Raw genomic sequence first — 115343 nt, 5'->3', positions numbered from 1 at the left:
ACACGATGTGGTGACGAGCCTCGGGCAGATCCCGGACGTAGTCGCGCACGGCTGCGGCCACGCCTCCGCCGAATGCCTCGACGACGTGCAGGACGTCGATGGCAGGGCTGTGCTCCATGCGGTTCCCCCTAGCGGCCGGGCGGATCGACCCGGCTCAGAACAGCGCCGCGGATCGAGCCCCTCGATCGCTGCGACGCCGGATGAAGATGTTCGAGGCCCGCTCCCCCGAGCGACGACCCCGGCGAGCGACTCTACGCGTCGAGCGGCTCGGACTCGGCGTTCGGGACCTCCACTTGACCCCACAGATGCGCAGGGACGTCCCCTCACCTGTCGATCTCCGGCTCGCGTCGAGGGCCGTCCCAGGTCTCGCCGTAGAATGGCCGATGAATGACAGTGCGCGATCGGCCCCACCGCATTTTCGGCCAGGCGCGGTCGCCGCGTGCTCGACCAAGCTCCCGTCGTCGTCCCAGCAGGAGGAGTCCCATGGCCGTCAACGCCAGCCAGACCATCAATGCCCCCGTCGAGAAGGTCATCGAGACCTTCACCGATGAGGCCTTCAACCGCCATGTCGCCGAGCGCGGCGGCGCGACCCTGGTGTCCCAGAACGTCGAGGGCGACACCTCGGGTCCGTTCAAGGTCACGATCGTGCGCAGCATGGGCGCGGAGAAGCTGCCGGACATCGCGAAGAAGTTCGTCAAGGGCGGACTCACCGTGACCCAGGTCGATACCTGGTCCGGTCCTCGCGACAACGGCTCCCGCGACATCCAGACCGAGGTCTCCGTGGGCGGCATGCCCGTCTCGGGCTCCGGCACGCAGACCCTGACCGCCAAGGGCGAGACCACCGACGTCGCCGTGGACGTCACCGTCAAGGCCAACATCCCGCTGGTCGGCGGCAAGGTCGCCTCGGCCGCCGAGCCCTATGTGGGCAAGGCCCTGAGCCTGCAGTCCCGAGAGGCCGACGCCTGGATCGCCTCGCACTGACCCGCCCGGCGGCTGTCCTGGCCGCACCGGCTGCGCGCCCCGGAACCCCGCCACGCAGCAGGGTCCCGGGGCGTCGTCATCTCCGGCGCCATCGGCACTTCGACGCGACGCAGGCAACTGCGGTCGTAGACTGGCCCGATCCGCGGCCGGTGCCCAGCACGGGTCGATGCCATGCCGCACGGAAGGTCCCCGATGTCCCAAGCCCAGTCAGCCAGCAGATCGCCTCTGCTCCGTCTCGGACATGCCCTGCGCCAGGACCTGGTGGGCGGCGTGCTGCTGCTCGTGGCGCTGGTGGCCGCCCTGGTGCTGGCCAACACGCCGGCCGAGTCCTTCTACTTCGGACTGCGCGATGCCGAGGTGGGCATCCACTCCGTCCCCGGGCTGACCCACACCGTCGGCGAATGGGCCGCCGACGGGCTCCTGGCGATCTTCTTCTTCCTGACCGGCCTGGAGCTCAAGGCCTCCTTCGTGGACGGCGAGCTGCGCAATCCGGCCAAGGCCGCCGTGCCGATCGTGGCGGCTTTCGGCGGCGCCGCCGTGCCGGCGATCATCTACGCGGTGCTCAACCTGACCGCCGGCTCGGACCCCTCGACCATTCAGGGCTGGGCCATTCCCACCGCCACGGACATCGCCTTCGCCGTCTCGGTGCTGGCCGTGGTGGGCTCCGCGCTGCCGGTGGCCATGCGCACCTTCCTTCTGACGCTGGCCGTGGTCGATGACCTCATCGCGATCGTCATCATCGCCATCTTCTACAGCCACGGCTTCAGCTTCCTGCCCCTGCTGGCCTCGTTCGCCGTGCTGGCCGTGTACTGGGTGCTGACCCACCGCTTCGCCTCGTTCTTCATGGCGCGGGCCTGGGCCGCCTGGGTCATCCTGCTGCCCCTGGGCTTCGTGGTCTGGATCCTGATGTACAACAGCGGCATCCACGCCACGATCGCCGGCGTGCTGCTCGGCTTCGCGACGCCTGTGCTGAAGACCCGTCCGCACGTGATCAACGACGAGGACCCCGCCCAGGGCCTGGCCCCGACCCTCGAGCACCGCTTCCGCCCGCTGTCCAACGGACTGGCCGTTCCGATCTTCGCCTTCTTCTCCGCCGGTGTGGCCGTCGGAGGCGTCGAGGGCATCCGCTCGGCGGCCACCGACACCGTGGCCGTCGGCATCGTGCTGGGACTGGTCTTCGGCAAGATGATCGGCGTCTTCAGCTCCGCTTGGCTGATGGACCGGTTCACCCCTGCCAGCAAGGACCGCGACTACCAGTGGATCGACATGGCGGGCCTGGCCATGGTGGCCGGCATCGGCTTCACGGTCTCGCTGCTGGTCGCCGAGCTGTCCTTCGGCATCGGCTCCCCGCACAACGACCATGCGAAGGTCGGCATCCTCTTCGGCTCCACGATCGCCGCGCTTGCAGGCGGCGGCCTGCTCGTGGCTCGCAACCGCCACTACAAGAAGCTGCGCGACGAGGGCGCCGAGGTGGACACCATGGGCTGATCGGCGCGCTCGCTTCCGCGCACCGACGACGACGGCGCTGCACCTTCTCCAGATGGAAGGTGCAGCGCCGTCGTCGTGAGAGACGAGCGCGGACCCGGCGATCAGCCCTGCTGCCCGGCCTGAGCCCGCTCGATCGCCTTCTCGGCCGCGACCCAGCCCAGCGCCGCGCACTTCACCCGGGCGACGAAGCGCGAGACGCCGGCGAAGGCCGCGGCATCGCCCAGCAGCTCGACATCCGGCTCGATGCGACCGCGCGAGTGCAGCATCTCTCGGAAGGCGTCCAGCTGCTCGCGCAGCTGCTCCAGGGACGAGCCGGGCGCCATCTCCGAGAGCACGGAGGCCGCGGCCATGGAGATCGAGCAGCCATCGCCCTCCCAGGTCACGGACTCGACGGTCTCACCGCGCAGGCCCACCCGCAGCCGGATCTCATCGCCGCAGGTGGGGTTGTACTCGTGGTCCGCCCCGGCGGCGCTCTCCTGCCCCACCGGCTCCGTGACGGCGTCCTTGCCGGGCAGCTCCCGGATCTCGGCCGCCAGGCCCTCGCCGACGCGGCGCTTGGAGTGGTCCAGGATCACCTCCTGGTACATCTGATCGAGCTCGCTCATGCTCTCTCCTTCCCGCTGCTGGCGGCGCTGGTGTCCTCGTCGACCCGGAAGTAGGCTCGCACCTTCCCCAGCTCCTCCAGGAACCGGTCGATGTCCTCCGTGGTGCTGTGCACGTAGGCACTGGCCCGTGTGGTCGCCGCGGTGCCGAGCCGCCGGTGCAGCGGTTGGGCGCAGTGGTGCCCCACGCGCACGGCCACCCCTGCGACGTCGAGCAGCTGGCCGACGTCGTGGGAGTGCACGCCGTCCACCACCACGGAGGCCAGGCCCACGCGGGGCTCCCCGGCTGGCGGGCCCACGAGCTGGATTCCGGGCAGCTGCTCGATGCCGGCGGCCAGGCGCTGGCCGAGCTCGGCCTCGCGGGCCTCGATCCGGGACATGCCGATGCCCTCGAGGAAGCGCACGGCCTCCGCCAGGGCGACCGCCTGGGAGATGCGCTGGGTGCCGGCCTCGAACCGGGTGGGGGCCGGCATGTACTCGCTGGACTCCATGGTGACCCGCGTGATCATGGACCCGCCGGTCAGGAAGGTGGGCAGCGCCTCGAGCAGCTCGCGGCGGCCCCAGAGCGCGCCGATGCCCGTGGGCCCGAGCATCTTGTGCCCGGAGAACACGGCGAAGTCGACGTCGAGGGCATGGAAGTCCACCGGGAGGTGCGGCACCGACTGGCAGGCGTCGAGCACCACGAGCGCTCCCACCCGGCGGGCCGCCGCGACCAGCGCGGAGACGTCGTGGACGGCGCCGGTGACGTTGGAGACGTGGGCGAAGGCCAGCACCCTGGTCCGCTCGGTCACGACCTCCTCGAGGGACTCGAGATCGAGCAGCCCCCGGTCATCGACCGGGATCCAGCGCAGCGAGGCTCCGGTGCGAGCGCACAGCTCCTGCCACGGCACCAGGTTGGCGTGGTGCTCGGCCTCGGTGATCACGATCTCGTCGCCGGGCCCCAGACGGAAGCGCTGCGAGGCCTCGGTGGCACCGTTGGAGCCTGCGGTCGCGTTCGAGAAGGCGTAGGTGAGCAGGTTCAGGCCCTCGGTCGCGTTCGAGGTCCACACGATCTCCTCCTCCTGCGCGCCGACGAAGCCGGCGACCGTGCGGCGAGCGTCCTCGAAGGCGTCCGTGGCCTCGACGGCCAGGGTGTGCGCGCCGCGGTGCACGGCGGCGTAGGACGTCTCCAGGAAGGAGCGCTCGGCATCCAGCACGCTGACGGGGCGCTGGGAGGTGGCCCCGGAGTCCAGGTAGACCAGCCTGCGGCCGTCGAGCTCGCGCTGCAGGATCGGGAAGTCGGCGGCCAGGCGCCGAGCCTCGGCGTCGTCGAGGGGTCCGTTCGGGGTGTCCATGTCGAAATGCCTCCATCGCGTCGGGCCCGTCCGGCGCACGAGGCGCGGGACGGACTATCCACGGTAGTCCAGGGCTCCGACGGCCCAGCGGAGCCTCAGGAGCTGTGGAAGGCGTTCTGGGCGGCGGTGAGGCCGTCGTCGATGATCCGCTCGACGGCATCGGCCGCCCGGTCCAGGTGCAGCGGCAGGTCCTTGGCCTCGGCCGAGCCGAACGGGCGCAGCACGTAGTCCGCGGTGTCCATGCGCCCCGGAGGACGCCCCACGCCCACACGCACTCGGAGGTAGTCCTTGGTGCCCGCGGCCTTGGAGATGTCGCGCAGCCCGTTGTGCCCGCCCTCGCCGCCGCCGCGCTTGAGGCGCAGGGTATCGAAGGGGATGTCGAGCTCGTCGTGGACCACGATCAGCTGCTCGGCGGTGGCGTCGTAGTACTTCAGCAGCGCGCTCACCGGCCCGCCCGACGTGTTCATGTACGTCAGCGGCTTGGCCAGCACCAGGCGCGGGCCGCCCGGGCGCAGGCGGGTCTCGATGACCTGGGCCCGCGACCTGTGCGCCGAGAAGCTGCCTCCGGTGCGGCCGGCGAGCTCGTCCAGCACCATCTGGCCCACGTTGTGGCGGGTGGCCGCGTACTGGGGACCGGGATTGCCCAGTCCCACCACGATCCAGCGATCGGTCGTCATGCGGGGCTGCTCCTCGAAGTGCTCGTCGTCGTCATCGTGTCCGTGGCGCACACCGTGCGCTCGGTCCATCCTGCCCGCTCGCGCGCCAGGACGACGATGGCACCCCGTCGCGCGGACGGGGTGCCATCGGGATCCGGCGCGCCGTCGGCCGGAGCCGGGCGCACAGGGGGATCACTCGGAGTCGGAGGACTCCTCGTCGGAAGCCTCGCCGCCCTCGGACTCGCCCGACTCCTCGCCGGACTCGCCCTCGGCGCCCTCGGTCTCCTCGTCCTCCGGCTCCTCGCCGAGATCCTGCTCGATGGGCTCGGAGACGTTGATGACCATGGTCTCGGGGTCGGTGAGGACCTCGACGCCCGACGGCACCACGATGTCCGACACGAGCGCGTGCTCGCCCGGCGTGCGGCCCTCGATGTCGAGCTCGACCTGCTCCGGGACGTTCAGGGCGTCGGCCATGACGGTGAGAGTGGTCTCCTCCTGCGTGTAGATCGCGGAGGGGTCGACCTCGCCGGTGACGTTGATCGGCAGGTCGACCTCGACCTTCTGGCCGCGCTTCACCGTCAGCAGATCGATGTGGTAGATCTCCGGGCGGATCGGGTGGCGCTGGACGTCCTTGAGCATGGCCAGGTGCTTCTGGCCGTCATCGGCCAGGACCTCGATCACGGCGTTGGCATTGCGGGAGATCAGCATCATGTCGTGGCCCGGCAGGGACACGTGGATGGGATCGTGACCGGCGCCGTAGATGACGGCGGGGATCTTGTCGGCCTGGCGGATGCGGCGGGCGTAGCCCTTGCCGAAGTCGGTGCGGACCTCGCCGGGGACCTTGGTGGTATCAGCCATGGTGGCTCCTCCTGATGCAACGGGTTCTCGTGGTGGTTCATCGGTGCCGATCGGCGAGCGACCGGGACCTTCAGCCTCCACGGCTTTCCGGACACGAATGCGAGGCATCCGATCGGATCATCCCGCGCGCTGGATCCGCGAGCCTCGAGCTCCGGATGCGCTGGAAGAGCAGGTACCAGCCTCGTCGATCACGGGAGTCCGCGGGATCTCACCCGCGCGCTCCCCTCGCCTCGGCAGCCCGCACAGCATACCAGCCTGCGCTCACGACCCCGGAATGCGGACATCGCCCCATGTCACACGGTTCGAGCTGCCCCCGGCTCGCTCGAGGCCCCGACCAAGAGACCACAGCAGAGAACACCCATATCGGGCTCCGGACTTGTAGGATGGGCCTGTGGGATGCTCGCGCACCCGCTCGAGATCAGCCGTGGGGACGGCGGATTCCGAGCGGGTCGCGGGCGCTGACCCGCATCAGCATCGCAGGAAAGCATCGGGACGCCCCTAGCAGCGCGTGGCCCTTCGACGGCGCCGTCATCGCACGACGTACCCGCGGCAGTGCCGCGGCGACGATCAGGGACCAGGCGCGATCGCCTCGGTGCATTCCACCAGGGGGAGGAATCATCCATGAGCAGGTCGCTCGGCACATCGCCGCAGACCGATCGCCGCACGACCGCCCGGGAGTACCGCTCGCAGCGCCGCGCGCACCCGTCGCAGGGCGCGGGCTCAGGCCCCGCGGCCACCACGGAGCACAAGGGGTCTGCGCGCCACGACCCTGCCCCTCTGCCCCGCCGGCCCGACGGCAGCGGCGGGGAGCCGACCACCGGCCCCATCCGCATCATCCCCACCCCGGATGCCCCGTCCCGCCCGCTGCCGACCGCCACGGAGCAGCAGTGGCGCACCGGATACGTCACCCGCATGCGGATCGTGGACGCCCTGGCCATCGTGGTCACGCTCGTGCTGGCACAGGTGGCCCGCTTCAGCCTCCCCGATGCCCAGGCCGAGCTGATCATCGGCCGGTTCGGCATCCACTACCTCGTGGTGGGCCTGATCATCGGCCTGCTGTGGTGGTGCGCGCTGGATCTGCGCGGTACCCGAGCCGTGCGCCTGATCGGCAGCGGCATGGAGGAGGCCCGGCAGGTCCTCACCGCGACCCTGATGGTCTTCAGCGCCGTGGCGATCGTCTCCTACGCCCTGGCGCTGCCCGTGGCGCGCGGCTACGTGCTCGTGGCTCTGCCGGCCGGTGCGGCGCTGCTGATCCTGGGCCGCGTGATGCTGCGCTCCCAGCTGATCCGCCGCCGTCGCGCGGGCGAGGCCATGGCGCCCACCATGATCGTGGGCCGTCGTCGCGGCGCCCTCGAGACTGCCGAGTCGCTGCGCGCGCACGTCGAGTCCGGGCTGGACCCGGTGGCGGTCTACGCCCCCACCACGCGCAAGCAGATGCCCTCGAATCTCGAGGAGATCGAGATCCCCAATGCCCTGGCCCCCGACCAGACCCCCTCGGTCTCCGGAATCCTGGAGGCCGTGCGCCGCCACCGCATCCAGACGCTGGTGCTGACCAACAGCTCGCCGCTGACCTCGGCCGAGATCCGCCACCTCTCCTGGTACCTCGCCGATGCCCACGTGCGACTCGTGCTCAACACCGGGCTCACGGACATCGCAGGGCCCCGCATCCACACGCAGCAGGTCGCCGGTCTGCCCCTGATCCACGTGGCCACCCCGCGCATGACCCGCTCGCGACGGATCCTCAAGCGCCTGGTCGACATCGTGGGCGCGCTGGGAGCGCTGATCGCGTTCTCGCCGATCATGCTGGTCGTGGCTCTGGCGGTGAAGGCCCACGACCGCGGCCCCGTCCTGTTCCGCCAGCAGCGCGTGGGCCTGGACGGGACGCACTTCAAGATGCTCAAGTTCCGGTCCATGTACACGGATGCCGAGGAGCGCAAGGCGGCCCTGCTGGCGGAGAACGAATCCGGCGGCGACGTCCTGTTCAAGATGAAGGACGATCCCCGCGTGACCGGCCCCGGCAAGGTGCTGCGCCGCTACAGCCTCGACGAGCTGCCCCAGTTCCTCAACGTCCTGCGCGGAGACATGTCGCTCGTGGGACCCCGTCCCCCGCTGGACTCCGAGGTCAGCAAGTACGACTCGTACGTGCACCGCCGCCTGCGGGTCAAGCCCGGCATCACGGGCCTGTGGCAGGTGTCGGGACGCTCGGACCTCGACTGGGAGCAGGCAGTGCGCCTGGACCTCTATTACGTCGAGAACTGGTCGGTGCTCGAGGACCTGCTGATCCTCCTGCGCACCGTGAAGGCCGTCTTCGCCCACGAAGGCGCCTACTGAGTCTCAGCCCAGCGCGGACGCCGTGAGCTCGGCGACACTGGCCGCCGGCTCCGATCCCGCTCCGGCGACCTCCTCGAGGCCGCGCCACCGGTACCGGCGGCGCGGCCTCGAGGCGTCTGCCGCGGCATCGCGCGGCTGTCCCCCAACCTGTTATTGATCTGTTCGTGATCTGCGCAGATGCGCGCGATCAGTAGCGATACACCTTTGTATCGTGATTCCCCAGAAATTGCTGATAACGACCTGATAAATAACCCGAGACTCGCTTATGCTTTGAGGCGTCCGCGCGCCCGGGTGCGTCGCGGATGCCCCCCCCCCGCGAACAGATAGGCCCCGCGTGTCTCCCTCCCCCCGCCACACCGCGACCTGCTCCGTGCTGTCCCTGACGGCTCTGACCATCACCTCCCTTCTCACCGCCGTCCCGTCCCACGCCGAGGAGTCCCCCGCCACCGGCACCACCGATGCGGGCGCCCCGGCGGGCGAGCTGCCCCTGGTCGACGGCGAGGTCGTCTCCTACGACGACGAGGCCGTGGCCTCCTACGACGACCCCGAGCTGCCGCAGTCCGCTCCGAGCACCGGTGATGACACTCCCGGTGCCGCCATGGGCCAGTACCAGAAGACGGTCGAGGAGGCCAAGCACCTCTCGGAGGACTCCGAGGAGACCATGGAGCAGATCGAGGGCGGGGACCTTCCCGATCCCGAGGACACCGCCTCCGCGTCGTCCACCTCGGGTCCCATCGGCGCCATGTCGCTGAGCGTGCTCGGCAGCGCCTGGCAGCCCTCCGGCATCCAGGGCATGGATGTCTCGGGATGGCAGCCGTCGGTGAACTGGACGCGGGAGTACTCCATGGGCGCCCGCTTCGCCTATGTCAAGGCGACCGAGGGCACCACCTACACCTCGTCCGCCTTCGACAGCCAGTACATCGGCTCCTATCAGGCCGGGATGACCCGCGGCGCCTACCACTTCGCCGTGCCGACCCGCACCTCCACCGGTGCTGCGCAGGCGGACTACTTCGTGGACAACGGCGGCGGCTGGTCCGCCGACGGCCGCACGCTGCCCGGCCTGCTGGACATCGAGTACAACCCGTACCCAGCCTACGGCAACATCTGCTTCAATCTCTCCCAGTCGGAGATGGTCAACTGGATCGAGAGCTTCTCGAACCGCTACGAGAAGCGCACGGGCCGTCTGCCCGCGATCTACTCGACGACCGACTGGTGGGCCACCTGCACCGGCAACACTGCTCGGTTCAACGACCACCCGCTGATGATCGCGCGCTGGACCGGCTCCCCCGGAGTCATGCCCAACGGCTGGAGCACCTACGACATCTGGCAATACTCCGAGACCGGCCCGTTCTCCGGCGACTCGAACGTGTTCGGCGGCAGCGCCGCCAAGCTGCGCGACCTGGCCATCAACCCGAACTACCGCCCGATCGGCGGCAAGGCTCCGACGACCGCGCCCACGACCGCCGGCCCGTTCCGCGATGTCTCCGCCAGCAATCAGTTCGCCACCGAGATCACCTGGGCCAAGAACAAGAAGTACCTCAACGGCTGGTCCGACGGCACCTACCGCCCCACCGAGAACATCGACCGCAACGCCATGGCCGCCGTGGCCTACCGCATGGCAGGCTCCCCCGCCTACACCCCGCCGCGCGTCTCCCCCTACAAGGACCTGACCCCGCAGTCGGCCTTCTACAAGGAGATCACCTGGGCCCGCTCCGAAGGCCTGCTCACCGGCTGGTCCGACGGCACCTTCCGCCCCCTGAACGACATCGACCGCAACGCCACCGCAGCGCTGCTCTACCGCATGGCCGGCTCCCCGTCCTACACCGCACCGCGGACCACCTCCTTCAAGGACGTCCCCACCGGATCCGCCTTCTACAAGGAGATCCACTGGATGAGCGCCCAGGGCATCACGACCGGCTGGAACGACGGCACCTTCCGACCCCTGGACCAGACCCACCGCGACGCCATGGCCGCCTTCCTCTACCGCTTTGCCAACTGACCCCTGACGGTGCCCGCCCGCCCGGTGCTCGGGCGCCGTCAGGACCCGCTGACCATCGCGGCTGCGGCAGGACCCCCTGCCGCAGCCGCTCCCGCCCGGCTCGCAGCCGTCACCCGCGCGACTGCGAGCCCCGACGCTCTGCCCCGAGGCTTCTTCCCCGTCACGGACGCAGCACCACCCGGACGCGCTCCCGCGTCCGGAACCAGATGCAACCGCTCAGACGGCACATCGTCCGTGCCAGCAAGGGAAGTGACCCATGACCCGTTCCGTTCGCCATCGACTCGCCGGCGCAGCGCTGGCCGCCGCGGCCCTCACGGCCCTGCCCGTGATGCTCGGGCCCGCACCCGCCCAGGCCGCCTCCCAGGACATCGTCAGCGTGGCCTCGTCCCAGAAGGACGGCTACCGGCAGCAGATCCTCAGCGAGATCAATGCCTACCGGACGGCTCGCGGCCTCAAGCCCGTGCGCTACTCCTCCACGATCACCGGCATCGCCCAGGACGAGTCCGATCGAGTGGTGCGTGCCGAGTACGTCAGCCACTCCCTGAACTTCGTCTCCGATCCCCGACGCGGCGCCGGCGTGGACGCCATGAATGAGATCACGGCCCTCGAGTACTCGATCAACCCCAAGGCCCTCGTCACCTGGTGGAAGAACTCCCCTGATCACAACAAGGTGCTGCTCTCCCCCAAGATCGACGTGATCGGCATCGGCGTCACGATCGCCGACGGGAACCTTGCTCGCACCGGGCAGCCCTGGCGGATCGTCTCGGTCGTCGACGGCTACGGCTATGCCTCGGGCTACGGCCCCTCCGACGCCCGCTCGTCGGTCACCTCATCCACGACGGCCAAGCCCACCACCAGCTCCGCCGTGAAGCCCCAGGCGACCCGCAAGACCGTCCCTGCCGGGCCCTTCGCCGATGTGCCGGGCGACCATCCTTTCGCCTCCGAGATCAGCTGGGCCAAGTCGAAGGGCCTGCTCACCGGCTGGTCGGACGGCACCTTCCGCCCGACCCAGAACATCGACCGCAACGCGATGGCCGCCGTGGCCTACCGCATGGCCGGCTCGCCCGCCTACACCCCGCCCAAGGTCTCCCCCTATAAGGATGTGTCCCCGTCCTCGGCCTTCTACAAGGAGATCACCTGGGCACGCTCGAAGGGCCTGCTCACCGGCTGGTCCGACGGCACCTTCCGCCCGCTGAACGACATCGACCGCAACGCCACCGCCGCGCTGCTCTACCGCATGTCGGGATCGCCGGCCTACACCGCACCGAAGACCTCCTCGTTCAAGGACGTGCGCCCCGGCTCGGCCTTCTACAAGGAGATCCACTGGATGAGCGCCCAGGGCATCACGACCGGCTGGAACGACGGCACCTTCCGCCCGCTGGATCAGACCCACCGCGACGCCATGGCCGCCTTCCTGCAGCGCTACTCGTCCTGACCCGCCTTCCGGGTCCGGCACAGCACGACGCCCTCGCTTCCGCACGGAAGCGAGGGCGTCGTCGTCTGTCCGCCGCGGCGATCTCAGGATCGGCGGCAGCCGGGTGTCAGGAGCGGCCGTTGAACAGGCTGGTGACCGAGCCGTCCTCGAAGACCTCCTGGATGGCCCGAGCCAGCAGCGGGGCGATCGAGAGGACCTCGAGGCCCTCGAAGCGGTGCTCCGGCGGGACGGGCAGGGTGTCGGTGACCACGACCTTGCGGGCGCCGCAGCTCTGCAGGCGCTCGACCGCGGGGTCCGAGAACACCGCGTGGGTCGCGGCGATGATGACGTCCTTGGCCCCTGCGGCCTTCAGGACCTTCACCGCCCCGGTGATGGTGCCGGCGGTGTCGATCATGTCGTCGATCAGCACGCAGGTCCGCCCCGCGACCTGGCCGACGACCTCCTTGGAGACCGCCTGGTTCGGCACGGTGATGTCGCGGGTCTTGTGCACGAAGGCCAGCGGCGAGCCGCCCAGGCGCTCGGCCCACTGCTCCGCCACGCGCACACGGCCGGTGTCCGGGGAGACCACGGTGACGTTGTCGACGTCGTCCACGAGCGTGCGCACGTGATCGGCCAGGATGGGGATGGCCATGAGGTGATCGACGGGGCCGTCGAAGAAGCCCTGGATCTGGGCGGTGTGCAGGTCCACGGACATCAGGCGGTCGGCGCCTGCCGTCTTGTACAGATCCGAGATCAGGCGAGCGGAGATGGGCTCGCGGCCCTGGTGCTTCTTGTCCTGGCGCGCGTACGGGTAGAAGGGCGAGACCACGGTGATCGAGTTCGCCGAGGCCCGCTTGAGCGAGTCCAGCATGAGCAGCTGCTCCATGATCCAGTGGTTGATCGGCGCCGGGTGGGACTGGATCAGGAAGGCATCGGCGCCGCGCACGGACTCGCTGAAGCGCACGTAGGTCTCGCCGTTGGCGAAGTCGTAGGCGTCGGTCGGCACGAGCTCCGTGCCGAGCTCACGCGCGACGTCCTCAGCCAGCGGGAGGTGCGCCCGGCCCGAGAGCAGGACGAGGCGGCTCGATCCGTTGTTGAGGATCCCGGTCATCGTGACTCGCTTTCTCCGGCCACACGGGCCGACGCGGTGCCGTCCGCGGTCTGCCCCGCGGACGTGCCTTCGGTTGTACCAGACTCAGCTGAACCCGTGCGGGCCCGTGCCGAGGCCTCCGCGGCTGCGGTGCCGGCGCGGTGCTGCTCGACCCAGCCCTTCACGATCACAGCACGGCCCTCGGTCAGCGCCAGGGCCCCTGCCGGTACGTCCTTGCGCACGGTGGTGGACGCACCCGAGTAGGCGCCGTCGCCGACCGTCACGGGGGCCACGTACATGTTGTCCGAGCCCATGCGGACGTGATCGCCGATTGTGGTGCGGTGCTTGTTCACGCCGTCGTAGTTCACGAACACGGAGGCGGCGCCGATGTTGGAGCCGGTGCCGATGGTGGCATCTCCCACGTAGGACAGGTGCGGGACCTTGGAGCCCTCGCCGATCGTGGAGTTCTTGGTCTCCACGAACGTGCCGATCTTGCCGTCGGCACCCAGCTCCGTGCCCGGGCGCAGGTAGGCGAACGGGCCCACCGAGGCGCCGGCGCCGATCCGGGAGTCCGAGCCGTGCGTGCGCACGACCTTGGCCCCGCGGCCGACCTGGACGTCGTCCAGGGTGGTGTCCGGGCCCACGACGGCGTCCTCGCCGATCGAGGTGACGCCGTGCAGCTGCGTGTTCGGCAGGATCGTGGCGTCCTGCCCGATCGCGACCTCGACGTCGATCCAGGTGCTCGCCGGGTCCACGACGGTCACGCCATTGAGCAGGTGGCGGCGCACCGTGACCTGGTTGAGGTGCCGGCCGAGCTCGGCCAGCGCCGCACGGTCGTTGGCACCCTCCAGCTCCATGTAGTCCTCCATGAGCGCGGCGTCCACGCGGCCGCCGGCCTCGCGGGCGATGCGGGGGACGTCGGTCAGGTACATCTCGCCCTGGGCGTTGTCCGTGGTGACCGCGGCCAGCGAGTCCCGCAGGACGTCGGCGTCGAAGGCGAAGATCCCCGAGTTGATCTCGGCGACCGCGCGCTCGGCCTCGGTCGCGTCCTTGAACTCGCGGATATCGGCGAAGGAGCCGTCGGCATCGCGCAGGATGCGCCCGTACTTGCCGGGCTCGGGGTGCTGGGCGGTGAGCACCGTGACCGCGCTGCCGTTGTCCTGGTGGGTGCGCACCAGATCGGCCAGCGTGTCCGGGGTCAGCAGGGGCACGTCGCCGTAGGTGACCACCACGGTGCCCTCGACCCGCTGCTGGGCGTCCAGGGCCTCGAGCCCGGCCAGCACGGCGGAGCCGGTGCCCGGGACCTCGGACTGATCGGCGATGATCGCCTCCGGGTCGAAGGCCAGGACGTGCTGGGCCACGCGGTCCCGGTCGTGTCGGACCACGACGGCCAGGCGCTGCGGGTCCAGCGAGCGCGCCGCCGCCAAGGAGTGCTCGACCATGGAGCGCCCGCAGATCTCGTGCAGGATCTTGGGAGTCTTGGACTTCATCCGCGTGCCCTTGCCCGCGGCCAGGACGATCACTGCGGCCGGCGGCACCATCGCCCCGGCGGATTCCGTTGTGCTCACGACTGTCGTGCTCCTCTGGGATGGGATGTCGAGGGGGCGGGACGAGTCGGTGGGCTGCCGCGTCCCGTCGGTTCCGCCTCTAGGGTTCGAACCTAGACTCCACGGCTCCAAAGGCCGGGGTGCTGCCAATTACACCAAGGCGGATCGCACCGTGGCGCGGCAGGTGCGGGACCGCTTCTCTCGCGGCTGCCGCGGGCACCGCGCGTGCTGGCCCACACTACCAGTCGGCACTCAGGCTCCTGGTGATGCCGCGGGCCCTCCGGCGTCCGCCGCGGCCGATAGGCTGAGCGGATCATGGCTCATCTACTCGGCGGGGAGAACCTGCACCTGTCCTTTCCCACCCGCACGGTCCTGGAGGGCGTGACGGTCGGCATCGACGCCGGCGACCGCATCGGCATCGTCGGGCGCAACGGCGACGGCAAATCGACCCTCATGAAGGTCCTCGCAGGACGGATCGACCCTGATCAGGGACGCGTGACCTCGCGCTCCGGGACCCGGATCGGGATGCTCGACCAGGCGGACGTCCTGGATCCGTCGCTGACGGTCGGTCAGGCCGTCGTCGGGGATCGTCCCGAGCACGAATGGGCCGGCGATCCCAAGGTGCGCGACGTCATCGGCGGGCTCGTGGCCGATCTGGACTGGGACGCGCCGGTGGGCGAGCTCTCCGGCGGCCAGCGCCGCCGCACCGCCCTGGCCGCGCTGCTGGCCCAGGAGTGGGATGTGCTGTTCCTGGACGAGCCCACCAACCACCTCGACGTCGACGGCATCACCTGGCTGGCCCGGCATCTGAACTCGCGGTGGCCCAAGTCCCAGGGCGGGCTCGTGGTGGTCACCCACGACCGCTGGTTCCTGGACGAGGTCTCCACCGCCACCTGGGAGGTCCACGACCGGATCGTGGATCCCTTCGAGGGCGGCTATGCGGCCTACGTCCTGCAGCGCGTCGAGCGCGACCGACAAGCCGCTGTGACCGAGGCCAAGCGGCAGAACCTCATGAAGAAGGAGCTGGCCTGGCTGCGCCGCGGCGCCCCTGCCCGGACCTCCAAGCCCAAGTTCCGCATCGAGGCGGCCAACGAGCTGATCTCCGATGTCCCGCCGCCGCGCGACACCGTGGAGCTGTCGCGGATGGCCGTCTCGCGGCTGGGCAAGCGCGTGGTCGACATCGAGGATGCCTGGGTCACCTACACCGGGGCCCACGACGACGAGGAGACCGGCCACCGGGAGGCCGGCGAGCACACGGTGCTCAAGGACGTGACGTGGCTGATCGCCCCCGGCGAGCGCACCGGCATCCTGGGTCGCAACGGCGCCGGCAAGTCCACTCTTCTGGGACTCGTCACCGGCGACGTCCAGCCCACCTCCGGAACCGTCACGCGGGGCAAGACCGTGAAGCTGGCCGTGCTGACCCAGCAGCTGCGCGAGCTCGAGGAAGTCGCCGAGGACCGCGTCTCGGATGTGGTCGGGCGCTACCGGACCTCCTACGTGACCGGCGGCAAGGAGATGACGCCCGGGCAGCTGCTCGAGCGGCTGGGCTTCACCAACGAGCACCTGGCCACGCCCGTGAAGGATCTCTCCGGCGGGCAGAAGCGGCGCCTGCAGCTGCTGCTGATCCTGCTCGAGGAGCCCAATGTCCTGGTGCTGGATGAGCCGTCCAACGACCTCGACACGGACATGCTCGCGGCCATGGAGGACCTGCTGGACACCTGGCCGGGCACCCTGCTGGTCGTCTCCCACGACCGCTATCTGCTCGAGCGGGTGACCGATCAGCAGTACGCCGTGCTCGACGGCCGCTTCCGGCATCTGCCCGGCGGCGTGGACGAGTACCTGCGCCTGGCCGACGGCTCCGCGCTGCAGACCTCCGAGTCGAACCCCATGGCCGCCTCCGCGTCCTCGCAGGGCTCCTCCCTGTCCGGGGCCGAGTCCCGCGCCATGCAGAAGGAGGTCGGGTCGATCGAGCGCAAGCTGTCCAAGCTGCGCGAGACGGTGGCAGACCGGGAGCAGGAGCTGGCCGACCACGACCAGACCGACTTCGAGGGCCTGGGCGAGATCACCGCCCGCATGAACGCGGCCAAGGACGAGATCGACGAGCTCGAGATGCGCTGGCTCGAGCTCTCCGAGCAGCTGGAGGGCTGATGCGGCCCCACCACCGGAGGAGACGCCCATGACCGCGGGAGAGCCCGCCGAGCAGACCGGCGCCGCACAGGCTGTAGGGAAGGCCCAGGATCCGGGCTGGTCGTCGATGACCGGGCTGGAGACCCTGCGCTGGCTCAAGGACCACGATTCCGACGCCGTCCCGTCGATCCGCCGGCTGCTCGGGATGAGCTTCGATGAGGTCGAGGCGGGCCGCGTCGTGATGTCCGTGAAGGGCATGCGGCTGCGCGCCGAGGGCACCACGATCCACGTGGGCGGGCGCACCGCGACCGCTGAGGGCCAGGTGCATCACGAGAGCGGACGGCTCATCGCTCACGCCACCACGACCTGCCTGATCATCCGCTGAGCGCTCGCCGACGACTGCGGGCGCCCGCGCGCACCTCGGGTTATCGTCGGGGAGATCGCGCGGTGAGGATGCCGCCGGCTTGAGATCCCGAGGGGAGACGACGTGGTCCCTGCCCCACCCGCCGACGGCGTCGCCGCGGAGCTGGCGGCCGTCGAGGTGCTGCGCGGCTCCGGTCTGCGCCGGGCCCTGGACTCCGTGCTGGCCGCCCATGGGCTGGCGCTGGGGCGTCGTCGGCTCTGCGCATCGGACGGGCGGCCGTGGCGGCGGATCGGCCTGCACCACCGCCCGGGCGCCGGGGTCACCGGCGTCTACGCGCTGCGGCTGCGCCACGATCTGCAGGGGGCGCCCACATGGCCCGGCAGGCTGCCGTCGCAGGACCCCGACGAGGTCGTCGTATGCCTGTCGACCGGGGCCATGCCGGCGCTGCCGAAGTCGGGCTCGGACTCCTCCTGGGGTGACCCCGGCCCCGTCGCGGTGGAGGCCGAAGGCTGCGCCCTGATCGGGTGGCTGTGGCCCGAGGACCCCTGGCTGCCGGGGCTTCGCAGCTCCACATCTCTGCTGGATCCGAGCCTGGGACTGGGCCTGCCGGATCCAGAGGCGCTGTCTCCGGCGCCTCTGTCCTATCGCCCCACCCGGCGCGCCGTGCTGCGCCTGAACGCCGACGGACTCGACGACCCCGCCGCCTGGCTCAAGGTCGTGCGGCCTGCCCGTCAGCACGAGCTCGTGCAGCGCCACCTCAGCCTCTGGGAGGCGGGCGTCCCGGTGCCCCAGCCCCTGGCGGTCTCCGGCGACGGCGGCGTGCTGCTGGCGCACGTTCCGGGGCACCCCGCCTCGCGGAAGCGACACGACCACCCGGAATCGCCGCTGCAGGCGGAGCATCTGCTCGCCCTGCTGGACCGGCTTCCGTGCTCGGTCATGGACCTGGCCCGGCGTCCGTCGTGGACGGATCGCGTCCTGGACTACGCGCGCTCAGCTGCGGCCTCCCTGCCGGAATCGGCCGAGGAGGTGCTCGCCCACGCGGAGGCGGTGGATGCCGCGCGGTGCGCGTGCGAGGACGCTGACCTGGTCCCGAGCCACGGTGACTTCCACGCCGGCAACGTCATGGTGGGACCCCGACTGCTGGAGCCGTCCCTGGGGCCGATCACGGGCCTGCTGGATCTCGATTCCGTGGGTCCGGGTCGCCTGGACGATGACCTGGCCTGCTATCTGGCGCACCGCTGCGCGCAGCTGGACGACCCCCGGGACGACCGCGCTCCCCTCTCCGCGCCGTCGATCGCGCCGGTGCTCGAGGCCTTCGACGGCATCGTGGATCCCGCGTCCCTGCGCGTGCGCGTCAGCGGCGTCCTGCTCTCCCTGGTCTCCTCGGCCGCCCGTCGGGGAGGCGAGGAGGCCGCAGCGCGGCGCCTGCAGCAGTCCCGGCAGGCGCTGCGCGCCGCGCAGGAGGTCTGAGCCGCCTCAGACCGCGTGGCGACCGCGCGAGACCCGCGGATCGGCCGGCTGCGGCAGGCCCCACAGCAGCGGCACCGATCCGGTGACCCGGTGGATGACCAGCGCCACGACGACGGTGAGGACCGTGAGCAGGACCGGACCCGCCCAGAGCATCACCGTGCCCATGGCCTCCGGCCAGGCCACGCGCGTCATCAGGCCGAGCAGCAGCTGCAGGATGATGGCGTGCAGCACGTAGATCGGCAGGCTGCGCGAACCCGCCGCTCGCGCCCAGCCCATGCCGCGGCGCCCGTCGAGCAGGTGCAGCAGCCACATCCCCGCAGGAATCCCCAGCAGCGGCGGCACCGCAGCTGTGAAGTGCTCCAGGACGGGGACCTCGCGGGTGGGCATCCACAGCAGCAGCGAGACCGCGAAGGCGACGCACCAGGCCAGTCCCTGCCACACGGGGATCTGCGGCACTCGGGTGCGGATGGCGCTGCTGCCCCAGGCCCCCGCCAGGAAGAACAGCCAGTGCTGGGGCACCTCGTTGCTGCCCCAGGAGACCTTGTCGACCAGACCCGGGACGAAGAGCACGTACAGCGCGAGCGCCACCAGCACGACGCCGATCCGCGGTCGCGTCCCCACCACGGCCTGCAGGCCGTAGTAGACCGCCAAGGCGATCAGGAACCAGAGGTAGGAGTCGAAGGTGAGCGTCTCATGGACCCACTCGCCGAGCTTGGCCCCCGGAGTCAGGGTGTCCGAGACCGCTCCGATGAGCAGGTAGGAGACCGCAAAGACGACCGTCCAGACCACGAACAGCCACAGCATGTTCAGCGGACGACGACGCCAGTACTGCCTGCCGTACTTCTCCAGCGAGCGAGTGACGAAGAAGCCTGCCACGACCATGAAGACGGGCATCCGCCACAGCCCGAGCAGGATGTTGACGTCGTTCCACAGGCCGTGGGCCTGCCACCCGTACTCCTGCTGGAGCCCGTAGGCGTGCCCCAGCACCACCAGGACGATCGCGGTTCCCTTGACCGTGTCGATCCACCGCTGCCGCGGTGCGGCTGCCGAGGCCCCGCTCTCCGGTCCGCCCCGATGCTCAGTCGCGGCGACGGAGCTGTCCACTGCCATGCCTCTCCCCTGCTGTTCGACCGCACGCCCCCTGCGCACGGGCATACAAGCCATCCAGCATGAGGCCTTTCGACAGCATCTTCCAGGGACTCGGACGAGACGTCCCCTTCAGTAAGGGTGCCTCATGACTTTGCAGGCACACGATCGCGCCCCGGGTCTGCGTTGCGTGTCCGGGCGGGAAGCCGGGTGTCTCAGCCGATGGTGCAGGCCACGGCGCACAGGCCGCGCTCGCGCAGCTGTGCCGCCAGCACCCGGCTCGACTCCGCGCCGTCGTCATGACCTGACGTGCGGGGCAGCGCGACGATCGTGGGCCCCGAGCCGGAGACCATCGCTCGAGCGTCCAGCTCCTCGAGCTCGTCGAGGCGCCGCCGCAGCTCGGGCGACATCTGCAGAGCCGGCGCCTGCAGATCATTGGCCAGCGCCTCCCCGCCGACCGCAGACTCGCCCTCAGCCAGGGCGCGCAGCAGCCCGGCGGGCACCTCCAGCTCGGACTCCCGCACCGTCGGTGCAGCGCCCTCGGCGCGCATCCGGTCCAGGGTCGCGAAGACCTCCGGAGTGGACAGCGCGCCGGTATCAGCCACGAGGACGCCGTGCCATCGGACCCGCACAGGCACGGCGCGCAGCTCGGTGCCGCTGCCGGTCCCGACCGCCGCTCCCCCCGTCATGGCGAAGGGGACGTCGGCGCCCAGGCCCGCACCGATCTCGAGCAGCCGCTCGCGCGCGATCGCATGGCCCGTCTCCCGCGCGATCAGCTCGGCGGCCGCGCTCAGCGCCGCTGCGGCGTCGGCAGAGCCTCCGCCCATCCCGCCGGCCACCGGCACGGCCTTGGCAATCCGCAGCATGAGACCGCTGGGCAGGTCCGGGGCCTCGGCCAGCACCGCCTGGGCGGCCCGGACCGCCAGATTGCGCTCGTCGAGCGGCACGAGAGTCGGGTCGAAGGCGCCGGCAGCCTCCTGCTGGGCCACCAGGGAGCCTGCGACCACCCGCAGCTCGCAGCCCACGGATCCGGCCGGGCGCTGCGGATCCAGCTCGAGCTGCACGGTCTCGAGTTGATCGACCGCGGCGTACAGGCTGGCCACCGAGTGGTAGCCGTCCTCGCGCAGAGGGCCCACCCGGAAGCAGAGATTGACCTTGCCCGGGGCCACGGCCTGGACCGGTCCGCTCACGATTGCCCGCCGCTCGAGGCGCGCGGTCCCCCGATGATGCCGCGGGAAGCACCGGCCGCCGCGATGCTCGCGAAGCCCAGCACGTCGAGCTTCTCCCCGCGCTCGGACGGGGCGATGCCGGCCTCGATCAGGATCTCCTCGGCCAGCGCCCCGGAGCCTGCCCAGCCGGACAGTGCGGCCCGCAGCGTCTTGCGGCGCTGGGCGAAGGCAGCATCGACCACGGCGAAGACGGCATCGCGCTCGGCACCCTCCCCCTCTCGACCAGACAGACTCAGCGCCTCCGCAGCGCCGATGCGCGCCAGCGGCTCGGCGCGACGGCGGAAGCGCACCAGTCCCGAGCTGATCCGCGGCGCCGGCCAGAAGACCTGGGTGCCGATCACGCCGGCCTTCTCGACCTCCGCATGCCAGGACGCCTTGACCGACGGCACGCCGTAGACCTTGGACCCGGGCCGGGCCGCCAGGCGGTCTGCGACCTCGTCCTGGACCATGACCAGCCCCTGGCGGATCGAGGGGAAGCGCGCCAGCAGGTTCAGCAGCACAGGCACGGCGACGTTGTACGGGAGGTTCGCCACGAGCGCCTCAGGCTCCCGGGGCAGCGAGGCGACCTGCAGCGCATCTTCCAGCACGACCTCGAGCCGGTCGGCGGCCTCAGGGCGGAAGCGGGCGACGGTGTGCGGCAGCTGTGCGGCCAGCGGCGGATCGATCTCCACGGCGACCACGTGCTCGACAGCATCCAGCAGCCCCAGGGTCAGCGAGCCGAGACCGGGGCCGACCTCCAGCACCGTGGCCACAGGACCGTCGTCGTGAGCGGCTTCCAGCCGTGCGGCGGCGACGATGCGGCGGATCGTGTTGGGATCGATCACGAAGTTCTGCCCCAGGGTCTTGGTGGGGCGGATGCCGGCGGAGGCGGCCAGCTCCCGGATCTCGGCGGGACCGAGCAGGGGGAGGACAGCGGGTTCCGGGGCATCAGGGCTCTGCACGTCGGACATGCTATCGGCCCACCGCCTCAGTGCTCGCCGTAGACCTCGCGGGAGGTGCGCTCGAGCTGCTCGCACAGCTGCTCGAGCGGGGTCTCGAGGTGCTCAGCGATCCAGCGCGCCGTCTGCACCGCCAGGTACGGCGCGTTCGGCCGCCCGCGGTAGGGGTGCGGGGTGAGGAACGGAGCATCGGTCTCGACCATGATCAGCTCGCGGCGCGCCTCCCGCAGCCCGGCCTGGACCCCGTGGGAGTTCTTGAAGGTGACCGTGCCCGAGAAGGACATGTACCAGCCGTTCTCGTTGCAGATCCGCGCCAGCTCGGCATCGCCGGAGAAGCAGTGGAAGACGGTGCGCTCGGGGGCGCCCTCCTCCAGCAGGATCCGCACGACGTCGGCGTGGGCGTCGCGGTCGTGGATCTGCATGGCCAACCCGTGCTTCTTGGCCAGGCGGATGTGCTCGCGGAACGAGTCCTGCTGCAGCTCGTGGCGGTCCTTGCCGGTGCGGAAGTAGTCCAGTCCGGTCTCTCCGATCGCCCGGGTGCGCTCGTGCCCGGCGAGCTCGTCGAGCACCGTCAGGGCGTCGTCGAGCGCGTCCTTCTGCGCGAGCGCGGGGGCGTCATTGGGGTGGATCGCCACGGCGGCCAGGATGCGCTCGTCGGCCTCTGCGGCCTCGACCGCCCAGCGCGAGGACGGGATGTCGCAGCCGACCTGCACGATCCCCCGGATGCCGAGGTCCTGGGCGACATCCAGGGCATCCGGGATCCCGATGTGCACCCTGCCGTCCTGGATGTCGATGTGCGTGTGGTTGTCCACGATCGGCAGCGGCAGCGGCTGGGGAGCCTCCGGGAAGCTCAGGTCGCGCTTGTGCCCGGTCTCGGCGGATTCGCCGCCGCGCCTGGTCCCCGGGCCCGACGGCGCGTCCTCCGGCAGCTGATAGTGCTCGGAGCGGTAGGCCTCAGGGGTCTGACCGGGCACGGTCGCGGGTCGCTGGGCGGGGTCCGGCCACAGCGTCTGGTTCAGGCGGGAGGTTCTCATCCCGCCCAGGCTAGCCCGTCGCCCCGACGCCTATCGGCCCCACTGCGCACCCACCGGTCCGATGGCCCGGTCATCTCCGAGGGCTCCGGGCGGCGAATGATGGCGGTGCGCGTCAGGACCGAGCGGCGAGCACCGCCTCGTAGAGATCCCGCCTCGAGACTCCGTGCGCGGCGGCGATCTGACCGGCGGCGTCCTTGAGCCGGGTCCCGCGTGCGACCTCCTGCTCCACCAGTCCCACCAGATCCGCAGCCTCCTCAGGCTCGGCTGCCGGAGCTCCCTGGACCACCACGACGATCTCCCCGCGCAGACCGTCCTCGCGGATCCGCTCGTGCAGATCGCCCAGGCTCCCGCGCAGGACCTCCTCGTAGACCTTGGTCAGCTCGCGGGCGATGGCCGCAGGGCGCTCCGGGCCGAAGGCCTCGGCCATCGCCTCGATCATCGCTGCGATCCGGTGCGGGGCCTCATAGAAGACCATCGTGCGCTTCTCCCCGGCCAGCTCCACCAGATGCGCGGAACGGGCCCCGGGCTTGCGCGGCAGGAAGCCCTCGAAGGCGAAGCGGTCACTGGGCAGCCCCGAGACCGCGAGCGCCGTGAGCACGGCCGACGGACCCGGCAGCGACGTGACCGGCAGGTCCTGGGCTGCGGCGGCGGCCGCGACCCGGTAGCCGGGATCGGAGACGGTCGGCATGCCTGCGTCGGAGACCACCACGACCATCGAGCCGCTGCGCACCTCGTCGAGCAGCTGCTGGGAGCTGGACTCCTCGTTGTGCTCGTGATGAGCCACCAGCCGTCCCGTGATCTCGATCCCCAGTCCCGAGGCCAGACGACGGGTGCGGCGCGTGTCCTCCGCAGCGACGACGTCGGCGATGGACAGGGCGGCCTTCAGCCGGTCGGAGGCATCGCCCAGGTTGCCGATCGGGGTGGCGGCCAGGACCAGGCAGCCGCCCTGGGGCAGCCCCGCGATCCGAGCGGAGTCGTGGCGGTCAGCGGGGGCGTTGCGATCGGTGCTCACCGGACCACTGTAGATCCCGGGGCTCACGGGCATTCGCTTCCCCTAGCATGATCTCCGTGTCCCCCTCGCACTCAGCGCCGCCGCCGGCCCCTCCTCCCACGACCTCGATGGCCGTCCTCGACTCGGCCGCCTGGACTCCGCGCCGGTCCGCGCCCACGGAGGCCGAGCTGCGTGAACGGCTGCTGCCGCGCACTCCGCTGAGCCTGTCCCGGCTGTGGCTGCTGCCGCTGCTGAGCATCCTGCTGGGGGCCTTCCTGCGCTTCTGGCACCTGGGACAGCCGCAGGACATCGCCTTCGACGAGACCTACTACGTCAAGGACTCCTGGGCGATCATGCTCTCGGGCTACGAGCGCGAGTGGCCCGACGACGCCGATGCCGGCTTCGCCGCCGGAACCCCTCCCGAGCCGCTGGACGCGCCCTCCTATGCGGTGCATCCGCCGCTGGGCAAGATCCTGATCGGGCTGGGCATGCGTCTCTTCGGCGCCGGCGATGCCTTCGGCTGGCGCTTCTCCTCCGCCGTGGCGGGGACGCTGATGATCGTGCTGGTGGTGATCGCCGCCGCCCTGCTGTTCCGCTCCCCCATCGTCTCGGCCATCGCCGGGCTGGCGCTGTCCGTCGACGGGCTGCACATCGCCCATTCGCGCCTGGCCCTGCTGGACATCTTCCTGGCGCTGTTCGTCCTGCTGGCCTTCGTGCTGCTGCTGCTCGACCGCCAGGACGCCCGAAAGCGCCTGGCCCGACGGATGAGCGCCCGGAGCGTCCGCTGGGGCCCCGGGCTCGGCGTGCGCTGGTGGCGGATCGCCGCCGGCGTCTCCTGCGGGCTCGCCGTGGCCGTGAAGTGGAACGCTCTCTACTTCGTGGCCGCCCTGGGCCTGCTCACGGTGATCTGGGACCTCACGGCACGGCGCGCCGCTGGTGTGCGGCTCTGGCTGCCGTCGGGGCTGCTGCGCGACGGCATCCCGGCCTTCCTGTCCATGATCCCCGTGGCGCTGGCGGTGTACCTGGCCACCTGGACGGGCTGGTTCCGCTCCACCGGCGGCTACCGCAGGCAGTGGGCCGCAGAGCACCCCGACGACGGCCCGCAGTGGCTTCCGGCCCCGCTGCGCTCGCTGTGGGAGTACCACGTCTCCGCCTACGACTTCCATCAGGGGCTCTCCTCCGAGCACACCTACATGTCCCAGCCGTGGGACTGGATGTTCCTGGGCCGGCCGACGTCGTACTTCTACGAGTCCCTGGGCCAGGGCCAGTCCGGCTGCGAGGCCGCCAAGTGCTCGCAGCAGATCTTCAACCAGGGCAACCCCGGGATCTGGTGGGCGGGCCTCGTCGCTCTCGTCGTGGCCGTCGTGGTCGTGGCGGTGCGCCGCGACTGGCGCATGGCGAGCCTGCTGAGCCTGATCGCGGTCGGGTGGCTGCCGTGGCTGATGTACCCGGAGCGCACCAAGTTCTTCTTCTACGCCCTGCCCTACCTGCCGTTCCTGGTCCTCGTCCTGGCCGGAGTGGCCGGGCTGCTGCTGCCGGGGCCGCACACACGGCCGTGGCCGGCGCGGATCGGCTGGACCGTGGTGGGCCTGTGGCTGTGCGCGGTGCTGGCTCTGGCCGTGTTCTTCTGGCCCCTGTGGAGCGCCCAGGTCCTGCCCTACGACCACTGGCGGGCCCGCATGTGGTTCGACAATTGGATCTGAGCGGAGGAGGACGGAGCCCCGCAGGTGCGCTGTGCGCTCCTGCGGGGCTGCTCGTCTGCCGGGTCTGCTGGATCAATCCCGACGACGCCCGCGCCGACCCGAACGGGCCCGCTGCGCCAGGACTGCGGCCAGCACCGAGCCGCACACGGTGATCACGGCGATCGTCCCCGCCGCGTCCATCCAGAACTGCGTGGGGTAGAGCCGGATCAGGGTGTCGGCGTTCGAGAACGTCCAGGTGCCGTCGGAGAAGAACAGGGAGTGGAACCCCGCGAAGAACTGCTGCCAGCCCAGTGCCGCCCCCACCGCCAGAGCGGCGGAGGCGATCACGGTCAGCCAGCCGCCCACGGCCACGGAGGTGAGCAGGCCGTCGCGGTCGCGGCGGCGCAGCAGGCCCAGCACGAGTGCCGCCAGGACGACCACGAACCCCGCCCACAGGCCGATCTGCAGGACCCACTTCACGTCGGTCATGTGGGAGACCTCCTCCGGCGTGAACCATGGCCGCCCGGACGAGGTGCGCACCTCCCCCAGGAACGGCCCCGGGGCCCAGTTGAGGACGTAGTCCATGCCCTGGGAGCCCAGGATCATGCGGTCCTCGGCCTGGAACCCGTAGGGATCCTCGGGGAAGCCCGGGCGGTGGTACTCGATCCACAGGAACAGCGGCGTGGCCACCAGGCGGATACTCACCACCAGCAGCGACAGCGGCACCGCAAGTGCCACGAGCACGCGGGTCAGCGCCCCCAGTGCGCCCAGTCGCCCGCCCTGCTCCTCCGCTCGACGGGAGCCGCCCGAACGGGCCTCGGGCGCATGCGCCGTGCTGCCGCGGCCCGGAGACTCCGGCTCCGATCGATCATGTGTGCGGGGCTGCTCGGCGGAGTGCGGGGAGACGTTCTGCCGACCAGCATCGCTCCAGGGCTCGACGGGCCCGCTCGTCGAGCCGTCCGCAGCGCGTGAAGCGTCAGGCCACCCGGAGGAGGCCAGCTGCTCGGAACTGCTCTGCGCGGAGACCGCCGGGCCCAGGTGGGCCCACTGCGCTCCGGAGGTCAGCGGCTGCTGGGGGCGAGCCGGACGCGACCGGCTCACCGGGGCCCTCGGTCCGCCATCGCCTGAGCGGGCAGCAGATGCGGGATGCCGTCGGTGATCTCGTAGACGGGGTGGATCCCCTCCAGGTGCGGAAGCTCGCTCATGAGGTGATGCTCGTCGAGGGGCAGCAGCCGACCACGGGTCAGCGGGCAGCGCAGGATCTCGAGCAGGTCCGGGGAGAGCTCGGAGATCCCTCGCCCGCGGTGGCGGGCGCGCTCGATCGACTCCTGAGCAGCGGAATCCTGCACCCATGGGAGCCGTCCCGTGCTCGGACGGCTGGTGGAGCCGGATGCGGGGAGATCCGACTCGGAGGCCCCGTCAGGGGACGAGCCTCCTGCGGGGCGAGACGACGGATCGGAGCCAGGAGCGCTGGTCATGTGCGGAGGCCTTCGGCTGGGGGGACCATGGTCGAGGCGACCTCATCGAGGGGCGCCGTGGGCCATTGTAGGGGCAGGTCAGGCCCCGAGTCCGGCTCAGGAGCGCCCGCGGCGCAGGTGCGGGCGGCGCATCCCCTCGGGCTGGGGGCGCACTGCTCGGCGTGCGGGCACGTACACCGTGCTGTGGCTGGCGAAGATCTCATCCGTCAGGGAGTCGAAGGCGCCGTCCTCGCCGTGGAGGGAGCCCGCCTCGCCCGGATCGTCGATGCCCTGGACGGGCTCCCGCTCCTGCACGGGATCGGAGACGGCGCGCAGCCCAGCCGCGCGCCCGCCCGACACGCTCGGGTGCTCGGGAATCGCAGCGACCGGGGCTTCCTCCGGCGCGGAGGACGATGCCTCGCCGCCGTGCTCGACGGACTCCTCGGCCGGCTCCTTGTGCCCCGAGGAGCTCACGGCCCTCAGCCGGGAACGACGCCTGCGGCCCCACCCCTGGGGGGCGGAGCCGAAGGGGTTCCCCGGGGCATCATCCCCGGCGGCGTCCTCGTCATCGGCCTGCGGACTCTGCGTCTGCGATCCGGCGTCCGCGGCAGGCGCGTGGGTCCGTGCGGCACCGGGCAGCGTGCTCAGCCGCGCCAGCGGCGCGGAGTCCGCCACGAGGTCACCGCGCTGAGCCGCGGGCGCCTCCTCGTCCTGGGAGTCGGGGATGCCCTCGAGGCGGACGATCTCCCAGCCGCGCGGAGGGGTCATGCGCTGGGCGTGCGGAACGCACAGGTCATACGCGTGCGGCTCCGCATGCACCGACAGCGGTCCGATGACAGCGGTCGAGTCCGAGTACACGAACGTCAGGGTGGTCCGCGCGGGTCGACGGCAGCTCTGCCGGGAGCAGAGTCGATCCAGCGGTGCTTCTGCGGTGCTCATTCGAGGAAGGCTACCCTCCGGTCGATCCGTCGCCCGGGCATCCGGGCGCGTCAGCGCCCGGCGCGGCGCAGACGACGGCGCTCGCGCTCGGAGAGCCCGCCCCAGATGCCGAACTTCTCGTCGTGGGCCATGGCGTAGTCCAGGCACTCATCGCGCACCGGGCAGGCGGAGCACACGCGCTTGGCGTCGCGGGTCGAGCCGCCCTTCTCCGGGAAGAAGGCCTCGGGATCGGTCTGAGCGCACAGGGCATCGGTCTGCCAGGTGAGCTCGCCCTCGTCGTCGTCCACGCCGTAGACGCCGGCCACGGCCTGCCAGATGGAGCCGGGGACCTCGGAGGCATCCTGGAAATCCGCGCTCTCCGTATCCGACAGCGCGCTCAGACGCCGCGCGGGCGCCGCGGAGGCGGAATCGCCGTCGACCGGGTCCAGGAACCAGTCCTGCGGCACTGCGCGGGCGCCGCGGCGGCGGCGGGCGGGCTCGGACAGCTCTGCGCGACTTCGTGCGGGCTCTGCCATGTCGGTCCTTCCGGTGCGCGAGGATCCGTGGGGCTCGTGCGGCGTCATGTGCCATCTCATGCGGCGAAGACGCGCGAGCCGTAGGATCGCGGCGAAGACTGTGCGGGGGAAGCAGATCAGCTCCCCTCAGTGGGAGATCACCTGCTCGGAGCCTTAATTACACGTGTGTAAGTGTCCTGCGTCAAGCGAGGATCCCGTGCGCGCAGGCCCCCAACGCCCCGTCGAGCCCCATTCTGACCTCGAATGATGCCCGCAGCGGCACACTCAGGATCTGCCTTCGCCTCCCCGCCAGACCGCCCCGCCCAAGCCCCGTCGAGAGGATCACCATGGACGATCGCACCGATGCACGCCGACCGGATGCCGAGATCACCGGTCTGCTGACCCGGCTGGCCCAGCGCCCCACTCCGGCCGTGGTCTGGTACGGCTCCGATGGAGGCCGGGTCGAGCTGTCCGGTCGCGTGAGCGAGAACTGGATCGCCAAGACCGCGAACCTCCTGGTGGATGATCTGGGCCTGATGCCCGGCGACCGCGTGGTCCTGGATCCCGCGCTGCACTGGCGCACGCTGGTGCTGGCCGCAGCGGCCTGGCGCACCGGGGCCTGCGTGGTGCTGGAGCCCACGGTCGGCGACGTCCGGCTCAGCGCTCTGCTCGATCGCACCGGCGCGGCAGCCGATGCGCTCCCCTCGCCCGAAGGATCAGCGGCAGCGGCTGTGGCGGAGGCCGAGGATCGTCTGATCCTGGCCTACCCGGCGCTGGCCATGCGACTGCCGGATGACTCGGTGCTCGAGCCCGGGGACATCGACTACTGCGCCGAGATCCGCTCCCACGGCGACCGGTGGTCGGGGGCCAGCCGGCCCGCAGACGCGGATGCCGCCCTCAAGACGAGCGACGGGGCTCTGAGCTTCGCCGAGCTGCGGGACCAGGCCGAGGCCCGGGCCGCCGAGCTGGGCTCCGCCCCGGTGGTGCACGTGGCCGTCGACGGCTGGGATCGCGATGCTCTGGCGGGACTGCTGGCGATCTGGGCCGCTGAGGGCACAGCAGTGCTCAGCGATCGTCCTCGGGATGAGGCGCTGCGGCGGGATCTGGCCGCCGAGCGCGTGGGACTCACCTGGAGCTGAGATCCGAGGCCTCTGCCTCCGGGCCCTGCCGGTCATCGCCCATGACCGGCTCCGGGGCGCCCGGGGTCCCGTGGGCGGTGCTGCCGGTGCGGCGACGAGCCCGGTCCTGCCCCACGACCGGGAGGCTGCCGGTGATCGCGGCCATCTCCGAGGCGGTCGAGGGAGCGAAGCCCGGCTCGCTGTCCAGCGGCTTGGCGTAGACCCAGAAGCGGTAGGCCAGGTACCGGAAGACGGTGCCCAGGATGGTGCCGATGATCGTGCCGGAGATGAACGAGGCCGTGCCGCTGGTCAGGCCCAGGACGTAGTAGCTCACGCCGATGCACGAGAGCTCGATGGCCAGGCCGATCACATTGGCGACCAGGAACTGCCAGGCCTCCCGCTTGGTGTCCGCCTGTCGCTTGTCCTTGAAGGTCCAGTAGCGGTTGGCCAGCCAGGAGAACAGGGTGGCCACGACCGTGGCGATCGCCTTTGCCTTGAGGTGGCCGCCGTCCTGGAAGACGGTGGCCATGAGCAGAGCGACCACGCCGGCATTGACCAGGAAGGCGAGCCCGCCGACGGTCCCGAACTTCATCAGTTCCGCGATGAACAGGTCCCAGAGGGCTTTGAAGCGAACGGTCATGGCGTAAGGACTCCGGATTCGAGACGGCCCCGCAGCTGCGCAGGTCGCGCGCATCGGAACGGAACGAGGGCCTGCAGAAGCGTACTACTGCGAACCTGACGGGGAGCCGACCCGACCCGCGACTACCCTGGGAGTGTGATGAACGACCACAGCACCCAGACCCACGCCCCCGCCGCCGACTCCCGGCGCTTCGCCCCCACCGGACCCGTGATCGGCGTGGTCGGCGGAGGCCAGCTCGCCCGCATGATGGGCCCGGCCGCCACCGAGCTGGGCATCGAGCTCCGTGTGCTCGCCGAGTCCGCGGAGGCCGGCGCAGTTCCGGCCGCGGCCTCCCATCAGGTGGGCCCAGGAGATGACCTCGAGGCACTGCGCGCCTTCGCCCAGGGCCTGGACGCTCTGACCTTCGATCACGAGCACGTCCCGAACGCCCACCTGGAGGCGCTGCTGGCCGACGGCGTCGTCGTCGAGCCCCGCCCCCACGCCCTGATCCACGCCCAGGACAAGATCGTGATGCGCCGGGCCGTCGAGCGCCTGGGCCTGCCGAACCCGCGCTGGGCCGAGGTCTCGGACGCCGAGGACCTCGTGGCCTTCGCCGACGGCCGGTGGCCCGTGATCCTCAAGACGCCGCGGGGCGGCTACGACGGCAAGGGCGTGCTGGTGGTCCGCTCGCAGGACGAGGCCCGCACCGGCACGGCCGCCGAATGGTTCGGCCGCGCCGAGTCCCCGCTGCTGGCGGAGGAGGCCGTCGACTTCGCCCGTGAGCTCTCGGCCCAGGTGGCACGGCGCCGCAGCGGCGAGCAGCGCTGCTGGCCGGTGGTCGAGTCGATCCAGGTCGACGGCGTGTGCGACGAGGTCATCAGCCCCGCCCCGAACCTGGCCCCGGACGAGATCGCGACCGCCCAGCGCATCGCCCTGGAGCTGTCGGAGCAGCTGGATGTGACCGGTGTGATGGCTGTCGAGCTGTTCCAGACCCGCGACGGCAGACTGCTCGTCAACGAGCTGGCCATGCGCCCGCACAACTCCGGGCACTGGTCCATGGACGGCGCCGTGACGGGGCAGTTCGAGCAGCACCTGCGCGCCGTGCTGGACCTGCCCCTGGGATCGCCCGAGCCCCTTGCGTCCGTCGCCGTGATGAAGAACATCCTGGGCGGTGAGCAGCCGAACCTGTTCGCAGGCCTCACCCAGGCGATGTCCGAGCATCCGCGCGCCAAGATCCACCTCTACGGCAAGTCCGTGAAGCCTGGGCGCAAGGTCGGGCACGTCAATGCTCTGTCCCGGCGCGAGGACCCGGCGGACGGCTCCGTGACCGCCGAGGTCCGCGCCCTGGCCTCGGCGGCAGCGGCTGTGGTGCGCGACGGCCGCTGAGAGCTCCGGGGCACGGCTCTCCGAGACGGCAGCGCCTCCTCAGGGGCGCCGTCCGTCGATCTCCACGTCCCGTCCAGGGTTCGCGAGTACCGTGTGCGATGATCCCCAACCGGCGCCCCTCGGCGCCGCCCCCGCAGACCAGGGCCCCGCCTCGGGCCCGAGTTCCAGGAGTGTGCAGTGAGCCAAGCGCTTCCCGATGTCGGCGTCATCATGGGATCGGACTCGGACTGGTCCGTCATGGAGGCCGCCGCCCAGGTCCTCGACGAGCTCGGCATCTCCTGCGAGGTCGATGTGGTCTCCGCGCACCGCATGCCCTCCGAGATGCTCGACTACGGCTCCTCGGCCGAGATGCGCGGGCTGCGCGTGATCATCGCCGGCGCTGGCGGAGCAGCTCACCTCCCCGGCATGATCGCCGCGACCACGCCGCTGCCGGTGATCGGCGTGCCCGTGCCGCTGAAGACGCTCGACGGCCTCGACTCGCTGCTGTCCATCGTGCAGATGCCCGCCGGTGTCCCGGTGGCGACCGTCTCGATCGGAGGCGCCCGCAACGCCGGCCTGCTGGCGGCTCGCATCCTGGCCTCCGGCACCGATGACCGCGCCCGCCAGCTGCGCCGCGACCTGAACTCCTTCGCCGCCGACCTCAACGCCTCCGCTCAGGACAAGGGACGCGCGCTGCGTCGCCGTCTGTCCCAGTGACCCCGCCGAGGACCGATGCTCCGGTCCCGGCCGCTTCCCCACCAGGGGCATCTTCCCCGCCTCCCAGATCGAGCGAGTGACACCGTGACCGGACCTCAGCTTCCCCGCGACCCCCGCCGGCGACGCATCGACGCCTCCCGAGACCCTCGTCAGGAGCCGGTCTCCGATGGCCGGGCCCGTCCCGAGGACTCCTCCGTCCAGCGCCCTGGCACTGAGACCCCCGGCGCCCGCCGGACGGAGGAGCCGATGGAGACCAGGCGCCCCGCCGGTCGCCACTGGGCCGAGGACGAGTGGACCGACGAGGCCCCCGAGCGCGGCCTCCCCGCCGATCAGGGCCCGGCAGAGGATCGACCGCCCCGAGACGGCACGCCCCGAGCCCATGCTCCTGAGCCCCCGGCGCGGCGGGCCTGGACGGAGGGAGACCTCCTGGACCGCGACGCTCTGGAGGAGGGCCCCGAGCACGAGGGGCTTCCCGAGCCGCAGGACCGGGACATCGCCGCCGAGGTCTCCTCGGACGCGCAGCTGAGCAACCGCGACGGCACGGCCTCGTGGGCGCGCGCTCTGCGGGATCCGTCGTTCGTCTCCTCCGGTCGGCGCACGTGGCGGGCCTGGCTGCTGATCCTGGGCACCCTCGTGCTCCCGGGCTCGGCGCAGGTCGCCGCCGGCAGCCGCCGACTGGGCCGCATCGCCCTGACGATCAGCGTCGTGTGCTGGGCGGTGCTGATCGTCACGCTGCTCTCGGCGCTGCTGTGGCGCAATCCCCTGGTGTTCCTGCTGACCAACGGCATCTCCGGCCGTGTCATCGCCTTCGCCCTGGTGCTCGCCGCGATCTGGTGGGGCCTGCTCTTCCTGGACACGCTGCGGCTGATCCGCCCCGGCCTGCTCGAGACCCGCCCCAGGGTCCTGGCCTGCGCCGGGCTGGCAGCGCTGCTGTTCGTGACCTCCGGCGGGCTGCTCTACTCCGCGCACCTGCTCAACGTCACCCGCGGAACGGTCGGCGAGATCTTCGCCGGCGGCATGCCGTTCAGCCCCGTCGACGGGCGGTACAACATCCTGCTCATGGGCGCCGACGCCGGCGAAGACCGGGTGGGCCTGCGCCCCGACTCCATGACGGTGCTGAGCATCGACGCCGATTCCGGCCAGACCGCCACGATCTCGCTGCCGCGCAACCTGCAGAACGTGCCCTTCCCGGAGGACTCGCCCATGCACGAGATCTACCCGGAGGGCTACAACTGCGGCGACGAGTGCCTGCTCAACGCCGTCTACACGGACGTCATGCAGAACCACCAGGACATCTACGGCGATGACGTCGAGGATCCTGGCGTGGAGGCCATGAAGGATGCGGCCACCGGCGTGCTGGGCATCGAGGTCCAGGGCTACGCCATGATCGACATGCACGGCTTCGAGCAGCTCATCGACGCCCTGGGCGGCATCACGATCGACGTCGGCGGCCAGGTCGCGATGGGCGGCGGCACGAACCCCCGCACGGGCGAGCCCAACGAGGTCCTGGGCTACATCGAGCCCGGGGTCCAGAAGCTCGACGGCTATCACGCCCTCTGGTACGCCCGCTCCCGCCAGGGGGCCTCGGACTACGACCGCCAGGCCCGCCAGCGCTGCGTCCAGGCCGCCATGCTGGATCAGCTGAACCCCGCGAACGTCGTCACCCAGTTCGAGGAGCTGGCCGCCGCCGGAACTCAGGTGGTCGAGACGGACATCCCGCAGTCGTCGCTGGGCTCGTTCGTGGACCTGGCGGTGAAGGCCAAGGAGCACGAGTTCGTGACCTATGCGGCCGGCCCGCCCTACTACGACGACCTGTTCCCCACCTACCCGGACTACGACCAGCTCCACGCGGATGTGCAGGAGATGCTGGAGTCCGCACAGGGCGAGGATCCGCAGGCCTCCGGGCCGGTCGGCGGTGCGGGCCCCCTGGGCTCCGCGAGCCTCGTCACGGTGCCCGCCCAGACCACCGACGACAGCCAGGGCTCCTCCGGGGACACGCCCGATCTCTCGCCCAACGGCACCTGCTCGGTGCCCTGATCCCACCCGCCCGCAGGCCTCACGGGCCCGGTCCGAGCCGCCCGCCGGCACGGACCGGGCCCGTGGTCTCGGCCGGTACAGTGGCGGCGTGACGAATATTCTGCAGACCCAGCCGTGGGCGGACTTCCAGCGCGCCCTGGGCCACACCGTGCTCCAGGAATCCGGACAGGGATGGTCCTGGCAGGCCACCGTCGAGGGCGGACGCACCGGGCGCTACCTCTACGCGCCGTACGGGCCGATCGCCGACTCCGTCGAGTCGTTCGAGGCCGCCATGGCATCCCTGCGCCAGGCGGCGCAGGAGCATGGCTGCTGGTTCGTGCGGGTCGAGCCGGCCTTCGCCGTCATCCAGACCGGTGCCGAGTCCAAGGACCGAGCCATGCGTCGGCGCGGCTTCCGCCCCTCCCCCAGACACCTGCAGCCGGGGCACACGCAGCTGATCGACCTCACACAGGACGAGGACGCGATCCTCAGGGACATGAAGTCCACCAACCGCAACCTGCACCGCAACATCCACAAGAAGGGCGTGACGTTCACCGCCCACACGGAGCCCGAGACGGTCTCCGTGCTGCTGCGGTTCCTGGAGCAGACCGCCGAGCGCAAGGGCTTCAACCGCCAGCACGACGACTACCTGCGGACCGCCGCCGAGGTCCTCATGCCGCAGGGAGCTGCGGTGCTCTACATCGCTCGCCTGGAGGGCGAGCCGATCGGGGCCTCCCTGGTCTACGACTCCGACGACACCCGCACCTACGCGCACGCCTCCATGGATGTGGAGCACCGGAAGCTCTCCGCGGGCATCCCCCTGGTCGTGCGGATGATCCTGGATGCGAAGGAGAAGGGGCTGAGCACGTTCGATCTGTTCGGCACCGCCCCCGACGACGCCGGCCCCGAGCACGAGTGGCACGGTTTCACCCGGTTCAAGAAGGCCTTCGGCGGCAGCCCCGTCGAGTACCCCGGAACCTGGGACCTGCCGGTCTCCAAGGGCGGCTACGCGACGTACACGACCGCCCGCGCCCTGCGCGAGGGCCTCGGCGCCGCCCGCACCGACGGCCGCGCCGCCCTGAGCACGCTGCGCGAGGAGGGGCCCTCGTCCCTCAAGCGCGCACCCGCCGCGGCCGCCCAGCGCGCCACGTCGATCCGCGAGCGGCTGCGGGGGCGCCTCGGCCGCTGAGCCGGCGGCACGGCACAGGACAGAGGCCCGAGCGCTGCTGCGCTCGCGGCCTCTGTCCATGTTCTGCTCGGCCGGGGCCGTCAGCGCCCCATGGCGTCGCGGATGGCTCCGCCGGCCTCGCGGCGCAGGCGCTTGCCGATCGGCTCGCGCTTGGGCTTCTGCTGGACCTCGAGGTCTTCGGCCTTCTGCGCGACCCGCTCCGCGCGACGCTGCTCGGCCTTGAACTCGCGCTCGCGCCGGGCGGCCTGGACGTCCACGTCGACGGGGCGCACCGGGGCCTCCTCGACGGCCGCGGCGGTGGCCGCCTCGGCCGGCTGCTCGTGGGCCTGCCGCGCGTCCTGCGACGGCTGGGTCGCGGGCTCGGAGGCCGCGTCCTCGGCGGGGCCTGTCTCGGCCTCCCTGCGGGCTGCGGTCATCGCGGTCGCAGGCTCGGCAGCCGCAGCACCGGTGCTCGCCGCGACGCTGGTCGCTGCCGGGCTGCCGGGCTGCTTCCCGTCCGGGGTGCCCGCCCTCTCGGACTGGGCCTCGGCCTCCTGGCGCTTGCGGGCCTTGGCCTGCTTGCGCACGGCCTTGCCCCCGGCCTTGGGGCTGCGGTTGCGGGGGCTGCGATCCGCGTCCGCGGATCCGCCGGCGGCAGCGAGTCCGGCCGCACCCGCCTCCGAGCCAGCCGCCTCTGAAGCAGGAGCGCCCGTGGTCGTCACCGCCGGGGTCTGATCGGTGACCTCGACCCCCAGGTCGGAGCTGATCTGCCGGCGGACGTCGCGGCGGCGCTCGGCAGCGGCTCGATCGGCCGCGGCGTCGGCGTCCATGGCCACGGTCCGCTCCGGCTCGGGCGACACCGGGGCCTGCGGCTCGGCCTCGACCTGCTCGGGCTTCTGGGACCGGGGCGAGCGGAACAGCCCGCGACGGCGCTTGCCGGGCTTGTCGGCCTTCTTCCCGGGCTCCTCCGCTGCGGCCCCACGCTGGATCTCATCAGCGGCGGCCATGGTCTCCGCGCCCAGCGGCTTGCGCCACGGACCCAGGATCGTGCGCTGCACATCGGCGAGCTCGCGCACCACGGTGGGGACCTCGGGGTCGGCGGCATCGCCGCCGTCGAGGCGCTGGACACCGCGCTTCTGCAGCTCGACCGCACCGGTGAGCAGCAGGGCATCGTCGATGCCCATCTCGCGTGCGGTGCGGGTGAAGCCGACCCGGTAGAGCATGGCCTGCCCGACCGTGTGCACGAACCAGAGGTAGCCCAGGGCGGTGGGCTCCTGCCCCTCGCGCTCCTGGGTGGCCACGAGCAGCAGCGAGTCCTGGCCGAGCTCGCGCAGCAGGCGGCCGATCTGCTCCGTGCGCAGCCCTGCCGCCCGCAGATCCCCGGAGCGGGTCGTGATCTCCCGCACCGCGACGTCCGAGACCCTCAGCCCGGAGCGGCAGCGGTCCAGGGTGGCCTGGGACAGCCTCGAGGACAGGTCGGATTCGCTGTGGCCCAGGTTCACGCGCAGGCGCCGGGGTCCGGCTTCCGTTTCGGGCGTCTCGCCGGTGCGCTGCCAGCCGTGCTCGCGCACCGCTGCCACCAGCTCGGGGCTGCTGGGGGCGTCGAGCTCGACGCCGAACAGGGCGGCATCCCACTGCTCGGCGGCGTGCTCGGCCAGCGCATCCAGCAGGACGGGGATGGTGCTGGCCCGGTTGGAGTGCACGTTGAGGCACTCGGCCACCAGCAGCGCCTTGCCGTCGCGGCCCACGTTCTCGCGGCGGATCTGCAGCTGCCCGTAGCCGACCATCCGATCGTTCTCATCGCGTACCACCACCCGATCCAGCTTCAGACCGGGCTCCGCCGCCGCCTGGGACTCGCCGATCCCCCACAGCTGCAGGGGATGGCCTCCGGTCACGCGGACGGTGGCGTCCCAGGTCTTCTGGTTCTGGGAGGAGGTGACGGACAGAGCCACGATGGGGGGACTCCTTAGCGGCATGGGCGATGGGCGTGCCCTCAGGGCGCTGCAGCGCCGCTGCTGGTGGGCGGTGCCTGAAGCGCTCGTGTGACACGGCACGCCAGGGGCTGAGATCGAGCACATTCTAAGGCCACGGGGCCCGGACCCAGCGGTCCGGGCCCCGTGGTGTCGAGCCTCACGAGGCCCCGAGCGGAAGGTCTCAGCGGGAGTACTTGGACCACTTCTCGGCCACGTGCTCGGCCTCGACCACGCGGACCGTGCCGGAGCGCGAGCGCATGACGATGGACTGGGTGGAGATGCGGTCGCCGCGGTAGCGCACACCGCGCAGCAGGTCGCCGTCGGTGATGCCGGTGGCCGCGAAGAAGCAGTTGTCCGTGGTCACCAGGTCATCGGTGGTCAGGACGCGGTCCAGGTCGTGGCCGGCGTCGATCGCGCGCTGGCGCTCGTCGTCGTCGATGGGGGCCAGGCGGCCCTGGATGACGCCGCCGGTGGCCTTGATCGCGCAGGCGGTCACGATGCCCTCCGGGGTCCCGCCGGTGCCCATCATGACGTCCACGCCGGTGCCGGCGCGGCAGGCGGCGATCGCGCCTGCGACGTCGCCGTCGAGGATCATGCGCGTTCGGGCGCCGGTGGCCCGGATCTCATCGACCAGGCCCTCGTGGCGCGGGCGATCCAGGACGCAGACGGTCAGCTGGTTGACGGGCACGCCCTTGGCGCGGGCGACCAGGTGAAGGTTCTGCTTGACCGGCAGGCGCAGATCCACGAAGTCGGCGGCCTCCGGGCCCACCACGAGCTTCTCCATGTAGAACACCGCGGAGGGGTCGAACATGGCGCCGCCGTCGGCGACGGCGATCACGGACAGGGCGTTGTTCATGCCCAGGGCGGTCAGACGGGTGCCGTCGATCGGGTCCACGGCGATGTCGCTGGCGGGGCCGGTGCCCTCGCCGACCTGCTCGCCGTTGAAGAGCATGGGGGCCTCGTCCTTCTCCCCCTCGCCGATCACGACGGTGCCGTTGAAGTCGACGGTGGACAGGAACGAGCGCATGGCATCGACAGCCGCGCCGTCCGCGCTGTTCTTGTCACCGGCGCCGACCCAGTGGCCTGCGGCGATCGCCGCCGCCTCGGTCACGCGGACCAGCTCGAGCGCCAGGTTGCGGTCGGGGGCGGACTGGGTGGTGGTCTGATCTGCCACTGGGGTTCCTCACCGTCGAGTACTCGTAGGACGTCGTCGTCATCGATATACGTCTCCCAGAGTAGCCGCGAAACGGGCTGGAAGGAGGGCGGGCACGTCTTCGGTGCAGGCCCGCGACCGTCCGCGCCCCTGATGCTCACCTGCGGCGGCCCGGGCGAGGAAGGGCCGTGCCGTCGCAGGCCGCCCTGACATATTCGCGGTGCCTGCAGCCCGACGGGCAGATCAGCGTGCCGTTCGGCACAGCGTGCCGCCCGAGGGCAGGGCTGCGCGCAGGCCTCGCGGCAGGATCCGATCGCTGTGGACCACCGGACCAGGAGCACCGTGTCGACTCCCACGCTGCACGAGATCCTCGAGGTCTCCGAGGACGCCGAGAGCTGGGACGGCCCCTGGGACGACGGCTGGGGAGCCGTCTCGGGCGATGAGGACGGCGCGCCCCAGGACCTGTTCGAGGAGACCCCGGACCAGGGCGAGACCGAGCCCCCGCCAGGCGACGAGGCGGACGCGACCGGTGGCGATGCCGAACCTGGCATGCCCGGGTGGGGCGCTCCCATCGAGGACGCGCCTCATGACGCACCGCCGACTGCTCCCCCTGCCCCGGACACCGCCGTCAAGGGCATCGGGGCCGGGGAGCCTGCACCGGATCGCTCGCAGCACGACCCGCGCAGACATGCCGGACTGGATGCCTGGGCGCAGATCAGCGGAGGCCGCCGGGGGCCGAGCTGGTGGGGCCCGGCCGAGGACCTGCGCCGACGGCTGCCCGAGGAGCCTCGTCCCGGACGGCGGCAGCAGGTCCGGCAGCGGCGAGCCCATGCTCTGCTGGGAGAGGAGAAGCAGGGTGAGCTCTGGTTCCCGACGCTCTTCGTCCGTCTGGCCGCGCTGGCCGCCATGAATGCCATGGTCATGGGCGAGATCGGCACAGGAATCCTCACGGGCCTCGGAGTCGGGCAGGAGCTCGAGGTCCAGCCGCGCGGCACCTTCAAGCCCAGTGGAGGATGGGTCAAGGCGGGCTCCGTGAAGCGCCGAGCCCGCAAGCCCGCCACCGCGCGCGTGGGAGACGTGGCCGTCGACTCGACGTCGCCGTCGGCCGGGAGCTCCATGAATGCAGCGGGGACGAGCACGGCGACGAAGTCCGCGGACGAGGACTCGGCCGAGGTTGCGACCCTGGCCAGGAGGGCGGCCGACCGGCAGGCGCACCTGCCCGCCCCCGTCCGCGCCTCCGTGCTGCGGCGGGCGCAGCGGACCGATCACTACTACGGCAGCGCCTGGCGCACCGGCGGTCGCGAGCCGGGGAGCCTGCCGCGGTACGTCTCGCAGATCCTGCGGATGAACGAGTGCGAGGCCGTCGTGATCTCCGCCTCGCGGATCGGCGAGGATCCCCAGTGGCGCAGCGCCCAGTACACCTACGACCTGCGCACCGAGGTCCCGGACCGCGGCCCGGCGCTGGGCCGCGGCGGACGTCAGGCTCCGGGGGCCGGCTCGAGCGACATCGCCGCGGGCCGGTTGGGGCGATGAGCACGCCGGGGCGGGCGAACCGGCCCCGGCGCCCGGGGCGGTTCGCCCGGCGCCGCGCGGGCGGGGCACAATGGGAGCGTGACGGAGAACGACGACAGCAGCAGGACCGGCTCGAGCGCAGCCCCCGCCCCCGCCGACCCCGCGCCCCGACGGACCCCCGAGGGGCGGCCCGTGCAGACAGCAGGCCCGGAGCCCGAGGCGCAGGAGGCTCAGCCGCAGCAGGCCGGCCAGGACCGCGGCAGCGGCGCCGACCAGGAGCCTCCGGTCGTCCCCCAGCTGACGCAGAAGCAGGCCAAGCGCGTCAATGCCCCGGCACGGGCCATGGTGCTGTCCATGGTGGTGCTCATCGCGCTCGTGCTGGTCTTCTTCTTCCTGCAGCCGCGCCCCGATGCCCAGACCTACCGCCCGGACGTCGACGTGCAGCGCGAGGCCGGCTACGCGGCCGACGTCGCGGACTTCGATCCCCTCGTCCCCGACCTCGGCGAGGGCTGGAGCCCCAACTACGCCCGCTGGGAGGGCCAGCAGTCCGACGGCGTGGACTCCTGGGACGCCGGCTGGGTGACCCCGCGCGGCGGCTTCATCGGGCTGATCCAGACCGATCAGGCCAACCCCACCTGGACCCTCGAGCAGATCGACTCGCTGCCGCAGGCGGACACCGTCGAGGCCGGAGGCATCGAGTGGGAGGTGCACTTCGGCGAGGATGATGACGACGAGCAGCGCACCGCCTGGATCGGCGAGGTCGAGGGCACCACGGTGATCCTGCAGGGCACCGCCCCCGACTCCGAGTTCGACCACGCCGCCCAGGCCGTCGCGGACGCCGCCGACGACGGCGCCTGAGCCGCACCCCTTCCCTTACACCCGCCTATTTCCATCCAACCCAGGAGGATCCCATGACCGCCGCAACGCGCACGGACGCGCAGACCGCCCCCGAGCAGCCGTCAACCGCACCTGCCGTCGAGGAGACCCCCGAGGCCGCCTCCCCGTCGGCCGAGCAGCCGACGACGACGGCGACCGCGCCTGCTGCCGCCGCAGCGCAGCTGACCCCTCGCCAGGCCTTGGAGAAGCTGCAGGCCGGCAACCTCCGGTTCGTGGAGGGCACCTCGGAGCACCCGAACCAGAACGCCTCTCGGCGCGAGTCCCTGACGCAGTCGCAGAACCCGTTCGCCACGATCTTCGGCTGCTCGGACTCCCGCCTGGCCGCAGAGATCATCTTCGACCTGGGCCTGGGGGACACCTTCGTGGTCCGCACCGCCGGGCAGGTCATCGACGACGCCGTGATCGGAACTCTCGAGTACTCGGTCGAGGTGCTCAACGTCCCGCTGATCGTGATCCTCGGCCACGACAGCTGCGGAGCCGTCACGGCCACGCGCGAGTCGGTGCGCAGCGGCGAGATGCCGCGCGGCTTCCAGCGCTCCCTCGTCGAGCGCATCATGCCGGCCGTCCTCGACAGCCAGCGCGCGGGCCGGGACTCGGTCGACGAGATCGTGGAGGCCAACGTCGAGATGGTGGCCCACCGCATCCTCGATCAGTCCCGCTCGATCGCCTCCGCCGTGTCCACGGGCCGGGTCGCGATCGTGGGCATGTGCTACAGCCTGCAGCACGGCCGCGCCAAGCTCACCTTCGGCCACGGCTCGTGGCTGGACGTCCCCGAGCACGGCGGCGTCGAGCACCAGGGCTGATCTGCGGCCGGGCCGCTCCGCCCAGCGAGCGGCCCGGCGGGACTCTAGACTGGCCCCATGACTGAGAACACGTCCGAATACCGCATCGAGCACGACACCATGGGCGAGGTCCGCGTACCCGCGGACGCCCTCTACAGCGCTCAGACCCAGCGCGCCGTCCAGAACTTCCCGATCTCGGGCAAGACCCTGGAGCGCCAGCACATCCGGGCGCTGGCCCAGGTCAAGAAGGCCGCCGCCAAGGCCAACCAGGAGCTCGGCGTCCTGGACGCCCAGCGCGCCGAGGCGATCCGCAGCGCCGCGGATCGCGTGGCCGCCGGCGAGTTCGACGACCAGTTCCCGATCGACGTCTTCCAGACCGGCTCCGGCACCTCGTCCAACATGAACACCAACGAGGTCCTCTCCAAGCTGGCCTCGGACGAGCTGGCCTCCGCGGACGTCACCGTGCACCCGAACGACCACGTCAACGCCTCGCAGTCCTCGAACGACGTCTTCCCCACCTCCGTGCACGTGGCCGTGACCTCCGCGCTGAGCAACGAGCTGATCCCGGCCATGGAGACGCTGGCCGCGTCGCTGGAGAAGAAGGCCGAGGAGTTCTCGGGCATCGTGAAGTCCGGACGCACCCACCTCATGGACGCCACCCCGGTGACCCTGGGCCAGGAGTTCGGCGGCTACGCTGCGCAGGTGCGCTTCGGCATCGAGCGCGTCCAGTCCTCGCTGCCGCGTGTGGCCGAGGTCCCGCTCGGCGGCACCGCTGTGGGCACCGGCATCAACACCCCGGACGGCTTCTCGGCGCGCGTGATCGAGCTGCTCGGCGAGGAGACGGGCCTGCCGATCACCGAGGCGCGCAACCACTTCGAGGCGCAGGCCAACCGCGACGGCCTGGTCGAGGCCTCCGGGCAGCTGCGCAACATCGCGTACTCCTACATGAAGATCAACAACGACCTGCGCTGGATGGGCTCCGGTCCCAACACCGGTCTGGGCGAGATCGCCATCCCGGACCTGCAGCCGGGCTCGTCGATCATGCCGGGCAAGGTCAACCCCGTGATCTGCGAGGCCGCGATCCAGGTCAGCGCCCAGGTCATCGGCAACGACACCACTGTGTCGCTGTCCTCCACCAACGGCGCCTTCGAGCTCAACGTGGGCATCCCCGTGATGGCCGCCAACCTGCTCGAGTCGATCCGCCTGCTGGCCAACACCTCCACGGTCATGGCCGAGAAGATGATCGACGGCCTCACCGCCAACGAGGACCGCTGCCGCTTCCTGGCCGAGGCCTCCCCCTCGATCGTGACCCCGCTGAACAAGGCGATCGGCTACGAGTCCGCCGCCAAGATCGCCAAGTACGCGGTGGCCAACAAGGTCACGGTCCGCGAGGCGACCGTCGAGCTCGGCTACGTGGACGGCGAGAAGCTCACCGAGGACCAGCTCGATGCCGCCCTGGACGTCACCACCATGATCGGGCAGTACAGGTGATCATCCCGCTGAGCTGACCCGCGCAGCCCCCCGGCCGCCCCTGCCGCGCTCACGCGAGGCAGGGGCGGCCGTCGTTGTCCGCTGACAGCGTGATGTCAGCCGCCTCACGATCGTCCCGTCGTCGATCGCATGCGTGCTTACGATGGTGTCATTCCAGACTCTGCGCAGGCCGCCCCCTGAAGCGACCGCGCCCGAAGGAGACGATATGAAGCTCGCAGACCAGATCGTGGCCCAGCTCCAGCAGGCCGGCGTCCGCCGGATCTACGGGATCGTGGGCGACAGCCTGAACCCCGTGGTCGATGCCGTGCGCCGCACCGGAGGTGCCGCCCAGGGCGGGATCGACTGGATCCACGTCCGCCATGAGGAGGGCGCGGCCATGGCCGCGGCCGCCGACGCCCAGCTCACCGGTGAGCTGGCCGTGTGCGCCGGTTCCTGCGGCCCCGGCAACCTGCACCTGATCAATGGGCTGTACGACGCCCAGCGCACCGGGGCGCCCGTGCTGGCCATCGCCTCGCACATCCCCTCGGCGCAGATCGGGCAGTCCTTCTTCCAGGAGACCCACCCGGACCGCCTGTTCAACGAGTGCTCCGTGTACTCGGAGATGATCTCCACGACCGACCAGTCCCCGCGCGTGGTGCGATCGGCGATCCAGAAGGCCACGACCCTGCACGGCGTGTCCGTCGTGACCCTGCCCGGCGATGTCGCCGATCTCGAGGCGACCGCCGAGACCCCGCAGTGGAAGCCGGTCATGGGCGCCAGCGTGGTCCCGGACACCGACTGCCTGGTCGAGCTGGCCGGGGTCCTGAACAAGGCCGACAACGTCGCCCTGTTCGTCGGCGACGGCGTCCGCGACGCCCACGACGCCGTGATCGAGCTCGCCGATGTGCTGGGCGCTCCGATCGGGCACTCGCTGCGCGGCAAGGACGCGATCCAGTTCGACAACCCGTTCGACGTCGGCATGACCGGCCTGCTCGGCTACGGCGCGGCCGCGGAGGGCATGAAGGATGCCGATGTCATGGTCATGCTCGGCACCGACTTCCCCTACGACCAGTTCCTGCCGGACACCCTGACCATCCAGGTCGACCGCGACGCCTCCGTGCTGGGGCGCCGCACCCAGGTCGACTACCCCGTCCACGGCGACACCCTGGCCACCGTGCAGGGGCTGCTTCCGCTGCTCAAGCGCAAGCGCAGCCGGTCCTTCCTCAAGAAGACACTCAAGCGCCACGACCGGATCATGAACCATGCCGTGGGCGCCTACACCCGCAACGTCAAGAGGCTCTCCCCGATCCATCCGGAGTACGTGGCCAGCGTGCTGGACGAGGTCGCCGCGCAGGACGCGGTGTTCACCGCCGACACCGGCATGACCAATGTGTGGCAGGCCCGTTACATCCGCCCGCTGGGAACCCGCCGGATCATCGGCTCCTTCAAGCACGGCACCATGGCCAACGCCCTGCCGCATGCGATCGGCGCGCAGTTCGCCTACCCGGACCGGCAGGTCATCTCCATGTCCGGCGACGGCGGCCTGTCCATGCTGCTGGGCGAGCTCGTCACGGCGGCCACCTACCGGCTGCCGCTGACGGTCGTGCTCTTCAACAACTCGACGCTCGGCATGGTCAAGCTCGAGCAGCTCGTGGACGGGCTGCCCGACTTCGGCGTGGACGTCCCGGACACGGACTACTCCCAGGTCGCAGCCGCCATGGGCTTCCAGTCCCGGCGCGTGATCAAGTCCAAGGAGGTCGAGCCCGCCCTGCGCGAGGCGCTGGCGCACCAGGGCCCCTCGCTCGTGGAGGTCATCACCGACCCGAATGCCCTGTCCATGCCACCGCAGATCTCCTCGGACCAGGTCTTCGGCTTCGCGACCGCGATCAGCAAGGTCGTGATGAACGGAGGAGCCGGCGAGGCCGTCTCGATGGCGCGCTCCAACCTGCGCAACATCAACGCGCTGCGCTGATCCGACCGGCAGACCGCGAGCCGTCCCCGTCCTCTTCGGAGGCGGGGGCGGCTCTTCTGCTCTCAGCTCCGAGGCGGCTCGTGGGCGCCCGTGGGGTCCTGGGAGGGACCGGGCTCCGTGGAGAACCGCGTGGTGCCGTCGAAGCCCATGGCGCAGCGGATGCGTCGCAGCAGGTCCTCGCGCATGGGCGGCAGGTCGTCCAGGTCGAACCAGTCGATCTCCGTGGACTCGTCGTCGTTCACGCGCGCGGTGCCGCTGACGTAGCGGCAGCGGAAGGTGTGGTCCAGGAACCGGCATCGGTCGCCGTTCGGGAAGACGACCTCTCCCCCGGCCTTCACACCGGCCAGGCCCTCGACTTCGCAGACCACGCCGGTTTCCTCGAGGCACTCGCGCACGGCAGCGGCCGCGGGCTCCTCGCCAGGATCCACGATGCCGGTGATCGGCGCCCAGTTCCCGTTGTCCGCACGCCGCCCCAGCAGGATCCGGCCCTCGTGCAGGACCACGGCGGTCGCTCCGGGAAGCCAGAGCAGATCATGACCGATCTTCTCGCGCAGGGACAGGATGTACTCGGGAGTGGGCACGGACTCCTCCTTCGATCAGTGGCGGGCCGCCCGACGACGGCCCGCGCAGCGGCAGCACCTCAGCGTCCCACAGCAGCCCGGGCGCCGACCGAGAGGCAGCGCCTCGGCCGCGCTGTACGCCCGGGCCGCGCTTTCAGACCACGACGAGCGCGGCGGCAGCACCCGCGATCATGGCCGGTCCGAACGGTATGCGCGTCTGCAGGTCGCGGCGATCGCGCACCACGACCACCAGAGCGGCCAGCCCGCCGAGCACGAAGGCAGCCGCGGTGGCCCACAGCAGCAGCCACAGCGAGTCGAAGCCCAGCACGGTGCCGATCAGCCCGGCCAGACGGACGTCGCCGGCGCCCAGAGCCCCGCTCGAGCCGCGGCGCAGCAGCCAGTACAGCCCCCACAGCGCAACCGCCCCGATCACCATGGCGAGGATCCGCGCGGGCTGCCCGGCCAGCAGCCCGGCTCCTGCCAGCCCCGCCGCGGCGGCGATCCACGCCGGGCGCACGATGTCCCCGGGCAGACGGTGCTCGCGCAGGTCCACCACTACGAGCCAGGTGCCCACCACGGCGAGTCCGGTGAGCACGAGCAGCAGCAGAGCCGCAGCAGCCCACTGCGCGGCCCCGCCGTCCAGAACCCCACCCAGGATCGCCCCCATGGACTTGAAGCTAGCCGAGGCGGCAGCTGCGAGGGAGGCCGTGCGAGCAGCTGTGGACAGCAGTGACCACGCTGCGACGACCTACGATGGCTGCATGACCCCGTCTGCGAGCGGTCGTCCCTGCGCCGCCCCCGCCACCGATCCGTCCGAGTTCGCCGCCCTGTGCCGGTCCTCCCCCTGGCGCTGGGGCACGGTGCGCTTCACCCTGAGCTGGCTGGGCCCCGAGACCGCCCCCGTGCGCTGCTGGATCCGCCGCCCGGAGGATCTGCGCGTGGAGGCACTGGACGGCACCGCGCTGTACACCTCCACGGATCTCGTGGGCTCGCGCGATGACTTCTACGTCTCCGCTCGCCCCGAGTCCTGGCTCGTGCGCCCTGGACTGCTCAGCCCCATCTACACCCGCTCGGGGCTGGTCGAGCGCCGTCCGGAGGCGGCCTACGGGGACCCGGTCTTCGGCGGCGGCCGGTGGCAGGCCGTCCTCGATCCGGTCGAGCTGGCAGGGCCCGCCCCGCAGCCGCTCTACCTCGCGGAGCGGGCCCCAGCGGCCCTCACCGAGATCCGCAGCGCCGTCGATGACGACGGCCGCCCCGTGCGCCGGGCCGTCGTCCGCCCGCTCGTGGGCTATCGTCCTGTGGAGCCCGGGCATCCGCTGGCTCCCGCACCCACCGCCGTGAGCATCGACGAGCAGACCGGGATCTGCACCGCGTCGGAGGTGCTCGAGGGCCCCGAGGCCGGCTCCGGTCACCGGCTGCGGATCGAGGCGGTCGACGACTACCTCAACGACGACCTGTTCACCCCCGTGTCCTTCCGGCTCACCGACGTCTCCCAGCACCTGCCGTGGAGGCTGCGGGGCTGAACAACTTCCGAGTCGCCCGCACGCCTGCCCGAGACCAGAGCTGCAGGCCCGGAAGCTCCACCGAACGATCCGCTCCCCACCGAAGGCGCCGCGCCCATGCCCTCTGCCGTCCTCGCCGACGAGTCCTCCTCCCCGTCGGCCCCGTCCGTGCTCCAGCGCCTGCTGATGTGGGCGGGGCTGCTGATCTTCACCGCCGTGTTCATCCTGGTGGTCCACAGCCAGCGTGAGGCCCCCGGGCTGGACATGCAGGTCTACTGGCGCGCGGCCCAGATCCTGCACGGCCAGAACCCGACGACTGACTACCTCTATGCCCCGAGCCTCGTGGAGGCCGGGAAGATCGAGCTGCCGTTCACCTACCCGCCCGCTGCCGCGATCCTCTTCCATCCGCTGGGGGCCATGTCCCTGGAATCGGCGTGGTCCGTGCTCAAGGCGGTCAATGCGGGGCTGATCGGGGTGTTCGTCGGAGTCGTGCTGCGCCTGGCCCCGATCTCGCGCGGCTGGTTCCTGCTGCGCCCGGTCCCCACGCTGCTCGCCTATGCGACGGCGCTGGGTCTGGCCTGGCACCTCTACCCCGTCTGGTTCACGTTCATCTTCGGGCAGATCAATGTCCTCCTGGCCGTGCTGATCCTCGCGGATCTCGGCCGTCGACGCAGCGGAGGCGCCGGCTCGGGCGTGCTCACCGGTCTGGCCGCCGGCCTGAAGATCACCCCGGCGGCCATGGGCCTGGTCCCGCTCGTGCTGGGCCGGTGGCGAACGATCATCGGCATGGTCCTCGGCGTGCTGATCACGGTCCTGGGCGCGGCCGTGGTCCTGCCCCGCGAGGTGCTCGACTACTTCACGCACCAGCTGTTCTCGACGGATCGTGTGGGCGACGCCGGACGGATCTCCAATCAGTCGCTCAACGGCATGCTGCATCTGTGGGGTCTGCCGGATGCCCTGGTCACCCCCCTGTGGCTGCTGCTCTCGGTCGCCGTGATCGTGCTCGGAGGGCTCGGCATCCGCCGCGCGGCGCGAGCCGGCGACCCGTTCTCCGCCGTCGTGCTGGGCGCGCTCGTGATGCTGCTGATCTCCCCGATCTCCTGGGAGCACCACTGGGTGTGGGTGCTGCCGCTGCTGTTCGCCCTGGTCCCGGACCGCCCGCGCAGCGCACCGCCTGCCGAATGGGCAGTGGCCGCGGTGCTGGCGCTGATGATCCTGGTGGCCTTCAGCGACAATCCGTCGGTCATGGCCGCCGAGTACCTGGGCGACCGCGGGGCCGACGTGGTCTTCAACGGTCCCCCTGCGCTCGAGCGGCTCGGAACCGTCCCCCTGCTCGTCTCCATGGCCGCTGGAGCATGGGTCGCGCTGCGGCCCCGGCAGGCATCGGCCGAGGACGCCTGAGCCCCGGCACGAGCTCCGGCCGGGGCCGAGGCGGTCGGCTCAGACCTCGGTGCGCTCGAGCACCTCGGTGACCAGCGCCGCGATCGGCGAGCGCTCGGAGCGGGTCAGGGTCACGTGCCCGAACAGCGAGTGGCCCTTCAGCGCCTGCACGACCGCCGCGATCCCGTCGTGACGGCCCACGCGCAGGTTGTCGCGCTGGGCCACGTCGTGGGTGAGCACGACCTTCGAGTTCTGCCCGATGCGAGACAGCACCGTCAGCAGCACGTTCTTCTCCAGGGACTGCGCCTCGTCCACGATGACCCAGGCGTCATGCAGGGAGCGGCCGCGGATATGGGTCAGGGGGAGCACCTCGAGCAGCCCGCGCGCGCTGATCTCGGCCATCGCGTTCTCGGAGACCACCGCGCCCAGGGTGTCGTAGACCGCCTGGCCCCACGGGCTCATCTTCTCCTCCTCCGAACCGGGCAGATAGCCCAGCTCCTGGCCGCCCACCGCGTGCAGCGGGCGGAACACGATGATCCGGCGGTGCTCCTGTCGCTCCAGGACCGCCTCGAGCCCGGCGCACAGCGCGAGCGCCGACTTGCCCGTGCCGGCGCGCCCGCCGAGGGAGACGATGCCGACCTGCGGGTCCAGCAGCAGATCGATCGCCATGCGCTGCTCGGCGGAGCGGCCGCTGAGCCCGAAGACCTCGCGGTCCCCGCGCACCACCCGGGTGCCGCCGTCGGGGCGCACCCGGGCCAGGGCGCTGCCGCGGTGCGAGTGCAGGATCAGTCCGGCGCCCGAGGGCAGCCCTTCCGAGCCGGGGACGTGGACGTCCTCGTCGGCGTAGAGGCGGCTCACGAGCTCGTCGTCGACGTCGAGCTCGACCATGCCCGACCACTCGTGCTCGTCGTCGCCGATCCACTCGGCGCGGTACTCCTCGGCGTCCAGGCCCAGCGCAGAGGCCTTCACGCGCATGGGCAGGTCCTTGGAGATCACGCAGACATCGTGGCCCTCATCGGCCAGGTTCCGGGCCACGGCCAGGATGCGCGAGTCGTTGTCGCGCAGCCGGAAGCTCAGCGGCAGCACGGTCTCGCTGATGTGGTTCAGCTCGATGCGCAGCCGACCGCCGTGATCGCCGAGCGGGATCGGGCGATCCAGCCCGCCATGGTCCACGCGCAGCCGGTCCAGCAGCCGCAGGGCCTTGCGCGCGAAGTACCCGAGCTCAGGGTCGTGGCGCTTGGCCTCCAGCTCCATGACCACGACGACCGGCAGCACCACGTCGTGCTCCGCGAAGCGCAGCACGGCACGGGGATCCGAGAGCAGGACCGAGGTGTCCACCACGTAGCAGCGCACTCCCGCGCGCGGGGGCTCGGCGCTCGGCTCAGGCCGCGGCGGTTCCTGCTCCGACGCTTGCACGGGGCCCTGCTGACCAGTGGGGTGGGTGGTGGTGCTCGTCATCCCGCATCCTCCTGCCGTCGGGGCGCCCGGATGGCTCATCCTCCGGTCCGCCTGGCTCCAACGTGGCACAGCGGCGCAGTGCCCGGACTCCGCTGGCATGAACGCAGCATGAATTGCACGTGTGTGATTCACCGGAGCGGGACAGGGTGCTCCCGCGATCGCCGGGCGCGGACCGGCCGCGTCGGCCGCGCCGATCAGCCGCCGAAGCGGCGATGGCGGTTCGCGTAGTCGCGCAGCGCGCGCAGGAAGTCCACGTAGCGGAAGTCCGGCCACAGGGCCTCGCAGAAGTGGTACTCCGAGTAGGCGGACTGCCACATCAGGAAGCCGGAGAGCCGCTGCTCCCCCGAGGTGCGGATCAACAGGTCCGGATCCGGCTGCCCGCGCGTGTAGAGGTGCTCGGAGATGTCATCGACGCTCAGGCGCTGGACGAGCTCGGCCACGTCCTCGCCGCGCTCGAGCGCCCCCGCGAAGATCTCCCGCACGGCGTCGACGATCTCCTGGCGCCCGCCGTAGCCCACCGCGATGTTCAGGTGAGGGCCTTCGTTCCCCACGGTCGCGCGCTCCAGCTCGCGGATGGAGCCGCGGAGGTCGTCGGGGAGCATCTCGAGAGCGCCGACCGCCTGGACCTGGCACAGGCTGCGGGTCTGCAGCGAGCTCATCAGCTCGGCGATGATCTCCAGCAGCGGTCCGAGCTCCTCGGCCGGGCGCTTGAGATTCTCGGTGGACAGGACGTACAGCGTGACGTGCGGGATCTCCAGATCCCGACACCAGCCCAGGAACTCGATGATCTTCTCGGCTCCGGCACGATGGCCGTCTGCGGTCGAGCCTCCGGACTGCTCCGCCCAGCGCCGATTGCCGTCCACGAGCACCCCCACGTGCCCGGGCAGCTGCTCGGGCGGCAGCCCTGCCTCGAGCCGCTGCTCGTACAGGCGGTACAGCGGGCGGGTCTTGGACACGCAGTCCCTCCATCTGGCGGTTCGGCTGCGGGCCTTGCGGCCCGGCACCCCTGTCCGGCCCCGCACGGTCTCTCATGGACCGGTGACGCCGCTGCCCCAAAGATAGCGCGGGCGCTGCTGGAGCAGCGGCGCATCCACCGCGCCGCCCATCCCGTCCTCTCGCGGCTGACGATGCACCCAGCTCGATCGCAGGCCGTTGGCCTAGCATGGACAGGATCCGCATCGCACCGCTGCGCAGATCCTCAGTGACGTCCCCGGGAGGCTCCATGTCACCGCACACCGCCGAGGCGCCGCAGGGACGCCGTGTGCAGGATCACCGCGACGAGAGCCGGGCCTCGGGCGGGCGCAGGCGCCGTCGGCTCGAGCTGCCCACCGTGACCCGCTCCGTGGCCGCGTCCCGTCTGCTCTCACGGCATGGCTTCTCGGAGCGGCATCCCCCGGTCGAGCGCAAGCCGCTGATGCGCGGCTGGATCCATGCAGCGTTCACCCCGGTCGTGTTCGTGCTGGGCCTGATCGCGGTGCTGCTGGCGCCGAGCCTGGAGCTGCGGTTCGCCTGCGCGATCTTCGGCGTGACCGGGCTGCTGCTGTTCGGGGTCTCCGGCATCTACCACCGCAGCTACTGGTCCCCCCGGGTCACGGGCTTCCTGCGCCGGTTCGACCACTGCAACATCGCCCTGCTGATCGCGGGGACCTACACGCCGCTGGCGATCGCCCTGCTCGAGGATCCGCGGGCGCTGCTGATCATCATCTGGTCCTGCGCCGCGGGCCTGATCGCCTTCCGCCTGGTGTGGATGGGCGCCCCGCGCTGGCTCTACACGCCGCTGTACATCGTCATGGGCTGCATAGCGGTGGCCTACCTCCCGGTGTTCTGGCCCGTGAGCTCAGCGGCCACCGTGCTGCTGTCCGTGGGTGGGATCGCCTACATCGCCGGCGCGGTGGTCTACGCGCTGAAGCGCCCGGCGATCGCGCCGCTGCACTTCGGCTTCCACGAGGTCTTCCACTCGTGCACCGTGATCGGCTTCGTGTGCCACTGGAGCGCGATCGTCGTCGCGATGTCCGCCTGAGCGGCACTGGCACGACTGCTGCGCGGGCGGCTTCACGGCCGCTCGCCCGGAGCGTCCCTCTCGGCGCGCGCATCGTCCTGCTCGCGGGCACCCGGAGGTCCGCCGCGGGAGGTGTCCGTGGACGCGGCTGATCCGGCGGGCTCGTCCTCCTGCGCCGCCTCCGGGGTCTGGAGCGCAGCCCCCGACTCAGCCTCCTCGCGGGCGCGCGCGTAATCGGCGCGGTAGCGGAGGCGGCGCTGGCGGCGCACCATGTCGACGATCAGCAGCACGACGACGGCGACCATCACGAAGGTGATCAGGAAGCCGAGCAGCCCGGGGCTGACCTGCTCGGCCTCCAGGCCGGGGCGCAGCTCACCCGGGTCGGTGGCATCGTTGTAGTTCTGCAGCGGCAGGCTGAGCATGGAAGCGGTGATCTCGTCTCTTCGAAGGTTCTGGGGCTCCGCGGGCGCGGGTCCCTCAGATCTGCCAGGAGGGGGCGTCCTCGGGGTCCGGGTGGACCTCGTCCACGATCCCGGTGAACACGCAGGTCTCCGGCAGCTCGGTGTCCACGCGGGTGTCGGCGAGCACGTAGTCCTCCCACGGCCAGGCCGCGGCCTGGTCCTGTGGGGACATGGCGAAGAACCACGACTCAGGGGCCACCTGGGTCGCATGCGCCCGCAGGGCCTCGTCGCGCACCGGGAAGCAGTCGGCGCAATGGATCTTGGTCGTGGTGACGTGCTCGTTCGGCGCGGAGTCGTTGCCCTCCGTGTCCCGGGCCTCGAGCCGACGCGCGATGCGCTCGGCGAACGGGGACTCCAGGCCCTTGGCGGTCAGGGCCGCGTGCAGCGCCTGGAGGCGATCCAGGTCGAAGGCGCGGTCGTAGTAGAGCTTCAGCGGCTGCCAGGCCTCGCCCAGCTCCGGCAGGTGCTCGGGTTCCCCTGCCTTCTCCCACGCGCGCATGGCGACGTTGTGGGTCTGGATGTGATCCGGGTGCGGATAGCCGCCGTTCTCGTCGTAGGTGAGGATCACGTGCGGGCGGAACTCGCGGACCAGCTGGATCAACGGGGCGGCGGCCCGGTCCACCGGCTGCAGCGCGAAGCACGCCGGCGGCAGCGGCGGCAGCGGATCGCCCTCGGGCAGCCCGGAGTCCGTGTAGCCGAGCCAGCGGTGGCGGATGTCCAGCGCCTTGGCCGCCCGGTCCATCTCCTGGCGGCGGTAGCCCGCGAGGTCGCGCCGGGCGTGGGGCACGGACTCCATGGCGGAGTTGAGGATCGAGCCGGACTCGCCGCCGGTGCAGGTCACGACCATCACGTCGACGCCCAGACGGCGGTAGTGCGCCATCGTGGCGGCGCCCTTCGACGATTCGTCGTCGGGATGGGCGTGGACGGCCAGCAGACGCATGTCGGAGTACGAGGGCAAGGTCCTGAGATCCTTTCCGATGAGGGGCGCTGAGCACGAAGCATCCGTGCTCAGCAGGCGGCGCGCTTCCGGCTCCGGCCGACAGCACGCACACCCCGCGATCCTACGCGCCTCGGCTGGGCCTTCCCTCGGTGCCCGGACCGACCGGGGCGTCCGAGGCCGGCACTAGACTGGAAGGCATGCCGCACACGAGACAGCCCGCAGCCGCGAGCGAGACGTCGGTGCTGCAGCAGCGCTATGACCTCCGTCCCCGCCGCCGGCTGAGCGCTCGTGCTCGCTGGGGTCTGATCGGGGCCGCGCTGCTGGTGGCCACCCTGTTCGTCGTGTGGATCGTGCAGGGCCGGTCCGCAGCGCCGAGCTCCAAGGACGTGGGCTTCGACCTCATCTCCTCGGCCCAGGTGACCGCCGACTTCGAGGTCACCCGCGATCCCGATCAGGCGGTGCGCTGCGGCGTCGAGGCGCTGAACGAGGACTGGGCCGTCGTCGGCTACGAGGAGATCACGCTGCCCGCGGACTCCCAGGCCGAGCGCACGACCGCCCACCGCCTGGCCATCCGCACCACCAATCCGGCCAACACCGCCCGGGTCGACAGCTGCTGGAACCTGGGCTGAGCCCCGGCCGCGCGCACTCGGCCTGACACGGGCGCCGTGGATCGGTGTGCCGAAGATCGCACCCCTTTCCGATAAGATGATCCTCCTGCCTGTTCCGCCGCGCCCGCATCCCAGCGATGCGCAGCGCAGCCCCCTCAGGCAGCGGCACCGCCCGAGCAGACCGCAGAGGCCCCGCGCCCCGGCGTCGGGTGCCGTGCCGGCAAGACCACCGCAGACAGAGAGAAGAGCACCGTGTCCGAGACCCCCGAGACCGAGGGCGCCTGGCTCACCCAGGAGGCCTACGACCGCCTCAAGAAGGAGCTCGACCACATCTCCGGGCCGTACCGTCAGGAGATCGTCGACCGCATCGAGGCGGCTCGCGATGAGGGCGACCTCAAGGAGAACGGCGGCTACCACGCCGCCCGCGAGGAGCAGTCCAAGAACGAGGGCCGCATCCAGCAGCTGACCAATCTCCTGGAGAACGCGACGGTAGGCGAGTTCGCCGAGGACAACGGCGTCGTCGAAGCCGGCATGATCGTCACGGCGAAGATCGCCGGCAACGAGATGACCTTCCTGCTGGGCTCCCGCGAGGTCGCCGAGGACCTCGTCGGGGACTCCGACCTGGAGGTCTACTCCCTGCGCTCCCCGCTGGGCGCGGCCATCGCAGGCCACAAGGCCGGCGACAAGGTGAGCTACGAGGCCCCCAACGGCAAGTCCATCGAGGTCGAGATCCTCGAGGCCAAGCCCTTCCGCGGCTGAAGCCCCGCACACGGCGAAGGCGCCGTCTCCCGTTCGGGAGACGGCGCCTTCCTCATGCCGACCCGCAGCGGGTGCGGGCTGCGGGAGCGCTCGGCTCAGTGCACGACGACGGGCTCGTAGCCCTCGGCCTCCAGGGCGGCGATCACGGCGCGCGAATGCTCGTGGCCCTTGGTCTCCATGTCGATCGTGATGGAGACATCGCCCATGGACAGCGAGCCGCCGATGCGGGTGTGGTCCACGCCGGTCACATTGGCGTCCAGGCTCGAGATGATCCCGGAGATGCGGGTCAGCTCGCCGGGGCGGTCCACGAGCATCATCTTCAGGGTCTGGTAGCGCCCAGCCGCCGCCAGACCGCGCTGGATCACCTTGAGCATGAGCATGGGATCGATGTTGCCGCCGGAAAGCACCACAGCCGTGGTGCCGAGGTCTCCGTGGACCTCCTGGAGGCGTCCGTCGAGCAGCGCGGCCACGCCGACCACACCGGCCGGCTCGACCACGAGCTTGTTGCGCTCGAGCAGGAAGATCAGCGCCTCGGCCAGGCGGTCCTCCGAGACCGTCACGATGTCGTCGACGAGGTCGCGGATGATCTCGAAGGGCAGCTCTCCGGGCTTGCCCACGGCGATGCCGTCGGCGATGGTCGAGACCCTGTCCAGGGAGACGATCGCGTCCCCGGCCAGCGAGGGCGGGTAGGCGGCGGCGTTCTCGGCCTGCACGCCGATCAGCCGCACCGGGCGTCCGCCGTTGGCGGCTCTGGCCTTCAGGGCGACAGCCAGACCCGCAAGGAGCCCACCTCCGCCCACACCCGTGAGCACGGTGTCCACTTCCGGGACCTGCTCGAGGATCTCGAGGCCCAGCGTTCCCTGACCGGCCACGATCTCCGCGTTGTCGAAGGGGTGGATGAAGACCATGCCGGACTCCTCGGCCACCCGCTTGGCCTCGCTCAGCGCCTCGTCCACGGTCGAGCCGAAGAGCACGACCTCAGCGCCGTGATCCTGGGTCGCGGCGATCTTGGGAAGGGCCGCCACCCGAGGCATGTAGATCCTGGCCCGGATCCCGAGCTGGCTGGCGGCCAGCGCCACCCCCTGGGCGTGATTGCCTGCCGAGGCCGCGATGACCCCGCGGGCCTTCTCCTGATCGGACAGCCCGGCCATCCGCACGTAGGCCCCGCGGGCCTTGAAGGAGCCGGCGCGCTGCAGGTTCTCGGCCTTGAGCCACACCTCGGAGCCCAGCTCCCGCGAAAGCGCCCGGGAATGCGCCACAGGAGTCCGCTCGATGACGCCGTCGAGCAGCCGCGCGGCGCGCTCGATGTCCTCGAGCTGGACGGGTAGCTCGGACAGCGACATGGGGTCCTCCTGAACCTGGGTGCTGCGGCACCCGATGGACGTGCTCGACCCCGGTGCGGGCCGCCATCCATCCTAGGACGCGACGATGGGCCGCCCCGACACCGTCTGCGGTGCCGCTGCGACCCATCGACGAGCTCCCGACGAGGCGCGTCGTCCTCAGCGGAGGCGACTGCGCTGCGACGGTCCGGGCCGATCAGACCCGGTGGGAGCCTCCGCGGCCGTCCGCCTGGGAATCGAGACCATCCTCGGAGCCGCCCTGCTCGGGCGGAGTCGGATCGGCGTCGTCGACGCCCGCGACCACCCGGTCGCCGGGAGTGGGCTGGCCGACGTCGTCTCCCAGGCCCTGCGGCATGCGCGCCACCTGCGCCTCCTCGAGCTCGCCCGCCTCCTGCGTGGGTCGGGGCTGCGGGACGTCGGTCTCCTTGGCGGCGCCGTGGTGCTCCTTCTGCCGGGCGTGACGACGGCGCTCGGCCTCGGACACCCGGTCGGCGGCCTCGAGGGCGCGATCGCGCTCGCGCTGCGTGACGTCCTTCTCGGCCTCCTTGTTGCGGGACTTGGCCTCCTCATTGCGGCGGGTGCGGCTGAAGCGGCGGAACTGCTGGAGCACCTCCTCGCGGGTGAGCTCCTTGGCCTTGGCCTTTCGGCGTATCTCCCACGGATACAGATAGGGCTGCCAGGCGATGTCCGGGTCGTGCTCCCATCCCCTGCTGGAGAGATAGCGGATCACGGAGTTGACCATGGCCAGCAGCGGCACCGCGAACAGCGCGCCCAGGATGCCCGCGACCACGGATCCCGAGGCCACGGCCAGGAAGACCGCCAGCGGGTGCAGGGAGACCGCCTGGCCCATGATCAGCGGCTGCAGGACGTTGCCCTCGAGCTGCTGCACGATGATGACGACGGCCAGCATGCCCAGGGCTGCCATCGGCCCGTTGGCCACGAGCGCCACGAGCACGCCGATCGCACCGGTGACCACAGCGCCCACGAGCGGGATCCACGAGCCGATGAACACCAGGATCGCCAGCGGCACCGCCAGCGGAACGCCCAGGATGAACGCTCCCAGGCCGATGCCCACGGCGTCGATGAACGCCACGAAGCCCTGCACCCGCACGTACTGCCCCAGCGAGATCCAGGCCTTGCGGCCCGAGCCGTTCACCGCGGCCTGAGCCGGCTTGGGGAACAGCTTCACGATGAACAGCCAGATCCGCTCTCCATCGGAGAGGAAGAAGATCAGGGTGAAGATCATGATGAAGAAGCCGGTCACGAAGTTGCCGGCCGTCGAGCCGAACGACACGGCCCCGGAGAGGATCGACCCGGAGTTGTCCTGCAGCCAGCCCATGCCCTGCTCCACCAGGTCGTTGAGCCGGTCCGTGGACACATCGATCGGGAGGTCCTCGATCAGCCCGATCAGGGCGTTCACACCGGCCATGGCCGAGTCGCTGAGCTTGCTGAAGCCGGAGATGATCTGCTGCCCCGCAAGGGCCAGCAGGCCGAAGACGACCAGGATCAGGATCACGATCGAGCTCAGAGAGGCCAGGATGCCCGGGAACCGCAGGCGGCGCAGCGCCTGGGACAGCGGGGCGATCAGACTCGCCACGAGGGCGGCCAGCAGCACCGGGATCAGCACGGTGGTCACCGACCCGAGCAGGCGCCCCAGCACGTAGATTCCGGCGATGATGACGATGATGCGCCAGGACCAGGCTGCGGCCACCCGCACGCCTGCCGGAACGCTCTGGCCGTCGCTCACGCCCTTCCTGGGCATCTGGATATCTGGCTCGCGCTCATGATCGGGCGAGGATCCGGTGGTTGATGTCATGGGCTTCATCATGGCACCTCCGGGGGACAGCACCGGGGCAGGACAGGCAGTGGCCTTCACCTCGTCATCCCCGATTCTCCGACGCACAGGGGCGCAATGTCCCGAAGGTGGGATGATGGCTCCATGGTCGCCCCGTTCCTGAGAATCCTGTCCCAGCGTCGACGCGCCCTCACTCTGCTCCCAGAGGCCCCCACGCGCGCCGAGCTGGAGCAGATCGTCCGGGCGGCCGCGGGTCGACCTGCGCCCGACGACACCGCTCCCTGGCGCCTGATCGCCACCACTCGCACGCAGGCCCCGCAGCTGGCCGCCGCGCTCTCCGGGCTGCGCTCCCTGCCGGACGTCGGCGATGGCAGCGCACCGCTGAAGGGCAAGCAGCTGCGCCGTCTGGCGGCCTTCCGCGGCTCGCTGGCCTTCGCCATGCGAGGCGGCATGGCCCTGGCCCTCGTCTTCCGTCCCGCCGAGGACGCTCAGCTGTCCCGCAAGCGCCAGCGCATGGAGGCACTGGCCGCGCACACCGTTCTGGAGGCTGCGCTGTGCGGCGTCGGCTGGGGCGTGCAGTGGGCACCGCGCGAGTCGCCCGACCAGGAGGTCCTGCACGACTTCTACGGCCTGCAGGAGCGCGAAGAGATCCTGGGCTGGCTGTTCGTCGGCCGGGTCCCGGCCGCTGAGGCGCGGGAGGCCGCTGCGGGGCCCAAGCCGCAGACCCCGCTCGAATTCCTGGACTGACCCGAGCGACGAGAAGGGCCCGGCCCCCACCGGCGAAGGATCGCTTGGTGGGGGCCGGGCCCTGTGCTGCGCAGGATGTCTCCCGCGGCGCGAGCTGTCTCAATCGTTGCTGTTGAACAGCGCCAGGATGCGCAGGATCTCGACGTAGAGCCAGATCAGCGTGACCGTCAGGCCGAAGGCCGCAGACCAGGCGTACTTTGCCGGCACGCGGCCGATGCCGTTGCGGATGTTCTCGTAGTCGAGCACGAGCGAGTACGACGCCAGCAGGATGGCGATCGCACCGATGAGCAGGCCCAGCGGCAGGTCGGTGCCCGGGATGCTGACGTCCGAGCGCATGTTGAAGCCGGCGAAGACCGACAGGCCCAGGTTGACCAGGCCGAACACGAGGTAGCCGAGCATGGCGACCAGCACGATCTTGGTCAGCACGGGGCTGGAGCGCAGGATGCCCAGCTGGTTGAGCACCAGCACGACGGCGGCCACGCCCAGGGTGCCGATGACGGCCTGGAGCACGATGCCCTGGTAGGCGCTGGCCTCCATGATCATGGACAGCCCGCCCAGGAAGGCTCCCTGAGCCGCGGCGTAGGCCATGATCAGCACGGGCGAGGGCTCGCGCTTGAAGGCGTTGACCAGGCCGAGCACCAGGCCGATGATCGCGCCGGGGATGGCCAGGGCCGGCACGTACCAGCCCACGACCGCCATGACGATCACGGTGCCCAGGGTCATGGCGGTGCGCATGACGACGTCGGTCATGGTCATGCGGCCGGTCTGCGCAGGGCCTGCCGTGGGCTGGTCGTACATGCCCTGCAGCTTGTCCGCGCTGGCCGTCTGACCGGCCCCGCCGGCGTAGTCGTAGATCCGGCCGTTCTGCTCGTACTGGCCCTGCTGGGGCCGGGCGCCCTTCTGGGCGCCGAAGTCGCGGAGCATGGGATTGCTCATGCAATCGTCCTTTCCTGTGCCCGCATATGTCCTGTGGGGCAGTCGCGGGCGGTAGTGGGGGCTGGCCCCAGGCTAGCAGTCGCGACTGAGGCCCCGCTGGGCCGTCACCTGTGGGCGAACGGTCCGGCGGGGCCTCATGGGCTCAGGGGCTTCAGTCCTCGCCCTCGAGCTGGCCGAAGAGGTCCTCCAGGAGGAGCACGCTGTCCTCGGCCGATGCCTCGAGCCGCGCCCGCTCCCGGCCGTGCAGGATGCCCACGCCGTAGCGATCGCCGCCCTTGCGCACGAGCGCGCGAGCGGCGGAGGCGTACCAGAGATCCATCACGCGGCAGTCCATGAGCTCCCCGCAGGTCTCGAGGTAGCCCTCCGCGCTCGGGAGGACCGCGACCTGGGACTTGCGGGCTCGCAGCGCGGTGAGCTCGAAGACCTCGGACCCGAAGCTGAGCAGACGCAGCGCGCGGCGCACGGCATGGACGTGGACCAGCACGTCCTCGAGCTCCACTGTCTCGGCGGGCACGGGCCCCAGCTGCCTGACGTTCTCCAGCCAGCGCTCGGTCATGCGCGAGCCGAGCTTCTTGGGCGTCCGCTCAGCAGCCGACTCGCTGAGCCGCGCCCGATCGAGCATCTCGCCCAGGGCCCGCAGCGACTCCTGGTGCCCGCTGGAGAGCAGGCGCCGGCGCGCAGCCGTGGTCTGCGCCTCGCGGTTCTCCCGGGCCATGGTCACCAGCTGGGCGGCAGCCGATCGGGAGAGGGCCTCCCCCGCGTCCTGGGCACGCAGCGGGAGCAGCTGCTCCACGACCTCGGCATCGCGCAGCGCGGAGAGCTCCTGGCTCGTCTCGCGCACGATCCGGCCTGCCTCGGCCGCTTCCTGGGGATTCGCCAGATCCGGGCCGAGCCCGATGAGCAGGGCCTCGCAGGTGCGCGCCGCGCGGCGCAGGCCGTGCACGGCTGGCTCCGCCCCGATCCGCACCAGGAAGTCCATCCACTGGATCTGTCGGACGGCTCCGAGCAGCGCGGTCCGCACGATCTGCTCGGTGCTCGGCTCGGACTCCGGCTCCGGGGCCGCCTCGGCCCGCTTCGCCTTCTTGCCGCCGTCCTTCTTGTCCTTCTTGCCCTTCTTCCCGCCGTCCTTCTTGTCCTTCTTCCCCTTCTTGCCCTTCGAGGAGGCCTTCTCGGCGCGGTCCACGGAGGAATCCTCCGGCTGGGTGCCCGGCAGCTGCTCGCCGTCGGGGCCGATCACCGTGACGGCCTCGGCGTCGTCCTCGGCGCCCAGGGTGCGCGCGATCTTGGCTGCGGAGGCGGACGGACGCAGCCCGGCCGCCAGCAGCACCGTCTCGATCTCGTCGAAGACGGCCTGGGGATCTGCCTGGGTCCCGTTGACCAGCTCGACCTCGTACTCCTGCCACACCCGGGTGATGCCCGTGGCGGATTCCGTGCCGCGGACGTCGTCCAGGCAGATCTCGGCCACGCGGCCGTGCTCCGGGTCGTGCACCTGCAGCACCTGGCGCTCGTTGCGCAGCACGGCCAGAGGCTCGAGGGGCTGATCGTCCAGCAGGCCCGAGATCAGCTGGCGCATCTGCGCCGGCAGCCGGTCGGCGGTGCGCAGCAGCGGCACGTGGACCTCGTGCTTGAGGCCATCGGCGCGGAACTTCAGGTGCCACCCCTCGTCCGGACCGCCGCGACGACGGCGCAGCGCCAGCCCGAAGGCGGCCAGGCTGCCGGTGGCGGTGTCGTAGTAGGTGGCCTCGAGGGAGCGGACATCCTGCTCCGGCTCCACCTTGAGGCGCGGCATGTCATCCCACAACGGCTCGGCCCCTGCGGGCACCTCGTACTTGCGCTCGATCTCGGGCTGGGTGCTGGGGGTCATCGCCGGATCTCCTCTCGGGAGGTCGTGGAGGTGCTGTGGCTTCTGCGGGTGGGAGCGGAATGTCGTCGGCCGCCTCGCCCGATGGCGATGCGGCCGACGATGTTCTCGAAGGGTGTGCGGGCTGGCAGGCCGACTCAGGCCCGGCGCCGCGACAGGACGTCGTCGAGGTCGATGGAGGCGCCGGGGCGCTCGGTCTGGGGCTGCGGGACCTGAGCGGCCTCGCGCAGCGGGCGTCCGGAGGTCTTGGGCGCGGCCGGAGCCTGCATGGGCTCGACGGCCGCACGGGGCGCCACAGCCACGCGGGCGTAGGTGGGCTTGGGCACCGCGACGGGCTCCCAGGTCTCGCCGCGGCCCTGCGAGGACTGCTCGGCCACCCGACGTGCTGCGGCGCGAAGCTCCTCGTGGGTGGGCACGAGCTGACCGGCAGCCTGGGTGCGCACGCCCGCCGGACGCGCGGCGGAGCGCTGCAGGTCGGCGCGCGGCGGGACGTACGGGGCGGCCGTGGAGGAGCGGACGACGCTGCGGCCGGCGTCCTGCTCCTCGTCCTCGAAGCGCAGGTCGTCCAGGAACTCCTGATCCTCGGGAAGGTCCAGGTCCTGGCGATCCGCCTGCTCGCGGCGCTCGGCCTCCCGGGCGACGTGCTGCTCGTTGTCGAACAGCGCTCGGTCCTGCGCCTCGGCCTGCTCCGGCTGGCCCTCGACGGCAGCCTCAGCACCGAGCGCGCTGCGGGCGCTGCGCACGGAGGTGCCGGCGGCCGGCGCAGCGGCGCGCTCCTGATCCGCGACGTACACGAGGGTTGCGATGCTGCCCGTGCCCAGCAGGAGCAGGAAGACCGGCCAGGGCCAGGTCACGGCGGTGAAGGGGGTCAGAAGACCCAGCACGACGGCCAGCGCGAGGCTCCCGGCGCCCAGCAGGAACACGGAGGTGCGATCCCACCTGATCGCCAGGCCGTCGAAGACGCCGGCTGAAGGCTGGGTGTCGCTGCTCGGCATCTTCCGGGCTCCTCGGATTCTCAAGGTGATGAGGCGGTTCGGCTGGTGCCGGATCCGCTGCGGGTCGAAGACAGCGCAGAACGGCGGCACGTTCAGGTGCTCGGCTCCATGATCCCATACTCCGCCGGGAATGCGTCGCAGCGAAGCGCCGCGCGACACACCTTCAGGACTGCACGATCATCGGCCTGCCGGTGCCGGTGAAGCGCTCGACCAGGCCCCCGGCAGCGAGCTCCGGGGCCGTCAGCGCGAAGCTGCGGTGATCGCTCCAGCTCCCCGCGATGTGCAGGTAATCCCGCCGCAGCCCCTCGTCGCGGAAGCCCAGCTTCTCGACGATGCGCAGGGACGCTGCGTTCTGCGGGCGGATGTTGATCTCGACCCGGTGGAGGCGGCGATGCTGGAAGCAGTAGTCCACGGCCATCGCGACCGCCATGGGCGCGATCCCGCGTCCGGCGCACGTAGCGTCGACCCAGTAGCCGATCGAGGCGCTGCGCGCGGCTCCGCCGGTGATCGACGAGACGGCGAGCTGGCCGACCATCGGCCAGGAGCCGTCCGGGCGCCGCTCCGCGATGACCCACGGCAGGCTGCGTCCCGCTCTCGCCTCCCGGTCCTGCTCCCGCATGAAGCGCCGGAACGACGGCAGCGTCTCGGAGGGCTCTGGGTTCGTGGCCTCCCACGGGTCCAGCCACTCCCGGTTCTCCCACCGCACCGCATCCCACTCGCCGCGATCGCGCGCGACGAGGGGACGCAGCCGCAGGTCGCCCCAGGACAGCCGCACGGGCCACTGAACCCGCGGGCTCACGCCTGGTCGGCGTCCTTGCCCTCGAGGCCCTTGGCGAACTCGATCAGCCACGCGCGCAGCTCCGGGCCGAGGTCCTCGCGCTCCGAGGCGATGGTGACGTTGGCCTTGAGGTAGGACAGCTTGTCGCCGGTGTCGTAGCGGCGGCCGCGGAAGACCACGCCGTACACGCCGCCGCCCTCGCCCTCCTGGGCGGCCAGCTCGGCCAGGGCGTCGGTCAGCTGGATCTCGTCGCCCCGGCCGGGCTCGGTGTGCTCGAGCACCTCGAAGACGCCCTGGTGCAGGACGTAGCGCCCGATGATCGCGAGGTTCGACGGCGCCTCGGCGGGCTCGGGCTTCTCGACCAGGCCGTTGACGCGGACGTAGTCCTCGCCCTCGACCGCGGAGACGTCGGCGCAGCCGTAGGCGCCGATGCTCTCCTGCGGGACCTCGAGCAGGGCCACGACCGAGCCGCCGGTGCGCTGCTGGACCTCGATCATCTCGGAGAGGAGGTCCTCCTTCTCGTCGATGAGGTCGTCGCCGAGAAGCACCGCGAAGGGCTCGTCGCCCACGTGGGTCTTGGCGCGCAGGACCGCGTGGCCCAGGCCCTTGGGGTCGCCCTGGCGCAGGTAGTGCAGGTCGCCGAGCTCGGAGGCGTGCTCGACGGCCTCGAGCAGCTTGTCCTTGCCGGACTCCTTGAGCTGGGCCTCCAGCGACGGGATACGGTCGAAGTGGTCCTCGAGGGCGCGCTTGGAGCGGCCCGTGATCACGAGCAGATCGGTCAGACCGGCATCGACGGCCTCCTGCACCACGTACTGGATCGCGGGGCGATCCACCACGGGCAGCATCTCCTTGGGAGTGGCCTTCGTGGCGGGCAGGAAGCGGGTGCCCAGCCCGGCGGCGGGCAGGACGGCCTTGCGGACGGTGCGCTTGGGATTCTCAGAGCTCATGCTCGAAGGCTAACGGAACGCCCCCTGCGAGCCCCTTGTGGGTCGCATCACCCCGCGAGCCGTGTTCGCGGACCGGCCTCCCGGCTGTGGGCCGTCGCGCTGTGCCCGCCGCTTTCGCAGCCCCGCTGCCACCGCCGTCTCGTCGCCCCAGGGGGCATCTCAGCGCCCAGCAGCACATCGGATTTCATCGAGGCCGGTGCCACAGTGTGGACAGAGGCGTCGGCTTCATGAACTGCCATGATGGGGCTCATGACCGGCTCCGACGCCCCTCAGACGCCCGTGCCCTCAGTCCGTGAGCGCAAGCGCGCGCTGCGTCGACGTCTGCGCGCGGACCGTGCGGGGACTTCCGTGCAGGAGCGCTCCCGGCAGGTCGTCGGCTTTGCCACCGGGCTCGAGCAGCTGCTCGCCCGGCATCCCGACGGCCCCGTGCTCGCCTTCCTGCCGCTGCCCGAGGAGCCCCCGCTCACGGAGGCGCTGCGGCAGCACATGGCGCATCGGAGCCTGCTGCTGCCCGTGACCCAGCCCGGACGCAGGATGCTGTGGACGCCGTGGCTGGACTCCACGGGCTTCGCCCCGTCCGGGCCCGGGGGACTGCCCGAGGCGGTCGGGCCCCTCAGCGAGGCTCCGCAGGATCTCGGACTGGTCCTGGTGCCCGCCCTGGCCGTCGACGCCGAGGGCCTGCGCCTGGGCATGGGCGGCGGGTTCTACGACGCCTTCCTGCAGTCGCTCGCCCCTGGGACCCCCGCGGCGGCCTGCGTCTTCGCCCGGGAGGTGCTGCCTCCTGGCGCTGTTCCCGGCGAGCCCTGGGACGCCCGGCTTCACCTCGCCCTGACCGAGACGGGGCTGGTCGATCTGCAGGGCTCGGCGGCGAGGGCCGAGAGCACAGGCGCATAGAATCGAGGCCGATCCGAAGCCGCCGTCGTCTCCTCAGCAGAGGCCGCCGCGGCCCCGCCCTCGGCACGCACCGTGCCTCGCCGTCGTCCGGAAGGTCCCTCCATGCCCGTCTACGCCTACAAGTGCAAGAGCTGCGGCCACCAGCTCGAGGTCCGCCAGTCCTTCTCGGACGCCCCGCTGAGCGAGTGCCCGCAGTGCGGCGGCGAGCTGCGCAAGCAGTTCAACTCCGTGGGCGTGGTCTTCAAGGGCTCGGGCTTCTACCGCAACGACTCCCGCGCGAGCAGCTCCTCGTCCTCTGCTTCATCCTCGGAGTCCAGCACCTCTGGCACGAGCTCCTCGAGCTCCGCCTCCTCGAGCTCGAGCTCGTCGGACTGACCCGCTGATCGCGGCTGTGCCTCCGATGCGCGGCTGCTCCGAGGCTCCACAGCCGCGCATCGGACCGCCTTCTCGGGCCGCCGCTCCCCCACCGGCACAGCAGCTGCGCCACGGGACTCGAGGCCCCGCCTAGCGTGCGGGCATGACGATCCGACGGGGCTCGGCCCCCTCCCCCGGCCGCCGTGCACGACTCGGCGGCCGCGGCACAGCACGGAGGAGACCCCGCTCCGCTCCACGACGGCCGCGCTATCCGCTGGGGATCACGCTGCGCACGGCCCTGTCCCGACGCCGACGCCTGATCGCCGCTGTGCTCCTGAGCATCGCCGCAGCCATCGCGGTGCTGCAGATCAGCCCGGCCTCCCAGCGCACTGTGCCCACGGTGGTGGCGACCCGCTCCCTGGGCGCCGGCACGGTCCTGTCCGCCGATGACCTCCGGGTGGCCGACTACCCGGTCGATCTGGTCCCCGGCGAGTCCGCAGCAGGCGCCGAGGACACCGCAGCCGCCCCGGCCCCCGACGACCAGGGCAGCTCCGTCGGGACACGGCAGCCAAGCACGGATCCCCTCAGCACCCCGAGCAAGGGACTGGCCGCAGATGCGGCCGGGGACTCCCCGGGAGCGGGTCAGCAGATCGAGACATGGGTGGGGCGCACCCTGGCCAGCGCGGTCGTCGAGGGACAGCCGCTGACCGGCCCGTCGGTGCTCGGACCGGATCTGCTCTCGGGGCAGCCGCCCGGCACCACGGCCGTCACGCTGCGCGTGGCTGATTCCGCCACACTGACCCACGTGCGGCCCGGTCAGCACGTGGACCTCATCCGCTCCGATGCCGATCTCCCGGCTCCTTCGCCGAGCGCCGCAGCCGATGACCGGACCGACGGCGATGCCGCCGACGCGTCCGAGGGCGGGGCCGAGGGCTCCGAGGAGACCGGTGCCTCCGAGACCTCGGCGCGAGTGGCGGCGCAGCTGCCGGTGCTCTGGGTGGCCGATCCGGCTGAGCCTGCCGACGGCCTGCTGGCCTCCACGCCGGAGAGCCAGGACGACCTTCTGGTCGTGGGCGCAGATGCCGCCACGGCCGAGCGTCTGGCGGCTGCCCCGGAGGGCGAGCTCGTGCCGGTGCTCGTGGCCGCGCCCGCGGATGCTGAGGCGCTCAGCCCCAGTGCGGAGGCCGCTGGGCGCTGAGCCAGTCGTCGCGCTGGGCGTCGTCCGGGACCTCGTCCAGGGTCTCGGGGGTCGGCTCGTGCGCTCGATCCGATGCTGCAGGGCGCTGCTCAGCGCCGCCGGACCCGGCATCCGGGCCGGGTGCCGGGCTGCCGCCGACCGCTCGGCGCGTGCCGCGCGGCGGGCGCCGCCGAGGCTCCTGCGGGCTCACGATCGGCCCGTCGTCCCGGCCCCGTCCACGGCGGTGGTGCCGGTATCAGCCGGCAGCCCCAGGTAGCGGCAGATCAGGCCGGCCACGGCGTCGGGCTGGGTGAAGACCTCGATGGTCCACAGCGTGAGGTGGTTCCAGCCGCTGCGCTCGAGCTGCTGCGGGCGCAGCCGCGAGCGCTCGCGCACCGACATGCGGGCCACCTGCTCGATGCCGTCGGAGACCACGGCCACCGGGATGCGCACCGGGTCGCCGCTGGAGCGCTGTCCCACCACGGCTCCGGCCGACAGCGACTCGGCGGTCTCGGACCAGGCGATCAGGTCGATCGCGTCCTCGTGGTGGTGGCGCACCGCCGCGCCGCGCTGCACCAGACGGCGCGAGAGGTCCTGCACCAGGGCGTCCTCGTGGACGGCGGCGTCGGCCAGCTCCATGGGATCGTGCACCAGGATCGGCTGCGTGGCCGGCTCGGCCGCGGGCTCGTCGTCCTGCTCGGCCCGGGCGGTCTCCTGAGCCCCCACCAGCGAGAGGTGCGGGCGCTTGGGACGGTCCTGCGCCTCGGGCCGCTCAGCGGCCTCGACGGGCTCCGGCGACTCGTGGGCGGCCTCGGCCTCAGGGGCCTCGGCCCCGGCATCCCCTGCCTCCGAAGTCCCGGCGGCGTCCTGGAGAACTTCCTGCCGCTCGTCCTTCTGGGCCAGCAGCGGCTCATCGGCGGCGCCGATGCGGATGTGCCCGGCCTCCTCGATGCGCAGCAGCAGGCGATGCAGATCGCGAGCGCCGTTGTGCAGAGAGCTGGGCTCCAGCTCCTCGGGACGGATGGACGAGACCACGATCGTGTTCAGCCGCGAGCGCGTCATCCCCAGGACGAAGCCCCGGCGGCCGTCGCGGTCCGAGAGCTGCCCCAGGTAGGGCAGCACGCGATCGTGATCGGTGCGCCCGAAGCCCACGCTGAAGATCACGGTGTCGCGCTGCAGCCCCACGGCCCGGTGCAGATCCACCACGCGGAAGGACTCGGGCCCGGGCCGGAAGAACTCCGCGAGCTCGGGGCGCTGCCCCAGCACGGCGCTCACGCCCTGGGCGACGCGTGCGGCATGGCGGGCGCTCGGGGTCACGACGGCCAGCGAGCGCTCCGGGTGCAGGCGCGCGTGGCGGATCACGAGCTGGACCACGCGGCGCACCTCGGCGTTCGGGGACTGCACGCCCTCGTGCCCGGCGGCCAGCTCGCCGTAGCCGTCGGCGACGTACTCGACCTCCAGGCGGGAATCGCCCTCGGTGAGCGCGGTGCCGGAGGGCAGGCGAGTGAGCTGCCCTCCGTAGAAGTCCGCGTTGAGCTGATCGAACAGGTGAGCGTCCATGTCCCGGTACAGCACGCGCAGCTGATGGCGATCGACGACTCGCGAGAGCGCGTCGAACGCGGAGTCCACCTCGGTCACCGGCCCGGAGGACTCCCCTGTCATGGGCGCCACGGTGAAGGGCTGCGGGCGGCCCAGGGCGGGATCGCCGAAGACGACGACCTGGCGAGCACGGGTCACGGCGGGCAGCACGGCCGCCAGCGGCGTCGACTCCCCGTCCAGGACCACGACGGCGTCGATCTCGAGGTCATCGGGAAGCGCAGCCGAGAGCACGAGCGGGCTCGCGGTCCACACGGGGGCCAGCGCACGGGTGAGGTCGCCGCAGGCCTTGAGCAGCTGCGGCAGCGGGGCGCTGCCCTGGCGCAGCATGTCGCGCAGCTCCCCTGCGGCCTCCGGCTGCTCCCGCAGCAGACGGCGCCAGCGCTGGGCCTGGGCCCAGATCAGGCGCTGCGGACCGGAGGAGATGTGCGCGGAGTCGGCGCGGCGGAAGTCCTGCTCGGCGCGGCGCAGGCTCGAGCCGTCCGTCATGGGCAGCAGGCCGTCATCGGCGGCCATGGCCTCCAGCGAGGACTGCCACCAGGCCAGATCGAACTCCTCGGCCACCCGGTGCCCGGGCACGCGCCGAGAGGTCAGGTCCTCGATGAACTCGCCGAGGCCGCGATCGCGCAGGCCCTCGAGCAGCAGCGTCCGCTCGGGGATGGTCTCCAGATTGGCCTCATCGTCGATCAGCTGGGTGAGCACCTCGCGCAGCTCGGCGACGTCGAGCTCCATCAGGCCCCCGCCCGTGCGGGAGCCCTCCAGGGCGATCATCAGGCCCTCGAGGTCCTCGATGAAGCGCTGCTGGATCTCGGCGACGTCGTCGACCGCGTCCGAGATCTCGGGCTTCTCGATCGTGGTGGACCAGGAGCGCCAGCGGTCGCGCTCCGACTGGACCTTGACCAGGGAGGCGTGCAGGTCCGAGAGGTGGACGCCCGGTCGGATGTACTCCTTGGCCGCCTTGCGCAGCCGCGAGCGCTGCAGCCCGGACATCTCGATCGCGTGATCACGCCGCCAGGACGAGGCCGCCGTGGCCGCGATCAGGTCCGTCACCGGACGGTCGAAGATGTCCGGGGTGAAGGAGCGCAGGGAGGACTCGACCTCCTGCAGCAGGCGCAGCTGCTGGCCCCATTCGGGGATCGTGGCCCCGGCGCGCATCCGCGAGACCGACATCACCGTGCGCATCCCGGTCTCCAGGGTGGTCAGCTCGAGCAGCAGCGACTGGGCCAGGTGACGGGCCTGCCGGGTCTCCTCGTCGTTGACCAGGCGCGCGCCCTCCCACGGCCCGTCGAGGGTCGCGGCGTCGAAGGCTCCGAGCTCCGCGGCCCTCTCGAGCTGGCGGGTGATCTCGGCGCGGTGGGCGGCGGCGTCGAGCACCCCGCGCGAGAACCGGACCCGGGTGGTGGGCCCGTCCGGGCGGGAGGTGAGCTCGGCCAGGGCCTGCATGGCCTGATACGCGGAGGCCTCCACGCGCGGGCGCTGGCGGTGCAGGGCCTCCATGTGCCCGGCCAGCAGGTCGCGCACGGAGCGCAGCCGGTTGTGCAGGGCGCGCAGGTCCGGCTCCTGGGCGCGCTCGGCGCGCGTGATCGACTCGACGAGCTGGCCGGCGACGTCCTCGCCCGTCAGGTGCGAGCCCAGCTGCAGCACCGACGACGACAGCCCGAGCATCTCGAAGCCTCGGTGGAAATCGGCCAGGGCGGCCCGGCGCTCCCCCAGCACGAGCACGGAGCGGCCCTGGGCCACGAGCGCGCCGACGGTGTTCACGGCGGTCGCGATCTGCCCGGTGCCGGGGGCTGCGGTGACCACGAAGGAGTCGCCCTGCGTGGCGAGGTCCACGACCTCCTGCTGGGAGCTGTCGGCGTCGAGCAGCAGCAGCTCGGAGTCCGGATCGCGCTGATCCAGCGGCGCGGAGCGGTTCTGCAGCGGCTGCGGCTGCGGGATCTTGCCGACGGCCGTGGACTTCAGGCGGGCCAGGTCGCGGATCACGTCGGTGCGCGCGGGCACGTGCTCATCGGCGGGACGGTCGTGCAGGTCCGCGAAGGTGGAGACCAGGAGGCGGTGCTCCACGTGCATGCCCGGGACCTCGGAGGCGACCATGCGCAGGGACTCGAGCACCGGTGCCGGATCCAGTCGGCGCGTGCCGTAGGCCAGGCGGGAGATCTCGCCGGTGGTCAGGTCCACCCCGTGATCGGCCAGCAGGCGCCGGACCATGGCCGGGTTGAGCTGAGCGGGGCCCACGATCTGCAGATCGAAGTCATCGCCGTCCGAGCGCGGGCGGATGGTCACGGGGGCGAGCAGGACCGGGGCGATGAACCGCCGCTGCGTCGAGTGCCGGTCGCCGTGGCCGCGCTCCCCCGCCTCGTGCGGGCCCTGGGCGTCCTCCGCACGGGGACGCGGCTCCGCCTGCAGCCAGGAGGCGGTGCCGGCCGCCAGGTAGGCGGCATCGAGCCCGTGCTGGGCGGAGAGCTCGTGGATCTTGGTGCGCAGGATCCGCGCCGCGCGCGACGCCCGCTGCAGCCCCGCCTGCTCGCGCATGATCGTGGACAAGCGGGTGGGGCGGCCCATCATCAGCTGCGCCTGCCCGGAGGAGTTGGCCTCCGTCAGGTCGATGCAGACGTTGTCGACCTGGTTGAAGTCCAGCAGCGTGTCCGGGCCGGTGTAAGCGTCCATCTGCCGCGTCCAGGCCTGCAGCGAGACGGTCTCCTGGCCGCTGCGGTGGGAGGACGCGGAGCCGTGCGGAACGGGGGCTCCGGACTCGGACGAGGGGGACATGCTTCTCCTAATGGGTGAGCGCCGCGGCCTGGGCGGGCCGCGGCGTCGGGGACTGCTCAGTCGGCGCGCAAGACGCCGCCTGCAGGAGGCGGCAGGGCCGTTGCGGCCCCGCCGCTCACTCCCACTCGATGGTTCCCGGCGGCTTGGACGTCACGTCCAGGACCACGCGGTTGATCTCCTGGACCTCGTTCGTGATCCGGTTGGAGATCCGCGCCAGCAGGTCCTCCGGGAGGCGGGACCAGTCGGCGGTCATGGCATCCTCGCTGGACACGGGGCGCAGCACGATCGGGTGGCCGTAGGTGCGGCCATCGCCCTGCACGCCCACCGAGCGGACGTCTGCCAGCAGGACGACCGGCATCTGCCAGACCTCCTGATCCAGCCCGGATTCGGTGAGCTCCTCGCGGGCGATCGCATCCGCGCGGCGCAGGATCTCCAGGCGCTCGCTGGTCACCTCGCCGATGATGCGGATGCCCAGCCCCGGACCGGGGAACGGCTGCCGTCCCACGATCGACTCGGGCAGGCCCAGCTGGCGGCCGACCTCGCGGACCTCGTCCTTGAACAGCTCGCGCAGAGGCTCGACGAGCTCGAACTCGAGGTCCTCGGGCAGCCCGCCGACGTTGTGGTGGGACTTGATCGTGGCCGCGCCCTCGCCGCCGCCGGATTCGACGACGTCAGGGTAGAGGGTCCCCTGGACCAGGTGGGTGACCTTGGCGCCCTCATCCGCAGCGGCCACGAGCACCGCCTCCTCGGCGGCCTCGAATGCGCGGATGAACTCGCGGCCGATGATCTTGCGCTTGGTCTCGGGGTCGCTGACTCCCGCCAGGGCATCGAGGAAGCGCTCGGACTCCCGCGCCACGTGCAGGTTGACGCCGGTCGAGGCCACGTACTCCGTCTCGACCTGCTCGACCTCGTCCTGGCGCATGAGCCCGTGGTCCACGAGCACGCAGGTCAGGCGGTCCCCGATCGCGCGCTGGACGAGCGCTGCGGCCACCGCCGAGTCCACGCCGCCGGAGAGCCCGCAGATCGCGCGGCCGTCGCCGACCTGCTCGCGGATGCGCTCGACCTGGGCGTCGATGATGTTCTCGGTGGACCACGTGGGCTTCAGCCCGGCGATCCCGAAGAGGAAGTGCTCGATCGTGGCCTGGCCGTGCTCGGTGTGGCGGACCTCCGGATGCCATTGCACACCGGCCAGGCGCCGCTGCTCGTCCACGAACGCGGCGACGGGGGCGCCGCCGGACGACGCCAGCACGCGAAAGCCCTGGGGGGCCTCGGTCACGGAGTCCCCGTGGCTCATCCAGACCTTCTGCAGGCGCGGGGAGCCGGTGAGGATCGAATCCGGTCCCGGCACGTCCTGGCCCTCGGGCGCGGTGTCCGCGACGCCCAGCGAGGCGTCGACGATCGTGGCGCCGTACTCGCGCGCGCCCGTCTTGGCCACCGTCCCGCCCAGGGCGTTGGCCATCACCTGGAAGCCGTAGCAGATGCCGAAGATCGGGATCCCGGCCTCGAAGAGCTCGGCATCGCGCACCGGGGCGCCCTCGGCCCACACCGACGACGGCCCACCGGAGAGGATCAGCGCAGACGGCTTGCGCTGCAGGATCTCCTGCGTGGACAGCGTGTGCGGGATGATCTCCGAGTAGACGTCCGCCTCGCGGACGCGGCGGGCGATGAGCTGGGCGTACTGGGCTCCGTAGTCGACGACCAGGACCGGGCCCTGGGACCCGTGGGCTGCATCGGCGGTCTCGGATGCGGACGTGGTGCTGGGCTGAGATGTCACGGCCGACAGTCTAGGTCACCGCAGGGCTGCGGCCGGTCGGCGCCTCAGTACCGCTTGGCCGCCTTGGGGAACGAGGCCAGCTCCTGGGCGGTCGAGCGGTGGATCTTGCGCTCGACGATGAAGGACAGGAACGGCACCACGCCGCCCAGGGCCATGACGATGAACTGCGGGAACGGCCATCGCATGAGCATCCACAGGCGGAAGCACGAGAACAGGTAGACCACGTAGAACCAGCCGTGCACGATCAGCACCCAGGTGGAGATGTTGACGCCGCCCTCGATGTCCATCAGCTCGTTGTCGCGCAGGCCCAGGGCCACGGACTCCCCCGCGCCCGCCATGGTGCCCCCGGCAATGACGTCGAAGCCCATGGCGTAGCGCAGGATCATCTCGGCCACGAGCAGCAGCAGGAACGTGCCGGAGATCCAGGCCCAGACCATGTAGAAGTTCAGCCACCACCTGATCTGGGACTCGGTCCCGCCGAAGCGCCGGCGCGTGCGCAGCGCCGAGTACTGCGGCAGCTGGCCCGGCTCGCGGGCCTTCGACGGATCCGCCCCCTCCGGCGCCGTGACGCGCACGCCGTCGGTGCGCTGCTTGGGCCGGGGCGTTCCCTCCTGCGGGGCTCCCTGGGTCATCGCTGCTCTCCGCTCTGCGGGTCGATTCGCCCGCGGTCCTCCGGTTGGTCATCTGCACCGGCCGGGACGCTCTGGTCCGCGGCGGGCTGGTCGTCGAAGTAGAAGTACTCCCCGGCGACGGGATCGTAGTAGTAGAAGCGCTGAGCCTCCTGATCCCAGGCGTAGGCCAGGGACTCGCCGTCGAGCTCGAACCAGGCCGCAGGGTCCTGTCTGCGCCGGTGCTCGTCGCGCACGGAGGAGAACCAGATCCACATCGCGAAGCCCGCGAAGACCACCCACTCGACCGCGTAGAAGATGTTCAGCGGATCCAGCGAGGTGTCCGTGGGCTGCTGATCGACCGAGACGGCCTCCAGCTGCGGCGACATCAGGCCGCCCTGCTCCGGCAGGGTGCCGTCGTCCTCCGCCAGGCCGGTCGATCCGTCCTGGGGCGCGGGCTGCGCGGCAGGGGCCTCGGCCATGGCGGTGACGAATCCGGAGTAGATCGGCACGTCCCACACGTTGGACAGCTGGGCCGGCGACAGGCTGGCGTAGCGCTGCGGCTCCTGGTCCTGGGTGGAGACCGGGGCCTCCTGCGGCAGCAGCCGCCCGGCCACGGAGACCTCCCCCTCGGGAAGCTGCGGGATGTGCTCGGGGTCATCCGTCCAGCCGCGCACGACGGGCAGCACCAGGTCTGCATCGGCACCCGACCAGTCGTCCTGCGTTCCCGGGATCTGCAGGCCGGCCACAACCCACCAGCCGGAGCGCCCGTCCTGCAGGCGGTCCTCGATCAGCACGGTCGAATCCGGCAGATAGGTCCCGGTGGCCTCCACGGCGGTGTCGACCTGCTCAAGGGTCGAGGCGGCGCCGGGGTCCAGGGTCTCCTCCAGCGGGCGGACGATCTCCTTGCCCGGGTCGTAGACGGTCTGCGCGTCCCGGCTGGATTCGAGCTGCCAGCGGCTCAGCAGGACGAAGACGAGGGCGACGCCCAGGCAGACCGCCAGCACGAGCAGGGATCTGGGTCTGAGGGCGGTCCGAAGCACCGCCTCAGTCTAATGACGCCCTCGGACGCCGCCGAATCGCTCCCGGGACGCGCGAAGGGGCGCGCACCGCAGCGGTGCGCGCCCCTTTCCGCGCTCCCGACGGCTCAGCCGTGGACGACGACCTCGGTGCGCTGGAAAGACTTCAGGTCCAGGTAGCCGGTGGTCGACATGGCCCGGCGCAGCGCGCCGACCAGGTTGGAGCTGCCGTCGACCTGGCTCGAGGGCCCGTGCAGAACCTCCTGCAGCGGCCCCGCGGTGCCCACGCGCGTGCGCACGCCGCGCGGGACCTCGCCGTGATGGGCCTCAGCACCCCAGTGCCAGCCGCGCCCGGGAGCCTCCTCGGCCCGAGCCAGGGCGGTGCCCAGCATCACGGCGTCGGCGCCCATGGCCAGGGCCTTGACGATGGTCCCTGACGTGCCCACGCCGCCGTCGGCGATCACGTGGACGTAGCGCCCGCCGGACTCGTCCAGGTAGTCCCGGCGAGCTGCCGCCACGTCCGAGATGGCCGAGGCGCCGGCTGCGTGGATGCCCAGCACCTGCTCGGTGCGCATGGAGGCCCCGCCGCCGAAGCCCACGAGCACGCCGGCGGCGCCGGTGCGCATCAGGTGCAGGGCCGGGGTGTAGCCGGCCGCTCCGCCGACGATCACGGGGACGTCGAGGTCATAGATGAAGCGCTTGAGGTCCAGCGGCTCCTCCGCCTGGGACACGTGCTCCGCCGAGACGGTGGTCCCGCGGATCACGAACAGGTCCACGCCCGCCTCGAGCACGGTGCGGTAGTGCTCCTGCGTGCGCTGCGGGGTCAGGGCGCCGGCCACGATGACGCCGGCCTCCCTGATCTCCCCCAGCCGCTGGGTGATCAGCTCGGGGCGGATCGGCGCGCGGTAGATCTCCTGCATGCGGCGCGTGGCGGCCGGGAGGTCCTCGCCCGACAGGGACGCGATCTCCTCGAGCAGCGGCTCGGGATCGTCGTAGCGGGTCCACAGCCCCTCGAGGTCCAGGACGCCCAGGGCGCCCATGCGCCCCAGCGCGATCGCGGTGGCCGGGGAGGTCACCGAGTCCATGGGCGCGCCCAGGAAGGGGGTCTCGAACGTGTAGGCGTCGATCCGCCAGTCCGTCGAGACCTCGCGGGGGTCGCGCGTGCGCCGCGAGGGCACCAGGGCGACCTCGTCCAAGGAGTAGGTCCGGCGGGCCCGCTTGCTGCGGCCGATCTCGATGTCGTAGTTCAGGTTCACGTCAGCGTCCTTGTCTCCAGCGCCGGATCGGGTCCGATCAGCGCTTGTAGTTGGGGGCCTCGACGGTCATCGAGATGTCGTGCGGGTGCGACTCCTTGAGCCCGGCGGAGGTGATCCGCACGAAGCGGCCCTTGTGCTTGATCTCCTCGATCGAGCGGGCGCCGGTGTAGAACATGGTCTGGCGCAGACCGCCCTCGAGCTGGTGGATCACCGAGGACAGCGGGCCGCGGTAGGGCACCTGGCCCTCGATGCCCTCCGGGATCAGCTTCTCGTTCGAGCCCACGTCCGCCTGGAAGTAGCGGTCCTTGGAGAACGACGTGTTCCCGGCCCGGGTCTGCATGGCCCCCAGCGAGCCCATGCCGCGATAGGCCTTGAACTGCTTGCCGTTGATGAAGATCAGATCGCCCGGGGACTCATCGGTGCCGGCCAGCAGCGAGCCGACCATGACCGAGTCCGCCCCGGCCACGAGCGCCTTGCCGATCTCGCCGGAGTGCTGGAGGCCGCCGTCGGCGATCAGCGGCACGCCGGCCGGGATCGCGGCCTTGGCGGATTCGTTGATCGCGGTGATCTGCGGGACGCCCACGCCGGCAATGACGCGCGTGGTGCAGATCGAGCCCGGCCCCACGCCGACCTTGATGCCGTCGGCCCCGGCGTCGATCAGCGACTGGGCGCCCTGCCGGGTGGCGGCCTGGCCGCCGATCACGTCCACGTGGGCGGCCGACGGCTCGGCCTTGAGCCGGGCGATCATGTCCAGCACGCCCTGGGAGTGCCCGTTGGCGGTGTCGATGAACAGGGCGTCCACGCCGGCCTCGACGAGCGTCATGGCCCGCTCCCACCCGTCGCCGAAGAAGCCGACGGCCGCACCGACCCGCAGGCGGCCCTCGTCGTCCTTGGTGGCGCGCGGGTACTGCTCCGCCTTGGTGAAGTCCTTGATGGTGATCAGCCCGCTCAGCGCACCCTGATCGTCCACGAGGGGCAGCTTCTCGAGCTTGTTGGAGGCCAGCAGCTTGAAGGCCTCCTCCTTGGGCATGCCCACGCGCCCGGTGACCAGAGGCATGGGGGTCATGACCTCTCGCACGGTGCGGGTGTCGAAGTCCGACTCCGGCAGGTAGCGGGTATCGCGGTTGGTGATGATGCCGACCAGGCGGGTGCCGTCCTCGACCACGGGCAGGCCCGAGACCTTGTAGTAGCCGCAGAGGCGGTCGAGCTCGCGCAGGGTGGCCTCCGGGCTGACCGTCACGGGATCGGTGATCATCCCGGACTCGCTGCGCTTGACCAGGTCCACGTTCTCGGCCTGATCCGCGATCGACAGGTTGCGGTGCATGACGCCCATGCCGCCCAGGCGGGCCATCTGGATCGCCATCTTGGCGGTGGTCACCGTGTCCATGGCGGCCGAGATGATGGGCGTCTCGAGCTCGATGCGCCGCGACAGGCGCGTGCGCGTGGAGGCCTCCGACGGGATGACATCCGTGCTGCCCGGCAGCAGGAGGACGTCGTCGTAGGTGAGTCCGACGAAGCCGAACGGATCCTCGGACAGGGCGGTCGGGACGGGGGCTTCTGACACGGGGAGGACCTTTCCATCGACGGCACGGCCGACGCCCCGGCGGCTCCCGGGCGCGGTGCGGTTTCGAGAGGACAGTCTAGGACCCTTCACGGGCCCTCGGCCCCTCCGCCTGCCGAGGCGGCCCTCACTGCAGCTGCGGCAGAGCGGGCTGGTGCTCCACGACCACGCCGTCCCCGGCCAGGGCTGCGGCCAGGCGGTCGCCGAAGGTCCAGGCCAGCGAGCGCGAGTAGGGAATGGACAGGTGCCCGCTGTCCCACTGCACGTACATGTTCCCGATGACGGGCGGGCAGGTCCCCTCCGGGCAGATCTGATCGGTCATGTCCATCTCGGCGTACAGCGGCAGCTCCTCGGCCAGCGGTTGCATGGGATCGGGCTGTCCGAGCATGGGATGGGTCTTCTGGCACTGCGGAGCCTGCGCGGACCCCTCCTCCATGACGCATTCCGGCGGAGCCTGATCGAACCGCGGGATGTCGCGCACTCCCAGGACGCGGTAGCCCTCGCCCGTGACCTCGCGCACGCGCTGGTCGAAGTCCGGCTTGTAGTACTCGCCCCCGGCGTTGGTGAAGGTCGACTGGGTGATGATCAGATCCGGGTCGATCTGATGCACCAGGGGCATGGAGCCGTCGAGCCAGGGGCCGCACTCGTCATCGCGCTGGTCCTCGTGGCTCGTCCAATAGCAGCCGGGCCTGATGTAGCTGACCACCCGCCAGCCGTTCGCCTCGGCCACCGGCCGCAGGGCGTCCAGCCAGTGCTCGGAGTGCGAGTTGCCGATCAGCAGCACGGTCTGCGACGGGTCCTCCGCGGGCACCGATTCGCGGCACCACTGCTGCGATCCGACGGGGATGTCCCATTCGCTCGGGCATGCCGCGCCCCGGTCCGGCGCCTGGTCGTCGAGCTGGGCGGCCAGCGGAATCGTCGGGGCGTCGGGATCCGGCGCGGTCTGCACGTCGTCTCGCAGCACGAGCGCACCCGGGTTCGAGGCCGTGGGGCCGTCCGGGGCCTCGGCGACGTCCGCGCGCAGGCTCTGCTGCCAGGCAAAGACCGGCCCCAGACCGACCGCCAGACACACGACGACCGCTCCGGCCAGGCGCAGCTTGGTGGCCTCGGGCCACTTCCAGCTCTTCAGCGGCGTCTCGATGAGCTTGGTCGCCAGGATCGCCAGAGCGAGCGAGAGCACGATCAGCACCACCCCGGAGCGCGGCCCCGCCTCCGGGCGGTCGCGGATGACCAGGTAGGTGATCAGCAGCGGCCAGTGCACGAGGTAGAGCGCGTAGGAGGAGTCCCCCAGGCGCACCAGCGGCTTGGCGGCGAAGATCCGGTCCAGGCCGAAGCGCGAGTCCGTCTGCCCGGCGACCATGATGGCGGCCGCCGAGAGCAGGGGCCACAGGGCGATCCAGCCGGGGAAGGCCCCCTGCACATCGACCAGCAGGCCCACCAGCACCATCGAGACGAACCCCACCCACCCCAGCACCACGCGCAGCCACCGCGGGAGTCGGATGAAGGGCAGCGCCAAGGCCAGCAACGAGCCCAGGGCGAACTCCCACAGCCGGGTTCGGGTGTCGAAGTAGGCGAACTCCTGCTGGGTGGCGGTCGTGACGATCGAGAACACGAGCGAGGCGGCGAAGATGGCGCTGAACAGCACCGCGAGCACAGGCACGGGCCGCAGGCGGGACCGGCCGCGGGTCAGCAGCCAGGTCAGTCCGAACAGCAGCGGCCACAGCAGGAAGACCTGGCCCTGGACGGACAGGGACCAGAAGTGCTGGAACGGGCTGGCCGTGGAGCGGTCGGCGGCGTAGTAGTCCACCGAGGTGAGAGCCAGGACCCAGTTCTCGGTGTAGGTCAGGGCCGCCGCTGCCTGACGCAGGGCCTCCTCGACACGGTAGGCCGGGAAGAACAGAGCGACCAGCACCAGGGTGCCCAGCACCGTGAGCACCGCCAGCGGCAGCAGCCGCTTGAAGGTGTGCAGCCAGTAGCGTCCGATCCGCAGCGGGCGCCCGCCCTCGAGCTTGCGCACGAACGACAGCGTCATGAAGAACGCCGAGATCAGCAGGAAGATGTCCACGCCGCCCGAGACCCGCCCGAGGAAGACGTGGTAGAGCACGACCATGATCACGGCGACGGCGCGCAGCCCCTGGATCTCCGGGCGGAAGCCGGAGTACCTGGCCACGGATTCCCGGCGGCGGGCGTCGTCCGCGGTGCCGCCTGTCTCCTGCTGCTCGGACATGCTTCTCCTCCGTGCTGCGGCCACGGCAGCGGGTCATGCGGAAGCCTGCATGCCTGCGCAGCCTCCGGGGGAAATACGGGCGTCAACCTACCAGCGCAGGCTGCCCGCCCGCGGCATCGTCCGAGGTGCGCAGAAGGCCCGGCTCCCGCCGCGAGTGCGACGGGAGCCGGGCCTGTCCTCGGCCTGCTGCGGCCGCTGTCAGCGCCGCAGCTTCCGGATCAGTGCTGGTGGCCGTGGCCGTCCTGATCGTCCTCTGCGGGCTTGTCTGTGACCAAGGTCTCGGTGGTCAGCACCAGGGCCGCGATCGAGGCCGCGTTCTGCAGCGCAGAGCGGGTCACCTTGACGGGATCGATGATGCCCGCCGCCAGCAGATCGGTGTACTGATCGGCCTTGGCGTCGTAGCCGTGCCCGAGCTCCATCTGCTCCACGCGCGAGACCACGACCCAGCCGTCCTGGCCGGCGTTCTGCGCGATCCAGCGCAGCGGCTGGCGCAGGGCGCGGCGCACGATGTCCGCGGCCACGGCAGCGTCGCCGTCGAGCTGGGCCTTGACGTCGTCGATCGCCGCGGAGGCGTGGACCAGCGCCGAGCCGCCGCCGCCCACGATGCCCTGCTCGAGGGCCGCGCGGGTCGAGGAGACGGCGTCCTCGATGCGGTGCTTGCGCTCCTTGGCCTCGACCTCGGTGGCCGCGCCGACCTTGATGACGGACACGCCGCCGGCCAGGCGCGCCAGGCGCTCCTGCAGCTTCTCGCGGTCCCACTCGGAATCGGTGCGCTCGACCTGGCCGCGGATGTAGTCCACACGCTCGGAGATCGCCTCGGCGGTGCCGCCGCCGTCGATGATCGTGGTCTCGTTCTTGGTCACGGTGACCGTGCGGGCGGAGCCCAGCTGCTCCAGGGAGACCTGGTCCAGGGCGATGCCCAGCTCGGAGGTCACCACGGTGCCGCCGGTGAGAACCGCCAGGTCCTCCATGATCGCCTTGCGGCGGTCGCCGAAGCCCGGGGCCTTCAGGGCCACGACGTCCAGGGTGCCGCGCAGCTTGTTGACGACCAGCGTGGACAGGGCTTCGCCCTCGACGTCCTCGGCGATGATCGTCAGCGGCTTCTTGGTCTGCACGACCTTCTCGAGCACCGGCATGAGCTCCTGCGCCGAGGAGATCTTGCCCTGGTAGAGCAGGACCAGGCCGTCGGACATGACGGCCTCCTGGCGCTCGGCGTCCTTGACGAACGACGGCGACAGGTATCCCTTGTCGAACTGCATGCCCTCGGTGACCTCGAGCTCGATCTCCGTGGAGGAGCCGTCCTCGATGGTGATCACGCCGTCCTTGCCCACGACCTCGAAGGCCCGGGAGATCAGCTCGCCGATCTCCTCGGACTGCGAGGAGATCGCAGCGACCTTGGCGACCTCGTCGCCGGAGACCTCGCGGGCGTCCTCGAGCAGGCGATCGGCGACCGCCTGGACGGCGACCTCGATGCCCTTCTTGATCTGGCCCGGGGCGGCGCCGGCGGCCACGTTGCGCAGGCCCTCCTCCACGAGCGCCTGCGCCAGGACGGTGGCGGTCGTGGTGCCGTCGCCGGCGACGTCGTTGGTCTTGGTCGCGACCTCCTTGGCGAGCTGGGCACCCAGGTTCTGGTAGGGGTCGTCCAGCTCGACCTCTCGGGCGATCGTCACGCCGTCATTGGTGATGACGGGGGCGCCCCACTTCTTGTCCAGGACCACGTTGCGGCCGCGCGGGCCGAGGGTGACCTTGACGGTGTCGGCCAGGCGGTCGACACCCTCCTTCAACTGATTGCGTGCGTCCTCGCGGAAGAGCAGCTGCTTGGCCATGGGCCGGATTCTCCTTCGGGATCGACGGGCGCGGGCCCGTCGGGATGGCTGGGGTCTTGATCGACGAGAGAGGGCGCCGGCCATGCGGACCCGCGCAACCGCGGGGCACGCGGCGGGCGCCCTCTGCTCGGACCGCCTGAGGTGATCAGGGGGTCGTCAGGCTCACTTCTCGACGACGGCCAGCACGTCGCGCGCCGGCAGGACGAGGAACTCCTCGCCGTTGTACTTGACCTCGGTGCCGCCGTACTTGGAGAAGATCACGAGATCGCCCTCCTTGACGTCGACCGGGATGCGGTTGCCGGAGTCGTCGACGCGGCCCGGGCCCACGGCCATGACCTTGCCCTCCTGGGGCTTCTCCTTGGCGGTGTCCGGGATGACCAGGCCGGAGGCGGTGGTCTGCTCGGCCTCGACGACCTGGACGACGATGCGGTCTTCAAGCGGCTTGATGGAGATCGACACGATGTCTCCTTCTCTCATGGATTCGAAGTGTTGCTGAAGCTGTCACGGCGCCCCGCCGAGGTGCTGCTCCCCGCTGCTGCGAGGACCCCGGTGCTGGTGCGCCAGAGGATCTGCCAACCGTCGTCGCGGTGCCGATCGGCCCGAATCCCTTAGCACCCCCCGAGGGCGAGTGCTAAAGCCACCTTAGAGACGGCGCTGGCAGTCGGTCAAGGCGAGTGCCAACTGCACACTGCGGAGGAACGAACGCCCCGGAACGACTCCCAGCCGGCCCGCAGGCTCCGAGGAAAGCCCTGGCAACAGCTGGGAGAATCCTTTAAGGTCGCCAGTAAGGTAACCCTGACCTACTCAAGGTGAGGCTCACCTTGCTCCGCCACCACGTCGTCGACAGACAAGAGGATGCTCCCATGCCTGCACCCAGCCGCCGCTCCGGCGCCGCACTGGCCGCCCTGCCCCTGGCCCTGGCCCTCGGACTCACCGCCTGCGGCGGCTCCGGCGACTCGGACAGCCAGAGCAGCTCCGGGGAGACCGACAGCATCGAGGTCGAGGACAACTTCGGCACCGAGACCGTCGCGCTGCCGCCGCAGAACGTGGTCGCCACCGACAACCGCACGTTCGAGACCCTGTGCGAGTGGGACGTCGAGCTGGCCGCGGCGCCCAAGCCCCTGCTGCCGGAGGCGGTCGAGTGCTGGCAGGGCGATGACGTCGTCGACATCGGCAATCACCGCGAGCCGGACCTCGAGGCCATCGCCGGCGTGGAGCCCAGCCTGGTGGTCAACGGCCAGCGCTTCGGCGACTACCACGATCAGATCGCCGAGCTCGTCCCGGATGCCGCGATCGTGGAGTTCGAGCCCCGCGAGGGCGAGGACTTCTTCGAGGAGCTCAAGCGCCAGACCTCGGCCATCGGCGAGATCTTCGACAAGACCTCGGAGGCCGACTCGCTCAACGGCGGCCTGGACGATGCCGCCCAGCGCGTGTCCGACTCCTATCAGGAGGGCGACACCGTCATGGCCGTCAACGTCTCCGGCGGCGAGATCGGCTACATCGCCCCGGGCGTGGGACGCACCTTCGGGCCGCTGTTCGACGAGTTCGGCTTCACCCCGGCCCTCGAGGTCGAAGGCGCCTCGGACGACCACCAGGGCGACGACATCTCCGTCGAGGCCATCGCCGACTCCGACCCGGACTGGATCGTGGTCCTGGACCGCGACGCCGGCGTGAGCTCGGAGGAGGGCGCCACCCCCGCCGCCGAGGTCATCGAGCAGTCCGAGGCGCTGCAGGACGTGACCGCCGTGAAGGAGGGCAACATCTACTACGCTCCGGCGGACACCTACACCAACGAGGGCATCCAGACCTACACCGAGATCTTCAACGGCCTGGCCGACGCCTTCGAGTCCAAGAGCAGCTGACCTGCTGATCTGTCAGCGGCGGCACCGGCGTCGAGGCCCGATGCAGGTGCCGCCGCTGAGGCATGCGCCTCGTGCCCGGCCTCCCGGGACGAGGCGCATGCCTCCGCACCGCCCGACCATGCTGAGGGGACCCCGATGACCGAAGCCCGCACCGGCGCCGAGGCGAGCACCCGACGATCCGGGCTCGCCGCAGCCCTGCTCGACTGGAAGCTGTGGCTGGCGACCGCAGCGGTCGCAGGGCTGCTGGTCCTGTCCCTGTTCACGGGGGTCTACGACCTCGGCTCGGAGGGCGGCGCTGAGATGCTCGGCATCACCCGCCTTCCCCGCACGATCGCCCTCGTGCTGGCCGGGGCGGCCATGTCCATGTCCGGGCTGGTCATGCAGCTGCTGACGCAGAACCGCTTCGTGGAGCCCACGACCACCGGCACGACCGAATGGGCGGGGCTGGGCCTGCTCACCGCCATGATCGTCTTCCCGTCTGCCACGCTCATGACGCGCATGGGAACCGCCATCCTCTTCGCCTTCATCGGCACGATGGTCTTCTTCCTCTTCCTGCGCCGGGTGTCCCTGCGCTCGTCGCTGATCGTGCCCATCGTCGGCATCATGCTCGGCGCCGTGGTCGGCTCCGTCTCGACCTTCCTGGCGCTGCAGACCGACATGCTGCAGAACCTCGGCGTGTGGTTCGCCGGCAGCTTCACCTCGGTGCTGCGCGGGCAGTACGAGGTCCTGTGGATCGTGGCGGCCGTCGTGGTCGTGGTGTTCATCGTGGCCGACAGGCTCACGGCCGCCGGGCTGGGCGAGGACATCGCCACGAGCATCGGGCTGAACTACAGCCGGATCATCCTCTTCGGCACGATCCTGATCGCGATCGCCACCGGGGTGGTGACCGTCGTGGTCGGCAATCTGCCGTTCCTGGGGCTGATCGTGCCCAACATCGTCTCGATGATCCGCGGCGACGACCTGCGCTCCAACCTTCCCTGGGTCTGCCTGCTGGGCATCGCGATCGTCACCGTGTGCGATCTGCTGGGGCGCACGCTGATCGCCCCGTTCGAGATCCCCGTCTCCGTGATCCTCGGCATCGTCGGAGCCGTCGTGTTCGTCGCCCTGCTGCTGCGCCAGCGCCGCAGCGCCTGATGGAGGCCCCCCGGATGACACTCGCCAGACCCACGACCGCCAAGGCCCAGCGCTCGAGCGCCGGGGCCTTCGCGACCCCCGCCGCCCGCCGGCGCTACGTCATCGTGGTCGTGGTGCTGCTCGCGCTGTCCGTGCTCTTCGCCGGCGGTCTGCTGGCCTGGGACAACCCGCTGCCATTCGGCACGCCGGGGTTCTGGCGCATCGCCGAGCTGCGGCTGACCAATGTGATCGTGATGGGCGTGGTGGCGTTCTGCCAGGCCATGGCCACCGTGAGCTTCCAGACCGCCACCAACAACAGGATCATCACCCCGTCGATCATGGGCTTCGAGTCCCTGTACGTGGCGATCCAGACGGGCGTGGTCTACTTCGCCGGAGCCGCCAGTCTGGTGGCCTTCAGCGGCATGACCCAGTTCGTGGTCCAGGTGAGCCTGATGGTCCTGCTGGCCACCGCCCTGTACACCTGGCTGCTCGCCGGACGCCGGGGCAGCATGCACGTCATGCTGCTGGTCGGCATCATCATCGGCGGCGGCCTGGGCTCGGTGTCGACCTTCATGCAGCGTCTGCTGACCCCCAGCGAGTTCGACGTCCTCAACGCCCGGCTCTTCGGCTCCGTGTCCAACGCGGATGCGAGCCTCCTGCCGATCGCGATCCCCCTGTGCCTGGCCGCGGGGCTGGCGCTGTGGCTGTCGGCCCGGCGGCTGAACGTCGTGGCCATGGGCGCTGACGTCGCGAACAACCTGGGGCTGAACCACCGCTGGGAGACCATCCGGATCCTGTTCCTGATCTCGATCCTCATGGCCGTCTCCACCGCCCTGGTGGGCCCGCTGACCTTCCTGGGCTTCCTGGTGGCCACGCTGGCCTACCAGTTCGCCGACACCTACGACCACCGACGGATCTTCCCGGTCGCCATGCTCATCGGCTTCGTGGTGCTCTCCGGGGCCTACTTCCTGATGCACCACGTCTTCTACGCCCAGGGCGTCGTGGGGATCATCATCGAGCTCGTGGGCGGCTCCGTCTTCCTGTACGTCATCCTGCGAAAGGGACGCCTGTGATCACCCTGAACACTGTCCGCAAGCACTACACCGACGAGGTCCGCATCGGCCCGGTCGACCTCGAGATCCCCACCGGCGGCATGACCGCGCTGGTGGGGCCCAACGGCGCCGGCAAGTCGACGCTGCTGACCATGATCGGACGCCTGCTGTCCCTCGACGAGGGGGTCATCAGGGTGGCGGAGATGGACGTCGCCAGGACGAAGTCCAAGGACCTGGCCAAGATCCTGTCGATCCTGCGGCAGGAGAACCACTACGTCACCCGCCTGACGGTGCGCCAGCTCGTGGGCTTCGGACGCTTCCCCTACTCCGGGGGACGGCTGAACGTGGAGGACGAACGGATCATCTCGAAGTACCTGGACTTCCTGCACCTCACCGAGCTGCAGGACCGGTACCTGGACGAGCTCTCGGGCGGCCAGCGCCAGCGCGCCTACGTGGCCATGGTCCTGGCCCAGGAGACGGATCACGTGCTGCTGGACGAGCCGCTGAACAACCTCGATATGAAGCACTCGGTGCAGATGATGCAGTTCCTGCGCTCCGCCTGCCGTGAGCTCGGCCGAACGATCATCATCGTGCTGCACGACATCAACTTCGCCGGGCACTACGCCGATCACATCTGCGCGGTGAAGGACGGGCAGATCGCACGCTTCGGCACGCCGCAGGAGATCCTGACGGACGAGGTGCTCACCGAGGTCTTCGACACCCCCATCACCGTGATCGACGGCCCCAACGGCCGGCTCGCCTCCTGCTACTGATCCTCGCGTCGCCGCGCAGCTCCGTCGATCACCGTCCGCTCAGAGGCTAGGGTCGAGGACGTGGAAGAGACCCCCTCCCCCGAGACCGCCGCCGAGTCCCTGGCCGCGCTGCTCACGCCCGAGGGCATGCGGCTGCTCGACGGGCTGGGCCCCTATCGGGAGGACGAGGCCCTCCAGCAGATCTCGCGGTTGCGGGCCGAGGGATTCGCCCCCGAGCTGATCTCGGCGGCCATGACCCAGTCGCGGCTGCGCACCGCCGCGGCCGCCAAGTTCGGCGAGTTCGCCCAGCACATGCTCTTCACCCAGGACGGCCTCGAGCAGGCCACCCGGCTGAGCGTCTCGGCCGTCCACGCCAGTCGGTACGTCCAGGCCGGTGTGCGCCGCGTGGCCGATCTGGGCTGCGGGATCGGCGCCGACGCCATGACCCTGGCCTCCGCCGGGCTCGACGTCACCGCCGTGGAGCTCGATGAGACCACCGCGGCCGTGGCGACGGTGAACCTCACGCCGTTCCCCGAGACCCGCGTGGTCCAGGCTGACGTCCAGAGCCTCGACCTCGACGGCCTGCCCGGCGGGCGCCCCGAGGCGCTGTGGCTCGATCCGGCCCGCCGCGAGACCGCCGGAGCCTCCCGGCGGATCTTCGATCCGGAAGCCTTCTCCCCTCCCCTGTCCTTCGTCGAGGCGCTGGCCGATTCCGGGATGCCGGTGGGCGTGAAGATGGGTCCGGGCCTGCCGCACGCGGCCGTGCCGGAGGGGTGCGAGGCGCAGTGGATCTCCCACCGCCGCGATGTGGTCGAGGTCGTGCTGTGGTTCGGAGCACTGGCCCGCCCCGGGATCCGCCGCGCCGCCCTGGTCATGGGCGAGCAGGGCCACCACGAGCTGATCTCCTCGGAGCCGTTCCCAGACCCCGAGGACGCACCCCTGACGGTCTCCGAGGACAGCGACGACGCCGTCCCGCCGATCGCCGCGGGCGACGTCGTCTGGGAGCCCGACGGAGCCGTGATCCGCGCCGGACTGGTGCAGGACCTGGGCGATCGTCTGGGTGCACGCCTGGTCCATCCCCGCATCGCCTACCTGACGGCCTCCGACGTCCAGGACCCGTCGACCCCGTACGCCCGGGCCTACCGCGTGCGCGAGGTCCTGCCCCACACCGTCAAGGTGCTCAAGTCCTGGGTGAAGCAGAACCGGATCGGCACCCTGGAGATCAAGAAGCGCGGCACCGACGTCACGCCCGAGCAGCTGCGCCGGCAGCTCAAGCCGTCCGGGCCGAATCGCGCCACGCTGATCGTCACGCGGCTGTGGGACAGCGACGACCAGGGCCGCACCGGCGAGCGCCGTGCGGTCCTGGTCGTCGAGCCGCTGGGCTGAGGCCGCACCACCGCACCCCATCTCCGCCGATCAGCTGCGGATCTGCGGCCTCGGCGCTCCCGTTCGTCGAAGCCGCAGCTCCGCATGTCGTCGATGTCGATCAGCTGCCGATCTGCGGCTTCAGCGCCGCGGCGGGCAGCCGGGCTCAGCCGCCGAAGCGCGCGGCCAGCTCCTGATGGCTCCCGGGCTCCGCGGGCTCGACCGGAGTCGACTCCTGGGCCTGGTCATAGCTCATCTGCATGGCCACCACGCGGGCGGCGGCATCATCCAGGCGCTGCTGCGGGATGGCACCGGACTCCACGGCCTGCACGATGTCCGCGTGGGCCGCGGCCTCGTCCTCGGGCATCACCAGCAGATCCGCGCCGGCCTGCAGGGCCGCACCGGCAGGGGTGGTGACCCCCGAGTCGACGGGTCGGCCCGGTCCCACGACGTCCTTCAGGGCCCCCATGTCGAGGGCGTCGGTGACGACCGCCCCCTGGAAGCCGAGGTCCTCGCGCAGCGCCTGGTAGGCCTTCGGCTCCAGCGTGGCGGGCACCTGGTCGGTCCAGTCGCTCACGGCGATGTGCCCCATCATGATCGTCGGGGCGCCGGCGTCGACCGCGGCACGGAACGGTGCCCAGTCCTCATCCTTCAGGGTCTCGACCGGGGTCTGCTGGACCGGCAGCCCCACGTGGGAGTCGGTGCTGACGGAGCCGTGGCCCGGGAAGTGCTTGGGCGAGGAGATCAGTCCCGCATCGGAGAGTCCGCTCATGGCGGCCACTGTCTGCTCGGAGACGATCTCGGGGTCGTCGCTGTAGGCGCGGTCCTGGACGACGGCGTCGTCGGGGCTGGTCACATCGGCCACGGGGGCGAAGTCCATGGTGAAGCCGAGCCCGGCGAGCTCTGCACCCATCCCGGCGGCCGCCTCCCGGGTCAGCTCCGGATCGTCCGCGGCGCCGACGGTCTGCGCGGAGGGCCAGACGGTCAGGGGCTCGGCCAGGCGGGCGACGGAGCCGCCCTCCTGATCGACCCCGATGATCCCGGACCAGCTGCGCTCCCCGGGGCTCAGAGCCGCACCGACCCGGTCGTTCTGCGAGCGCATGGCCCCGACATCCACGTTCGAGGCGCCGCCACCGGCACCGGCCTCCTCGGTGATCCCCTGGCCGTCGGCGGTGGGAACGTTGGCGCCCATGACGATCACACCGCCCAGATGCAGATCCTCGATCTGGCTGATCTGGGCATCGACCGAGGCGGGATCGGCCCCGCTCCACGTGGCAAGGAGGACCTGCCCGGCCTTCTCCTCGATCGTCATCTCGGACACGGCTTCCTCGGCCGCGGCACGGGTCCGCTCATCGGGCAGCACTCCGGCGGCCTGCTCACCGGAGCCGGCCTCGGAGCGGGCGGAGGATTCCGACGGGCTCGCGGCACTCGCCCCGTCCGAGGCGGCCCCGGAGGCCGTCGTCCCTTCCGACGGCGCCTGCTGGCTTCCACAGGCGCTCAGCGCGAGCCCTCCGGCGAGGACGAGGCCGAGCCCGGCGCGACGGGTGCGAAAGCGTACACGGACAGCTACGGAGTCCGGCAGGGCGGGGGTGCGACGGTCGACGGGGGGAAGTTCATGACGCGGCATGCCGACCAGGGTAGCGATCCGTGCGGCTGGGGCCGTGCGCTGTTCTACAGTGGGATCCGCTCGGTCGCCGCCGAGCAGATCCCCGGACGTCCTGCCAGCGAGGTGCCATGGACATCGAATTCAGCTCATCGCCGCAGTCGACACTGGGCATCGAATGGGAGGTCGCCCTCGTCGACGCCGAGACCGGGGCCCTGGTCCCCCGGGCCGAGGAGATCCTCGCTGCCGTGCACAGCCAGGTTCCGCAGCGCGCCGAGGACGGCGATCACCCCGTGCTGACCGGCGAGTTCCTGAACAACACCGTGGAGATGGTCACGGGGGTGTGCCACAGCGTCGGAGAGGCCGTGGGCCAGCTCGAGCAGATGCTCGGCGAGATCCGTCAGGTGACCGACCCCCAGGGCATCGAGATCTACCCCGCGGGAACTCATCCGTTCTCCCGCTGGCAGGACCAGTCGGTCGTGGAGAAGGACCGCTACTTCACCGTCCTGGACCGCGCTCAGTACTGGGGGCGGCAGATGGTGATCTTCGGGATGCACGTCCACGTGGGTGTCGACTCGCAGGACAAGGCCCTGCCGGTCCAGGACCACCTGCTGGCCCATTACGCCCACCTTCTGGCGCTGTCGGCCAACTCTCCGTACTGGAACGGCTTCGACACCGGCTACGCCTCCCACCGCGCCCAGCTCTTCCAGCAGCTGCCGACCGCGGGCATCCCCTACTCGTTCCAGAACTGGTCGGACTTCGAGCTGTGCGTCTCCGATCTGCTGGCCACCGGCGTGATCGACGACATCAGCGAATCCCGCCTCGATGTCCGCCCCGTGCCCAAGTACGGCACGGTCGAGATGCGCTTCTGCGACTCCCCCACCTCCGTGCGGGATCTGAGTGCGATCGCAGCGCTCACCCAGTGTCTGGCCGAGGAGGCCTCGCGGATCGTGGACTCGGGGCGCAAGGTCGAGCAGATGCGCCCGTGGCTGATCCGAGAGAACAAATGGCGCGCAGCCCGCTACGGGCTGGAGGCGATCATCATCCGGGACAACGCCCTGGAGGAGCTGCTGGTCACCGACGACCTGGCCGACATGCTCGAGCGCCTGCAGCCGATCGCCGTGGACCTGGGCTGCGTCGAGGAGCTCGCCGGGGTGGCCCGGATCATCGCCGAGGGCACCGGCTCCACTCATCAGCGCGCCGCCGTGGCCGCCCACGACGGCGACCTGCGCTCCGCCGCCCTCGACGTCGTGCAGCGGGCCCGGCGGGGCTGAGGCACCGAACTCCCGCACGACGACGGCGCCCGAGCTCTCCCGACAGGGAGGGCTCGGGCGCCGTCGGTCCTGCTCAGGCCTGCAGCGCGGCTGCGGGCATGGACACCGTGGCCACGGGCAGCCCGGGATCGGCGGTGAACTCGAGCCCGGTCGGCTGCGCCCCCACCGAGACCAGCCGCGAGCCCAGAGCCGCCACCATGGCGCCGTTGTCCGTGCACAGGCTCAGCGGCGGAACCACCAGGCGTATGCCGTTCTCGGTGCAGCGCTGGGCGGCCAGGGCGCGAAGTCGCGAGTTCGCCGCCACTCCCCCGCCCAGCAGCAGGGTGGACAGCCCATGCTCGTGCGCAGCCAGCATGGCCTTGGACGTGATGACATCGGCCACCGATTCCTGGAAGGAGGCGGCCACATCAGCGACCGGGACCTCCTGGCCCTCGGCCTCGAAGGCCTCGACCACCCGGGCCACCGCGGTCTTGAGGCCGGAGAACGAGAAGTCATAGCGGTGCGGGCCAGGCGCCTCCGCGCTGCCCATGTACTTGCCGGCGGCCAGACCGCGCGGAAAGCGGAAGGCCTTCGGATCCCCCTCGGCGGCCGCGCGGTCGATCACGGGGCCGCCCGGGTATCCGAGTCCGAGCAGGCGGGCGACCTTGTCGTAGGCCTCTCCGGCGGCGTCATCGATGGTCGAGCCGAGCATCTCGACGTCCTCGGCGATCTCCCGCACGGCCAGGATCTCGGTGTGCCCGCCGGAGACCAGCAGCGCACCCAGACCGGGCACCAGGGAGCCGTCCTCCGCGATCAGGGTCGGGGCGCCGTCGTCGTCGGGATCCAGCAGGCCCACCGAGACGTGGGCGACCAGGTGGTTCACGGCGTACAGCGGCTTGCCCGTGGCCAGTGCGAGCGCCTTGGCGGCAGAGACGCCCACCATGAGGGCACCGGCCAGACCGGGGCCTGCGGTCACGGCGATCGCATCGAGATCCTGCAGGCGCACCCCTGCGGTGCGCAGCGCCTCCTCGATCGTGGGCGTCATGGCCTCCAGGTGGGCGCGGGCGGCGATCTCGGGAATGACCCCGCCGAAGACGGCATGCTGGTCCATCGAGGAGGCCACGGCATTGGCCAGCAGGCGCCGCCCGCGCACGATGCCCACGCCGGTCTCATCGCACGAGGTCTCGATGCCCAGGACCAGGGGGCTGTCGGTCGTGGTCATCGCGGGTCCTCCCGGGGGTCGTCGTGGGGTGCGGCGGACAGGTCCATGTGGCTCGTCAGGTCGGTCGTGCTCGGCGGGCGCCGAGTGCCGACTGCCTCGGAAGCACCTCCGTCGGCGCTCAGCGGGGCGAGCATGATCACCGCGGTCTCCCCGTCCGGGTAGTAGCGCGGGCGCTGGGCGATCTCCGTGTAGCCGAAGCGCCGGTAGAGCGACTGCGCCGTCTCGTTGGACTCGCGCACCTCCAGCAGGACCTCCTGCGCACCGCGCCGACTCGCGATCTCGTGCAGCGCCTGCAGCAGGGCCGAGCCCAGGCCGCGCCCGCGCAGCTGCGGGATCACCGCGATGTTCTGCACGTCGGCGGTTTCTGCCACCACCATCACGCCGGCGTATCCCACGATCCGCTCGTCCTGGACCGCCACCAGGTAGCGGCGGGTCTCATGCGAGATCTCGGCGGCGAGCATGTCCTCGGACCAGGCGTCGCCGGGGAACAGCTCCCGCTCCAGGCGGTGCAGTGCGACGACGTCCTCGAGCGCCGCCGTGCGCAGCTGCCACGGCCCGCTCATGCTCCGGCCTTCTTCCGAGGCCCGGGCACCTTGGCGTCCGACTCGCGCAGGTACAGCGGAGCAAGGTCCTGCGAGAGCTCTTGGCCCGCGGCCAGCGCCTCGGCGGCGGCCATCCCCAGCGACGCCGCGCTCGCCTGCCACTGCGACGGCGCCTGCTGCGGCCCGCCCGGCACCGGCTCGACGACGGCCTGCGGCAGCTGCTCGGCGTAGAGGCCGGCACCGCGGCCGTAGACCGGCAGCTCGGGCAGCTCCTGGGCAGGACCGACGCGAGGCCCGTCGACCAGCAGTGGCGCCCCCGTGCCCTGCAGCCGGCACTGCGCCCAGTAGACCTCGCGGCGCCGGGCGTCGGCGGCCACGACGAAGGACGACGGCGGCTGCGGAAGCGCCGCGACGTCTAGGGCCAGAGCGGCCAGGCTCGTCATGCCCCAGACCGGCAGGTCCCAGGCGAATCCGAGCACCCGTGCTGTGACCAGGCCCGCGCGCAGGCCGGTGAAGGGCCCGGGGCCGGTGCCCACCAGGATGCCGGACAGGTCCTCGGGCGCCGTCCCGGACCGCTGCAGGACGTCCTGGACTGCCGGGGTCAGGACCTCCGCGTGGCTGCGGGTGTCCTCGGTCGACCACTCGGCCAGCACCCGAGCCTTCCCGGGCGAGGCGCCGTGGTCGCCGGAAGGGGGTCCTGGATCGTCGTCGATCTGCAGGAGCGCGACGGAGGCGGCGGAGGAGGAGTCGAGGCACAGCAGAAGCACCGGGTCAGTCTAAGCCGCCGCCTCACGTCCCCGCTCAGCGCGCGAACAGGCCCAGAGCGTCCCAGGCCACCCAGCCGCCCTCGGCGAGGACGAACTCGACGGTGTTCTCACCGGCGCGCAGGGCCCCGGCCGGGAGCTCGAGCTCGTGGCGCGAGCGCTTGAGCGGCGAGCCGGTCGCCGTGGCATCGCCCTGCCGCGAGCCCTTGTTCGACCCCCGCGGCAGCTCGATGCCGCGCACCGGCGTCCCGTTGACGGCGATGTCCAGCCTCCCGCCCAGCGAGGTCGTGTCCACGAGCCACAGCGCCAGATCAGTCGTGCCCGGGGCCTCGTCGAGCTCCACGACCCAGCGGGCCCGATAGGACTTCCGGCCCGCCCAGGCGTCGCCGGGGCCGGGCAGCAGGTACGGCCAGGCCTGACGGGGCTCGTCGTCGCCCTGGCGGAACTCGATGAGCGCCTGCGGGTAGGCCTTCGGGATCTTCGCGTAGTCCTTCGGGGCGAACTGCAGCTCGTGGGTCCTCCCGTCGAAGGAGCCGATCGCGGCCAGCTCCGTGCCGGTCTCGGTGACCGAGGCCTGCGAGGCTGCGATCAGCGGCCGGCTGGACAGGGACAGGCGCCCCGCATCGCTCACGGCGATGACCGTGAGGCTGTGCTGCTCCCCAGCGGGGTCCAGCCCGTCCAGCACGAAGCGCGGGAAGACGGTCCGGCCCACCAGGTGCTCCGGGTCCGGCTCACGCCCCCTGCCCCGGGGCGCTCCCGAGTAGATCCGGTAGTGATCGATCAGCGGCTCCCAGGGCAGCGCCTGCCACCGCAGCTCGAGGCGGCCGATCCCCGCCTCGGCCTCGAGGCCCTGGACGGTCTGCGGGCGAGGGCTCATGCTCGGTCCTCTCCGGCCGGGGCGAGTCCCGGCTCTCCTGCTCGGGTGCTGAAGCGCGCCGAGAGCTCCTTGGGCGCTGTGTCATCGGCCTCGATCCAGGGCACGACCCAGAAGCTCGAGGTCATCTCCTGCGGGGTCAGCCGGACGTGGACGTAGCCGCGGCGCCCGTCGTAGTGGCGCACGTAGGGGTGGCGGGTCCAGTCCGCGGTGTAGGCATCGGTCTCGGATCCGTCCCCGTCGGAGGCCACCGACGTGCAGACCAGCTCGACGCCGATCGTCTCGGAGGACGGATCCGCGAAGTCGTTTTTGAGCTCGGCGGCCACGTGCTTGTGGATATCACCGGTGAGCATGACCGGGTTGGAGACCTCGGACATGGCCGCCATCAGGCGTCGGCGGGCTGCCGGATAGCCGTCCCACATGTCGGTGCGGTCCTCGGAGACGGCCGTGAGCACGACCCCGTTGGCCAGCACGTCCCAGGTCGCAGTGCTCTGCGACAGGCGGCCCTCGATCCAGGACTCCTGCTGGGCTCCCAGGATCGTTCGCTGCTCCCGGTTCTGCTCCTGGGCATCGGCAGGCTCCGGATCGCGGAACTGCCGCGAGTCCAGGAGGCTGAAGCGCGCCAGCGTGCCCACGTCGAAGCCGCTCGTGATGTCCGCGTCCGGGCCGGTGGGCAGGGCCTCGAGGTCCAGGGGCATGTTCTCGTAGAACGCCCGGTAGGCCACCGCGATCTGATGCTCGAAGTCCTCCGGGGACACGTCCTTGCCGGAGACCGCCGCGGCGTAGTTGTTCTGGACCTCGTGATCGTCCCACACCGCCACGGCCGCCGCCCGTGCATGCACGGCCTGCAGGTGCGCATCCGACTTGAAGAGGCTGTAGCGCAGCCGGTACTGCTCGAGGGTCTCGATCTCCACCTCGTGCGCCGGCGCGACGCTCGCGCCCTGGCGCCACAGGTTGTCCGCTGTGATCCCGTACTCGTAGATGTAGTCCCCCACGAAGACCACGAGGTCCAGGTCCTCCTCCTGGGCCAGGTGGCGGTGCGCGGTGAAGTGCCCGTGGTACCAGGCCTGGCAGGAGACCAGGCCGAAGGAGAACGCGTCGGTCTGCTGTCCCGGGGCCGGCAGGGTCCGGAACCGCCCCACCGGGCTGACCACCTGGCCGGATCGGAACCGGTACCAGTACTGCGTGTCCGGAGCCAGCCCCTCCACGCGAGGATGCACGGAATGCGCCAGCTCGGGCTGGGCCAGGGCATTGCCCCGCCGCTCCACGCGGGTGAACTCCGGGTCCCGGGAGACTTCCCAGCGCACCGGCGCCGGCCGCAGCGGCATCCCTCCGTGCCCGTCCTCGGCCAGTGGGTCCGGGGCCAGACGCGTCCACAACACGGCGCCGTCGGGGCGCGGTGCGCCGCTGGCGACTCCCAGCCCGAACGTCGCCCCGGCTGCCTCCCCGGACTCGCTCGCCTCGGCAGGGGCGCTGATGCCCAGGGCGAGCGCGGTGCCGGTCAGGCCTCCGAGCTCCAGGAGCCGTCGTCGGTTCAGGGTGTGCGGGGCCGTGGTGGGTGACATGGGTCCCTTCATGGGGAGCGGGTTGCGGGGGAAGGCCCCACCGTCCCCGCCTCAGGTTTCCCGTACCCGAACTGGCGCTGAATGCCCCTGGACCTGCCGGTCACGAGTGGTTGAAGACGTCGACGCATCGGCTGGGGCCGATCAGATCGTGCGGGTCCCCGGGCCGTCCGCGCCTGCGCAGTGCCGTCGGCCGATCAGAGATTCCTCCACCCGGACGCTCGAGGCCGCACCTTCGCAGTCCCTCAGTGCTGAGGGACTGCGAAGCTGGGCCCTCGTCTGAGAGCGGGTCAGCCCAGCCAGGCCAGCGCGGCCGTCCTCGTCGGTGGTCGTCTCGGTGGAGGCGTAGTCCAGCCCTGTCCTCTCCTCGACCGGCAGGGCGTCGAAGTCCGCCCGGTCCATCACCACGGGGCCCTGACCGTTGGCGAGCACGCCCACCACGCCGCCGCCGAGGCGCTGGACCTCGAAGCCGAAGACCTCCAGGCGCTCGGCGATGATGCCGCTGGTGCGGGTCTCGTGCATGGACAGCTCGGGGTGGGCGTGGAGGTCGATGTAGACCTCGCGCTGCCCTTCAAGCTGCTCCTGCACGGCGTCGAAGACGGCGGACTGATCGCTCATGGGCTTCTACTGGGGGCGGTTCCCCGACGCTGGTCGCTGCGCGCTGCCGGGGTCGCTGTGTGCTCCGACGCTACTCCCGGCCGACGACGAGGCCCGCCGGAGCACCCGCCCCGGGCACGGGCAGCGTGAGCTCAGCCCTGGCCGGCGAAGTCGTGCAGCGCTTTCGGCACACGGTCCCAGCGTGGGCCGATGCCGCGCAGCCGCAGCGTCCGCGGCTCGTCGACGGCGGCAGCTTCGTCCTCGTCGTGGTCCGCGGCGAACTCCGCCAGCACCTCCGACAGCGAGCGCTGCCCTCCCTGCGGCCGCTCGATCTCGATCTCCAGCCGAGAGTCGCTGAGCCCCTCGACTTTGCCGCGCCCCCACTCGATGACCGTCACCCACTCGGCGAGGGTCTCCTCGAGGTCGATGTCCTCGACCTGGGACGCATCGGCCAGCCGGTACGCGTCCACGTGCACGAGCCCCGGGGCGCCGGGACGGGAGCCGTGGGCGTCGTTCGGGTGGCGACGGGCCAGCACGAACGTGGGCGAGATGATCCCCTCCACCGCTCCCAGGCCGCGACCCAGGCCCTGCGTGAAGGTCGTCTTGCCGGCCCCGAGGGGGCCGTCCAGCAGGATCAGGTCACCGGCTCGCAGCTCGCGTCCCAGCCGCTCGGCCAGGCGCTGGGTCTCGATCGCCGAGCCGACCTGCACGGTGCGCTCCCAGCGCGGCGCGCTGGCCTCTGGCTCAGCCATCGGCAGGCTCTCCCTCGGCGCGGGCCTGGACCGCACGCTCCTGCGCCACGCGGTCGAAGGCCAGATCCGCACGCGTGTCCACGTGCACGCGCTGCACCCGCGGGGAAATCCGGGTGATGATCTCGTAGTCGATCGTGCCGGCCGCCTCGGACCATTCCCGCACCGACGGGACGTCCTGGCCGCCGAAGAGCACGGCCTCCGCTCCGAGCAGATGGCTCATGTCCTGGTCGGTGTGCAGATCCACGACCATCTGGTCCATGGCGATGCGCCCCACGACCGGATAGGACCGGCCTTCGATCATGACCGGCGCTCCCGTGGCCACGCGCGGCACGCCGTCGCCGTAGCCCATGGGGATCAGCGCGAGGGTGGTCGCCTCGGAGGTGCGGTAGCTCAGCCCGTAGGAGACCCCCTGGCCCGGGGGGACCCGCTTGATGTTGGCCACCGAGGTCCGCAGGGTCATGGCAGGCAGCAGCCCGAGCTCCTGGGCGCTGCGATCGGCGAACGGCGAGACGCCGTAGATCCCCACGCCGGTGCGCACGATGTCCCCGCGCATGGTCTGCGGATCCGCGAGCGCACCCGGCTGCCCGAGCGACAGGGTCGCCGGCGTGTTCGCCAGGTGGGTGAACCGCGGGGCGAGCCCCGCCTTCCGTGCCTGCCGCACGGCGGCGGCGAAGGCCTCGACCTGCTCATCGGTCTCCGGGCGCTCGGGCTCATCGGCCACGGCCAGGTGGGAGAAGATCCCGTCGACGCGCAGCGCACCGCCTCGCTCCAGCCCGCGGACGGTCTCGAGGACCTGCGGCCACTGCGACAGCGCGAAGCCGTTGCGGCCCAGGCCGGTGTCGACCTTGAGGTGGATCCGAGCCGTGCGCCCGATCCGCTGGGCCGTCGCGGCGATCTCGAAGAGCTCCGCACCGGAGACCCCCAGGGCGATGTCCCGCTGCAGCGCAGTCTCGAAGTCGGTGTCCGCGGTGTGCAGCCAAGCCAGGATCGGGGCGCGGATCCCGGCCTCGCGCAGCTCGAGGGCCTCGCGCACATGCGCCACGCCCAACCCGTGCGCTCCAGCGGCCAGCGCTGCACGGGCCACCGGCACCGCGCCGTGGCCGTAGGCGTCAGACTTCACCACGGCCATCAGGGCAGCCGGATGGGCGAGCTCGGCCAGCAGCCGCACGTTGTGGCGGATCGCGGCGAGGTCCACGACGGCGCTGCGCTCGGCAGCCGCGCCTGGGCGATGGACATCCTGCGCGACGAAAGCCGCGGCAGGCGGCTGGCTCCGGGGGTCGGGGGCATGGGTATCGATGCTCACCGGACCATTGTGGCACCGTAGTCGCGCGCCCAGCGGCCCTAGAGTGTTCGCGTGCTCACCTCCGAAGATCCCTGCGCCGCTCCGACCGGTCCGTCGCAGAAGTGCCTGCGCATTGCGATGCTGTGCCTGCACACCTCTCCCCTGCGCCAGCCCGGCCAGGGAGATGCGGGCGGGATGAATGTCTACGTACGGCACCTGGCGAGTGAGCTGGCCCGGCTCGGCCATGCGGTGGACCTGATCACCCTGTGGCGCGACAGCGAGCACCCCGGGCAGGTCCGACCGGTGGAGACCGTCACGGCCCAGGCCGTCGGCGAGCCTCCGGGGCTGCGGCTGGTGAGCGTGACTCTGCCCGAGACCGCGAGCGCAACCAAGGACGAGCTGCCGCCGCACCTGCCCGCCGTCGCCGCGGCTCTGCGGGCCGCCCCTGCGCAGCTGCTGCCCCGCCCAGATGTCCTCCACGGGCACTACTGGCTCTCCGGGGAAGTCGGCCGGGATCTGGCGCAGGACTGGGGCATCCCGCTCGCGCTGACCCTGCACACCAGTGCCCGCGGCAAGAATGCGCAGGCGGCCGCGGGGGAGTCCCTCGAGCCGGAGGTCCGCGAGCGCGCCGAGCAGCGCCTGATCCGCGAGACCTCGGCCCTGGTGGTCAACACCGCCGCCGAGGCCGAGCAGATGCGCGAGCTCTACGACGCCGACCCCGCCCGGACCCACGTGATCGCCCCGGGCGTGGACCTCGAGGTGTTCCGCCCGGACGGCCCGCAGCCTCCCGACGCTCCGTCCTCTGAGCCGCAGTCCGCTGCCCGCCAGGACCACGAGCCGGTGATCGGCTTCGCGGGGCGCCTACAGCCGCTCAAGGGCCCGCAGATCCTCCTGGAGGCGATGGGCCTGCTGGCCGCCGATCCGAAGGCCCCGGTTCCCCGCCTGCTGCTGGCAGGTGTGGGCGACAACGCCTTCACCGACTCCCTGCACCAGCAGGCCCGGACTCTGGGCATCGAGGACCGGATCGAGTGGCTCGGCTCGCTGCCCGTGACCGAGCTGGCCGCCGCCATGCGCCGGGCGGATCTCTGGGCGGTGCCGTCGTCGTCGGAGACCTTCGGCCTGGTGGCCCTGGAGGCCCAGGCCTGCGGGACCCCGGTGCTCGCCTCGGATGCCGGCGGGCTGCGCTCAGCGCTCGACGACGGCCGCACCGGCTGGCTCGTCGGTCAGCGCACCCCGCAGGCGTGGGCCGAGGCGCTGCGGTCGACCTTGGGAGATCCCGTGGAGCTGGCTCGGCGTGGCCGTGCCGCCGCCGAGCGCGCCCGCGGCTTCTCCTGGGCGGCCACAGCACGGGCCCACGTCGAGCAGGTCTATGCCCCGTCGCAGAGGGGGATCACGCCCGGACCTACAGTGGCAGCCATGACGACTTCAGCGCTGAGCCCCCAGGACCTGGCAGATCACCTCGACCGATTCCACGCGACCGGCCCGGTGGCCACGCCCCGGCAGGCCAATCTGGCGAACATCCAGGGCTTCCTGGACTCCTCCGAGCACCAGTACATGGGCGTCACCCCGACTCCGGGCACCACGTACGACGATGTCTTCCGCCTCATGGTCGAGCGCGTCGGCATCAGCGCCGACCCGTCCTTCACCGAGGGCGTGGACACGATCAGCGCCCAGCTGTGCGTGGCCGCGCTCAAGCGATACGGGGACGTGCTCGCCGATGCTGTGCGCCCCGGCGCCACGATCTTCTTCGCCACGGCTCACCCCGCGGCCCTGCCGCCGATCTACTCCCGACTGGCCGCGGCCGCCCGCGCCGCCGGTGCCGAGGTGCTGCACATGCACGGCGGCATCCCGTGGGACGACGGGCAGGTGCGCCAGGTCTCGGATGTGATGATGGTCGAGCAGTACGGCGGACTGCGGCACACGCACCGCCCGGAGCCCATGGAACTGGCCCTCGATCGCCTCGCCGAGCAGGCCGGCGATCCCTCGTTCCTCCCCGATCTGGTGGTCTCCGATCACGGCATGGCAGGTGCCGCCGGCTCCCGCGGGGCGCGGGTGATCGCGATCGCCGACTGCAATGACCCTGCCCCGTTCGTGGGCGAGCAGCAGGGCCTGATCGAGGTGGTCGTGCCGATGGACGACAACATCCCGCCCGAGGCCTACGCCCCGCTGACCGACTTCGTGCTCGAGCGGGCCGGGCTGCCGATCCGCTGAGCGCTCGCCCGCAGCGCAGGGTGCGGGCACGACGAAGGGGACGCTTCCACTCGGAGGCGTCCCCTTCGTGCTGCCTAGCCGCCGACCGGCAGGCGGCCCCTCAGCGGTCCAAGCTCAGTCCTTGGTGGACTCGGTGGCCTTGGCCCAGATGTTCACCCCGGCGTCCCGAGCGAGCTCGTCGATGCGGGAGAGCTCGTCCTGGGAGAACTCGAGGTTCTCCACGGCCTTGGCGCTGTCGGCGATCTGCCGGGCCGAGGAGGCTCCCACCAGCGCGGAGGTGACCTGCCCGCCGTCCTGCGGGCGCAGGGTCCAGGCGATCGCCATCTGCGCCAGGGTCTGACCGCGCTGCTGAGCGATCTCGTTCAGCCCGCGGATGCGCTCGATGTTTTCGTCCGTGAGCCATTCGGGGTTCAGGGACTTGGAGGCCGCGGCGCGCGAGTCCTCCGGGATGCCGTTCAGGTACTTGTCCGTGAGCATGCCCTGGGCCAGCGGCGTGAACACGATCGAGCCCATACCGGCCTCCCCCAGCACCTGCACCAGGTTCTTGCCGCCGGCCGGGCCGTCCGCGTTCTCGGAGGGCTCCTCGATCCAGCGGTTGAGCAGCGAGTACGACGGCTGGTGGATGACCAGCGGCGTGCCGAGCTCGCGCATGATCTGCTGGGCCTGGGCGGTGTCGTCGGCGCTGTAGGAGGAGATGCCCACGTGCAGCGCCCGGCCCGAGCGCACGATGCGGTCCAGGGTGCGCATGGTGTCCTCGATCGGGGTCTCCGGATCCGGACGGTGGTGGTAGAAGATGTCCACCCGGTCCAGGCCCATGCGCTCGAGCGACTGATCGAGCGAGTCGATGAGGTACTTGCGCGAGCCGCCGAAGCCGTAGGGGCCCGGCCACATGTCCCAGCCGGCCTTGGATGAGATCACGATCTCTTGGCGCAGATCGGCGAAGTCCTCCTTGAGCACGCGCCCGAAGTTCAGCTCGGCCGAGCCGTTGGGCGGGCCGTAGTTGTTGGCCAGGTCGAAGTGGGTGATGCCCGAGTCGAAGGCCTGACGCAGGATCTGCTTCTGCGTGGCCATGGGCTTGTCATCGCCGAAGTTGTGCCACAGCCCCAGCGAGATCGCGGGCAGCTTCAGGCCCGAGGTCCCGAGCGTGCGGTAGGGCATGGACTCGTAGCGGTCCTCGGCGGGCGTCCAGCGGGTGTCATCTCCGTAGATCAGCATGTGCCCATCCTTCCACCGCCCGGCGACAGCGCAATGGGAGCAGCAGGACGCACCGCTTCGGAGCCGAAGCGGCCTCCGCTCCCTGGAGGAAGCGGAGGCCGCTGGATCATGGCGGACCGTCCAGCACAGCCTCTCAGGCCCTGAGCACCGCTGCGCCGCTGCCCTGGAGACGGATGGACTCCCCGGCCGGCTCCTCGGCGCCGTGGCTCCACAGCACCGACGAAGCGGCACCGCCCAGCGGCACGTCCACGGCGTCGTCGCCGAAGTTGAAGGCTGCGGACACCGGGCCGCGGTGCAGCACGAGCCAGCGGCCGTCCTCTTCGAACTCGGTGCGGATCGTCTCGAAGCCGCCGCGCAGCTCGGGGGTGCGTCGGCGCAGGTCGATCAGTTCCCGGTAGGCGGCGAGGACCTTCGCGTGATCGCCCTCCTCGCGCTCATCCCACTTCAGGATCGCCGAGTCGAAGGTCTCCTGCGCCTGGGGATCCGGGACGGAGTCCTCGTCCCATCCCATGCGCGCGAACTCGGCCTTGCGGCCGCTGCGCACGGCATCGGCCAGCTCGGGCTCCGGATGCGCGGTGAAGAACGGCCACGGGGTCGAGGCCGCCCACTCCTCGCCCTGGAAGATCATGGGCGTGTACGGCTGGGTCAGCAGCAGGGCCGCGGCCAGGATCAGGCGATCCGTGGACAGCGTCTGCGGGAAGCGGTCGCCGGTCGCCCGGTTGCCCACCTGATCGTGGTTCTGCGTGTAGGTCACGAACTGCCACGGCTTCTGCCGCTGCGGGTCGACGGGCCCCCCGTGGGAGCGGCCGCGGAAGGACGAGAACGACCCGTCGTGGAAGAACGCGCCGGTCATCGACTTGGCGAGCGCGCCCAGGGAGGCGAAGTCCTCGTAGTAGCCCTGCGACTCCCCCGACAGCGCCCAGTGCGCGCCGTGGTGCCAGTCGTCGAGCCACTGACCGTCCATGCCCAGACCGTTGCGCTGCGTGTCCTCGACCATGCGGACGTCGTTGAGGTCCGACTCCGCGATCGTGAAGGCACGACGACGGGTGCGCTGCGAGGTCTCCGCCACACGGTCCGAGATCTGCTGGAGGATGTGGCGGGCGCGGGAGTCCTTGAGCGCGTGCACGGCGTCGATGCGGAAGCCGTCGATGTGGAAGTCCTCCTGCCACATGCGCACATTGTCGAGGATGTGATCGCGCACCCCGTCGGAGCCGAAATCATCCAGGTTGATCTGCTCTCCCCACGAGGAGGCACCGGCGGTGAAGACCTCGAAGAACTCGGGCAGGTAGTTCCCGGATGGGCCCAGGTGGTTGTAGACGACGTCCAGCACGACGGCCAGGTTGCGCTCGTGGCAGGCATCCACGAAGCGCTGCAGGCCGATCGGCCCGCCGTACTCCTCCTGGGTCGTGTACCAGGCCACGCCGTCGTAGCCCCAGTTGCGCGAGCCGTTGAACCCGTTGACGGGCAGGACCTCGACGGCGTCGATGCCCAGCTCGGCGAGCGCATCCAGGTGCTGGATCGCGGCCTCGAAGGTGCCCTCCGGGGTGAAGGTGCCGATGTGCATCTCGTAGAGCACGGTGTCCTCGAGATCGGCCCCGCCCCAGTCGTGGTCGGTCCACTCGAAGTCGGCGGGGTCGTAGGTGCATGACAGCTCGTGCACGCCCTGCGGCTGGCGCATGGAGCGCGGATCCGGCAGCACGGCCGATTCGATCGTGCGCTCCTCGGGCGTGCCCGGGTCCAGGACCTTGGAGAGGATGTAGCCGTAGCGCACCGTCGTGGACGGCACGGACTCGGCGGCCTCGTCCGGCAGCGTCCACCAGCCCATGGGGCTGTGCTCGCCGGAGGCGTACTCGGGAGCCGGCTCCAGCCCGCGCGGGCTGTGCCCCGGCAGGTCGAGGGCCTTGATCATCTCGTGGTCCTGCCCGTCGATGCGCACGACGACACCCGCGGCATGCGGGGCGAAGACGTCGAAGCGATCCAGAGGGGCTCGGCCGTTTCCTGCGGAGTAGGACATGTCGTCCTCCGTTCTGCGGTGGGGAGACGATGCGTGCGCCCGCCTCGGAGAATGCTCGTTCGGTATGACGGTGGAACAGCTCAGTCGCGGACCAGCAGTGCAACAGGCAGCAGGTCGAGCACCTCCCCTACCCGCACGGTCCCGCTGAAGCTGCCGCCGGTGAGGGCATCCTTCCATTGCCCGTCGGGCAGCACCAGGTTCGTCTCGCCCCAACCGCCGGCAGCCTCCAGCCCCACGGGAAGCCGCGTCGCCAGGGTCAGCGCACCGCCGCGGTCGAAAGCGAACAGGTGTTCTGCCTGCTCGCCCTCCGCCTGCAGCGGTGCATAGTCCGAGAACAGCTCCGGGCGGTCGCGGCGCAGACGCAGCGCGCGCGAGGTCACCAGCAGCTTGGCATCGCCGGTCTCGTCCACCGCGGGCACGGAATGCTCGCGCGCCACCGAGGGATCGTCGCGGCGCTCGTCGAGGGTGGCCAATCGCTGCGCGATCTCGGCGTGGTCCACCGGGCGGCGGTTGTCCGGATCCACGAGCGCAGGAGCCCACTGCTCGGAGCCCTGGTAGACGTCCGGCACGCCGGGCACAGTGAGCTGGATCAGCTTCTGCGACAGCGCGTTCGACCAGCCCGGTGCCTGGACTCGACGCACGATGCCCTCCACCGTGCCGCGCACGGCCGGGTCCTCCAGCACCAGGTCGATCAGCCCGCTGAGATCTGCCTCGAAGGCCTCGTCGCCGTCGACCCATGCGGTCGCGGTCCCGGACTCGCGGGCGGCCTTCAGGGCGTAGTCCACGGCGCGCTCGCGGCTGATGGGCCAGGCCCCCACCATGGCCTGAAGCACCAGGTTCACCAGCGTGCGATCGGCCAGCGGACCGACGCCCCTGGCTTGGGCATCGCGCTCCACGGAGGCGAGCGCCGCGGCCCACTCCTCCCCGATCTCGGCGAGCACGCTGATCCGCGCGCGCACCGACTCCGAGCGCTTGGTGTCATGGGTGGACAGGGTCGTCATGGCCAGCGGCTCGTCGCGGTGTCGACGCGCGAACTCGTCATGGGCCTCCTGAGCGGACAGCGAGAACGACGACGGATCCCCGCCCACCTCGGTGAGCGAGGTGAGACGGGAGTAGCGGTAGAACGCACTGTCCTCCACGCCCTTGGCCATGACCATGCCGGAGGTCTGCTGGAAGCGTCGTGCCGCCGGAGTCAGCTCCGACTCGTCCTCGACCCCCAGCCCCAGGACCGGGCCCAGAGCGGTGAGCACCTCGGCCAGCTCCGGACGGGAGCCCTGCGAGGCCTCCAGCGCCTCGGCCAGGTGCTCCGAGCCCCACGGCAGGTAGGTGCGGTAGACGCCGAAGCAGCTGAGGACCTCGCTCAGGGCGTCCACCAGGGTCTCGTGCGAGACGCCCTCCAGGGCGGGCTCGACGGAGGCCTCGCGGGCCAGGCGCTCGACCTCGGCATGCAGGGACCCGTCCGTCACGGCCCGCTTGGTCCCGTGGATCATCCGCTCCCAGTCGCCCTCCTGAGCCTGCTCGGCGCTCGAGCCGGCGCGCAGGGAGGCGTCCAGAGCGGTCAGCGGGTACTCCCCGTCCGGGTCCACGAGCAGCCGGTCGATCACACCCAGGGCGTCGTAGCCCGTCGTGCCGGCCGTCAGGCCCTGCTCCAGCCATTCGCGCGGCAGCAGCTCCCCGGGCTCCAGGATCTTCTCGATCAGGGTGTAGCGCCCGCCGGTGAGCTCGGCCAGCCAGCCGAGGTACTGCGCGGGATCGCGCACCCCGTCCGGGTGATCGATGCGCAGCCCGTCCACCAGGCCCTCGTCGATCCAGCGACGGACCTCCACGTGCGAGTCCTCGAAGACCTGGCGGTCCTCGACCCTGATCCCCGCCAGGGTGGCGATCGTGAAGAAGCGGCGGTAGTTCAGGGCAGCATCCCCGCGGCGCCAGTTGACCAGCTCGTAGTTCTGCCGCTCGTGGATCATCCGGGCAGGCTCCGTGGCCCGGCCGTCGTCATCGAACGTCGCCGTGCCCTCGGCCACCGGGTAGACGTTGTCGAAGTAGGTCAGCACCGGCTGCCCGTCGCGCAGCTCGACCTCGAGCTGCTCCAGCGCCTGGTCGGCCCGACCCGGGCGCGGAGTGCCGTCCTCGTCGGCGTCGTCGCCGAGCACCGGGATCATCACCCGGTCGCCGAAGGACTCCCAGTCGACGTCGAAGGCCTGCGCGTGCTCGGAGCCGCGTCCGTCGCGCAGCAGCGACCACCACCACGGGTTCTCCGGCGGGGAGGCCACGCCCTGGTGGTTCGGCACGATGTCCACCAGCACGCCCAGGTCCAGCTCGTGCGCCGAGCGGCAGAAGCGGTCGAAGGCCTCCCTGCCCCCGCGGGCCGGGTCGACCTCGGTGGGATCGGCCACGTCGTAGCCGTGGTCCGAGCCGCCCACGGAGCGCAGGACCGGCGAGAGGTAGACCCAGTCCGCGCCGAGCGCCTGCAGGCGCTCGAGCTGCTCGGCTGCTGCGGTGAGGTCGAAGTCGGGGGTGATCTGGAGTCGGTAGGTCGAGGCGGGAATGCGCACGTGGTCTCCTCGTGTGCTGGTGCAGGAGCACCTCTCCTGCTGCGGGTCCTGGGTGGGAGGGCCGGCCCCGATCGGTCGGGACCGGCCCCAGTCTCAGGCGAGCCGGGATCACCCGGCTCGCGGCTCACTCGTCCGGCTGGGCCTGGGACGCGTAGGCGGCGACGGAGGCCGCCACCGAGGTGTCCGGCTCGTCCTCGGGCTCATCCCACTGGCGCAGCACCACCATGGACTTGGCCTTGAGCACGAACTCCGTCGAGTGTGTGAGCACCGAGCCGTTGCCGTGCTCGCCGGCGGTGTCCAGCAGCTCCTCCCACGTGGATCCGTACTCGGCGGGCGGGAGGGTGCACGTGATGTCCTCCGGGGAGGAGTTGAACCACACCAGGAAGTCGACGTCGGTGATCTGGCGACCGCGGGCGTCCTTGCCTGCGATGCCATGGCCGTTGAGCCACATCCCGAGCGTGCGGGCCAGGGGCTCGTCCCAGTCGGCCGGCGTCATGGCCGAGCCGTCCGTGCTGATCCAGGCGATGTCCGGCATGGGATCCTCGTCCGTGCGCTCGTCCATCTCGACCGGACGGCCGTCGAAGAACTGCGCGCGGCGGAACGTGGGGTGGTCCCGGCGCAGGTGGATCAGCGCGGAGGTGAACTCCACGAGCGGGGCGTCGGCGGCGTCCCAGTCGATCCAGGAGATCTCGTTGTCCTGGCAGTACGTGTTGTTGTTGCCGCCCTGGCTGCGTCCGAGCTCGTCGCCGTGCAGGAGCATGGGGGTGCCCTGGGAGAGCATCAGCGTGGCGATGAAGTTGCGCTGCTGCCGTGCGCGCAGCGACAGGACGTCGGCGTCGTCCGTGGGGCCTTCCACACCGCAGTTCCAGGAGCGGTTGTGCGACTCGCCGTCGTTGTTGTCCTCGCCGTTGGCCTCGTTGTGCTTCTCGTTGTAGGACACGAGGTCGCGCAGCGTGAAGCCGTCGTGGGCCGTGACGAAGTTGATCGAGGCGAACGGACGGCGTCCGCTGTTCTCGTACAGGTCCGCCGAGCCCGTGATGCGGGAGGCGAACTCGCCCAGGGTCGAGGGCTCGCCGCGCCAGAAGTCCCGCACGGTGTCGCGGTACATGCCGTTCCACTCGGTCCACTGCGGCGGGAAGTTGCCCACCTGGTAGCCGCCGGGGCCGACGTCCCACGGCTCGGCAATCAGCTTGACCTGGGAGACGACCGGATCCTGCTGCACGAGCTCGAAGAAGGTCGAGAGCTTGTCGACGTCGTAGAACTCGCGAGCCAGGGTCGAGGCCAGATCGAAGCGGAAGCCGTCGACGTGCATATCGGTGACCCAGTAGCGCAGCGAGTCCATCATCAGCTGCAGCGCATGGGGGTGGCGCACGTTGAGCGAGTTACCGGTGCCCGTGTAGTCCATGTAGAACTTCGGGTTGTCCTCGACGGTGCGGTAGTAGGCGTTGTTGTCCACCCCGCGCATGGACAGCGTGGGCCCCAGGTGGTTGCCCTCCGCCGTGTGGTTGTAGACCACGTCCAGGATGACCTCGATGTTCGCCCGGTGCAGGGCGCGGACCATGGCCTTGAACTCCTGGACCTGCCCGCCGAGGGTCGAGGTCGAGCAGTAGTCGTGGTGCGGGGCGAAGAACGCGATGGTGTTGTAGCCCCAGTAGTTGCGCAGGCCCTTCTCCAGCAGCGTGGAGTCCTGCACGAACTCGTGCACCGGCATGAGCTCGATCGCGGTGATGCCGAGCTTCTTCAGATGCGAGATGGTCGCCGGGTGGGCCACGCCGGCATAGGTGCCGCGCTCGTTCTCCGGGATCTCGTCGAGCTGCTGCGTGAGCCCCTTGACGTGGGCCTCGTAGATCACGGACTTGTGGTATTCGCGCTTGGGCGGGCGGTCGCCCTGCCACTCGAAGAACGGGTTGATCACCACGCCCTTCATCATCAGCTCGGCCGAGTCCTCGTCGTTGAAGGAGTCCTCGTCACCGAACTCGTAGGAGAACAGCGGCTGGCCCCACTCGCGCACGAAGCCGTCCACGGCCTTGGCGTAGGGATCCAGCAGCAGCTTGGAGGGGTTGCATCGCAGGCCCTGCGACGGGTCCCACGGGCCGTGCACGCGGTAGCCGTAGCGCTGACCGGGCTCGACGTTGGGCAGGAAGCAGTGCCAGACATAGCCGTCGACGGCCTCGACCTCGATGCGCTCCTCGGTGCCCTGGTCGTCGAACAGGCACAGCTCGACCTTCTCGGCGACCTCGGAGAACAGAGCGAAGTTGGTGCCCGTTCCGTCGAAGGTCGCCCCGAGGGGGTAAGCGGTTCCGGGCCAGACTTCGGTCACGACGATGATCTCCTGAAGGTATAGGGGTTCGGGATCCGCCGCCTGACCCTCGAGGGACGCAGACGGAAAGGCCTCCCGGTGCGTCGGCGCACTGCACCGAGCCTAGCGCAGGTGCCGACATCAGGGCCGGACGGCCCCCGTCCGTTCGCGCTCGCCCCCCTCAGCTGCCCAGATCCGCCCCGGATCCAGCGTCCCCGCGGGTCAGGGCCGCGCGGATATCCTCGGGGCGGCAGGGCTGCGGGCCCTCTCCTCCTCGCCGCGAGGCGCGCCCCTGCAGCACCACGGCCAGCGCCGCCAGCAGCGACCAGCGCCCGTCGCCTGCGAGCCGGTCGCGCAGACCGCCCCGCAGATGCTCGGGCAGCGGGCTGTCGGCCAGCCACGGGCCCAGGGCGCGCTCGAGCCGCTGCGGCTGGGCGGAGTCGTGGGCCAGCAGCGTTCCGAGCATGCCGGCCAGGCAGTCCCCGGAGCCGGCGGTGGCCAGCCACGGGCTGCCGTCTCCGGCCGTCAGGACGCAGGATGCGCCGTCCCGGTCGTCGTCCGGATCCGGCGCGCCCTCCGCGGTGCTCGGAGCCGCGACGGTCGTGGTGGCGCCCTTGAGCACGACGGTGGCCCCGGTCGCCCGGGCCGCCGTTCGCGCCCAGTGCACGGGGTCCGCCTCGATCTGCTCGCGCTCGGCAGCCGCGACGCCCTCCGGAAGCCGGTCCCAGGCCTCGCACCAGCGCAGCAGCTCGGCCAGCTCGCCTGCGTGCGGGGTGAGCACGATCCACGGCCGCAGCCGCGTGTCGGCCAGGCTGCGCCCGGCGATCTCCAGGGCTCCGGCATCGAGCACCGCAGGGATCCTGCGCTGCAGCGCTTCGGCCAGCGCCTGCTCGCAGCGCTGCTGCTGCGCCTCGTCGACGGCGCCCGGGCCCGCGATCCAGGCCTGCACATGCTCGTCGGCGGGGGCGCCATCGGAGACCACGGCCTCGGGGCTCGTCAGGTTGACCATCCTGCGCGTGGACTCATCGCCCAGGTACCGGACCATGCCGGTCCCGGCGGCCAGCGCCGAGCGCACCGTCAGCAGAGCGGCCCCCGGGTACTCCTCGGACCCGGCCACGATCCCGACGACGCCGCGGGTGTACTTGTGGTCCGAGCCGACCGGGCGCGGCCACAGCGCCTCGAGATCGCGATCCTCGAGCCGCAGGACGTCCGGGGATCGCAGGTGCGCCTCGATGCCGATCGGCACGACCTCCACACGGCCGCACAGCCGATCGCCGGGGGCGGTGAGCTGGGCCGTCTTGGCCGCGCCGAAGGTCACGGTGGAGGCGGCGGGAAGCACAGGACCCTCGAGCGCCCCGCCGTCGGCGCTGAGCCCGGAGGGGACGTCGACGGCCACGACGACGGGCCCCTGCCCCCCTGTCTCCTGCGAGCGCTGGTCGAAGGATCGCGCGAGCTCGGCCATGGCACCGCGCAGCCCGCCGGAGGCCCCGGTGCCGAGCACCGCGTCGATCACCAGGTCCGCGCCGAGCAGCAGGTCCAGGGCCTGCTCCCCGTGCTCGTCGTCCAGCGACCATGCGCTCACGACTCCGCCGGCCTGCCGCAGAGCGCGAGCGCCGTCCTCGTGCAGCGAGTCGGCCGTGGGGATCGCCGTCACCGCCACACCGGCGCCGCGCAGCGCAGCGGCCGCCCAGAGCCCGTCCCCGCCGTTGTTGCCCTTGCCCGCCAGGACCACGGCGCGGGATCCGGCGACCCGCCCCCGACGAGTGCGCAGGAGGCGCCGGCAGTGCAGCTGCAGGCCGTGCGCGGCCACCGCCATCAGCGCCGGGCCCCTGCCCTGCTCGAGCAGCGGCTGCTCGGCCGTGCGCACGGCCTCTCCCGAGAACCCCGCGCGCATCACAGCACCGCCTCGGCGTCGTCGGGGTCCGCCGAGCCGAGCGATTCCGGATCCGCTGAGCCCGTCGATTCGGCGATCACGTAGGCCATGGCCAGGCCCCCGTCGTGGGACATGCTCAGGTGCCACCGGTCGATCCCCTGACGGGCCGCCTCCCGGGCCACCGTGCCCTCGGTGCGCAGGATCGGGGCGCCCCATTCGGTCTTCTCGATCCAGCAGTGCTGCCAGATCATGCCGGGCGGCGCCTTCAGCGCCTTGGCCGCGGCCTCCTTGGCCGCGAAGCGCGCAGCCAGCGACTGCAGCGGCAGCACCCGCTCGCTGGGCACGAACAGCCGCTCGCGCAGCCTGGGCGTGCGCTCGAGCTGCCGCTCGAACCGCTGGATGTCCACCACGTCGATGCCGCTGCCGATGATCATGCGAGCCAGCCTAATCCCGGTGCGCTGCCCCGATCCTTCGCAGGAGGTCATCACGGACCGCCTGGATCGGGGCGCGCCGCCTCGGCGGACTACGATGGCGCCGATGAGCACAGCCCCCGGAATCCACCGACTGTCGCCGTTCGTCGAGCTCGACCGGCTGACGTGGTCGCGCCTGTCCGATGAGATCGAGCTGCCGCTGGATGAGGCGGAGATCGAGAGCCTGCGCGGCCTGGGAGATCATCTGGACGCCGACGAGGTGCGCGAGGTCTACCTCCCCCTGTCCCGGCTGCTCACCCTCTACGACACCGCCGCCACCGCGCTGAACAACTCGACCAATCAGTTCCTGGGCCAGGAGCACGCGCGCACCCCGTTCGTCATCGGGATCGCGGGGTCAGTGGCCGCCGGCAAGTCCACCACCGCCCGCCTGCTGCGCGAGCTCATGGCCCGGTGGCCGTCCACGCCCAACGTCCAGCTCGTGACGACCGACGGCTTCCTGCACCCCAACGCCGAGCTCGAGCGCCGGGGCCTGATGCACCGCAAGGGCTTCCCGGAGTCCTACGACCGTCGGGCGCTGCTGCGGTTCGTGGCCGACATCAAGTCCGGGGCGCTGGAGGTCCGGGCGCCCAAGTACTCGCACGTCACCTACGACATCCTCCCGGACGAGGAGGTCGTGGTCACCGCCCCGGACGTCGTGATCATCGAGGGCCTCAATGTGCTGGCCCCCGCCAAGATCGGGCCCGATGACCGCGCGGCCCTGGCCCTGAGCGACTTCTTCGACGTCTCCATCTACGTCGACGCCCGGACCCAGGACATCGAGCGCTGGTACGTGGAGCGCTTCCAGCAGCTGCGACACGGCGCCTTCGCCGACCCGGACTCCTATTTCCACCGCTATGCGAGCCTCTCCGACGAGGAGGCCGAGGAGGTCGCCACCGACATCTGGCGCCGCATCAACGAGCCGAACCTGGTCCGCAACGTCCGGCCCACCCGCGGCCGAGCGCAGCTGATCCTCTCCAAGGACTCGGACCACTCGATCCGCCGCGTCCTGCTGCGCAAGAACTGACCCCCCGAACATCCGCACCGCACCCCCGAGCATCGGAGCCCGATCATGACCACCCCCCTCCCCCGCCGCCTGGCCGCCTCCGTCACCCTGCTGGGCCTTCTGGGCCTCTCGGCATGCGGATCCGAGCAGCCGCAGGAGGACTCCAGCAGCTCCGCCGCCGCGGACTCCGCCCAGAGCGGCGGCGCGGAGGCAGAGGCTGAATCCGGTGCGGCCGCCGTGTCCGACGCCGACGTCGACACCTCCACCTCGACCGATGTGGTCGTCAACAAGGCGCGCCCTCTGGATCCGGAGGACTACGCCCCGGAGCCGCTCGAGGACATCGAGGGCCAGCAGCTGCGCGAGGACGCAGCCGGAGCCGCCCAGCAGATGCTCTCGGACATGCGAGACGAGGGCATCACCGTGAGCATCACCTCGGCCTACCGCCCCTACGACGAGCAGGTCACCACCTATCAGCACTGGGTCGACGTCAACGGCCAGGAGACCGCCGACACCATCTCGGCCCGCCCCGGGCACTCGGAGCACCAGACGGGTCTGGTCATGGACATCGCCGACGGCTCCGGCTGCGACCTGCAGGAGTGCTTCGCCGACACGGCAGCGGCCCAGTGGGCCGCCGAGCACGCGCAGGACTACGGATTCGTGCTGCGCTACCCCCAGGACGGCGAGGACGTCACGGGCTACGCCTACGAGCCCTGGCACTTCCGCTACATCGGCGAGGAGCGCGCCCAGGAGTTCGCCGACTCCGGAGCTGCCACGCTCGAGGAGTTCTACGGAACGGGCCCCGCACCGGACTACTCCTGACGCCCCAGGTCACGACGGGGTCGCGACCCGAGAGCAGTGTGACGGAAATCACCTCTGAGATCCGAGAAAAAGCTTCCCGGCAACAGGTTGACACGTCCTTCACCGCTACTGTTGCCCTCATGCTTCAGGGTTTCAAGGAATTCATCATGAAGGGCAACGTCATCGACCTTGCCGTCGCCGTCATCGTGGGCGGCGCGTTCGCCCCCGTCATCTCCACGCTCGTGGACTCGGTCATCATGCCGCTGATCTCGGGCCTGATCGGGTTCCCCAACTTCGATCAGTTCCTGGCCATCCAGGTCAACGGCACCGAGAACTACGTCCGCCTGGGCGCGTGGCTCACCGTCATCATCAACTTCCTCATCATCGCCGCGGCCCTCTACTTCGTGGTCGTCATGCCGATGAACAAGATGATCGAGCGCCGCAACCTGCGCCTCGGCATCAACCCGGACGAGGAGGAGGTCGACCCGCAGGTCGCCCTGCTCACCGAGATCCGCGACGCGCTCGTCCCGGGCGCCGGCCAGGCCGAGAGCGTCTCGCCCAAGGACACGCCGTCCGTCTGAGCCCCACAGGCTCCACCACCCCCATTCACCTCATGATCTGAGAGCACAGCGCCGGGCGGCGCTGGGAGAGAGAAGAAGGCCCCTGCCGCGACTCGCGGCAGGGGCCTTCTTCTGCGCTCGGAGCCGCTGATCAGAAGCAGGAGGAGCCCCGACGGGCGATGCCGTCGGGGCTCCTCCTCATCCTGCGTCGCCGCTTCAGTCGAGCAGGCAGCGGGTCTCAGCCGGGGCTTCAGCCCAGGGCGAGCCGCTGCCGCACGACCTCGGCCAGCGCGGCGGCCTCCTCGTCGGCCTGCTCCTGCGTGGCGGCCTCGACCATCACGCGCACCACGGGCTCGGTTCCGGAGGGACGCAGCAGCACACGGCCGGTCTCCCCCAGTCGCTTCTCCGACTCCGCCACGGCCTCCGCCACGCCCTCGTCGGTCGAGGCGGCGGAGCGGTCCACGCCCTTCACGTTCAGCAGACGCTGCGGCAGGCGGGTCATGATCGTGCCCAGCTCGGACAGCGGCAGGCCGGTCCCCGCCACCTGAGAGGCCAGCATGAGGCCGGTGAGCAGGCCGTCGCCGGTCGTGGCCCAGTCCGCCATGATCACGTGACCGGACTGCTCGCCGCCCAGGTTGAAGCCGTGCTCGACCATGGCCTCGAGGACGTAGCGGTCCCCGACCTTGGTCTCGACGATCCGGATGCCGCGCTCTTGCAGTGCGAGCTTGAGCCCCAGGTTGGACATCACCGTCACCACCAGGGTGTCGTCCTTCAGGCGCCCGGCCTGGTGCATGGCCACCGCCAGGATGCCCATGATCTGGTCGCCGTCGATCTCCTGCCCCTGGGCGTCCACGGCCAGGCAGCGATCGGCGTCGCCGTCATGGGCGATGCCGAGGTCCGCCCCGTGGGCCACGACGGCCTCCTTCAGCGGCCCCAGGTGGGTCGAGCCCACGCCGTCGTTGATGTTGAGGCCGTCGGGCTGGGCGCCGATCACGACCAGCTCGGCCCCGGCATCGCGGAACGCGTCCGGAGACGGACCGGAGGCGGCGCCGTGGGCGCAGTCCAGAACGATCTTCAGCCCCTCGAGGCGGTGCGGGATGGCCGCGACCAGGTGCATCACGTAGCGGTCCTCGGCGTCGGTGAGGGTGCGGATGCGTCCCACCCCGGCGCCGGTGGGCCGACGGAAGTCCTTGGCGTCGTAGACGGCCTGGATCCGGTCCTCCACAGCGTCCGGCAGCTTCTTGCCGCCGGCGGCCAGGAACTTGATCCCGTTGTCCGGGGCCGGGTTGTGCGAGGCGGAGATCATCACGCCGAAGTCCGCCTCGGTGTCGCCCACCAGGTAGGCCAGCGCCGGGGTCGGCACGGTGCCGGCGTCCTCGACGTCGACGCCTGAGGCAGCGAGCCCGGCGGCTACGGCCGCACCCAGGAACTCACCCGAGGCTCGGCCGTCCCGGGCGAGCACAGCCCTGGGACGGCGGCCATCAGCCGCATGGTCGTGGCCCAGCACGATGGCCGCTGCCTGAGAGAGGTCCAGCGCCATGTCTGCCGTGAGCAGCTCATTGGCCAGACCGCGTACGCCGTCGGTTCCGAAGATTCGTGTCATCGATCCAACATCCTAGGCCCGTGGGCCGCGCTGACGCATTCCATCCACCACATGCGGGGTCGTGGCTCGGCCGGACACTGGGCCCGGGTCTCGCCGCCGACGAGTCGCAGCGGCACGGACAGCCGCCGAGGAGTCCCGTCGCAGGCGCCCTGTCGACGCGACAGCGCCCCGCCGCTGACGGACGATGTCCGTGTGCGACGGGGCGCTGGGGCAGGCAGTCCCGATCAGGCGGGAGCTGCGCAGAGGCGCTGGATCAGCGCTTGGAGTACTGCGGGGCCTTGCGGGCCTTCTTGAGGCCTGCCTTCTTGGACTCGATGACGCGGGCGTCACGGGTCAGGAAGCCTGCCTTCTTGAGGGTCGAGCGGTTGTGCTCCGCGTCGATCTCGTTGAGCGCGCGGGCGACGCCCAGGCGCATGGCACCGGCCTGGCCGGAGGGGCCGCCGCCGTGCACCAGCGCGATGACGTCGTAGGCGCCCTGCAGGTCCAGCAGCGTGAAGGGGTCGTTGACCTCCTGCTGGTGCAGCTTGTTGGGGAAGTACTCCTCCAGCGTGCGGCCGTTGATCTTCCACTGGCCGAAGCCGGGGATCAGGCGGACGCGAGCGACAGCCTCCTTGCGGCGGCCGGTGCCCTGGCCGGGGACGGTCAGCGCCGGACGCTCGGTGGCGACGGCGGACTCGGCGGCTGCGCCGGTGGACTCGGAGGTGTAGGAGGTCAGCTCCTCACCGTCCTGCGCGAACTGCTCATCAGTATTCTGAGCCACGATGTTCTCCTTGTGTCAGTCGTTCTCGTAGGCCCGGATTACTGGGCGACCTGGTTGAACTCGAAGGTCTTGGGCTTGTTCGCACCGTGCGGGTGCTCCGGGCCGGCGTAGACCTTGAGCTTGGACAGCTGCTGAGCCGCCAGCTTGTTCTTGGGGAGCATGCCCTTGATGGCCTTCTCGACCGCACGCTCGGGGCTCTTGGCGAGCAGCTCGGCGTAGGTGGTCGCGGTGAGGCCGCCGGGGTGGTTCGAGTGGCGGTACGCGATCTTCTTCTGCAGCTTGTCGCCGGTGAGGGCGACCTTGTCCGCATTGACGACGATCACGAAATCGCCGGTGTCGACGTGAGGGGCGTAGGTGGCCTTGTGCTTGCCGCGCAGCAGGACTGCCGCG

General features: G+C 71.2%; 98 protein-coding genes and 1 tRNA gene (2 of these 99 cut by a window edge). 38 read left to right on the top strand and 61 right to left on the bottom strand.

All coding sequences use genetic code 11. The annotated features are described in order from the left end of the window. Positions 1-118: the 5' portion of a glycosyltransferase family 4 protein gene (locus QSJ40_RS03135; protein ID WP_006214202.1), read on the bottom strand. Its footprint begins 1073 nt before the window's first position; only the first 118 of its 1191 coding nucleotides appear in the window; it begins with the start codon at positions 116-118; the stop codon falls past the left edge of the window. A gap of 365 nt (positions 119-483) precedes the next feature. Here QSJ40_RS03135 and QSJ40_RS03130 point away from each other — a divergent pair, with 365 nt between their 5' ends. Both QSJ40_RS03130 and nhaA read left to right on the top strand, forming a co-directional pair. Next, complete coding sequence (locus tag QSJ40_RS03130) at positions 484-981, top strand: DUF2505 domain-containing protein (protein ID WP_006214201.1); 498 nt, start codon at positions 484-486, stop codon at positions 979-981. Between the two features lie 192 nt (positions 982-1173). Next, positions 1174-2469, top strand: coding sequence for a Na+/H+ antiporter NhaA (nhaA, locus tag QSJ40_RS03125; RefSeq protein WP_137802795.1), 1296 nt, complete (start codon positions 1174-1176; stop codon positions 2467-2469). Between the two features lie 101 nt (positions 2470-2570). Here the strand turns inward: nhaA and sufU are convergent, their stop codons facing one another. The 4 genes from sufU to QSJ40_RS03105 form a co-directional block, all read right to left on the bottom strand. Further along, positions 2571-3074 carry a Fe-S cluster assembly sulfur transfer protein SufU gene (sufU, locus tag QSJ40_RS03120; protein ID WP_006214199.1) on the bottom strand — a complete coding sequence of 168 codons (504 nt, stop codon included), beginning with the start codon at positions 3072-3074 and terminating at the stop codon, positions 2571-2573. After that, on the bottom strand, positions 3071-4405 hold the full coding sequence (locus tag QSJ40_RS03115) for a SufS family cysteine desulfurase (protein WP_137802794.1): 1335 nt from the start codon (positions 4403-4405) through the stop codon (positions 3071-3073). The genes sufU and QSJ40_RS03115 overlap by 4 nt, the downstream gene beginning before the upstream one ends. 95 nt (positions 4406-4500) lie before the next feature. After that, positions 4501-5082: an aminoacyl-tRNA hydrolase gene (gene pth / locus QSJ40_RS03110; RefSeq protein ID WP_137802793.1), complete on the bottom strand. Its 582-nt coding sequence runs from the start codon at positions 5080-5082 to the stop codon at positions 4501-4503. Between the two features lie 171 nt (positions 5083-5253). Then, positions 5254-5919, bottom strand: coding sequence for a 50S ribosomal protein L25/general stress protein Ctc (locus QSJ40_RS03105; protein ID WP_285728629.1), 666 nt, complete (start codon positions 5917-5919; stop codon positions 5254-5256). Positions 5920-6540: 621 nt separating this feature from the next. Here QSJ40_RS03105 and QSJ40_RS03100 point away from each other — a divergent pair. From QSJ40_RS03100 to QSJ40_RS03090, 3 genes are all read left to right on the top strand, one after another. Then, positions 6541-8250 carry a sugar transferase gene (locus tag QSJ40_RS03100; protein ID WP_058871753.1) on the top strand — a complete coding sequence of 570 codons (1710 nt, stop codon included), beginning with the start codon at positions 6541-6543 and terminating at the stop codon, positions 8248-8250. A gap of 334 nt (positions 8251-8584) precedes the next feature. Beyond that, positions 8585-10249 (top strand): GH25 family lysozyme, encoded by a 1665-nt coding sequence (locus tag QSJ40_RS03095; RefSeq protein WP_171004201.1) that lies wholly within the window; start codon positions 8585-8587, stop codon positions 10247-10249. Between the two features lie 256 nt (positions 10250-10505). Further along, on the top strand, positions 10506-11684 hold the full coding sequence (locus tag QSJ40_RS03090) for a CAP and S-layer homology domain-containing protein (protein ID WP_006214193.1): 1179 nt from the start codon (positions 10506-10508) through the stop codon (positions 11682-11684). A 106-nt stretch (positions 11685-11790) separates the two neighbouring features. Here the strand turns inward: QSJ40_RS03090 and QSJ40_RS03085 are convergent, their stop codons facing one another. The 3 genes from QSJ40_RS03085 to QSJ40_RS03075 all read right to left on the bottom strand — a co-directional run bounded on the left by QSJ40_RS03085 (position 11791) and on the right by QSJ40_RS03075 (position 14465). Next, positions 11791-12774: a ribose-phosphate diphosphokinase gene (locus QSJ40_RS03085; RefSeq protein ID WP_006214192.1), complete on the bottom strand. Its 984-nt coding sequence runs from the start codon at positions 12772-12774 to the stop codon at positions 11791-11793. After that, positions 12771-14294, bottom strand: coding sequence for a bifunctional UDP-N-acetylglucosamine diphosphorylase/glucosamine-1-phosphate N-acetyltransferase GlmU (gene glmU / locus QSJ40_RS03080; RefSeq protein WP_137803075.1), 1524 nt, complete (start codon positions 14292-14294; stop codon positions 12771-12773). Before glmU ends, QSJ40_RS03085 begins: the two co-directional genes overlap by 4 nt. Positions 14295-14392: 98 nt before the next feature. Beyond that, positions 14393-14465: transfer RNA gene (locus QSJ40_RS03075), tRNA-Gln, on the bottom strand. Between the two features lie 150 nt (positions 14466-14615). Between QSJ40_RS03075 and QSJ40_RS03070 the strand changes: the two genes are divergently transcribed. From QSJ40_RS03070 to QSJ40_RS03060, 3 genes are all read left to right on the top strand, one after another. Further along, on the top strand, positions 14616-16448 hold the full coding sequence (locus QSJ40_RS03070) for an ABC-F family ATP-binding cassette domain-containing protein (RefSeq protein ID WP_058871757.1): 1833 nt from the start codon (positions 14616-14618) through the stop codon (positions 16446-16448). Between the two features lie 28 nt (positions 16449-16476). Next, a complete protein-coding gene (locus QSJ40_RS03065; RefSeq protein WP_249933889.1) occupies positions 16477-16812 on the top strand; it encodes a PaaI family thioesterase in 336 nt (111 codons plus the stop codon). A gap of 102 nt (positions 16813-16914) precedes the next feature. Beyond that, the gene (locus QSJ40_RS03060) at positions 16915-18261 is read left to right on the top strand and encodes a phosphotransferase (RefSeq protein WP_137803067.1); all 1347 of its coding nucleotides are present in this window, start codon (positions 16915-16917) and stop codon (positions 18259-18261) included. 6 nt (positions 18262-18267) lie between these two features. Here QSJ40_RS03060 and QSJ40_RS03055 read toward each other — a convergent pair whose 3' ends face one another. From QSJ40_RS03055 to rsmI, 5 genes are all read right to left on the bottom strand, one after another. Next, the gene (locus QSJ40_RS03055) at positions 18268-19371 is read right to left on the bottom strand and encodes an acyltransferase family protein (RefSeq protein WP_171004202.1); all 1104 of its coding nucleotides are present in this window, start codon (positions 19369-19371) and stop codon (positions 18268-18270) included. Between the two features lie 191 nt (positions 19372-19562). Continuing rightward, positions 19563-20537 (bottom strand): GHMP family kinase ATP-binding protein, encoded by a 975-nt coding sequence (locus tag QSJ40_RS03050; protein ID WP_249933890.1) that lies wholly within the window; start codon positions 20535-20537, stop codon positions 19563-19565. After that, positions 20534-21526: a 16S rRNA (adenine(1518)-N(6)/adenine(1519)-N(6))-dimethyltransferase RsmA gene (rsmA, locus tag QSJ40_RS03045; RefSeq protein WP_285728618.1), complete on the bottom strand. Its 993-nt coding sequence runs from the start codon at positions 21524-21526 to the stop codon at positions 20534-20536. Before rsmA ends, QSJ40_RS03050 begins: the two co-directional genes overlap by 4 nt. A gap of 17 nt (positions 21527-21543) precedes the next feature. Then, the gene (locus QSJ40_RS03040) at positions 21544-22548 is read right to left on the bottom strand and encodes a TatD family hydrolase (protein WP_285728616.1); all 1005 of its coding nucleotides are present in this window, start codon (positions 22546-22548) and stop codon (positions 21544-21546) included. A gap of 112 nt (positions 22549-22660) precedes the next feature. After that, the gene (rsmI, locus tag QSJ40_RS03035) at positions 22661-23560 is read right to left on the bottom strand and encodes a 16S rRNA (cytidine(1402)-2'-O)-methyltransferase (protein ID WP_006213391.1); all 900 of its coding nucleotides are present in this window, start codon (positions 23558-23560) and stop codon (positions 22661-22663) included. Between the two features lie 47 nt (positions 23561-23607). On the opposite strand from rsmI, the gene QSJ40_RS03030 reads away from it, so the two are divergent. Further along, positions 23608-25242, top strand: a complete 1635-nt coding sequence (locus tag QSJ40_RS03030) for a dolichyl-phosphate-mannose--protein mannosyltransferase (protein ID WP_375543938.1) — start codon at positions 23608-23610, stop codon at positions 25240-25242. Between the two features lie 72 nt (positions 25243-25314). On the opposite strand, the gene QSJ40_RS03025 is transcribed toward QSJ40_RS03030, so the two are convergent. The 4 genes from QSJ40_RS03025 to QSJ40_RS03010 form a co-directional block, all read right to left on the bottom strand. Next, positions 25315-26322 carry a DUF1461 domain-containing protein gene (locus QSJ40_RS03025; RefSeq protein ID WP_285728613.1) on the bottom strand — a complete coding sequence of 336 codons (1008 nt, stop codon included), beginning with the start codon at positions 26320-26322 and terminating at the stop codon, positions 25315-25317. Next, positions 26319-26570, bottom strand: a complete 252-nt coding sequence (locus QSJ40_RS03020) for a Trm112 family protein (protein ID WP_029643653.1) — start codon at positions 26568-26570, stop codon at positions 26319-26321. The genes QSJ40_RS03025 and QSJ40_RS03020 overlap by 4 nt, the downstream gene beginning before the upstream one ends. Before the next feature lie 225 nt (positions 26571-26795). Further along, positions 26796-27617: a DUF3499 family protein gene (locus QSJ40_RS03015; protein ID WP_285728611.1), complete on the bottom strand. Its 822-nt coding sequence runs from the start codon at positions 27615-27617 to the stop codon at positions 26796-26798. 50 nt (positions 27618-27667) lie between these two features. Further along, positions 27668-28132, bottom strand: a complete 465-nt coding sequence (locus QSJ40_RS03010; protein WP_231860997.1) for a WhiB family transcriptional regulator — start codon at positions 28130-28132, stop codon at positions 27668-27670. A 326-nt stretch (positions 28133-28458) separates the two neighbouring features. On the opposite strand from QSJ40_RS03010, the gene QSJ40_RS03005 reads away from it, so the two are divergent. Beyond that, complete coding sequence (locus QSJ40_RS03005; RefSeq protein WP_206390338.1) at positions 28459-29250, top strand: TIGR03089 family protein; 792 nt, start codon at positions 28459-28461, stop codon at positions 29248-29250. Here QSJ40_RS03005 and QSJ40_RS03000 read toward each other — a convergent pair. Beyond that, on the bottom strand, positions 29237-29869 hold the full coding sequence (locus QSJ40_RS03000; RefSeq protein WP_285728607.1) for a GtrA family protein: 633 nt from the start codon (positions 29867-29869) through the stop codon (positions 29237-29239). The genes QSJ40_RS03005 and QSJ40_RS03000 overlap by 14 nt on opposite strands. 138 nt (positions 29870-30007) lie before the next feature. Between QSJ40_RS03000 and QSJ40_RS02995 the strand changes: the two genes are divergently transcribed. The 4 genes from QSJ40_RS02995 to QSJ40_RS02980 all read left to right on the top strand — a co-directional run bounded on the left by QSJ40_RS02995 (position 30008) and on the right by QSJ40_RS02980 (position 35135). Beyond that, positions 30008-31234 (top strand): 5-(carboxyamino)imidazole ribonucleotide synthase, encoded by a 1227-nt coding sequence (locus QSJ40_RS02995; protein ID WP_278857587.1) that lies wholly within the window; start codon positions 30008-30010, stop codon positions 31232-31234. A gap of 210 nt (positions 31235-31444) precedes the next feature. After that, positions 31445-31930: a 5-(carboxyamino)imidazole ribonucleotide mutase gene (gene purE, locus QSJ40_RS02990; protein WP_053448307.1), complete on the top strand. Its 486-nt coding sequence runs from the start codon at positions 31445-31447 to the stop codon at positions 31928-31930. Positions 31931-32176: 246 nt separating this feature from the next. Continuing rightward, complete coding sequence (locus QSJ40_RS02985; protein ID WP_285728602.1) at positions 32177-33967, top strand: LCP family protein; 1791 nt, start codon at positions 32177-32179, stop codon at positions 33965-33967. An 88-nt stretch (positions 33968-34055) separates the two neighbouring features. Beyond that, positions 34056-35135 carry a lipid II:glycine glycyltransferase FemX gene (locus QSJ40_RS02980; RefSeq protein ID WP_268144079.1) on the top strand — a complete coding sequence of 360 codons (1080 nt, stop codon included), beginning with the start codon at positions 34056-34058 and terminating at the stop codon, positions 35133-35135. A gap of 80 nt (positions 35136-35215) precedes the next feature. Here QSJ40_RS02980 and QSJ40_RS02975 read toward each other — a convergent pair whose 3' ends face one another. Together QSJ40_RS02975 and glpX are read right to left on the bottom strand one after the other, a co-directional pair. Next, complete coding sequence (locus QSJ40_RS02975; protein WP_285728598.1) at positions 35216-37066, bottom strand: hypothetical protein; 1851 nt, start codon at positions 37064-37066, stop codon at positions 35216-35218. Positions 37067-37268: 202 nt separating this feature from the next. Next, entirely contained in the window at positions 37269-38261 is a 993-nt protein-coding gene (gene glpX, locus QSJ40_RS02970) for a class II fructose-bisphosphatase (protein ID WP_006213404.1), read from the bottom strand. A gap of 321 nt (positions 38262-38582) precedes the next feature. Between glpX and QSJ40_RS02965 the strand changes: the two genes are divergently transcribed. The 5 genes from QSJ40_RS02965 (at position 38583) to QSJ40_RS02945 (ending at position 44873) form a co-directional block, all read left to right on the top strand. After that, positions 38583-39773, top strand: coding sequence for a hypothetical protein (locus tag QSJ40_RS02965; protein ID WP_285728596.1), 1191 nt, complete (start codon positions 38583-38585; stop codon positions 39771-39773). A 78-nt stretch (positions 39774-39851) separates the two neighbouring features. Next, positions 39852-40610 carry a DUF4245 domain-containing protein gene (locus QSJ40_RS02960; RefSeq protein ID WP_285728595.1) on the top strand — a complete coding sequence of 253 codons (759 nt, stop codon included), beginning with the start codon at positions 39852-39854 and terminating at the stop codon, positions 40608-40610. Between the two features lie 53 nt (positions 40611-40663). After that, positions 40664-41452 (top strand): carbonic anhydrase, encoded by a 789-nt coding sequence (locus QSJ40_RS02955; protein ID WP_235444516.1) that lies wholly within the window; start codon positions 40664-40666, stop codon positions 41450-41452. 57 nt (positions 41453-41509) lie between these two features. Beyond that, a complete protein-coding gene (locus tag QSJ40_RS02950) occupies positions 41510-42922 on the top strand; it encodes a class II fumarate hydratase (RefSeq protein WP_053447780.1) in 1413 nt (470 codons plus the stop codon). Positions 42923-43127: 205 nt separating this feature from the next. Continuing rightward, entirely contained in the window at positions 43128-44873 is a 1746-nt protein-coding gene (locus QSJ40_RS02945) for a pyruvate dehydrogenase (protein WP_024289989.1), read from the top strand. A gap of 62 nt (positions 44874-44935) precedes the next feature. On the opposite strand, the gene QSJ40_RS02940 is transcribed toward QSJ40_RS02945, so the two are convergent. After that, on the bottom strand, positions 44936-45454 hold the full coding sequence (locus tag QSJ40_RS02940) for an NUDIX hydrolase (RefSeq protein ID WP_285728592.1): 519 nt from the start codon (positions 45452-45454) through the stop codon (positions 44936-44938). A 133-nt stretch (positions 45455-45587) separates the two neighbouring features. Beyond that, entirely contained in the window at positions 45588-46100 is a 513-nt protein-coding gene (locus QSJ40_RS02935) for a prepilin peptidase (RefSeq protein WP_285728590.1), read from the bottom strand. A 94-nt stretch (positions 46101-46194) separates the two neighbouring features. On the opposite strand from QSJ40_RS02935, the gene QSJ40_RS02930 reads away from it, so the two are divergent. Both QSJ40_RS02930 and QSJ40_RS02925 read left to right on the top strand, forming a co-directional pair. Continuing rightward, entirely contained in the window at positions 46195-46956 is a 762-nt protein-coding gene (locus QSJ40_RS02930) for a hypothetical protein (protein ID WP_251714592.1), read from the top strand. Positions 46957-47052: 96 nt separating this feature from the next. Beyond that, the gene (locus QSJ40_RS02925) at positions 47053-48336 is read left to right on the top strand and encodes a glycosyltransferase 87 family protein (RefSeq protein WP_285728587.1); all 1284 of its coding nucleotides are present in this window, start codon (positions 47053-47055) and stop codon (positions 48334-48336) included. Between the two features lie 39 nt (positions 48337-48375). On the opposite strand, the gene phoH2 is transcribed toward QSJ40_RS02925, so the two are convergent. Both phoH2 and QSJ40_RS02915 read right to left on the bottom strand, forming a co-directional pair. Next, on the bottom strand, positions 48376-49773 hold the full coding sequence (gene phoH2, locus QSJ40_RS02920) for an RNA 5'-3' helicase PhoH2 (protein WP_285728585.1): 1398 nt from the start codon (positions 49771-49773) through the stop codon (positions 48376-48378). 194 nt (positions 49774-49967) lie between these two features. Beyond that, positions 49968-50729, bottom strand: coding sequence for an isoprenyl transferase (locus QSJ40_RS02915; RefSeq protein WP_006213416.1), 762 nt, complete (start codon positions 50727-50729; stop codon positions 49968-49970). A gap of 266 nt (positions 50730-50995) precedes the next feature. Here QSJ40_RS02915 and trhA point away from each other — a divergent pair, with 266 nt between their 5' ends. Next, complete coding sequence (gene trhA, locus QSJ40_RS02910) at positions 50996-51793, top strand: PAQR family membrane homeostasis protein TrhA (RefSeq protein WP_285728582.1); 798 nt, start codon at positions 50996-50998, stop codon at positions 51791-51793. 32 nt (positions 51794-51825) lie between these two features. Here the strand turns inward: trhA and QSJ40_RS02905 are convergent, their stop codons facing one another. Further along, positions 51826-52194 (bottom strand): hypothetical protein, encoded by a 369-nt coding sequence (locus tag QSJ40_RS02905; protein ID WP_285728580.1) that lies wholly within the window; start codon positions 52192-52194, stop codon positions 51826-51828. Between the two features lie 55 nt (positions 52195-52249). Further along, positions 52250-53173 carry a mycothiol conjugate amidase Mca gene (gene mca, locus QSJ40_RS02900; RefSeq protein ID WP_285728893.1) on the bottom strand — a complete coding sequence of 308 codons (924 nt, stop codon included), beginning with the start codon at positions 53171-53173 and terminating at the stop codon, positions 52250-52252. 197 nt (positions 53174-53370) lie between these two features. Between mca and QSJ40_RS02895 the strand changes: the two genes are divergently transcribed. Next, the gene (locus tag QSJ40_RS02895; protein WP_206390349.1) at positions 53371-53802 is read left to right on the top strand and encodes a DUF4307 domain-containing protein; all 432 of its coding nucleotides are present in this window, start codon (positions 53371-53373) and stop codon (positions 53800-53802) included. A 231-nt stretch (positions 53803-54033) separates the two neighbouring features. Next, on the top strand, positions 54034-54540 hold the full coding sequence (gene greA, locus QSJ40_RS02890) for a transcription elongation factor GreA (RefSeq protein ID WP_006213422.1): 507 nt from the start codon (positions 54034-54036) through the stop codon (positions 54538-54540). Positions 54541-54635: 95 nt separating this feature from the next. Here the strand turns inward: greA and ilvA are convergent, their stop codons facing one another. After that, complete coding sequence (gene ilvA, locus QSJ40_RS02885; RefSeq protein ID WP_024289979.1) at positions 54636-55883, bottom strand: threonine ammonia-lyase; 1248 nt, start codon at positions 55881-55883, stop codon at positions 54636-54638. 193 nt (positions 55884-56076) lie between these two features. After that, positions 56077-57696 carry an AI-2E family transporter gene (locus QSJ40_RS02880; RefSeq protein ID WP_285728577.1) on the bottom strand — a complete coding sequence of 540 codons (1620 nt, stop codon included), beginning with the start codon at positions 57694-57696 and terminating at the stop codon, positions 56077-56079. Positions 57697-57819: 123 nt separating this feature from the next. On the opposite strand from QSJ40_RS02880, the gene QSJ40_RS02875 reads away from it, so the two are divergent. Then, entirely contained in the window at positions 57820-58422 is a 603-nt protein-coding gene (locus QSJ40_RS02875) for a nitroreductase family protein (RefSeq protein ID WP_285728574.1), read from the top strand. 99 nt (positions 58423-58521) lie between these two features. On the opposite strand, the gene QSJ40_RS02870 is transcribed toward QSJ40_RS02875, so the two are convergent. The 5 genes from QSJ40_RS02870 to galU form a co-directional block, all read right to left on the bottom strand. Then, complete coding sequence (locus tag QSJ40_RS02870; RefSeq protein WP_006213426.1) at positions 58522-59358, bottom strand: Bax inhibitor-1/YccA family protein; 837 nt, start codon at positions 59356-59358, stop codon at positions 58522-58524. Between the two features lie 151 nt (positions 59359-59509). Beyond that, complete coding sequence (locus QSJ40_RS02865) at positions 59510-61222, bottom strand: CYTH and CHAD domain-containing protein (RefSeq protein ID WP_285728571.1); 1713 nt, start codon at positions 61220-61222, stop codon at positions 59510-59512. Positions 61223-61356: 134 nt separating this feature from the next. Then, positions 61357-62214 (bottom strand): hypothetical protein, encoded by an 858-nt coding sequence (locus QSJ40_RS02860; RefSeq protein WP_204782118.1) that lies wholly within the window; start codon positions 62212-62214, stop codon positions 61357-61359. 163 nt (positions 62215-62377) lie between these two features. Beyond that, a complete protein-coding gene (locus tag QSJ40_RS02855) occupies positions 62378-63013 on the bottom strand; it encodes a GNAT family N-acetyltransferase (RefSeq protein ID WP_285728568.1) in 636 nt (211 codons plus the stop codon). Then, on the bottom strand, positions 63010-63939 hold the full coding sequence (galU, locus tag QSJ40_RS02850; RefSeq protein ID WP_278856946.1) for a UTP--glucose-1-phosphate uridylyltransferase GalU: 930 nt from the start codon (positions 63937-63939) through the stop codon (positions 63010-63012). The genes QSJ40_RS02855 and galU overlap by 4 nt, the downstream gene beginning before the upstream one ends. Positions 63940-64188: 249 nt before the next feature. Here galU and QSJ40_RS02845 point away from each other — a divergent pair, with 249 nt between their 5' ends. The 3 genes from QSJ40_RS02845 to QSJ40_RS02835 all read left to right on the top strand — a co-directional run bounded on the left by QSJ40_RS02845 (position 64189) and on the right by QSJ40_RS02835 (position 66385). Beyond that, positions 64189-64833 carry a 5-formyltetrahydrofolate cyclo-ligase gene (locus tag QSJ40_RS02845; RefSeq protein ID WP_206390354.1) on the top strand — a complete coding sequence of 215 codons (645 nt, stop codon included), beginning with the start codon at positions 64189-64191 and terminating at the stop codon, positions 64831-64833. Between the two features lie 102 nt (positions 64834-64935). Further along, positions 64936-65208, top strand: coding sequence for an FmdB family zinc ribbon protein (locus tag QSJ40_RS02840; RefSeq protein ID WP_006213433.1), 273 nt, complete (start codon positions 64936-64938; stop codon positions 65206-65208). A 142-nt stretch (positions 65209-65350) separates the two neighbouring features. Continuing rightward, positions 65351-66385 (top strand): SAF domain-containing protein, encoded by a 1035-nt coding sequence (locus QSJ40_RS02835; protein WP_285728563.1) that lies wholly within the window; start codon positions 65351-65353, stop codon positions 66383-66385. On the opposite strand, the gene QSJ40_RS02830 is transcribed toward QSJ40_RS02835, so the two are convergent. From QSJ40_RS02830 to groES, 10 genes are all read right to left on the bottom strand, one after another. After that, positions 66354-66575, bottom strand: coding sequence for a hypothetical protein (locus QSJ40_RS02830; protein WP_155930976.1), 222 nt, complete (start codon positions 66573-66575; stop codon positions 66354-66356). The two genes, QSJ40_RS02835 and QSJ40_RS02830, sit on opposite strands and share 32 nt — an antisense overlap. Further along, on the bottom strand, positions 66572-70729 hold the full coding sequence (locus QSJ40_RS02825; protein WP_285728560.1) for a DEAD/DEAH box helicase: 4158 nt from the start codon (positions 70727-70729) through the stop codon (positions 66572-66574). Before QSJ40_RS02825 ends, QSJ40_RS02830 begins: the two co-directional genes overlap by 4 nt. A gap of 115 nt (positions 70730-70844) precedes the next feature. Continuing rightward, a complete protein-coding gene (gene guaA, locus QSJ40_RS02820) occupies positions 70845-72503 on the bottom strand; it encodes a glutamine-hydrolyzing GMP synthase (protein ID WP_006213438.1) in 1659 nt (552 codons plus the stop codon). 44 nt (positions 72504-72547) lie between these two features. Continuing rightward, on the bottom strand, positions 72548-73135 hold the full coding sequence (locus QSJ40_RS02815; RefSeq protein WP_285728558.1) for a DUF3817 domain-containing protein: 588 nt from the start codon (positions 73133-73135) through the stop codon (positions 72548-72550). Then, positions 73132-74154: an SURF1 family protein gene (locus tag QSJ40_RS02810; protein WP_082330999.1), complete on the bottom strand. Its 1023-nt coding sequence runs from the start codon at positions 74152-74154 to the stop codon at positions 73132-73134. The genes QSJ40_RS02815 and QSJ40_RS02810 overlap by 4 nt, the downstream gene beginning before the upstream one ends. Positions 74155-74258: 104 nt before the next feature. Continuing rightward, positions 74259-75380, bottom strand: coding sequence for a GuaB3 family IMP dehydrogenase-related protein (locus QSJ40_RS02805; RefSeq protein WP_024289966.1), 1122 nt, complete (start codon positions 75378-75380; stop codon positions 74259-74261). A gap of 43 nt (positions 75381-75423) precedes the next feature. Next, positions 75424-76950 (bottom strand): IMP dehydrogenase, encoded by a 1527-nt coding sequence (gene guaB / locus QSJ40_RS02800; protein ID WP_024289965.1) that lies wholly within the window; start codon positions 76948-76950, stop codon positions 75424-75426. A gap of 124 nt (positions 76951-77074) precedes the next feature. Continuing rightward, on the bottom strand, positions 77075-79174 hold the full coding sequence (locus tag QSJ40_RS02795) for an acyltransferase family protein (protein ID WP_285728550.1): 2100 nt from the start codon (positions 79172-79174) through the stop codon (positions 77075-77077). A 218-nt stretch (positions 79175-79392) separates the two neighbouring features. Further along, positions 79393-81000 (bottom strand): chaperonin GroEL, encoded by a 1608-nt coding sequence (groL, locus tag QSJ40_RS02790; protein ID WP_061710802.1) that lies wholly within the window; start codon positions 80998-81000, stop codon positions 79393-79395. Positions 81001-81162: 162 nt separating this feature from the next. Next, the gene (gene groES / locus QSJ40_RS02785) at positions 81163-81459 is read right to left on the bottom strand and encodes a co-chaperone GroES (protein WP_024289962.1); all 297 of its coding nucleotides are present in this window, start codon (positions 81457-81459) and stop codon (positions 81163-81165) included. 404 nt (positions 81460-81863) lie between these two features. Here groES and QSJ40_RS02780 point away from each other — a divergent pair, with 404 nt between their 5' ends. The 5 genes from QSJ40_RS02780 to QSJ40_RS02760 all read left to right on the top strand — a co-directional run bounded on the left by QSJ40_RS02780 (position 81864) and on the right by QSJ40_RS02760 (position 87165). Continuing rightward, positions 81864-82862 carry a siderophore ABC transporter substrate-binding protein gene (locus QSJ40_RS02780; protein WP_285728542.1) on the top strand — a complete coding sequence of 333 codons (999 nt, stop codon included), beginning with the start codon at positions 81864-81866 and terminating at the stop codon, positions 82860-82862. Positions 82863-82997: 135 nt separating this feature from the next. Further along, the gene (locus QSJ40_RS02775) at positions 82998-83996 is read left to right on the top strand and encodes an ABC transporter permease (protein ID WP_024289960.1); all 999 of its coding nucleotides are present in this window, start codon (positions 82998-83000) and stop codon (positions 83994-83996) included. 14 nt (positions 83997-84010) lie between these two features. Beyond that, positions 84011-85048, top strand: coding sequence for an iron chelate uptake ABC transporter family permease subunit (locus QSJ40_RS02770; protein ID WP_285728540.1), 1038 nt, complete (start codon positions 84011-84013; stop codon positions 85046-85048). Continuing rightward, positions 85045-85800 (top strand): iron ABC transporter ATP-binding protein, encoded by a 756-nt coding sequence (locus QSJ40_RS02765; RefSeq protein WP_285728538.1) that lies wholly within the window; start codon positions 85045-85047, stop codon positions 85798-85800. Before QSJ40_RS02770 ends, QSJ40_RS02765 begins: the two co-directional genes overlap by 4 nt. A gap of 60 nt (positions 85801-85860) precedes the next feature. Beyond that, positions 85861-87165: a class I SAM-dependent methyltransferase gene (locus QSJ40_RS02760; RefSeq protein WP_285728536.1), complete on the top strand. Its 1305-nt coding sequence runs from the start codon at positions 85861-85863 to the stop codon at positions 87163-87165. A 145-nt stretch (positions 87166-87310) separates the two neighbouring features. On the opposite strand, the gene QSJ40_RS02755 is transcribed toward QSJ40_RS02760, so the two are convergent. Next, a complete protein-coding gene (locus QSJ40_RS02755; protein ID WP_285728887.1) occupies positions 87311-88456 on the bottom strand; it encodes a glycoside hydrolase family 3 N-terminal domain-containing protein in 1146 nt (381 codons plus the stop codon). A gap of 422 nt (positions 88457-88878) precedes the next feature. Here QSJ40_RS02755 and QSJ40_RS02750 point away from each other — a divergent pair, with 422 nt between their 5' ends. Next, a complete protein-coding gene (locus QSJ40_RS02750; protein WP_285728534.1) occupies positions 88879-90021 on the top strand; it encodes a glutamate--cysteine ligase in 1143 nt (380 codons plus the stop codon). A gap of 73 nt (positions 90022-90094) precedes the next feature. Here the strand turns inward: QSJ40_RS02750 and tsaD are convergent, their stop codons facing one another. The 8 genes from tsaD to alr form a co-directional block, all read right to left on the bottom strand. Then, a complete protein-coding gene (tsaD, locus tag QSJ40_RS02745) occupies positions 90095-91222 on the bottom strand; it encodes a tRNA (adenosine(37)-N6)-threonylcarbamoyltransferase complex transferase subunit TsaD (protein ID WP_285728532.1) in 1128 nt (375 codons plus the stop codon). Beyond that, entirely contained in the window at positions 91219-91785 is a 567-nt protein-coding gene (gene rimI, locus QSJ40_RS02740; protein WP_285728530.1) for a ribosomal protein S18-alanine N-acetyltransferase, read from the bottom strand. Before rimI ends, tsaD begins: the two co-directional genes overlap by 4 nt. Beyond that, positions 91782-92531, bottom strand: a complete 750-nt coding sequence (gene tsaB, locus QSJ40_RS02735; protein WP_285728528.1) for a tRNA (adenosine(37)-N6)-threonylcarbamoyltransferase complex dimerization subunit type 1 TsaB — start codon at positions 92529-92531, stop codon at positions 91782-91784. Before tsaB ends, rimI begins: the two co-directional genes overlap by 4 nt. 34 nt (positions 92532-92565) lie before the next feature. Beyond that, the gene (locus QSJ40_RS02730; protein WP_285728526.1) at positions 92566-93405 is read right to left on the bottom strand and encodes a polysaccharide lyase family protein; all 840 of its coding nucleotides are present in this window, start codon (positions 93403-93405) and stop codon (positions 92566-92568) included. Then, positions 93402-94967, bottom strand: coding sequence for an alkaline phosphatase D family protein (locus QSJ40_RS02725; protein WP_285728524.1), 1566 nt, complete (start codon positions 94965-94967; stop codon positions 93402-93404). Before QSJ40_RS02725 ends, QSJ40_RS02730 begins: the two co-directional genes overlap by 4 nt. Before the next feature lie 141 nt (positions 94968-95108). After that, complete coding sequence (locus QSJ40_RS12770; RefSeq protein ID WP_352155925.1) at positions 95109-95582, bottom strand: zinc-binding metallopeptidase family protein; 474 nt, start codon at positions 95580-95582, stop codon at positions 95109-95111. A 131-nt stretch (positions 95583-95713) separates the two neighbouring features. Then, positions 95714-96313, bottom strand: a complete 600-nt coding sequence (tsaE, locus tag QSJ40_RS02715) for a tRNA (adenosine(37)-N6)-threonylcarbamoyltransferase complex ATPase subunit type 1 TsaE (protein ID WP_285728520.1) — start codon at positions 96311-96313, stop codon at positions 95714-95716. Further along, positions 96306-97508, bottom strand: a complete 1203-nt coding sequence (gene alr, locus QSJ40_RS02710; protein WP_502875238.1) for an alanine racemase — start codon at positions 97506-97508, stop codon at positions 96306-96308. Before alr ends, tsaE begins: the two co-directional genes overlap by 8 nt. A gap of 159 nt (positions 97509-97667) precedes the next feature. Here alr and QSJ40_RS02705 point away from each other — a divergent pair, with 159 nt between their 5' ends. Continuing rightward, complete coding sequence (locus QSJ40_RS02705; protein ID WP_285728516.1) at positions 97668-99806, top strand: phosphatase; 2139 nt, start codon at positions 97668-97670, stop codon at positions 99804-99806. Between the two features lie 114 nt (positions 99807-99920). Here the strand turns inward: QSJ40_RS02705 and mgrA are convergent, their stop codons facing one another. From mgrA to QSJ40_RS02675, 6 genes are all read right to left on the bottom strand, one after another. Then, on the bottom strand, positions 99921-101021 hold the full coding sequence (mgrA, locus tag QSJ40_RS02700) for an L-glyceraldehyde 3-phosphate reductase (protein ID WP_053447809.1): 1101 nt from the start codon (positions 101019-101021) through the stop codon (positions 99921-99923). A gap of 133 nt (positions 101022-101154) precedes the next feature. Further along, a complete protein-coding gene (treZ, locus tag QSJ40_RS02695) occupies positions 101155-103035 on the bottom strand; it encodes a malto-oligosyltrehalose trehalohydrolase (RefSeq protein WP_285728514.1) in 1881 nt (626 codons plus the stop codon). 80 nt (positions 103036-103115) lie between these two features. After that, complete coding sequence (gene treY, locus QSJ40_RS02690) at positions 103116-105587, bottom strand: malto-oligosyltrehalose synthase (RefSeq protein WP_285728512.1); 2472 nt, start codon at positions 105585-105587, stop codon at positions 103116-103118. A 124-nt stretch (positions 105588-105711) separates the two neighbouring features. Then, positions 105712-107907 carry a glycogen debranching protein GlgX gene (gene glgX, locus QSJ40_RS02685; RefSeq protein WP_053447812.1) on the bottom strand — a complete coding sequence of 732 codons (2196 nt, stop codon included), beginning with the start codon at positions 107905-107907 and terminating at the stop codon, positions 105712-105714. Between the two features lie 160 nt (positions 107908-108067). Then, positions 108068-109780 (bottom strand): NAD(P)H-hydrate epimerase, encoded by a 1713-nt coding sequence (locus QSJ40_RS02680; protein ID WP_285728508.1) that lies wholly within the window; start codon positions 109778-109780, stop codon positions 108068-108070. After that, a complete protein-coding gene (locus QSJ40_RS02675; RefSeq protein WP_024289944.1) occupies positions 109780-110193 on the bottom strand; it encodes a holo-ACP synthase in 414 nt (137 codons plus the stop codon). Before QSJ40_RS02675 ends, QSJ40_RS02680 begins: the two co-directional genes overlap by 1 nt. A gap of 103 nt (positions 110194-110296) precedes the next feature. Between QSJ40_RS02675 and coaA the strand changes: the two genes are divergently transcribed. The 3 genes from coaA to mscL all read left to right on the top strand — a co-directional run bounded on the left by coaA (position 110297) and on the right by mscL (position 112611). Further along, the gene (coaA, locus tag QSJ40_RS02670) at positions 110297-111253 is read left to right on the top strand and encodes a type I pantothenate kinase (protein WP_285728506.1); all 957 of its coding nucleotides are present in this window, start codon (positions 110297-110299) and stop codon (positions 111251-111253) included. 45 nt (positions 111254-111298) lie between these two features. Continuing rightward, a complete protein-coding gene (locus QSJ40_RS02665) occupies positions 111299-112051 on the top strand; it encodes a M15 family metallopeptidase (RefSeq protein WP_006213474.1) in 753 nt (250 codons plus the stop codon). A 119-nt stretch (positions 112052-112170) separates the two neighbouring features. Next, positions 112171-112611 carry a large conductance mechanosensitive channel protein MscL gene (gene mscL, locus QSJ40_RS02660; RefSeq protein ID WP_051452684.1) on the top strand — a complete coding sequence of 147 codons (441 nt, stop codon included), beginning with the start codon at positions 112171-112173 and terminating at the stop codon, positions 112609-112611. 229 nt (positions 112612-112840) lie between these two features. Here the strand turns inward: mscL and glmM are convergent, their stop codons facing one another. The 3 genes from glmM to rplM all read right to left on the bottom strand — a co-directional run. Further along, positions 112841-114193: a phosphoglucosamine mutase gene (gene glmM, locus QSJ40_RS02655; RefSeq protein ID WP_285728498.1), complete on the bottom strand. Its 1353-nt coding sequence runs from the start codon at positions 114191-114193 to the stop codon at positions 112841-112843. A 253-nt stretch (positions 114194-114446) separates the two neighbouring features. Next, positions 114447-114953, bottom strand: coding sequence for a 30S ribosomal protein S9 (gene rpsI / locus QSJ40_RS02650; protein ID WP_285728496.1), 507 nt, complete (start codon positions 114951-114953; stop codon positions 114447-114449). A gap of 38 nt (positions 114954-114991) precedes the next feature. Further along, positions 114992-115343, bottom strand: the 3' portion of a protein-coding gene (gene rplM, locus QSJ40_RS02645) for a 50S ribosomal protein L13 (protein WP_006213478.1). It continues 92 nt past the right edge of the window; only the last 352 of its 444 coding nucleotides appear in the window; its start codon lies off the right edge, out of view; its stop codon occupies positions 114992-114994.

This window comes from Kocuria sp. NBRC 114282, from assembly GCF_030268385.1.
Lineage (GTDB): Bacteria > Actinomycetota > Actinomycetes > Actinomycetales > Micrococcaceae > Kocuria > Kocuria palustris.
The sequence above is the reverse complement of the archived record's forward strand: the minus strand, read 5'-3'. Positions and strand labels throughout refer to the sequence as shown.

Excerpts from the sequence above, each read along its gene's own strand:
- QSJ40_RS03130 (WP_006214201.1), top strand. The coding sequence starts at position 484 with ATGGCCGTCAACGCCAGCCAGACCATCAATGCCCCCGTCGAGAAGGTC.
- nhaA (WP_137802795.1), top strand. The coding sequence starts at position 1,174 with ATGTCCCAAGCCCAGTCAGCCAGCAGATCGCCTCTGCTCCGTCTCGGA.
- sufU (WP_006214199.1), bottom strand. The coding sequence starts at position 3,074 with ATGAGCGAGCTCGATCAGATGTACCAGGAGGTGATCCTGGACCACTCC.
- QSJ40_RS03115 (WP_137802794.1), bottom strand. The coding sequence starts at position 4,405 with ATGGACACCCCGAACGGACCCCTCGACGACGCCGAGGCTCGGCGCCTG.
- pth (WP_137802793.1), bottom strand. The coding sequence starts at position 5,082 with ATGACGACCGATCGCTGGATCGTGGTGGGACTGGGCAATCCCGGTCCC.
- QSJ40_RS03105 (WP_285728629.1), bottom strand. The coding sequence starts at position 5,919 with ATGGCTGATACCACCAAGGTCCCCGGCGAGGTCCGCACCGACTTCGGC.
- QSJ40_RS03100 (WP_058871753.1), top strand. The coding sequence starts at position 6,541 with ATGAGCAGGTCGCTCGGCACATCGCCGCAGACCGATCGCCGCACGACC.
- QSJ40_RS03090 (WP_006214193.1), top strand. The coding sequence starts at position 10,506 with ATGACCCGTTCCGTTCGCCATCGACTCGCCGGCGCAGCGCTGGCCGCC.
- QSJ40_RS03085 (WP_006214192.1), bottom strand. The coding sequence starts at position 12,774 with ATGACCGGGATCCTCAACAACGGATCGAGCCGCCTCGTCCTGCTCTCG.
- glmU (WP_137803075.1), bottom strand. The coding sequence starts at position 14,294 with ATGGTGCCGCCGGCCGCAGTGATCGTCCTGGCCGCGGGCAAGGGCACG.
- QSJ40_RS03070 (WP_058871757.1), top strand. The coding sequence starts at position 14,616 with ATGGCTCATCTACTCGGCGGGGAGAACCTGCACCTGTCCTTTCCCACC.
- QSJ40_RS03065 (WP_249933889.1), top strand. The coding sequence starts at position 16,477 with ATGACCGCGGGAGAGCCCGCCGAGCAGACCGGCGCCGCACAGGCTGTA.
- QSJ40_RS03055 (WP_171004202.1), bottom strand. The coding sequence starts at position 19,371 with ATGGCAGTGGACAGCTCCGTCGCCGCGACTGAGCATCGGGGCGGACCG.
- rsmA (WP_285728618.1), bottom strand. The coding sequence starts at position 21,526 with ATGTCCGACGTGCAGAGCCCTGATGCCCCGGAACCCGCTGTCCTCCCC.
- QSJ40_RS03040 (WP_285728616.1), bottom strand. The coding sequence starts at position 22,548 with ATGAGAACCTCCCGCCTGAACCAGACGCTGTGGCCGGACCCCGCCCAG.
- QSJ40_RS03030 (WP_375543938.1), top strand. The coding sequence starts at position 23,608 with ATGATCTCCGTGTCCCCCTCGCACTCAGCGCCGCCGCCGGCCCCTCCT.
- QSJ40_RS03015 (WP_285728611.1), bottom strand. The coding sequence starts at position 27,617 with ATGAGCACCGCAGAAGCACCGCTGGATCGACTCTGCTCCCGGCAGAGC.
- QSJ40_RS03010 (WP_231860997.1), bottom strand. The coding sequence starts at position 28,132 with ATGGCAGAGCCCGCACGAAGTCGCGCAGAGCTGTCCGAGCCCGCCCGC.
- QSJ40_RS03005 (WP_206390338.1), top strand. The coding sequence starts at position 28,459 with ATGGACGATCGCACCGATGCACGCCGACCGGATGCCGAGATCACCGGT.
- QSJ40_RS03000 (WP_285728607.1), bottom strand. The coding sequence starts at position 29,869 with ATGACCGTTCGCTTCAAAGCCCTCTGGGACCTGTTCATCGCGGAACTG.
- QSJ40_RS02995 (WP_278857587.1), top strand. The coding sequence starts at position 30,008 with ATGAACGACCACAGCACCCAGACCCACGCCCCCGCCGCCGACTCCCGG.
- purE (WP_053448307.1), top strand. The coding sequence starts at position 31,445 with ATGGGATCGGACTCGGACTGGTCCGTCATGGAGGCCGCCGCCCAGGTC.
- QSJ40_RS02985 (WP_285728602.1), top strand. The coding sequence starts at position 32,177 with ATGGAGACCAGGCGCCCCGCCGGTCGCCACTGGGCCGAGGACGAGTGG.
- QSJ40_RS02955 (WP_235444516.1), top strand. The coding sequence starts at position 40,664 with ATGACCGCCGCAACGCGCACGGACGCGCAGACCGCCCCCGAGCAGCCG.
- QSJ40_RS02950 (WP_053447780.1), top strand. The coding sequence starts at position 41,510 with ATGACTGAGAACACGTCCGAATACCGCATCGAGCACGACACCATGGGC.
- QSJ40_RS02945 (WP_024289989.1), top strand. The coding sequence starts at position 43,128 with ATGAAGCTCGCAGACCAGATCGTGGCCCAGCTCCAGCAGGCCGGCGTC.
- QSJ40_RS02935 (WP_285728590.1), bottom strand. The coding sequence starts at position 46,100 with ATGGGGGCGATCCTGGGTGGGGTTCTGGACGGCGGGGCCGCGCAGTGG.
- QSJ40_RS02930 (WP_251714592.1), top strand. The coding sequence starts at position 46,195 with ATGACCCCGTCTGCGAGCGGTCGTCCCTGCGCCGCCCCCGCCACCGAT.
- QSJ40_RS02925 (WP_285728587.1), top strand. The coding sequence starts at position 47,053 with ATGCCCTCTGCCGTCCTCGCCGACGAGTCCTCCTCCCCGTCGGCCCCG.
- phoH2 (WP_285728585.1), bottom strand. The coding sequence starts at position 49,773 with ATGACGAGCACCACCACCCACCCCACTGGTCAGCAGGGCCCCGTGCAA.
- trhA (WP_285728582.1), top strand. The coding sequence starts at position 50,996 with ATGTCACCGCACACCGCCGAGGCGCCGCAGGGACGCCGTGTGCAGGAT.
- QSJ40_RS02905 (WP_285728580.1), bottom strand. The coding sequence starts at position 52,194 with ATGCTCAGCCTGCCGCTGCAGAACTACAACGATGCCACCGACCCGGGT.
- mca (WP_285728893.1), bottom strand. The coding sequence starts at position 53,173 with ATGCGTCTGCTGGCCGTCCACGCCCATCCCGACGACGAATCGTCGAAG.
- QSJ40_RS02895 (WP_206390349.1), top strand. The coding sequence starts at position 53,371 with ATGCCGCACACGAGACAGCCCGCAGCCGCGAGCGAGACGTCGGTGCTG.
- ilvA (WP_024289979.1), bottom strand. The coding sequence starts at position 55,883 with ATGTCGCTGTCCGAGCTACCCGTCCAGCTCGAGGACATCGAGCGCGCC.
- QSJ40_RS02880 (WP_285728577.1), bottom strand. The coding sequence starts at position 57,696 with ATGACATCAACCACCGGATCCTCGCCCGATCATGAGCGCGAGCCAGAT.
- QSJ40_RS02875 (WP_285728574.1), top strand. The coding sequence starts at position 57,820 with ATGGTCGCCCCGTTCCTGAGAATCCTGTCCCAGCGTCGACGCGCCCTC.
- QSJ40_RS02870 (WP_006213426.1), bottom strand. The coding sequence starts at position 59,358 with ATGAGCAATCCCATGCTCCGCGACTTCGGCGCCCAGAAGGGCGCCCGG.
- QSJ40_RS02865 (WP_285728571.1), bottom strand. The coding sequence starts at position 61,222 with ATGACCCCCAGCACCCAGCCCGAGATCGAGCGCAAGTACGAGGTGCCC.
- QSJ40_RS02860 (WP_204782118.1), bottom strand. The coding sequence starts at position 62,214 with ATGCCGAGCAGCGACACCCAGCCTTCAGCCGGCGTCTTCGACGGCCTG.
- galU (WP_278856946.1), bottom strand. The coding sequence starts at position 63,939 with ATGAGCTCTGAGAATCCCAAGCGCACCGTCCGCAAGGCCGTCCTGCCC.
- QSJ40_RS02845 (WP_206390354.1), top strand. The coding sequence starts at position 64,189 with ATGACCGGCTCCGACGCCCCTCAGACGCCCGTGCCCTCAGTCCGTGAG.
- QSJ40_RS02840 (WP_006213433.1), top strand. The coding sequence starts at position 64,936 with ATGCCCGTCTACGCCTACAAGTGCAAGAGCTGCGGCCACCAGCTCGAG.
- QSJ40_RS02835 (WP_285728563.1), top strand. The coding sequence starts at position 65,351 with ATGACGATCCGACGGGGCTCGGCCCCCTCCCCCGGCCGCCGTGCACGA.
- QSJ40_RS02825 (WP_285728560.1), bottom strand. The coding sequence starts at position 70,729 with ATGTCCCCCTCGTCCGAGTCCGGAGCCCCCGTTCCGCACGGCTCCGCG.
- QSJ40_RS02815 (WP_285728558.1), bottom strand. The coding sequence starts at position 73,135 with ATGACCCAGGGAGCCCCGCAGGAGGGAACGCCCCGGCCCAAGCAGCGC.
- QSJ40_RS02795 (WP_285728550.1), bottom strand. The coding sequence starts at position 79,174 with ATGTCCGAGCAGCAGGAGACAGGCGGCACCGCGGACGACGCCCGCCGC.
- groL (WP_061710802.1), bottom strand. The coding sequence starts at position 81,000 with ATGGCCAAGCAGCTGCTCTTCCGCGAGGACGCACGCAATCAGTTGAAG.
- QSJ40_RS02780 (WP_285728542.1), top strand. The coding sequence starts at position 81,864 with ATGCCTGCACCCAGCCGCCGCTCCGGCGCCGCACTGGCCGCCCTGCCC.
- QSJ40_RS02775 (WP_024289960.1), top strand. The coding sequence starts at position 82,998 with ATGACCGAAGCCCGCACCGGCGCCGAGGCGAGCACCCGACGATCCGGG.
- QSJ40_RS02770 (WP_285728540.1), top strand. The coding sequence starts at position 84,011 with ATGACACTCGCCAGACCCACGACCGCCAAGGCCCAGCGCTCGAGCGCC.
- QSJ40_RS02755 (WP_285728887.1), bottom strand. The coding sequence starts at position 88,456 with ATGACGATCGAGGAGAAGGCCGGGCAGGTCCTCCTTGCCACGTGGAGC.
- QSJ40_RS02750 (WP_285728534.1), top strand. The coding sequence starts at position 88,879 with ATGGACATCGAATTCAGCTCATCGCCGCAGTCGACACTGGGCATCGAA.
- tsaD (WP_285728532.1), bottom strand. The coding sequence starts at position 91,222 with ATGACCACGACCGACAGCCCCCTGGTCCTGGGCATCGAGACCTCGTGC.
- rimI (WP_285728530.1), bottom strand. The coding sequence starts at position 91,785 with ATGAGCGGGCCGTGGCAGCTGCGCACGGCGGCGCTCGAGGACGTCGTC.
- QSJ40_RS02730 (WP_285728526.1), bottom strand. The coding sequence starts at position 93,405 with ATGAGCCCTCGCCCGCAGACCGTCCAGGGCCTCGAGGCCGAGGCGGGG.
- QSJ40_RS02725 (WP_285728524.1), bottom strand. The coding sequence starts at position 94,967 with ATGTCACCCACCACGGCCCCGCACACCCTGAACCGACGACGGCTCCTG.
- QSJ40_RS12770 (WP_352155925.1), bottom strand. The coding sequence starts at position 95,582 with ATGAGCGATCAGTCCGCCGTCTTCGACGCCGTGCAGGAGCAGCTTGAA.
- tsaE (WP_285728520.1), bottom strand. The coding sequence starts at position 96,313 with ATGGCTGAGCCAGAGGCCAGCGCGCCGCGCTGGGAGCGCACCGTGCAG.
- mgrA (WP_053447809.1), bottom strand. The coding sequence starts at position 101,021 with ATGCTGATCTACGGAGATGACACCCGCTGGACGCCCGCCGAGGACCGC.
- treZ (WP_285728514.1), bottom strand. The coding sequence starts at position 103,035 with ATGTCCTACTCCGCAGGAAACGGCCGAGCCCCTCTGGATCGCTTCGAC.
- QSJ40_RS02680 (WP_285728508.1), bottom strand. The coding sequence starts at position 109,780 with ATGCGCGCGGGGTTCTCGGGAGAGGCCGTGCGCACGGCCGAGCAGCCG.
- QSJ40_RS02675 (WP_024289944.1), bottom strand. The coding sequence starts at position 110,193 with ATGATCATCGGCAGCGGCATCGACGTGGTGGACATCCAGCGGTTCGAG.
- coaA (WP_285728506.1), top strand. The coding sequence starts at position 110,297 with ATGAGCACAGCCCCCGGAATCCACCGACTGTCGCCGTTCGTCGAGCTC.
- QSJ40_RS02665 (WP_006213474.1), top strand. The coding sequence starts at position 111,299 with ATGACCACCCCCCTCCCCCGCCGCCTGGCCGCCTCCGTCACCCTGCTG.
- mscL (WP_051452684.1), top strand. The coding sequence starts at position 112,171 with ATGCTTCAGGGTTTCAAGGAATTCATCATGAAGGGCAACGTCATCGAC.
- glmM (WP_285728498.1), bottom strand. The coding sequence starts at position 114,193 with ATGACACGAATCTTCGGAACCGACGGCGTACGCGGTCTGGCCAATGAG.